The organism is Pediococcus sp. EKM201D (assembly GCF_011800215.1).
Taxonomy (GTDB): Bacteria; Bacillota; Bacilli; order Lactobacillales; family Lactobacillaceae; genus Pediococcus; species Pediococcus pentosaceus.
Genome location: NZ_JAALFK010000004.1, coordinates 1 through 115,343, shown reverse-complemented (window position 1 = coordinate 115,343; position 115,343 = coordinate 1). Strand labels below are relative to the sequence as shown.

At 38.0% G+C, this 115,343-nt stretch carries 106 protein-coding genes and 1 tRNA gene (1 of these 107 running past the window's edge); 84 read left to right on the top strand and 23 right to left on the bottom strand.

Annotation, left to right across the window (positions count from 1 at the left end; genetic code table 11):
• Positions 1 to 1,327: the 5' portion of a Xaa-Pro dipeptidyl-peptidase gene (locus HFC68_RS07015; protein WP_167399750.1), read on the bottom strand. The gene continues 1,112 nt to the left of window position 1, outside the view; the window shows 1,327 of its 2,439 coding nt (coding positions 1–1,327); it begins with the start codon at positions 1,325 to 1,327; its stop codon lies beyond the left edge, outside the window.
• Positions 1,328 to 1,566: 239 nt separating this feature from the next.
• On the opposite strand from HFC68_RS07015, the gene HFC68_RS07010 reads away from it, so the two are divergent.
• On the top strand, positions 1,567 to 2,913 hold the full coding sequence (locus HFC68_RS07010) for an NCS2 family permease (RefSeq protein ID WP_029257742.1): 1,347 nt from the start codon (positions 1,567 to 1,569) through the stop codon (positions 2,911 to 2,913).
• Positions 2,914 to 2,972: 59 nt separating this feature from the next.
• Here HFC68_RS07010 and HFC68_RS07005 read toward each other — a convergent pair whose 3' ends face one another.
• Entirely contained in the window at positions 2,973 to 4,361 is a 1,389-nt protein-coding gene (locus HFC68_RS07005; RefSeq protein ID WP_002832823.1) for an amino acid permease, read from the bottom strand.
• Positions 4,362 to 4,510: 149 nt separating this feature from the next.
• Between HFC68_RS07005 and HFC68_RS07000 the strand changes: the two genes are divergently transcribed.
• Positions 4,511 to 4,933: a bis(5'-nucleosyl)-tetraphosphatase gene (locus HFC68_RS07000; protein ID WP_002832824.1), complete on the top strand. Its 423-nt coding sequence runs from the start codon at positions 4,511 to 4,513 to the stop codon at positions 4,931 to 4,933.
• Between the two features lie 102 nt (positions 4,934 to 5,035).
• Here the strand turns inward: HFC68_RS07000 and HFC68_RS06995 are convergent, their stop codons facing one another.
• Positions 5,036 to 5,212, bottom strand: coding sequence for a hypothetical protein (locus HFC68_RS06995; RefSeq protein ID WP_002832825.1), 177 nt, complete (start codon positions 5,210 to 5,212; stop codon positions 5,036 to 5,038).
• A 126-nt stretch (positions 5,213 to 5,338) separates the two neighbouring features.
• On the opposite strand from HFC68_RS06995, the gene HFC68_RS06990 reads away from it, so the two are divergent.
• From HFC68_RS06990 to HFC68_RS06955, 8 genes are all read left to right on the top strand, one after another.
• Complete coding sequence (locus tag HFC68_RS06990; protein WP_011673046.1) at positions 5,339 to 5,920, top strand: AAA family ATPase; 582 nt, start codon at positions 5,339 to 5,341, stop codon at positions 5,918 to 5,920.
• Between the two features lie 47 nt (positions 5,921 to 5,967).
• Entirely contained in the window at positions 5,968 to 6,417 is a 450-nt protein-coding gene (locus HFC68_RS06985) for a Fur family transcriptional regulator (protein WP_002832827.1), read from the top strand.
• Between the two features lie 94 nt (positions 6,418 to 6,511).
• Positions 6,512 to 7,018 carry a hypothetical protein gene (locus HFC68_RS06980; protein ID WP_011673047.1) on the top strand — a complete coding sequence of 169 codons (507 nt, stop codon included), beginning with the start codon at positions 6,512 to 6,514 and terminating at the stop codon, positions 7,016 to 7,018.
• A gap of 11 nt (positions 7,019 to 7,029) precedes the next feature.
• Positions 7,030 to 7,884, top strand: coding sequence for a DUF6681 family protein (locus HFC68_RS06975; protein ID WP_011673048.1), 855 nt, complete (start codon positions 7,030 to 7,032; stop codon positions 7,882 to 7,884).
• A 152-nt stretch (positions 7,885 to 8,036) separates the two neighbouring features.
• Positions 8,037 to 8,777: an amino acid ABC transporter ATP-binding protein gene (locus tag HFC68_RS06970; protein ID WP_011673049.1), complete on the top strand. Its 741-nt coding sequence runs from the start codon at positions 8,037 to 8,039 to the stop codon at positions 8,775 to 8,777.
• 11 nt (positions 8,778 to 8,788) lie between these two features.
• Complete coding sequence (locus tag HFC68_RS06965; protein ID WP_011673050.1) at positions 8,789 to 9,625, top strand: transporter substrate-binding domain-containing protein; 837 nt, start codon at positions 8,789 to 8,791, stop codon at positions 9,623 to 9,625.
• Positions 9,622 to 10,272: an amino acid ABC transporter permease gene (locus tag HFC68_RS06960; RefSeq protein ID WP_002832833.1), complete on the top strand. Its 651-nt coding sequence runs from the start codon at positions 9,622 to 9,624 to the stop codon at positions 10,270 to 10,272. Before HFC68_RS06965 ends, HFC68_RS06960 begins: the two co-directional genes overlap by 4 nt.
• On the top strand, positions 10,272 to 10,928 hold the full coding sequence (locus HFC68_RS06955; protein WP_002832834.1) for an amino acid ABC transporter permease: 657 nt from the start codon (positions 10,272 to 10,274) through the stop codon (positions 10,926 to 10,928). Before HFC68_RS06960 ends, HFC68_RS06955 begins: the two co-directional genes overlap by 1 nt.
• Positions 10,929 to 10,991: 63 nt before the next feature.
• Here the strand turns inward: HFC68_RS06955 and HFC68_RS06950 are convergent, their stop codons facing one another.
• The 3 genes from HFC68_RS06950 to hflX form a co-directional block, all read right to left on the bottom strand.
• Positions 10,992 to 11,549, bottom strand: coding sequence for a GNAT family N-acetyltransferase (locus HFC68_RS06950; RefSeq protein WP_167399749.1), 558 nt, complete (start codon positions 11,547 to 11,549; stop codon positions 10,992 to 10,994).
• Positions 11,550 to 11,574: 25 nt separating this feature from the next.
• The gene (locus tag HFC68_RS06945) at positions 11,575 to 12,288 is read right to left on the bottom strand and encodes a MerR family transcriptional regulator (RefSeq protein ID WP_167399748.1); all 714 of its coding nucleotides are present in this window, start codon (positions 12,286 to 12,288) and stop codon (positions 11,575 to 11,577) included.
• Positions 12,289 to 12,388: 100 nt separating this feature from the next.
• The gene (gene hflX, locus HFC68_RS06940; protein WP_011673053.1) at positions 12,389 to 13,651 is read right to left on the bottom strand and encodes a GTPase HflX; all 1,263 of its coding nucleotides are present in this window, start codon (positions 13,649 to 13,651) and stop codon (positions 12,389 to 12,391) included.
• A 214-nt stretch (positions 13,652 to 13,865) separates the two neighbouring features.
• On the opposite strand from hflX, the gene HFC68_RS06935 reads away from it, so the two are divergent.
• From HFC68_RS06935 to HFC68_RS06915, 5 genes are all read left to right on the top strand, one after another.
• Entirely contained in the window at positions 13,866 to 15,488 is a 1,623-nt protein-coding gene (locus tag HFC68_RS06935; RefSeq protein WP_167399747.1) for a peptide ABC transporter substrate-binding protein, read from the top strand.
• A gap of 89 nt (positions 15,489 to 15,577) precedes the next feature.
• Entirely contained in the window at positions 15,578 to 16,507 is a 930-nt protein-coding gene (gene opp3b / locus HFC68_RS06930) for an oligopeptide ABC transporter permease (RefSeq protein WP_105766132.1), read from the top strand.
• Positions 16,508 to 16,511: 4 nt separating this feature from the next.
• Positions 16,512 to 17,537, top strand: a complete 1,026-nt coding sequence (locus tag HFC68_RS06925; protein WP_002832840.1) for an ABC transporter permease — start codon at positions 16,512 to 16,514, stop codon at positions 17,535 to 17,537.
• A gap of 14 nt (positions 17,538 to 17,551) precedes the next feature.
• Complete coding sequence (locus HFC68_RS06920; protein WP_002832841.1) at positions 17,552 to 18,625, top strand: ABC transporter ATP-binding protein; 1,074 nt, start codon at positions 17,552 to 17,554, stop codon at positions 18,623 to 18,625.
• A 9-nt stretch (positions 18,626 to 18,634) separates the two neighbouring features.
• Positions 18,635 to 19,585 (top strand): ABC transporter ATP-binding protein, encoded by a 951-nt coding sequence (locus tag HFC68_RS06915; RefSeq protein WP_029257747.1) that lies wholly within the window; start codon positions 18,635 to 18,637, stop codon positions 19,583 to 19,585.
• Positions 19,586 to 19,626: 41 nt separating this feature from the next.
• Here the strand turns inward: HFC68_RS06915 and HFC68_RS06910 are convergent, their stop codons facing one another.
• Genes HFC68_RS06910 through HFC68_RS06900 form a run of 3 tightly spaced genes read right to left on the bottom strand, consistent with a single transcriptional unit; the run spans position 19,627 to position 22,627 of the window.
• Positions 19,627 to 20,295: a histidine phosphatase family protein gene (locus tag HFC68_RS06910; protein ID WP_023440022.1), complete on the bottom strand. Its 669-nt coding sequence runs from the start codon at positions 20,293 to 20,295 to the stop codon at positions 19,627 to 19,629.
• A 7-nt stretch (positions 20,296 to 20,302) separates the two neighbouring features.
• Positions 20,303 to 21,934 (bottom strand): APC family permease, encoded by a 1,632-nt coding sequence (locus tag HFC68_RS06905; protein WP_002832844.1) that lies wholly within the window; start codon positions 21,932 to 21,934, stop codon positions 20,303 to 20,305.
• A 24-nt stretch (positions 21,935 to 21,958) separates the two neighbouring features.
• On the bottom strand, positions 21,959 to 22,627 hold the full coding sequence (locus tag HFC68_RS06900) for a histidine phosphatase family protein (RefSeq protein WP_023440024.1): 669 nt from the start codon (positions 22,625 to 22,627) through the stop codon (positions 21,959 to 21,961).
• 140 nt (positions 22,628 to 22,767) lie between these two features.
• Between HFC68_RS06900 and helD the strand changes: the two genes are divergently transcribed.
• The 4 genes from helD to coaA all read left to right on the top strand — a co-directional run bounded on the left by helD (position 22,768) and on the right by coaA (position 28,547).
• The gene (gene helD, locus HFC68_RS06895; protein ID WP_167399746.1) at positions 22,768 to 25,065 is read left to right on the top strand and encodes an RNA polymerase recycling motor HelD; all 2,298 of its coding nucleotides are present in this window, start codon (positions 22,768 to 22,770) and stop codon (positions 25,063 to 25,065) included.
• 118 nt (positions 25,066 to 25,183) lie between these two features.
• Complete coding sequence (gene alsS / locus HFC68_RS06890; protein ID WP_011673058.1) at positions 25,184 to 26,860, top strand: acetolactate synthase AlsS; 1,677 nt, start codon at positions 25,184 to 25,186, stop codon at positions 26,858 to 26,860.
• Positions 26,861 to 26,871: 11 nt separating this feature from the next.
• Positions 26,872 to 27,576 carry an acetolactate decarboxylase gene (gene budA, locus HFC68_RS06885; protein WP_167399745.1) on the top strand — a complete coding sequence of 235 codons (705 nt, stop codon included), beginning with the start codon at positions 26,872 to 26,874 and terminating at the stop codon, positions 27,574 to 27,576.
• A 53-nt stretch (positions 27,577 to 27,629) separates the two neighbouring features.
• Complete coding sequence (gene coaA, locus HFC68_RS06880) at positions 27,630 to 28,547, top strand: type I pantothenate kinase (RefSeq protein ID WP_002832851.1); 918 nt, start codon at positions 27,630 to 27,632, stop codon at positions 28,545 to 28,547.
• A 55-nt stretch (positions 28,548 to 28,602) separates the two neighbouring features.
• On the opposite strand, the gene HFC68_RS06875 is transcribed toward coaA, so the two are convergent.
• Complete coding sequence (locus tag HFC68_RS06875) at positions 28,603 to 29,286, bottom strand: Crp/Fnr family transcriptional regulator (protein ID WP_167399744.1); 684 nt, start codon at positions 29,284 to 29,286, stop codon at positions 28,603 to 28,605.
• A gap of 130 nt (positions 29,287 to 29,416) precedes the next feature.
• On the opposite strand from HFC68_RS06875, the gene HFC68_RS06870 reads away from it, so the two are divergent.
• The 4 genes from HFC68_RS06870 to guaA all read left to right on the top strand — a co-directional run bounded on the left by HFC68_RS06870 (position 29,417) and on the right by guaA (position 33,746).
• The gene (locus tag HFC68_RS06870; protein WP_036672855.1) at positions 29,417 to 29,647 is read left to right on the top strand and encodes a heavy-metal-associated domain-containing protein; all 231 of its coding nucleotides are present in this window, start codon (positions 29,417 to 29,419) and stop codon (positions 29,645 to 29,647) included.
• Positions 29,647 to 30,201, top strand: coding sequence for a DNA starvation/stationary phase protection protein (locus HFC68_RS06865; RefSeq protein WP_060743345.1), 555 nt, complete (start codon positions 29,647 to 29,649; stop codon positions 30,199 to 30,201). Before HFC68_RS06870 ends, HFC68_RS06865 begins: the two co-directional genes overlap by 1 nt.
• Positions 30,202 to 30,245: 44 nt before the next feature.
• Positions 30,246 to 32,060, top strand: a complete 1,815-nt coding sequence (locus tag HFC68_RS06860; RefSeq protein WP_167399760.1) for a cation-translocating P-type ATPase — start codon at positions 30,246 to 30,248, stop codon at positions 32,058 to 32,060.
• A 132-nt stretch (positions 32,061 to 32,192) separates the two neighbouring features.
• Positions 32,193 to 33,746 (top strand): glutamine-hydrolyzing GMP synthase, encoded by a 1,554-nt coding sequence (gene guaA, locus HFC68_RS06855; protein WP_002832859.1) that lies wholly within the window; start codon positions 32,193 to 32,195, stop codon positions 33,744 to 33,746.
• A 589-nt stretch (positions 33,747 to 34,335) separates the two neighbouring features.
• Here the strand turns inward: guaA and HFC68_RS06850 are convergent.
• Entirely contained in the window at positions 34,336 to 34,728 is a 393-nt protein-coding gene (locus HFC68_RS06850; protein ID WP_029257749.1) for a hypothetical protein, read from the bottom strand.
• Positions 34,729 to 34,890: 162 nt separating this feature from the next.
• On the opposite strand from HFC68_RS06850, the gene HFC68_RS06845 reads away from it, so the two are divergent.
• The 4 genes from HFC68_RS06845 to HFC68_RS06830 all read left to right on the top strand — a co-directional run bounded on the left by HFC68_RS06845 (position 34,891) and on the right by HFC68_RS06830 (position 40,586).
• Positions 34,891 to 35,205, top strand: coding sequence for a helix-turn-helix domain-containing protein (locus HFC68_RS06845; protein WP_167399743.1), 315 nt, complete (start codon positions 34,891 to 34,893; stop codon positions 35,203 to 35,205).
• A 608-nt stretch (positions 35,206 to 35,813) separates the two neighbouring features.
• A complete protein-coding gene (locus HFC68_RS06840) occupies positions 35,814 to 36,470 on the top strand; it encodes a hypothetical protein (protein ID WP_011673065.1) in 657 nt (218 codons plus the stop codon).
• Positions 36,471 to 36,602: 132 nt separating this feature from the next.
• Complete coding sequence (locus tag HFC68_RS06835; RefSeq protein ID WP_167399742.1) at positions 36,603 to 38,003, top strand: MFS transporter; 1,401 nt, start codon at positions 36,603 to 36,605, stop codon at positions 38,001 to 38,003.
• A gap of 48 nt (positions 38,004 to 38,051) precedes the next feature.
• Positions 38,052 to 40,586 carry a M1 family metallopeptidase gene (locus tag HFC68_RS06830; RefSeq protein ID WP_167399741.1) on the top strand — a complete coding sequence of 845 codons (2,535 nt, stop codon included), beginning with the start codon at positions 38,052 to 38,054 and terminating at the stop codon, positions 40,584 to 40,586.
• Between the two features lie 48 nt (positions 40,587 to 40,634).
• Here the strand turns inward: HFC68_RS06830 and HFC68_RS06825 are convergent, their stop codons facing one another.
• Entirely contained in the window at positions 40,635 to 41,261 is a 627-nt protein-coding gene (locus HFC68_RS06825; protein WP_088356103.1) for a hypothetical protein, read from the bottom strand.
• 319 nt (positions 41,262 to 41,580) lie between these two features.
• Positions 41,581 to 42,231 carry a CPBP family intramembrane glutamic endopeptidase gene (locus HFC68_RS06820; protein WP_002834472.1) on the bottom strand — a complete coding sequence of 217 codons (651 nt, stop codon included), beginning with the start codon at positions 42,229 to 42,231 and terminating at the stop codon, positions 41,581 to 41,583.
• A gap of 184 nt (positions 42,232 to 42,415) precedes the next feature.
• On the opposite strand from HFC68_RS06820, the gene groES reads away from it, so the two are divergent.
• From groES to HFC68_RS06800, 4 genes are all read left to right on the top strand, one after another.
• The gene (gene groES / locus HFC68_RS06815; RefSeq protein WP_002834471.1) at positions 42,416 to 42,700 is read left to right on the top strand and encodes a co-chaperone GroES; all 285 of its coding nucleotides are present in this window, start codon (positions 42,416 to 42,418) and stop codon (positions 42,698 to 42,700) included.
• 27 nt (positions 42,701 to 42,727) lie between these two features.
• Positions 42,728 to 44,347 carry a chaperonin GroEL gene (gene groL / locus HFC68_RS06810; protein ID WP_002834470.1) on the top strand — a complete coding sequence of 540 codons (1,620 nt, stop codon included), beginning with the start codon at positions 42,728 to 42,730 and terminating at the stop codon, positions 44,345 to 44,347.
• A 343-nt stretch (positions 44,348 to 44,690) separates the two neighbouring features.
• On the top strand, positions 44,691 to 46,523 hold the full coding sequence (locus HFC68_RS06805; protein ID WP_002834469.1) for an APC family permease: 1,833 nt from the start codon (positions 44,691 to 44,693) through the stop codon (positions 46,521 to 46,523).
• Positions 46,524 to 46,673: 150 nt separating this feature from the next.
• Positions 46,674 to 47,834: a glycosyltransferase family 4 protein gene (locus HFC68_RS06800; protein ID WP_011673068.1), complete on the top strand. Its 1,161-nt coding sequence runs from the start codon at positions 46,674 to 46,676 to the stop codon at positions 47,832 to 47,834.
• 14 nt (positions 47,835 to 47,848) lie between these two features.
• Here HFC68_RS06800 and HFC68_RS06795 read toward each other — a convergent pair whose 3' ends face one another.
• Complete coding sequence (locus HFC68_RS06795) at positions 47,849 to 48,502, bottom strand: YigZ family protein (RefSeq protein ID WP_055126022.1); 654 nt, start codon at positions 48,500 to 48,502, stop codon at positions 47,849 to 47,851.
• Between the two features lie 32 nt (positions 48,503 to 48,534).
• On the opposite strand from HFC68_RS06795, the gene HFC68_RS06790 reads away from it, so the two are divergent.
• The 29 genes from HFC68_RS06790 (at position 48,535) to HFC68_RS06650 (ending at position 81,514) form a co-directional block, all read left to right on the top strand.
• Positions 48,535 to 49,854 (top strand): DEAD/DEAH box helicase, encoded by a 1,320-nt coding sequence (locus HFC68_RS06790; RefSeq protein WP_099299837.1) that lies wholly within the window; start codon positions 48,535 to 48,537, stop codon positions 49,852 to 49,854.
• A gap of 239 nt (positions 49,855 to 50,093) precedes the next feature.
• The gene (locus tag HFC68_RS09360; protein WP_011673070.1) at positions 50,094 to 50,525 is read left to right on the top strand and encodes a ComF family protein; all 432 of its coding nucleotides are present in this window, start codon (positions 50,094 to 50,096) and stop codon (positions 50,523 to 50,525) included.
• A gap of 130 nt (positions 50,526 to 50,655) precedes the next feature.
• The gene (gene hpf / locus HFC68_RS06780; RefSeq protein ID WP_023440047.1) at positions 50,656 to 51,210 is read left to right on the top strand and encodes a ribosome hibernation-promoting factor, HPF/YfiA family; all 555 of its coding nucleotides are present in this window, start codon (positions 50,656 to 50,658) and stop codon (positions 51,208 to 51,210) included.
• A 160-nt stretch (positions 51,211 to 51,370) separates the two neighbouring features.
• Entirely contained in the window at positions 51,371 to 53,731 is a 2,361-nt protein-coding gene (gene secA / locus HFC68_RS06775; protein WP_002834462.1) for a preprotein translocase subunit SecA, read from the top strand.
• 81 nt (positions 53,732 to 53,812) lie between these two features.
• Positions 53,813 to 54,929 (top strand): peptide chain release factor 2 gene (gene prfB / locus HFC68_RS06770; protein ID WP_132981263.1). Its coding sequence is split into 2 segments (ribosomal slippage): positions 53,813 to 53,884 and positions 53,886 to 54,929, totalling 1,116 coding nucleotides; the frame shifts between segments, so codons are not numbered across the junction.
• A gap of 10 nt (positions 54,930 to 54,939) precedes the next feature.
• Positions 54,940 to 55,644 (top strand): response regulator transcription factor, encoded by a 705-nt coding sequence (locus HFC68_RS06765; RefSeq protein WP_002834460.1) that lies wholly within the window; start codon positions 54,940 to 54,942, stop codon positions 55,642 to 55,644.
• On the top strand, positions 55,616 to 57,001 hold the full coding sequence (locus HFC68_RS06760) for a cell wall metabolism sensor histidine kinase WalK (protein WP_115154644.1): 1,386 nt from the start codon (positions 55,616 to 55,618) through the stop codon (positions 56,999 to 57,001). The genes HFC68_RS06765 and HFC68_RS06760 overlap by 29 nt, the downstream gene beginning before the upstream one ends.
• 163 nt (positions 57,002 to 57,164) lie before the next feature.
• Positions 57,165 to 58,046, top strand: coding sequence for a phosphate ABC transporter substrate-binding protein PstS family protein (locus HFC68_RS06755; RefSeq protein ID WP_167399740.1), 882 nt, complete (start codon positions 57,165 to 57,167; stop codon positions 58,044 to 58,046).
• Positions 58,046 to 58,954 carry a phosphate ABC transporter permease subunit PstC gene (gene pstC / locus HFC68_RS06750; protein ID WP_011673073.1) on the top strand — a complete coding sequence of 303 codons (909 nt, stop codon included), beginning with the start codon at positions 58,046 to 58,048 and terminating at the stop codon, positions 58,952 to 58,954. Before HFC68_RS06755 ends, pstC begins: the two co-directional genes overlap by 1 nt.
• Positions 58,955 to 59,842 carry a phosphate ABC transporter permease PstA gene (gene pstA, locus HFC68_RS06745; protein WP_002834456.1) on the top strand — a complete coding sequence of 296 codons (888 nt, stop codon included), beginning with the start codon at positions 58,955 to 58,957 and terminating at the stop codon, positions 59,840 to 59,842. It begins immediately after the preceding gene.
• 20 nt (positions 59,843 to 59,862) lie between these two features.
• Positions 59,863 to 60,660 carry a phosphate ABC transporter ATP-binding protein PstB gene (gene pstB, locus HFC68_RS06740; RefSeq protein ID WP_171030525.1) on the top strand — a complete coding sequence of 266 codons (798 nt, stop codon included), beginning with the start codon at positions 59,863 to 59,865 and terminating at the stop codon, positions 60,658 to 60,660.
• Between the two features lie 13 nt (positions 60,661 to 60,673).
• Positions 60,674 to 61,432 carry a phosphate ABC transporter ATP-binding protein PstB gene (gene pstB / locus HFC68_RS06735; RefSeq protein ID WP_023440049.1) on the top strand — a complete coding sequence of 253 codons (759 nt, stop codon included), beginning with the start codon at positions 60,674 to 60,676 and terminating at the stop codon, positions 61,430 to 61,432.
• A gap of 11 nt (positions 61,433 to 61,443) precedes the next feature.
• Complete coding sequence (phoU, locus tag HFC68_RS06730) at positions 61,444 to 62,127, top strand: phosphate signaling complex protein PhoU (RefSeq protein WP_002834093.1); 684 nt, start codon at positions 61,444 to 61,446, stop codon at positions 62,125 to 62,127.
• A 137-nt stretch (positions 62,128 to 62,264) separates the two neighbouring features.
• Positions 62,265 to 62,579, top strand: coding sequence for a PspC domain-containing protein (locus tag HFC68_RS06725; protein WP_002834092.1), 315 nt, complete (start codon positions 62,265 to 62,267; stop codon positions 62,577 to 62,579).
• Positions 62,580 to 62,595: 16 nt separating this feature from the next.
• Entirely contained in the window at positions 62,596 to 62,952 is a 357-nt protein-coding gene (locus HFC68_RS06720; RefSeq protein WP_002834091.1) for a phage holin family protein, read from the top strand.
• A 17-nt stretch (positions 62,953 to 62,969) separates the two neighbouring features.
• A complete protein-coding gene (gene hprK / locus HFC68_RS06715; protein WP_002834090.1) occupies positions 62,970 to 63,908 on the top strand; it encodes an HPr(Ser) kinase/phosphatase in 939 nt (312 codons plus the stop codon).
• Positions 63,909 to 63,919: 11 nt separating this feature from the next.
• Positions 63,920 to 64,756, top strand: a complete 837-nt coding sequence (gene lgt, locus HFC68_RS06710; protein WP_002834089.1) for a prolipoprotein diacylglyceryl transferase — start codon at positions 63,920 to 63,922, stop codon at positions 64,754 to 64,756.
• A gap of 81 nt (positions 64,757 to 64,837) precedes the next feature.
• A complete protein-coding gene (locus tag HFC68_RS06705) occupies positions 64,838 to 65,854 on the top strand; it encodes an NAD(P)H-dependent glycerol-3-phosphate dehydrogenase (RefSeq protein ID WP_002834087.1) in 1,017 nt (338 codons plus the stop codon).
• 23 nt (positions 65,855 to 65,877) lie between these two features.
• Positions 65,878 to 66,759, top strand: coding sequence for a UTP--glucose-1-phosphate uridylyltransferase GalU (galU, locus tag HFC68_RS06700; protein WP_002834086.1), 882 nt, complete (start codon positions 65,878 to 65,880; stop codon positions 66,757 to 66,759).
• Between the two features lie 130 nt (positions 66,760 to 66,889).
• Positions 66,890 to 67,816 (top strand): thioredoxin-disulfide reductase, encoded by a 927-nt coding sequence (trxB, locus tag HFC68_RS06695; RefSeq protein WP_023440054.1) that lies wholly within the window; start codon positions 66,890 to 66,892, stop codon positions 67,814 to 67,816.
• Positions 67,817 to 67,972: 156 nt separating this feature from the next.
• A complete protein-coding gene (locus HFC68_RS06690) occupies positions 67,973 to 69,697 on the top strand; it encodes a phospho-sugar mutase (RefSeq protein ID WP_002834084.1) in 1,725 nt (574 codons plus the stop codon).
• 155 nt (positions 69,698 to 69,852) lie between these two features.
• Positions 69,853 to 70,482, top strand: coding sequence for a YfbR-like 5'-deoxynucleotidase (locus HFC68_RS06685; RefSeq protein WP_002834083.1), 630 nt, complete (start codon positions 69,853 to 69,855; stop codon positions 70,480 to 70,482).
• A 136-nt stretch (positions 70,483 to 70,618) separates the two neighbouring features.
• Positions 70,619 to 72,622 carry an excinuclease ABC subunit UvrB gene (gene uvrB, locus HFC68_RS06680; protein ID WP_167399739.1) on the top strand — a complete coding sequence of 668 codons (2,004 nt, stop codon included), beginning with the start codon at positions 70,619 to 70,621 and terminating at the stop codon, positions 72,620 to 72,622.
• Positions 72,623 to 72,634: 12 nt separating this feature from the next.
• Entirely contained in the window at positions 72,635 to 75,478 is a 2,844-nt protein-coding gene (gene uvrA / locus HFC68_RS06675; protein WP_023440058.1) for an excinuclease ABC subunit UvrA, read from the top strand.
• 98 nt (positions 75,479 to 75,576) lie between these two features.
• Entirely contained in the window at positions 75,577 to 76,464 is an 888-nt protein-coding gene (rapZ, locus tag HFC68_RS06670) for an RNase adapter RapZ (RefSeq protein WP_002834080.1), read from the top strand.
• Complete coding sequence (gene yvcK, locus HFC68_RS06665; protein WP_002834079.1) at positions 76,461 to 77,462, top strand: YvcK family protein; 1,002 nt, start codon at positions 76,461 to 76,463, stop codon at positions 77,460 to 77,462. The genes rapZ and yvcK overlap by 4 nt, the downstream gene beginning before the upstream one ends.
• A gap of 12 nt (positions 77,463 to 77,474) precedes the next feature.
• Positions 77,475 to 78,404, top strand: coding sequence for a DNA-binding protein WhiA (gene whiA / locus HFC68_RS06660; protein ID WP_002834077.1), 930 nt, complete (start codon positions 77,475 to 77,477; stop codon positions 78,402 to 78,404).
• 176 nt (positions 78,405 to 78,580) lie between these two features.
• Positions 78,581 to 81,157, top strand: coding sequence for a glucosaminidase domain-containing protein (locus tag HFC68_RS06655; protein WP_167399738.1), 2,577 nt, complete (start codon positions 78,581 to 78,583; stop codon positions 81,155 to 81,157).
• 84 nt (positions 81,158 to 81,241) lie between these two features.
• A complete protein-coding gene (locus HFC68_RS06650) occupies positions 81,242 to 81,514 on the top strand; it encodes a hypothetical protein (protein ID WP_002834074.1) in 273 nt (90 codons plus the stop codon).
• A gap of 45 nt (positions 81,515 to 81,559) precedes the next feature.
• Here HFC68_RS06650 and clpP read toward each other — a convergent pair whose 3' ends face one another.
• On the bottom strand, positions 81,560 to 82,153 hold the full coding sequence (gene clpP / locus HFC68_RS06645) for an ATP-dependent Clp endopeptidase proteolytic subunit ClpP (RefSeq protein ID WP_002834073.1): 594 nt from the start codon (positions 82,151 to 82,153) through the stop codon (positions 81,560 to 81,562).
• A 251-nt stretch (positions 82,154 to 82,404) separates the two neighbouring features.
• Positions 82,405 to 82,476: transfer RNA gene (locus tag HFC68_RS06640), tRNA-Arg, on the bottom strand.
• A gap of 60 nt (positions 82,477 to 82,536) precedes the next feature.
• Here HFC68_RS06640 and rpoN point away from each other — a divergent pair.
• From rpoN to smpB, 9 genes are all read left to right on the top strand, one after another.
• Positions 82,537 to 83,853: an RNA polymerase factor sigma-54 gene (gene rpoN / locus HFC68_RS06635; RefSeq protein WP_167399737.1), complete on the top strand. Its 1,317-nt coding sequence runs from the start codon at positions 82,537 to 82,539 to the stop codon at positions 83,851 to 83,853.
• A 183-nt stretch (positions 83,854 to 84,036) separates the two neighbouring features.
• Positions 84,037 to 85,068, top strand: a complete 1,032-nt coding sequence (locus HFC68_RS06630; RefSeq protein ID WP_002834070.1) for a sugar-binding transcriptional regulator — start codon at positions 84,037 to 84,039, stop codon at positions 85,066 to 85,068.
• 67 nt (positions 85,069 to 85,135) lie between these two features.
• On the top strand, positions 85,136 to 86,158 hold the full coding sequence (gene gap / locus HFC68_RS06625; protein WP_002834069.1) for a type I glyceraldehyde-3-phosphate dehydrogenase: 1,023 nt from the start codon (positions 85,136 to 85,138) through the stop codon (positions 86,156 to 86,158).
• 122 nt (positions 86,159 to 86,280) lie between these two features.
• A complete protein-coding gene (gene pgk / locus HFC68_RS06620; RefSeq protein WP_002834068.1) occupies positions 86,281 to 87,483 on the top strand; it encodes a phosphoglycerate kinase in 1,203 nt (400 codons plus the stop codon).
• Between the two features lie 79 nt (positions 87,484 to 87,562).
• Complete coding sequence (gene tpiA / locus HFC68_RS06615) at positions 87,563 to 88,318, top strand: triose-phosphate isomerase (protein WP_159291505.1); 756 nt, start codon at positions 87,563 to 87,565, stop codon at positions 88,316 to 88,318.
• 75 nt (positions 88,319 to 88,393) lie between these two features.
• Entirely contained in the window at positions 88,394 to 89,716 is a 1,323-nt protein-coding gene (gene eno / locus HFC68_RS06610; RefSeq protein WP_023440131.1) for a phosphopyruvate hydratase, read from the top strand.
• Between the two features lie 126 nt (positions 89,717 to 89,842).
• Entirely contained in the window at positions 89,843 to 90,079 is a 237-nt protein-coding gene (gene secG, locus HFC68_RS06605; protein ID WP_023440132.1) for a preprotein translocase subunit SecG, read from the top strand.
• A gap of 138 nt (positions 90,080 to 90,217) precedes the next feature.
• The gene (gene rnr, locus HFC68_RS06600) at positions 90,218 to 92,563 is read left to right on the top strand and encodes a ribonuclease R (RefSeq protein WP_167399736.1); all 2,346 of its coding nucleotides are present in this window, start codon (positions 90,218 to 90,220) and stop codon (positions 92,561 to 92,563) included.
• Between the two features lie 14 nt (positions 92,564 to 92,577).
• Positions 92,578 to 93,045 carry an SsrA-binding protein SmpB gene (gene smpB / locus HFC68_RS06595; protein ID WP_002834060.1) on the top strand — a complete coding sequence of 156 codons (468 nt, stop codon included), beginning with the start codon at positions 92,578 to 92,580 and terminating at the stop codon, positions 93,043 to 93,045.
• Positions 93,046 to 93,079: 34 nt separating this feature from the next.
• Here the strand turns inward: smpB and HFC68_RS06590 are convergent, their stop codons facing one another.
• Genes HFC68_RS06590 through HFC68_RS06580 form a run of 3 tightly spaced genes read right to left on the bottom strand, consistent with a single transcriptional unit; the run spans position 93,080 to position 95,086 of the window.
• Positions 93,080 to 93,643 (bottom strand): GNAT family N-acetyltransferase, encoded by a 564-nt coding sequence (locus tag HFC68_RS06590; protein ID WP_011673080.1) that lies wholly within the window; start codon positions 93,641 to 93,643, stop codon positions 93,080 to 93,082.
• Positions 93,597 to 94,199, bottom strand: a complete 603-nt coding sequence (locus HFC68_RS06585) for an LURP-one-related/scramblase family protein (RefSeq protein ID WP_002834058.1) — start codon at positions 94,197 to 94,199, stop codon at positions 93,597 to 93,599. Before HFC68_RS06585 ends, HFC68_RS06590 begins: the two co-directional genes overlap by 47 nt.
• A 14-nt stretch (positions 94,200 to 94,213) precedes the next feature.
• Positions 94,214 to 95,086, bottom strand: coding sequence for a Cof-type HAD-IIB family hydrolase (locus HFC68_RS06580; protein WP_002834057.1), 873 nt, complete (start codon positions 95,084 to 95,086; stop codon positions 94,214 to 94,216).
• A gap of 110 nt (positions 95,087 to 95,196) precedes the next feature.
• Between HFC68_RS06580 and HFC68_RS06575 the strand changes: the two genes are divergently transcribed.
• From HFC68_RS06575 to HFC68_RS06565, 3 genes are read left to right on the top strand one after another with little or no spacing between them, the layout of a single operon-like run.
• A complete protein-coding gene (locus HFC68_RS06575) occupies positions 95,197 to 95,889 on the top strand; it encodes a uracil-DNA glycosylase (RefSeq protein WP_002834055.1) in 693 nt (230 codons plus the stop codon).
• Positions 95,890 to 95,891: 2 nt separating this feature from the next.
• Positions 95,892 to 96,365: a tRNA (adenosine(37)-N6)-threonylcarbamoyltransferase complex ATPase subunit type 1 TsaE gene (gene tsaE / locus HFC68_RS06570; RefSeq protein ID WP_002834053.1), complete on the top strand. Its 474-nt coding sequence runs from the start codon at positions 95,892 to 95,894 to the stop codon at positions 96,363 to 96,365.
• On the top strand, positions 96,355 to 96,852 hold the full coding sequence (locus tag HFC68_RS06565) for a GNAT family N-acetyltransferase (RefSeq protein ID WP_002834051.1): 498 nt from the start codon (positions 96,355 to 96,357) through the stop codon (positions 96,850 to 96,852). The genes tsaE and HFC68_RS06565 overlap by 11 nt, the downstream gene beginning before the upstream one ends.
• Here HFC68_RS06565 and HFC68_RS06560 read toward each other — a convergent pair.
• Positions 96,845 to 97,381 (bottom strand): 3'-5' exonuclease, encoded by a 537-nt coding sequence (locus HFC68_RS06560; protein ID WP_167399735.1) that lies wholly within the window; start codon positions 97,379 to 97,381, stop codon positions 96,845 to 96,847. The two genes, HFC68_RS06565 and HFC68_RS06560, sit on opposite strands and share 8 nt — an antisense overlap.
• Positions 97,382 to 97,455: 74 nt before the next feature.
• Between HFC68_RS06560 and HFC68_RS06555 the strand changes: the two genes are divergently transcribed.
• The 8 genes from HFC68_RS06555 to HFC68_RS06520 all read left to right on the top strand — a co-directional run bounded on the left by HFC68_RS06555 (position 97,456) and on the right by HFC68_RS06520 (position 107,104).
• Complete coding sequence (locus tag HFC68_RS06555; protein ID WP_167399734.1) at positions 97,456 to 98,373, top strand: Gfo/Idh/MocA family protein; 918 nt, start codon at positions 97,456 to 97,458, stop codon at positions 98,371 to 98,373.
• 44 nt (positions 98,374 to 98,417) lie between these two features.
• Positions 98,418 to 99,320, top strand: a complete 903-nt coding sequence (murB, locus tag HFC68_RS06550; RefSeq protein WP_002834046.1) for a UDP-N-acetylmuramate dehydrogenase — start codon at positions 98,418 to 98,420, stop codon at positions 99,318 to 99,320.
• 130 nt (positions 99,321 to 99,450) lie between these two features.
• Positions 99,451 to 100,302, top strand: a complete 852-nt coding sequence (gene cdaA, locus HFC68_RS06545; protein ID WP_002834044.1) for a diadenylate cyclase CdaA — start codon at positions 99,451 to 99,453, stop codon at positions 100,300 to 100,302.
• Positions 100,303 to 101,232, top strand: a complete 930-nt coding sequence (locus tag HFC68_RS06540; protein ID WP_002834043.1) for a YbbR-like domain-containing protein — start codon at positions 100,303 to 100,305, stop codon at positions 101,230 to 101,232. It abuts the gene before it with no gap.
• A gap of 18 nt (positions 101,233 to 101,250) precedes the next feature.
• On the top strand, positions 101,251 to 102,609 hold the full coding sequence (glmM, locus tag HFC68_RS06535) for a phosphoglucosamine mutase (RefSeq protein ID WP_002834042.1): 1,359 nt from the start codon (positions 101,251 to 101,253) through the stop codon (positions 102,607 to 102,609).
• 235 nt (positions 102,610 to 102,844) lie between these two features.
• Positions 102,845 to 104,662, top strand: a complete 1,818-nt coding sequence (gene glmS / locus HFC68_RS06530) for a glutamine--fructose-6-phosphate transaminase (isomerizing) (RefSeq protein ID WP_167399733.1) — start codon at positions 102,845 to 102,847, stop codon at positions 104,660 to 104,662.
• A 268-nt stretch (positions 104,663 to 104,930) separates the two neighbouring features.
• Positions 104,931 to 105,242, top strand: a complete 312-nt coding sequence (locus HFC68_RS06525; RefSeq protein ID WP_002834040.1) for a hypothetical protein — start codon at positions 104,931 to 104,933, stop codon at positions 105,240 to 105,242.
• Positions 105,243 to 105,430: 188 nt separating this feature from the next.
• Positions 105,431 to 107,104, top strand: a complete 1,674-nt coding sequence (locus HFC68_RS06520; protein ID WP_081264897.1) for an oleate hydratase — start codon at positions 105,431 to 105,433, stop codon at positions 107,102 to 107,104.
• A gap of 93 nt (positions 107,105 to 107,197) precedes the next feature.
• Here HFC68_RS06520 and HFC68_RS06515 read toward each other — a convergent pair whose 3' ends face one another.
• From HFC68_RS06515 to HFC68_RS06505, 3 genes are read right to left on the bottom strand one after another with little or no spacing between them, the layout of a single operon-like run.
• Positions 107,198 to 108,298, bottom strand: a complete 1,101-nt coding sequence (locus HFC68_RS06515; protein WP_167399732.1) for an SIS domain-containing protein — start codon at positions 108,296 to 108,298, stop codon at positions 107,198 to 107,200.
• Positions 108,299 to 108,309: 11 nt separating this feature from the next.
• Positions 108,310 to 109,110 carry an HAD family hydrolase gene (locus HFC68_RS06510; RefSeq protein ID WP_167399731.1) on the bottom strand — a complete coding sequence of 267 codons (801 nt, stop codon included), beginning with the start codon at positions 109,108 to 109,110 and terminating at the stop codon, positions 108,310 to 108,312.
• Positions 109,111 to 109,121: 11 nt separating this feature from the next.
• Positions 109,122 to 110,174 (bottom strand): LacI family DNA-binding transcriptional regulator, encoded by a 1,053-nt coding sequence (locus tag HFC68_RS06505; RefSeq protein ID WP_167399730.1) that lies wholly within the window; start codon positions 110,172 to 110,174, stop codon positions 109,122 to 109,124.
• A 183-nt stretch (positions 110,175 to 110,357) separates the two neighbouring features.
• Between HFC68_RS06505 and HFC68_RS06500 the strand changes: the two genes are divergently transcribed.
• The 4 genes from HFC68_RS06500 to HFC68_RS06485 all read left to right on the top strand — a co-directional run.
• The gene (locus HFC68_RS06500; protein WP_159231939.1) at positions 110,358 to 111,311 is read left to right on the top strand and encodes an ROK family protein; all 954 of its coding nucleotides are present in this window, start codon (positions 110,358 to 110,360) and stop codon (positions 111,309 to 111,311) included.
• Complete coding sequence (locus HFC68_RS06495; RefSeq protein WP_167399729.1) at positions 111,308 to 113,683, top strand: glycoside hydrolase family 9 protein; 2,376 nt, start codon at positions 111,308 to 111,310, stop codon at positions 113,681 to 113,683. Before HFC68_RS06500 ends, HFC68_RS06495 begins: the two co-directional genes overlap by 4 nt.
• 56 nt (positions 113,684 to 113,739) lie before the next feature.
• On the top strand, positions 113,740 to 115,032 hold the full coding sequence (locus HFC68_RS06490; protein WP_256677781.1) for a PTS sugar transporter subunit IIC: 1,293 nt from the start codon (positions 113,740 to 113,742) through the stop codon (positions 115,030 to 115,032).
• Positions 115,033 to 115,038: 6 nt separating this feature from the next.
• Positions 115,039 to 115,343, top strand: a 305-nt coding sequence (locus HFC68_RS06485; protein WP_167399727.1) for a PTS sugar transporter subunit IIB, incomplete at its 3' end; no start/stop codon positions are given.

Sequence of the window (115,343 nt, the reverse complement as noted above, 5' to 3'; positions counted from 1 at the left end):
TGATGCCTAAATAATCCCCAGCATCATGTTTACGACTTAAAACTTCAGCGGCCAGGACATCCATATCTTCGCCTTGGAAAGTATCTGGAGCAGCGACCAAACCACCGTCTCGGTAATAGTCGTACCAGCTAGAAATGGCTGCTTCTGAAATGATGGTCTCTAAGCCTTCCACCCCAGTGGTTGCAGCTGCAGTGGCGAGGGTGCCTAGATAAGAGCGGCCCGTCATGGCAATTTTATGATTAGACCAAGAAGCTTTAATCTCAAGATTATCAGTTTTGTTAGTAAAAGCGCGTCGATTGCCGGCTAGCCATTCGATGATTGCTGTAGTTGAAATGGTTTCTTCGACAGAGCCCGTATCACGAAGTCCATCAGAATCTCGAGTACCAATCCCAGCAGCATAAACCACGGCGAAGCCTCGAGATAAGAAGTAATTATTCAAAGTATAGGGCTGTTCGCGAGCAAAAGTTTCACTTGCTTTTGTAGCCATTCCAGCCACTTTACGTTCAGCAGGAAGTGTTTGGCTGAATGGTTCGGCAGTGACGTCGGATTTAGAAAGTTTTTGAACCGTTTTTTCAGTTAAAGGAACATCAACGTTGTGCGTAATTGCTTCTCCATAACTATCATTTGTCCCTTGATTATAAGGACTCGCTGTATATAGGACTGGAGCTTGGTATCCATGGGCAGTTTGAGCGGGTCGTAAAATTTCGGCTTTAAGTAAATCGCGCTGTCCATCGTGATCAGTATCGAGAGGGGCTTCCACATAAACTACTTCACGGATCAACTGATGAGGATCGAAGACTGCTTGGGCTTTTCCATTGAAGAAAAGGGGCTTAGTGGTCGTTGGGTAAAAACTAACGAAATAACCTTGTTGAGTTAGGCGGTCTAAATAGACTTCTCCATTTTTGGTGTGGGTAGTTAGTAAGTTATACCAAGCGTGTGCCACATCTGCACTAGTTTCAAAGTTTTTGAGATCGAGTTCTGGAAGTTGAATTTTGCTAATGGCACTAAGTGGATCTTCAATTTGATAATCAGTATCGGCTTCAAATTGAAGTAATTGGAGTTCTAATAAGATAAAAATTTCTAAAGTTAGTGGTTGATCACTTTCGAAAAAAGCCGCCATAGTTTGATCAGGGGTTGCGAGTAGGTTGCTTAACTTTTGTTGGAAAGTTGCTTCGCTATTACTTACGAGGCAAGAACGTTTTAGAAAATCTTTTAACTGGGCTTTCGGATCAGCTAATAAATCACCATCAATAAAATGAATGTTTTTTAATTCTTCAAGTTCGGTAGTGCGATCCAGTCGTATTCGACCGAATTGATTGTTTTTCATAACATGGAACCTCCACAATATTTATGTTTCATATTATACGCCTAAAGCAATAAAACATAATTAGGCCTTGAAATATTTTAAAAATAAGAAAAAGTTCGTTTTAAATTTCTTACAATTAAAAAATAAGCTTTTAGATCGTTTATAAGCATCTATAAACGAACGTTAGGTGTTGAAAACAATATTAAAGTATGGAATAATATGGAAGTTGATAAAAAAGATTTTGATGGGGGAACGAAATAATGGATCAAAAATTGGATGATAATGCTTCATATGGATTATTAGACCGAACGTTTCATCTTACAGAACAACATACTACGGTTAAAAGAGAAATTTTGGCTGGTTTAACGACTTTTGTTTCAATGGCATACATTTTGTTTGTTAATCCTACAATCCTAGGGCAAGCCGGGATGGATAAAGGAGCGGTTTTCACAGCAACGGCCATTTCAGCAATTATTGGCTGTGCGTTGATGGCCTTTCTTGCAAATTATCCGATTGCGATTGCTCCTGGATTGGGTGACAATGCCTTTTTCACTTTCTCAGTTGTTTTAGGAATGGGAATTCCATGGGAAAAGGCGATGGCCGGAGTATTTATTGCTTCTGTTTTATTCACGATTTTATCCTTCCTCAAAGTACGTGAAATTGTGATTGACTCGATCTCTAAAGATCTCAAATTAGCTATGGCGGCTGGGATTGGGATCTTCATCGCATTTATCGGGCTGCAAGGCGGTGGATTAGTTACAGCAAGTAAGACTTCATTAGTGGAGATGGGTTCCTTGTCCGTTCCCACAACGTGGTTAACCATTTTTGGAATTTTTGTAATCGCGATTTTAATGGCGAAAAAAGTGCCAGGTTCAATCTTTATCGGTTTAGTTTCCACTGCGATTTTAGGGTTGGTGACAGGTTTGATTAAAATGCCGGAGCATTTGATTTCCCTTGCTCCTAGTATGAAACCAACCTTTGGAGTGGGAATTGCTCATTTGCCTTCAATCGCTGACCCTGAGATGTGGGCCGTAGTTTTAATCTTATTGCTAGTTGCGTTTTTTGATACCGCTGGTACTTTAATTGGGTTAGCTCAACAAGCTGGAATTATGAAAAACAATAAAATGCCACGAATTGGACAGGCTCTAATGGCAGATTCAATTTCAATGTTAGCTGGATCAGTAATGGGAACTACACCCACAGCAACTTATGTGGAATCATCTGCCGGTATTGCAGTTGGTGGACGAACAGGACTGACTTCTCTAACCGTTGGAATCTTGTTTGTATTTAGTATGTTTTTCTCACCACTTTTAACAGTCGTTACAACGCAAGTAACTGCTCCAGCTCTAATCGTGGTTGGGGTATTGATGGCTTCTGCGCTTCGTGAAATTAATTGGGATAAATTTGAAATTGCTATGCCAGCCTTCCTCACCATTATTGGAATGCCATTGACTTACAATATTTCCTACGGAATGGCATTTGGATTCTTAACTTATCCAATCTTAATGACCGTTGCTGGTCGCCGTAAGGAAGTTAATTACGTTGTTTGGATTTTAATGGTCGCTTTCGCACTAATGCTATATGTGCTTAATAAACTTCCAAGTTAGTATGAAATAAATTAAAAGAGTTGTGATTAAAGACATTTGCCTTTATCACAACTCTTTTTTTATTGGGCCAGTTTACTATGATGAATTCCATAACTAAAGTAGATAATTAACCCAATTCCAAACCAGATGGCAGAACCAATCCAGGTTTCCACCGAAAGTGTGGTAATTAAATAGATACAAGCCAAGGCTGAAATGATGGGGATAAATGGATATCCGGGTACTTTAAAGCCCGTATTAGGAATATCTTGGCGATGACGCAGAGGAATAATTCCCAAGGATACCAAAGCGAATGCTAGTAAAGTCCCCATATTGACTAAGTTAGTTAATTGATCTAAAGGAACGAAGCCTCCTAGAAAGGCGATAAAAATGGTAACTACCACCATGGCATTGCGTGGCGAATGATGTTCACCCACTAGGTTTCCTAAGACCTTAGGCAACAAACCATCGCGTCCTGTAGCATATACCAGACGGGAACTTCCATAAATCATAGAAATCATCATGGTAGTCATTCCGGCTAAAGCGCCCAATGAAAGTAATCCGGCTACCCAATTTTGATGGACTAACTGTAAAGCTAGGGCAACGGGATTGGCAACATTGAGCTTAGTGTAAGGAACCATCCCCGTAAGAACCAAAGAAACGGCCACATAGAAGATGGTGGCAATAATTAAAGTTCCGATAATGCCAATGGGCATCGTTTTCGAAGGATTTTTAACTTCTGCTGCTGATGCAGAAACTGTATCAAAACCTAAATAAGCAAAAAAGACCGTTGAGGCACCGGCTAAAGTACCGTGCACGCCAAATGGAAAATAAGGTTTCCAATTAGTAGGTTTAACATAAAAGATTCCGACTAAAATAAAAATTAGAATGATAGCAATTTTAACAAAGACCATAAAGTTATTGATCCGAATGGACGACTGGAAGCCTCGATTAAGTAAAAATCCGATTAGCAAGACGATAATAATTGCGAATAAATTAATGTAAGTTCCATGACTTGGATTAAATGATCCAGAAATGGCAGTAGGGATGTGTATCCCAAAACCACCCAGGAGAGAACCAAAATAAGCGGACCATCCAGTGGAAACGGCCGCTACTGCTAAGACATATTCCAAAATTAAGGCCCAACCTAACACCCAACCGGGAAGTTCACCGTAAATGATGGTTCCATACGAATAGGCACTCCCAGCAACTGGAATAGAGGCTGCAAATTCGGCATAGCACATGCCGGCTAGCGCGCATACAATTGCAGCAATCACGAAAGAAATTGTAATCGATGGTCCAGCCTTCAGTGCTGCAACGGTACCAGGAAGGATGAAAATTCCAGTTCCAATTACTGCACCAATTCCGAGCGCCAGTAAGTCTTTTGGACCAATGGTTTTTTCGAATTTTGAGTCAGTCTTTAAGTAATTATCTAATGATTCTTTTCTCAAAATTTTATCTATTATTTTCATAACACACTTCCTTTTCTAATATCTTTCTAATAATACTGAATCAGTTTCACTACGTCAATCGGATTTCTTTTATTAAAAATGTAAATTTGATTAAATTAAAAGAACGGGACTGGTATAATTTATATGGAAGATAATGTGGAGGTTTTAAGATGGCGTTAGAACTTGATGGTGGAGCAGTAGTGTATCAGTTACGTAACAATCAGCCGTATTACTTGCTTTTAGAAAGTGCAACGAGTGGTTTTTGGGGTTTCCCCAAGGGTCATGTCGAAGATAAAGAGTCTGTGATTGAAGCAGCTCAACGTGAAATTCGCGAAGAGACAGGTATTATCACGAAAGTTAACGATAATTTTTTCGAGGTATTAAGTTACCAGGTTGGTAAAAACCTAAAAAAGGTTACATTATTTAGTGCTGAAGTTCCTTTAGATACGACATTACGGTTACAAGAAGCGGAAATTAGTTCAGCTGGATGGTTCGATTACATTACGGCGCGTGAAAAATTATCGTATTTAAACTTGAAACAAGCCTTAGATAAGGCTGATCATTTCATTGCGAGCATAAAACCAAGCGTATAGGTAAAATAAAAATTGTAAATAAGTACAGAAAAAGGGCTGCGACACATTTAAGTGTCACAGCCCTCTTATCCTCATTTGATAAAGCTTATTATAGAGTTTAAATTATGCTAGCTTGCTGAATGAATTATCTTCTAGGCTTTGAAGATTGCGAACAGCCTCTTCAATGGTTACGCCAGTTGCATGAAACTCTGGTTGGGCTTTATCATTAGCGATAAATACCTGCTTTTCTGTATCAAGAGCGATACTATACCATGCTGAGCTATATTTTTTGAATTGCATAATGATAAACCTCCTATCCTTAAAGTGTATTTTAGAAAGCTTTGAAAAGCGCTTTCATTTGTTAGGATACTTTAATTTACAATATTTTTGGAAAAAATGCAACTATTTTGAATTGAGGAGTTAAAAATGGATAAAGTTATTGTGATTGCTGGACCAACTGGATCGGGAAAAACGACGATTGCCGATTACCTTTACCAAAAATATGGAGTGATTAAGGTAATTACCCACACTACGAGACCAAAAAGAAAAAATGAGCAATCAGGAATCGATTATTACTTTGAAACAGACGAGACATTTGATGATAACCATTACTTAGAACAGGTGCAGTATTCTTACTATCGATATGGTTCTTCGTATGAGGGCCTTCGACGTGCTTGGTCAAAAAATTCAATTGCTAGTATTGTATTAGACACAGCTGGAGCAATAACTTACCTTAAAGAGTTAGGGGCACAGGTGGAAATCTTATTTTTACGGGTAAACGAAGAAAAAACTTTGAAGGATCGATTGTTAAAACGTGGTGATAGCTTAGAGGCAATCCAAAAAAGAATTGACAGTCCCGAATATCGACGCGACATGCAGTTGCCAGAAGAGCTTCAAGGGCGGGCGACGGTCATTAATAACGATGATTGGGAGCACACCAAACAAAAAATTGATCAATTTTATCAAAGAGTTAAAGAAGCAACCAAAAAGATACCAAATGAAGGTTAATTATGGTAGGGTAAAACGTAATGATTACTATTTAGAGGTGCAGATTTTTGAACAAAACTAGTAAAGAAATTGCGGTAAAAATTTTAAAAGCTAATAACTATAAATTAACTAAACAACGCCAGAGCTTACTCAATATTCTAGCTATCCATGAGGACCGCTACATGGAATTGACGGAGTTAGATCAGTTAATGCGCCAAGAGTATCCTAAAATGAGCTACAATACAATTTATCGAAACATTAAGGAATTTTCTGAAATTGGGATTGTTGAAGAAAATCAAAATGAAAATGATGGTAAAACCGAAGTAAAGTTAGATTGTAATGAACGGCACACTCATCATCACCATTTTATTTGTAATAACTGTGGCAAAGTACGGGAACTCCAAATGTGCCCTCTAAGCTTCTTTAGTGAGCAATTGCCAGGGGCTGAGATTACGGGACATCATTTTGAGTTATATGGGTTATGCGCAGATTGTAAGCAATTAATGGGTGAAAAGTAGATGATTTTTTTAAGTTATTGCAAACTTAATCAATATTTGAAATAAAAGCTAAATATTTTTGATATGCTTTTTTTAAAGACGGAGGGAAAGAGAAATGGCATATAGGACACCACCTTTTTTAACACCAATTGCGATTGTTACCATGGTCATTGCTTTAAGTGCTACAAACGTAATCGTTAATAAGGCGACCAACACTTCTGAAGGAGCGCCCGTGCGTTCTTCAAAAGTAATGAATAATGAAAGTAGTAGTAATTTAGACGATAAAAATTCATCTGATGATAAATCAAGTAAAAGTTCCATGGATGAAGATAGTAGCTCTAAAGATGATGAAACAAGTAGTTCCAAAGAAGATGAGACAATGGATTCAAATAGCACCGAAGACTCACAAAGTGATGCGGAAAGCTCATCAGATGCTACGGCAAGCAGTGGTAAAACTAGCACAAATACAAATGAAAATAATAATGACGATACTACTAATAATGCATCTAGTGATGCTGACACGGATACAAATCAAGCATCTAGTGCAGCACAAAGTTCGGCAGGTACCACAACTCAGAATGCCCAAGCTGCATCAGGTAGCTCGGCGACTAGCACACAATAGGGGGAATTAACGTGATTTCATTTCTTACATTAGCGAGCCATTATATGGGAATGATCAATGTTAAGAGTAAACTAAAGAATCAAGTTTACACGGTCATGGCATTCGTCGGAAATTGGTATTTACTATATATTGGTATTCGTTTCTTACAAAATGGACGCTATCTTAGAGGATTATTGCTATTAGCAATCTTTTTAGTGTTCTTGTATTTTTCAATTATGAATATTTACTACTTCTTCACGACTAAGAAAGCACCTTTTGATATTTCTCCTATCTTGGAGAAATATGTGGGTGGTGCTCCGGAAGAAATTCGAGAAAAAGAAGAATTTAGACGGCGCTTAGCCCAAGTGGAACGCCAAAGTCGTCAAGCTAGCAGTTCACCAGCAGGGATGTTTGACCAACGGATGCTACTACCTGCACAGGTCGAATCCACGGGCGAACAAAAGCGAAATATTGAACAAATTGCGATGTTGATGAAAAATGCTGGAATCCTTTTTGAGGATTACGGTGGACGAAGTGATGAACAGATTAAGGAACAATTACAACCAGGACAAACGGAAGTTTACGCTATTGGGGACGAAGGCATTCAATTCCCATTTGCTGACATAAAAATGATTAATGGGCAGCCTACCATTTATGCTGGATTAAATCAGATGGAAGAGTTACCAGTTGGCGTAATTACCAAAGTTGGGGCAGCTAGTTTCGAAGCTGCTAAACAAGAAAATCACCTTTACTTGGCGGATGTATTATTAAGTGGCGGTGAGAAGAAAATGATAGGACGCTCAGGGATTATCACTGAAAATGAAAATTTTTTTATAAAAGTGAATATTGCCTATAAACGCCGTAATACCTCGCTTCATGAGGTTTAAAGTATAAAATAATTAAGGACTGTTCAAGCGATATGCTTTGACAGTCCTTTTTTTGTCGCTTATATTTTAAATAGGTATAGAAAAAATGGGAGCTTATAGGTTGTATAAGGATTCGTTTAAATAACCGATGGGCGCAGCTGGAGGGATTTATTATGTCAATGATCGAATTTCATAATGTTGAAAAGTACTATGGGAAGTTCCACGCCCTGACAGATATCAATTTAACGATTGAAAAGGGTGAGACAGTAGTTTTGATTGGACCATCTGGTTCTGGTAAAAGTACTTTAATCCGAACTATTAACGGATTGGAAAGTATTAATAGCGGACAACTGGTAGTTAACGGGTTTGATTTGGCTAGCAAGAAGACCAATATGAATAAGATTCGTCGTGAAGTAGGCATGGTTTTCCAACATTTTAATTTATACAACAATAAAAGTGTGCTTGAAAATATCATGTTAGCTCCTCGTGTAGTTCTAGGACGGAAGGATGATGAAAATAAAAAAGTTGCCATGGAATTGTTAGACTTAGTTGGGCTAGCAGATAAGGCAGAAAGTATGCCATCGATGCTTTCTGGTGGTCAAAAGCAACGAATTGCAATAGCTCGGAGTTTGGCTATGCATCCAAAGTGTATTTTATTTGATGAACCAACATCAGCTTTGGATCCAGAAATGATTGACGATGTTTTAAATGTAATGAAAAAGATTGCTAAAGATTCTTCGATGACCATGGTTGTGGTAACCCATGAAATGGGCTTTGCTCGTGAAGTAGGGGACCGCGTTATTTTCATGGACGAAGGACAAATTCTAGAAGACGATCAAGCTAAGGAATTCTTTGATGGACAACCAAGTAATGAACGAGCACGCCAATTCTTAAGTAAAATTATTAAACATTAGGAGGGGAGAATATGCGAAAAATACTGAAAAGTGTCGCCCTCATTTTCACCCTCATGGCAAGTTTAGTGTTGTTAAGTAGTTGTGGTGCGAAGGGTGAAGTAAAAAATATAGATGCTTGGGATCAAGCCCAAAAGACGGATTCCATCACTTGGGGTGTTAAAGCCGATACTAAACTGTTTGGTTTGATGGATGTTAAAGATTCACAAATTAAGGGATTTGATATCGATATTGCCAAAGCGTTAACCAAGCAAATGCTCGGAAAAAAGGCCAAAGCCAACTTTATCCAAGTTACGAGTCAAACTCGGATACCTTTACTGAAAAACGGTAATTTAGATGCAATTATTGCTACGATGACAATCACGAAAGAACGTGAAAAAGTTGTCGATTTTTCAAATTCATACTTTGATGCTGGTCAATCGCTTTTAGTTAAAAAAGGTAGCTCCATTAAGAGCGTTAAAGATTTGAATAAGCCCGGAACTAAAGTGATCGGGGTGGTTGGATCTAATTCCGTCGAGAATATTAAAAAGTTTGCTCCTAAGGCGCAGGTAATTCAGCTTCAAGATTATGCTCAGGCTTTGACCGCTTTAAAATCTGGTCAAGGAGCAGCGTTAACGACTGATAATGGTATTTTATTTGGGATGGCGGTCGACAATCCTAATTATCAAGTTGTTGGAAAAGCCTTTACTAAAGAACCTTATGGGATTGCAATTAATAAAGGACAAGGTCAGTTGAAAAAGCATCTCAACCAAGCCTTGAAAGAATTGGAAGAAAGTGGCGAGTACAACAAACTAGTCGAAAAATGGTTTGGAAATATCGCTGGATTTGACTACAAGGAGGTTGAAAGATGATTAATATAATTGCTAGTCATGGCTCAGAACTTCTAAGTGGACTGGGACAAACCGTCCTTTGTAGTGTGATTGCACTATTCTTTAGTTTGATCATCGGATCAATGTTTGCGATTTTTGAAGTTTTACCAAGTAAAGTATTACACACCATCGGTAGAATCTATGTAGAAGTGGTAAGAAACATTCCGTTACTAGTAGTAACGATGTTTTTCTACATCGTAATTCCTCAATATGTCGCTTCGATTAATGGATTTGTTGCTGGAACGATTGGATTAACCATTTATACATCAGCCTTTATTGCTGAAACCGTCCGAGCGGGAATTCAATCAGTTAGTGGTGGGCAAATGGAAGCAGCTCGCTCAAACGGAATGACTTATTGGCAAGCAATGCGTTACATCGTGTTACCTCAAGCCTTTAAGATTGTGATTCCACCTCTAGGTAACCAATTTATTAATTTGGTTAAGAATTCATCAGTACTTGCTTTCGTAGCCGGCTTTGACTTGATGTATGTAGGAAATGATATTGCTTCTACTTCCTTTGATACGATTAATTCGTATTTAGTAGTGGGAGTTATGTACTTAATTATAACTATGCCACTCAGTTACTATATGCGTTATCTTGAAAAACGGACGAATCGAGGTGCTGCATGATGAAATCATTTATGGATGCTTACTCAGCAGTAAATTTAATGTTTTTATTAAAGGGGCTTTGGATAACCGTTGAAGTTTCGGTTATCTCAATTATCCTAAGTTATATTCTAGGTGGAATATTAGGATTTATTCGGTATATGAGAATAAAGTATTTTTCAGCGATTGTGGGTTTCATCATTGATTTGATCCGTAATTTACCGTTGATTTTAATTTTCTTCTTTGTTTATTTCGGTTTACCTAACTTAGGTTTGAGAATTGAAATTATTCCTTCATCTATCCTAGCTCTAACCGTTTTTGAATCGGCGATGCTAGCTGAAATTATTCGTGGAGGAATCGAGTCAATTTCTAAAGGGCAAATGGAAGGTGCTCGAGCTAACGGGTTAACGTACTGGCAAGCAATGCGTTACATTATTTTGCCGCAAGCTCAAGTACGAATGATTCCGGCATTAGTTAGTCAATTTATTTCTTTGATTAAGGATACTTCATTAGCAACGATTATTATGCTGCCAGAATTGATGTATCATGCGCAAATCATTTATGGACAAAATACTAATTACATCATCCCAATGTTCGTTGCATTGGCTGTAATGTACTTTATTGTTTGTTATGCGTTATCACTATTTTCGCGTTACTTGGAAAAAAGAATTGCATCATAAAATTATACAAATAGGACGAGTAACCTCATCTAAGGTTACTCGTCCTATTTTTTAACATTGTGTTTACTGATCATTTTGACGGAGCCACTCAGTTCGCTTAAGTTTTGTGAAGTGTTCTTTGCGGATGTCGTCTAAGATCGGGTTATACATTTCATCGATGGTTAGTTCAGGTTTGAAACCTAGTTTCATTTGAACTCGCTTAGATTGGTGATTGCCATCATAGTAACCACACCAAATGTTAGATAATCCTAACGTGGTGAAGCCATCCTTGATGACCGCTGCTGTAGCTTCTGGGATTAGCCCTTGACCCCAGAATGGCTCTCCAATCCAATAACCAATTTCGGCATCATTAGCTCCCATGAAAGATTTCCCACCACCTTTGTTAACTATTTCTAGCCCGACGCTACCAATTGCCTCGTCGGGATTGTCCCTTAGAGTTACGGCATAAATAGTAGCTTGCATCAAATATTGTTCAATCAGTTGTCGGCTATTAGCGACGCTGGTATGGACGGGCCAGCCAGCAATGGGTCCAATTTTAGGATTTTTAGCATATTGATAGATGCTGGGAGCATCATCTGGTGTAAAAGGACGTAAATAAAGTCTTTTGGTTGAAATCGGCATTGTTTTTCTTTTCCTCCTATAATTTTTATGTCTTTTGGATGAGAAGATGAATTACTAGATTACTATTGGCTGTTAAAAATCCTCGGCGATCTTCTAAAGCAATAATTCTTTTTTGATTTTTTAAGTATGGTGCAACTTGCTGGTCAAATGATTCTGCACTGGAAGCTTTAATGGGAGTTAGTTGATACTCACCAGGTGCTATTTTTTGAGACGTAGGTTTAGTTGATACTATGCAAATATCGTAGTAGTCAGGAGTAATTACGTAATACAATTTGCGCAATATAAAGTCAGGATTCCAATTCCCATCCATAATTTCGGTTATTCCAAAATCATAATCGATGGGTAAGCGTTTGACCGATTGAAGATAAATTGGTGTTGCAACTTTTAGGGTAGGACTCGCTGAATTTTGATGGATATTTAACTGATCATCTAATATTTTCTCTAGCTGCTCCAACCGATGCCGTTTGGTCTGAATGGCTATTTTTTTAGCTAACAGTAAATCCGTTACGGATGGGTTGGTTTGCAAGATTTGCTTTATAGATGCCACTGAAAAATCCAATTGTCTTAAAAAAAGAATAAAGGATAGTTGGTATGCTTGTGACATACCGTATTTTCGATAGCCATTTGGTGCAATTTCAGCGGGCTTAAATAAGCCCTCATCTTCATAATAACGAATAGTATGATTTGTTGTTTTTAACAAACGTGCTAAGGTTGAGATAGTTACTAATTTTTCTGGCATGCCATCACCTCATTCATAGAGTATAAACCTTAGGGTAACCCGAAGGTCAAGAGGAGTAAAAAAACAGACGTCCATAATTGAGCGTCTGTTTTTACTTTAATTATTGGATTACATAACGAGCAAGGCGTTGATAATCTTTTTCTTTTAATTCTGCGGTAATTTCGGTTCCTTCTTCGGTATAATCGGTCTTTTTTACATCAGCGTTGCCGTTAAGAAAATCGACCACCTGTCCCTCGTTAAAAGGAATTAAGAACTTAGCTTCAACATAATTTTTGAAGACTTGTTTTTTAATTAAAGCGGTAACCATTTCTAGTGATTGAAGTTGTTTAGCTGAATAAGTTAATTCATTGCCATCTAGAGTGGGATAACTAACTCCAGCTAAATCGGCTTTATTAAAGGCGTAAATCATAGGAATATCGGTTACACCGATTTCGTTTAAGGTATCTTCTGTAGTTTGCATCATTTCACGATAGTGGGGGTCAGAAATATCAACAATTTGAACTAGTAAATCAGCTTTAGCAGCTTCCGCCAAAGTCGAACGGAAAGCTTTGACTAATTGATGAGGCAAATGGCTAACGAACCCGACGGTATCACTCAAAACTAATTCTTTTTGATCGGGGAACGTTAACTTACGCACGCTCGTATCCAAAGTAGCGAAGAGCATGTCTTTTTCAAAAACTTGTTTGTCTTCATTGCGACCATACATACGAACTAACCCGTTCATGGTAGTTGATTTACCAGTATTGGTGTAACCGACCAATGCAACACTTGGAATGTCTTTCTTATCGCGTTGCTTACGTTGAATGTCAGAAGAGGTTGTCATTTCCTTTAGTTCTTTATTAATATGATTAATTTTATTACGGATTGTCCGTCGGTTTAACTCCAGTTTAGTTTCACCGGAACCACGGTTGGTGAAGCCGCCTCCTGTATTACCAGCAGTTTGCTGATCCAAGCGTTGGGTGGAACTAGTACGTAATCGAGGTAGTTGGTATTGAAGTTTAGCTAATTCAACTTGAAGTTTAGCTTCACGAGAGTGAGCTCGATTAGCAAAGATTTCTAGAATTAATCCTGTACGGTCAATAAAATGTAGATTAGTTTCTTTTTCAAGATTAGTTAACTGGCTGGGAGAAAGTTCATCGTTTAAAACAATGGTATCCACCTCTAAGGCCGTTGCAATTTGAACCAGATCCTCAACTTTACCTTTACCAAAGTAAGTGGCGGCATTAGGACGCTCTAATTTTTGAGTCACTTGATCAACCACGTCCATATTGTTGGCCATGGCTAGCGACCTTAATTCATCCATGGCATAATCCAGGTTCATATTGGGGAGTTCGAGTCCCGCTATTAGTATTTTCTCATTCATAAAATAAATGGCCTCCAAAGTTTGAAAACGTTTAGATAATTATATCATGGAAGCTGATTAGTTACATGTAATTAACGTTTATGAGATAACATGGTGCTTTGGATTAGAGAATAGTTAAAATAATTAGAGTTTAATATTGATTTTAATATAATTTTAATATATACTCATTTTCATAGTAAAAGATAATTGGTTGAAAATATAGGGAGTGTGTGAGATGAAACTAAAAACAGTTGTAAAGCTCGGCTCAGTTGCATTAGCTTCAACGTTTGTTTTGGCAGCATGTGGTTCGAGCAATTCAAATAGTAAAAAAACAGCAAACATTCAAGAGTCTGCTGAATTAGCAACAATGGATCAATCTAAGGTTACAGATGTGGTTGGTTTTACCCAATTAGGTAGTACAGAAGAAGGACTATATCGAATTGGTAAGAACAATAAAGTTGAAAATGCGATTGCTACAAAAACTAAAGTTTCAGATGATCACAAAACTTACACATTTACTCTACGAAAAGGGGTTAAGTGGAGTAATGGCGATGAGGTAACTGCAAAAGACTTCGTATATGGTTGGCAAAGAACGGTAAATCCGAAAACAGCTTCCCAATACGCATATATCTTCTCGGGTGTTAAAAATGCCGATAAAATTGCTAGTGGTAAAGCGAACTATAAATCATTGGGAATTAAGGCTGATGGCAAGTATAAGTTGACGGTGACCCTTGATCGTCCGATTTCTTACTTTAAACTCCTGATGGGAATGCCAACCTTCTTCCCTCAAAATGAGAAGGCCGTTAAAAAGTACGGTGATAAGTATGGTACTTCGGCTAAAACAACAGTTTATAACGGTCCATATCGAATGGAAGGTTGGACAGGTTCTAACTTAAGCTGGAAGCTCGTTAAGAACAAGACTTACTGGGATAAGAAAAATGTCAAGATGGATACTTTGAACTGGAAAGTGGTTAAAGACACTGGAACGGCTCTGAACATGTATAATAGTAATAAGCTTGATCAAATGACCTTATCTAGTGAACAGGTTAAACAATACAAGAATAATAAAGACTACGTTAAGTACTTAAATGCTTCAACTTTCTACATTGAATATAACCAAAAGAAGGACAAGTACTTTAAGAATGCTAAAATCCGTAAGGCTCTTTCGTTAGCTATTAATCGTCAACAATTTGTTGATAAGATTAAAGGTGATGGATCAACGGTTGCAACGGGAGTAACGCCGGCTAAGTTGGCTAAGGATGAAAAGAATGGCAAGGACTTTGCTTCTGAAGTCGATGTTAAATCAGCTTCGGAATACAATTTGAAAGAAGCTAAAAAGTTGATGGCTGAAGGTCTTAAAGAAGAAGGTATGCGTTCATTGAACTTCCAACTTCTTAGTGATGATACTACCGCTGCTAAGCAGTCAACTGAATTCTTACAATCAGCATTTGAAAAGATACCTAATGTGAAAGTTTCGTTAAGTAACGTGCCATTTAAGAACCGTTTAGCAAACTCGGTCGATGGTAAATTCGATGCAGTTATTACAGCATGGAGCGCTGATTTCTCAGATCCAATCTCATTCCTTCAACTATTTACGTCTGGTAACTCACAAAATAACGGTAAATGGGCTAATAAGGAATACGATAAGTTGATTGAGGCTGCGAATACTACTGACGCTGGTAATACTGAAAAACGTTGGGATGATATGTTGAAGGCGGAACAAATCCTATTGAAGGATCAAGCAGTTGCTCCACTTTATCAACAAGGACAATCAATGTTGCGTAAAACCAACTTTAAGGGTATTGTGTATAACTCGGCTGGATTGAACTTTGATTACAAGCAGGCATATATCAAATAATTAAAAATGGGAACAAATTACATTGGGTGAGAGTGATACATTGCTCTTACCCTTTGTGCATATTGGACCAGAGATTGTGAGGGAGATTTATGGCAAGATATCTTGCAAGACGTGTTTTTTACTTGCTACTGACCCTGTTCTTGATTGCCAGCATTACGTTCTTTTTAATGAAGTTAATGCCTGGTACACCATTGAATAATCAAGCAAAGTTAACAAAAGCGCAAATTCAGATTATTTATGAACAATATGGGCTTAATAAGCCGGTGTGGCAACAATACTTGAGCTACATGATTAACGCAGTGCATGGAGATTTCGGAACTTCATTCCAGTTTAGTAATCAAGAGGTTTCTTACTTAATTGGTAGTCGAATTGGACCTTCTGCAACCATCGGGATTCAGGGAATGATTCTAGGTGTGGTTTTTGGAACCATTACTGGATCAATTAGTGCCATTCGCAAAAATACTTGGATTGATGGAACTGCTAATATTATTTCGATTCTAGGACTTTCTGTACCAAGTTTTGTTTTGGCGATTGTGCTCCAATACTACATCGGACTTAAATTACAATGGCTTCCAGTAGCCGGATGGGGTGGGTTTGCCAGTACAGTCCTTCCATCAATTGCTTTGGCAGCTAGTCCCTTTGCAACCACTTCTCGTTTTGTGAGAACCGAAATGGTAGATGTCTTAGGGAGTGACTATATTGAACTTGCTAGAGCGAAAGGAATGAGCAAAATGGGAATAGTTTTCCATCATGCTTTGCGTAATAGTTTGATTCCATTGGTTACCGTAGTGGGTCCATTAGCCGTCGCTATCATGACTGGTTCAATGGTTGTTGAAAATATTTTCTCAATTCCAGGAATTGGGGAACAATTCGTTAAGTCAATCTTAACTAACGACTATCCAACTATTATGGGTGTAACCATGTTGTACTCTGGTCTATTATGTTTAGTTCTATTATTAACAGATATCATCTATGGATTGATTGATCCACGAATTAGAATTACTGGAAAGGGGGAGTAATGTAATGGAAGAAAAAGTGAACTTACCTAAAGATGCCTTTCAACCCGTTAGTAAGGGTGAACGTTTAGATGATGAAAAAATTACTGCCCCGTCGAGAACGTTTTTGCAAGACGCTTGGCGGCGTTTAAAGGAAAATAAAGCAGCCTTTATCAGTATGTGGATTTTAATTATCGTTGCGATTTTTGCATTCACATCACCCATCACTGCTCCACATCCCAATAATTCTAATCCCGATTATGCTAACTTACCGGCTAAGGTTCCAGGAGTTAACATTAACGGCTTTAATGGAACAATTGTGCAAGGTGGGGAACGAATTGATGCTTATAAAGCTAATAAAGTTCCTTCAGATAAGTATTTCTACCTTGGAACAGATTATTTAGGACGTAGCTTAGCACAGCGAATCTTACATGGGACGATGATTTCTCTATTGATTGGGGTTTTCGCAACCATCATTGATTTACTAATTGGGGTAGGGTACGGGATCTTCTCGGCCTGGAAAGGCGGAAAAATCGATATTTTCATGCAGCGAATTATCGAAATTATGTCTTCCGTTCCTAATATTGTAATTATGGTTCTGCTACTATTGGTTTTCAAAAATGGTGGGATTTTACCGATTGTATTAGCGATTGCGATTAATGAATGGACTACAATGGCACGACTAACTCGAGCCCAGACTCTAAGTTTGAAAAATCAAGAGTACATTTTAGCTGCCCAGTCGCTAGGTGAATCGCCATGGAAAATCTCGGTTAAGCATTTGTTGCCTAACCTATCCAGTGTCATCATTATTCAAACTATGTTTACCATTCCAACGGCAATTTTCTTCGAAGCCTTCTTGAGTTATATCGGAATTGGTATTCAAGCTCCTACTGCATCACTAGGAACGTTGATTAATGATGGGCAACGTAATTTCCAGTTCTTACCATTCCAAATGTGGTATCCGGCAATTGTTTTGGCCATTATCATGATTGCATTTAATATTTTAGCTGATGGACTCCGTGACGCTTTTGATCCACGGACAGCCCGTAGATAGGAGGAAATTGATTAATGAGTTCAAATAAAAAAGTACTTGAAGTAAAAAATTTAGCGATTGATTTCCATACCTATGCTGGAACGGTTAAAGCAATCCGAGACGTTAGTTTTGATTTACATCAGGGAGAAACCTTGGCCATCGTGGGAGAATCCGGTTCTGGAAAAACGGTAACTACTAAAACGATTATGGGATTGTTAGCTAATAATGCGGAAGTTATTGGGGGAACCGTTGAGCTACACGGCAAAAATATTTTAAAGATGAATGATCGAGAATTGCAAGACGTTCGTGGTAAAAATATTGCTGAAATCTTCCAAGATCCAATGACGTCATTAGATCCAACGATGAAGATTGGACGACAAGTTGCCGAGCCATTAATGATTCACCAGAAGATTAGTAAAGAAAAGGCGCAAAAAAGAGCACTTGAAATGCTCAAGTTAGTGGGCATTAAAGACGCAGAAAAACGAATTAATGATTACCCACATCAATTCTCAGGGGGGATGCGCCAACGAATCGTAATTGCGATTGCATTAATTTGTAATCCAGAAATTTTGATTGCTGACGAACCAACTACGGCTTTGGATGTGACTATTCAAGCTCAGATCTTAGATTTAATGAAAGAATTGCAAGCCAAGATTTCGACTTCAATTATTTTTATTACCCATGATCTAGGCGTCGTAGCCAGCATGGCCGATCGAGTAGCAGTAATGTATGCCGGAAAGATTGTGGAATATGGATCAGTGGATGAAATCTTTTATAATCCACAGCATCCATATACTTGGGGGCTCTTGAACTCCATGCCTACTTTGGATACAGCTAAGGGCGAATTAGAACCTATTCCTGGTACTCCGCCAGATTTATTGGATCCACCAGTTGGGGATGCTTTTGCTGCCCGTAATCCTTATGCGATGAAGATTGACGAGGAACTTGAACCACCATTCTTTAAGGTTAGCCCATCGCATTATGCAGCAACTTGGTTATTACATCCAGATGCACCCGCAGTGGAACCACCAGCAGAAATTCAACGGCGTTGGAAGATTTATCAAGATACGTTTCAAATCGATTCAGCCGACCTTCGCGTTGGGGAATAGGAGGAAACCATAGTGGACACAACTAAAAAGATTTTAGAAGTAAAACATTTAAAACAGTATTTTAATGTCGGTAAAAAAGACGAAGTCCATGCCGTTGATGACGTTTCCTTTGATATCTACGAAGGTGAAACTTTTGGGTTAGTGGGCGAGTCTGGTTCAGGAAAAACGACTACTGGACGAGCTATTATTCGACTTCAAGATCCAACTTCTGGTAACGTGAATTTTGAAGGAAGAGATATTGCTTCAATTAAGAAGCGGTCAGACATTATGGAATTTCGACGCGAAATGCAGATGATCTTCCAAGATCCGTATGCTTCTTTGAATCCACGAATGAAGATCAAAGATATTATTGCTGAAGGGATTGATATCCATCATTTGGCTAAAAATAAACAGGATCGTTCTGAACAAGTGGAAGAATTGTTGGAAACGGTGGGGCTAAATAAAGACCATTCCAGCCGTTATCCAAATGAATTTTCTGGTGGGCAACGTCAGCGGATTGGGATTGCCCGTGCGTTAGCGGTGCAACCTAAATTCATCATTGCGGATGAGCCGATTTCTGCTTTGGATGTTTCCATCCAAGCTCAAGTGGTTAATCTAATGAAAAAATTGCAAGAAGAAAAGGGACTGACTTACCTATTTATTGCCCATGATTTATCCATGGTAAAGTATATCAGTGATCGAATTGGAGTTATGCATTATGGTAAGATGCTAGAGATTGGTCCAGCAGAGGAAGTTTATAATCATCCTTTGCATGCCTACACAGCTAGTTTAGTTTCAGCTGTTCCAGAACCTGATCCAGAGTTTGAACGCAACCGGCGTCAGGTTCCATATGATGCAGCCCGCGAATTTGATGATAAAGAACGACGCATGGTTGAAATTACACCTAATCATTTTGTTAAAGCAGCCGATGATGAGATTGAAGAATATCGCCAGCGAGCAGAAGCTTACAAAATAAAGTGAGTATAAAAAGAAGCTTGACGTTTTTACGTCAAGCCTCTTTTTTATATTTTAGTAGTTTTACCAAAGTATTTAATTTGTCCACTATTTTCAGTTAACTGAAGTTCCGTAACACTTCCGTTACGAGGACTGTGAGAAACATCGATTTGATCGTTAAACATGGATGTTAAAATGCGAATCAAGGTTCCATGGGAGACCACCAGCAGATGATCGCCATCTTGAGCTTTTTTAAAGGTATAATCCAATCCTTGCTTTAGCCGAGTGACAATTTCATCATAGCTTTCAGCATCATGAAAAGGATCAACGTCCTTCCAGATATCAATAGCGACCTTGATACCATGCATAGCCGTCATAGCATTTAAAGTTGGTTCAACCGTGGAGTGTTGTTGATACAATTTAAACTCTGTTTCGACTGAGTTAGCTCCTTCGAAGTAACCAAAAAATTGTTCGCGAAAAGCTGAAATCATCTCAATTTCTTTTTCATTTTTAGAATGTTGGTTTTGGGCATTGATGTAACGAGCAGTCTTAATCGCTCGGGTAGTATCTGAGCAATAGATATTTGCAAAGTTAACATCAGTAAGCAAATCACCAGCATGCTTAGCATCTGCAACGCCTTTTTCAGTTAGTGGTGAGTCTGACCAACCTTGAAGATGACGATAACGATTAAATAAAGTTTGTCCATGGCGGACGAAATAATAATTGACGGTTTTCATGTAACTCCTATGCTTTCTTAAATGCTTTTTTAAAGATATTAAAGAACAGTGCATAAACAGCAATTGTAATAACGACTACGATTCCCCAAGCAAAGACGCCTGACCAAATTTGGGCATTGTACCCACCTTTAATGGTGAAGTAAGCACCGATGGCAAAGGTGACAATCGCAAATGGGTAAGAAGAACGAGAAACTTTCTTTAATTCATTCCGTTCTACCCAAGCCATAAATGGTAGTAGCGCTGAGAGTGCAATAAAAATAATTGGAATAATAATATTAAGTGCAAGTTCTTTATCGTATAAGTTAGTACCAGGAGTTGCGTCAGTAGGACGAATTCCTAAGAACGAGAAGACGATGGTAATAACGAAACACCAAGCTCCAACTAACCAAGCTACAATATCATTTTTGATGAAAACATATTGTGATGGAAAATCCTTACTATTTTGCCGAATTCGCATAAAGGCAAAGAAAACAAAACTAGTAACGAATGGGGAAACAATCCCATTAATATTAAGTAACCAGTTAAACATATCATTAATACTTGGGAGCCAGTTACTAAGGAAAAGCACTAGTGAAACAATTCCAGTAGTTAACCAGTAACCATTAATTGGTAATCCATCACTGTTTAACTTACCTAGTGATTTAGGAAGATACTTCATAGCTACATCTGAAAGGAAGATTCGGGTACTTGCATCTAAAATTACGGCCAATTGAGCAAACATATAAACTGCTTGACTGACAGCGAAGATGTACATGAATGTATTTCCAATTCCGAATTCATCACCCAGTGCTTGGAAAGCATAGTAAGAGCCATTCATCTTCAAATCATATGGTAAATGATGGGCATTGAAGAACACTGCTAATGAGAATGACCCAAAGACGGTTAAGAAAACGGTCATCAAGAGGAGCATCATCATGGCTTTAGGAAAATCGCGTTTTCCATCTTTCATTTCTTTAACGTATGGTGCGGCTAGTTCAGCACCGTTGATAGCAAAGATTAACAAACCAAATGTTGATAAGAAATGACCATCAATCTTAGGAATAAATGCTTTTAAATTAAATGGTTGAGTTGCAATATGACGACCGTGCATTAAAGCCACTACGGTCATAATTACAAATAGGATGGTCATCACGAACATCGCACCGCCACCAATGGTACTTAGAATTTCAAGTGAACGGTTTTTGAAGAAGTGTTGGAACCAAATAAATACTAAGAAGACGACGGCGGTAAAAATAGCGAACATGATGGTTGGCATGTATTTTTGTAAATCACCATTGCCTTTGACTAACCAACTAATTGATACAACTACCGAATTAGCAACATCGACTACGTATGGTAAACCAGCAATCCAGTAGAAGAAAGCCACGATGTATCCGGCTAAATCTCCATTGGTAGAACGAATCCAGGATGCTAAACCACCCCCATCTTCGTTGAAAGTTCCACCTAATTGTCCAACCATCATTTCATAGGGCCAAACAAAAAGTAAAATCATTAAAATCCAAGTTGAAACAATTGCTAAACCTTGATTGTGAAAATTATAAATTAAATCGTCGAACCCAATAACCGTTACAAAGTCCATTAAGGCTACTACAGGCCAACTAATATACCTTTTTTTTGAATCTAAAGGTGAATTATCCATTCTTTTATCTCTCCTAAAATTTGTTTACAAAAGCTCTTCGTCTCCATGATTGTTGTATTCATCGAGATGAAGGCCATCTTCGTCTAAAGTAAAACGATTAATACTACCATTTTGAGGACCCCAAGTAATATCTAGTGTTGGATCAGCTTTTCCTGCCATTGAACGAATTGTAGTTCCATGACTGACCACTAAAATGGTGTCTCCATCGTTATGGGTTTCCATCAATTGGGCAAAGCCACGATTGAGACGATCCCAGAATTCTGCATCATTTTCCGCATCATGGAAAGGGTCGGCTGCTTTCATCGCATCTTTTGAAGCAGCAATCGGGTTTTCTTCCAAAAATTCATGGAAAGTTCGTTTACCTGAAACTGGCATTAAAGCTTCGAACCAAGCTTGGGCAGAATCACTACCTTCGTAATAGCCGTAGAATTCTTCGCGGAATTCTGGCATAGTTTCGATTGGTAATTGTTCATGCGCATTTTCAGCCATAATGGCGTTGGCGGTATTCATTGCGCGGGTAGTATCGGAGGCATAAGCCGCATCAAACGCAATGTTTTTCAAACGAGCTCCGGCCCGATGTGCATCAGCATAGCCCTTTTCGGTTAACGGGGAGTCTGACCAACCTTGCATTCGGTTATATTTGTTGAAAATAGTTTGTCCATGACGAACAAAATATAGTTTTAATTTTTTCATAAAAATCCTTTCCTCACTTATTTTTTGTAAAACCTAAATCATTCTATCATATATCCCGTGTACCAAATTAGCTAAATCTTTGTGAAAACGCATAAAAAGGAGTAAAATTTATGTCTAACAAAACTGAGAGGTGATTCACATTGGCAGAGGGAATTTTTGAATACGAAAATAGACATTTAGATGAAGTTTTAGATAAGGTGGATACTGCAATTGCCAAAGCAGAAAATGACGCCGATAATGCCGAAAAAGATCGTAGTGCGATTGATAAGAATTTTTACAACGATGTTCGAATTAACACTTCCAGTTATTCAGGTATGATGGATACTGCAATTTCAATCCGTCAACAACAGCAATTATTATCTGAACGCGAAAATAGTTGGCAACACGCTAATAAACGTTTAACCACGTTTAAAGAAATGAAAAAGCGGCCCTATTTTGCACGAATTGATTTTCACGAAAAAGGTGAAAAGAAGGATGAAACCATCTATATTGGTTTAGCTTCATTTTCGGACACGGCCGATCATTTCTTGATTTATGATTGGCGGGCTCCCATTTCCAGTGTTTACTATGACGGAAAAATGGGCGATGTGGAATATGCAACGCCAGATGGCACGCAAACAGTAGACTTGAAGTTAAAACGGCAATTTACTATTGAAGATGGTAAATTGATTTCAGTTTACGATACGGACGAAACTATCGGAGATCAAATGCTACTAAACGCGTTGGGTTCTCAATCCGATGTTAAGATGAAAAGTATTGTTTCAACCATCCAAAGAGAACAGAATAAAATTATTCGAAATACCGCAGCCGATTTACTATTCGTTCAAGGTGCAGCTGGATCGGGAAAGACCGCTGCGATTTTACAGCGGGTCGCTTTCTTGCTTTACCGTTACCGCGGTAATTTAAATGCTGGACAAGTCATCATGTTTTCACCTAATCAATTGTTTAATGATTATGTTGATCAAGTTTTACCCGAACTGGGCGAACAAAACATGATTCAGATGACCTATTATCAATTTACTAGACGACGGATTCCAAACATCGACGTTGAAAACTTGCAACAACGTTTTGATAAGAAGCTCACGGATGCGGAACGTAAAATCGAACAATTCAAAGGAAGCTTGCAATTTTTCAAAGCTACTACTAAATATGCGAAATATCTTGGGACGGCAGGTATGCGATTCCGTAATATCATGTTCCAAGGTCAACCGTTTGCTACTAAGGAAAAAATTAAAGACATCTACTATTCATTTAATACTACCTATAATTTGGGTAACCGAATTGAAGGAACTCGGGAAGCCTTGATCCGCCAATTGAACCAAAAAGTAGGTAGTGAATTGAGAACTAAGTGGGTGGAAGAAGCGGTCCAAAACCTTAGCCAAGAAGAATTACACAACCTATTTAAAAACGAGCCCCGTGAATTTAAGGATAATGATGAAGAATTTAAATTCCTTGCTCGTCAAATCGTAATGAAAGAACTTAAACCGGTTCGAAATGCGATTATGCGTAATCGCTTCTTAAGTATTAATGCCCAATATGTCCAAATGCTGCGTTCGTTCCCCAAATGGTACGATTTAAAGAAAGTTGGGGTAACAGAAGCAGAATGGGATAACCATGTGAATAAAGTGGTAAACGGACTTAAGGAGCATCAGTTAACCATGGTAGATACAACCGCTTATTTATACTTGTATGATTTAATTACGGGTAAAAAAGGTGATCGTTCTATGCGTTATGCATTTATTGATGAAATCCAAGATTATAATGCTTTCCAACTAGCTTATATTCGGTTCAATTTTCCTCGAGCAAAATTCACACTTTTAGGAGATTTAAATCAATCAATTTACGCCAATGAAACTAGTGATACTTTATTAGCAGAGTTATCAACAATGTTTGATCCAGAAAAGACGGAAGTAGTTCAACTATCTAAGTCATATCGTTCAACACAACAAATTACAGACTTTACTAAGGAAATCTTGGTCAAAGGTGAAGCAATTGAATCCTTTAATCGTGCGGGTGAATTACCAACGGTTTCAATTAATAGTAGTCATCAAGGAATGGTTGAGGCGGTGATCGAACAGCTTCATCGTGATCGCCAAGATCATGAGACTAGCGCCATTATTGGGCGTAGCTATGCTGAATGTGAACAAATCGCGGATGAATTAAAAGCAGCTGGCGAGCAAGTAACGCTAATCCGAACTGAAAATCAACGTTTGGTGGAAGGTACCATCGTTGTTCCATCTTTCTTAGCCAAGGGATTGGAATTTGATTCAGTAATCGTGTGGAATACCTCAGCGAAGATTTATCAAACTAATCGGGATGAACAGTTATTATATACAATTTGTTCACGGGCAATGCATCGACTCTTAATCGTTGCTGAGAATGATCTTAGTCCGTTAATTACTAAGATTCCTGAAAATTTATATATTAAAAAAGCTTAATAACTTAAAATACAACACAAAGAGCTTAAAATAAGATACTTTTTTATTAAGCTCTTTTTATTATATTTTGATATAGTTAACTATGTAATCACTTTCAAAAACCAAAGGAGAAAAAATAATGATTCAAAGTAGTTATACCGGGTCAGATTCAATTCTCGATAGTTTAATCAACCATGATGTACCATATATTTTTGGTATTCCTGGAGCCAAAATTGATTTGTTATTTGAACAACTGGAACATTCTAACCGAGCAAAAAAACCTAAATTAATTATTACAAGACATGAACAAAATGCGGCATTTATGGCGGCTGGTGTTGGAAGAATTACCGGTAAACCGGGAGTAGTGCTCACTACTTCAGGACCTGGCGTGGGAAACCTTGCCACGGGATTACTAACGGCTACGGCTGAAGGTGATCCAGTATTAGCCATTGGGGGCCAAGTACCACGGAATGACTTATTGCGTTTAACTCATCAAAGTATGCGGAACGCTGCTTTATTTGAACCCATCACTAAGTTTAGTGTGGAAGTTCAAGAACCAGAAAACATTTCCGAAGTTTTAGCAAATGCTTACCGGGCGGCTGAATCATCTAAGCAGGGAGCTAGTTTTGTTAGTTTTCCACAAGATGTGGTTAATGCACCGGTTAGTTCGCGTCCAATCAAACCTTTAAAAAAACCGATTCTCGGACCGGCGAGCCCGATTGAAATTGAAGAGCTAGCTAAAGCCATTCGGAACGCTCAACTTCCCGTATTGCTACTCGGGATGCGGGCCTCATCTCCCGAGGTGACAAAAGCCGTCCGCGAATTAGTGCGGATTGCTAACTTACCTGTTGTGGAAACCTTCCAAGGTGCTGGTATTATTTCTCATGACCTAGAAGATCATTTTTACGGTCGAGTGGGGTTATTCCGCAATCAACCTGGGGATAAGTTATTGAAGCATAGTGATTTAGTAATCACAGTGGGTTACGATGCCATCGAATATGAACCTCGTAACTGGAACGCAGAAGGGGATGGCAAGATTATTGTCATTGACGATTCGCCGTCTGAAATTGATCATAACTTTGAACCTGAAAAGGAATTAGTTGGGGACATCGCGCAAACGATTGATTTGCTAACTCCGCATCTTAAAGATTACCAAGTTGGTGTGGATGGTGAACAATACTTGGAAACACTCCGTGAGTTGCAAAACAAGCAAGACTTGCCACCAGTACCGAAGCAAGATTCCAAGCGTATTCATCCGTTATCTATTATTTCCGCACTTCAATATCGGGTTGATGATGAAATGACTGTCTCCGTTGATGTGGGAAGTTTCTACATTTGGATGGCTCGTCACTTCAGAAGTTATCAGCCTCGTCATTTGCTATTTAGTAATGGGATGCAAACCTTAGGAGTAGCATTGCCATGGGCCATTTCGGCCGCTTTGTTACGTCCTAATAGTAAGTCAGTTTCAGTTTCAGGAGATGGTGGATTCCTTTTCTCTGCGCAAGAATTAGAAACGGCTGTCCGTGAAAAGTTAGATATTGTTCATATTATTTGGAACGATGGATACTACGATATGGTTAAGTTTCAAGAAGAAATTAAGTATGGACATTCTGCAGGCGTTGACTTTGGCCCCGTAGATTTTGTTAAATTGGCTGAAGGATATGGCGCTAAAGGATTGCGTGTGGAAAAACCAGAGGACTTGGGTAAAATTCTTGACGAAGCATTTCAAACAGAAGGACCAGTAGTGGTGGATATCCCAGTTGATTATTCCGATAACGTTAAGCTAGGGCAATCACTTCTTCCTGACCAATTATAGGAGGGATTTAAATGGCAAAATTATTTCAACATGGGACGCTCGCAATGCTAGTAGATGGACTTTTTGGTGGGACGCTTGCGGTTTCCGATTTACTGAAGCACGGTGACTTTGGAATCGGAACTGCTGAAGGCCTTAATGGCGAATTAATTATTTTAGATGGAGCCCCTTACCAAGCGCTAGCAGACGGTACAATTAGGGTTATTGGTGATGATGAACTATTACCGTTTGCTAACGTTAATTCAGCGGATTTTGAAGGACGAGCAGTGTTATCTGACATTGAGATGAAAGATGTGGATGCGACACTTGCTAAAGAATTGTCATATCAAAATACATTTGTTGCTATTAAAATTAGTGGAACTTTCCGTACAGTTCAAACTCGGGTGGTAAAGCAACAAGAACGTCCTTATCCAACCCTTAGTGAAACAGCATCTAAACAACAAGTTTTTAATGCTGAAGATGTTAGAGGAACAGTAGTTGGCTACTACACCCCAGTTCTTTTCCATGGTGCGGGAGTAGCGGGGATGCATCTTCATTTTATTGACGATCAACACGAATTCGGAGGTCATTTACTAGACTTTAAGGCGGATCAAGTTAAACTTTCTTGGCAACTATTAGACGGTTTAGACCTCAATTTACCAATTCAAGACGCAGAATTTATGGCACATGAGGCTAGCGACGCGGAAAAAATTCAACAATCAATTTCTGAGTCTGAATAAACGAATTATCTATGCTAGAATAGACGTAATTTTTTGAAGATGAGGAATTGGAAATGGAAGCACAAGGTTATTTTGAGTTTAAGCGGGAAGATTGGCAAAATTTAGCCAAACGAGCCGAATTACCACTGACCACGCAACAATTAACAGATATCAAAGCTTTAAATGATCAAATTTCACTCGAAGACGTGCAAGATGTTTACGTGCCGTTAGTACGATTGCTCCAAAAAAAGTATGCGGATTTTGAAAAATGGAATCGTGATAAATTAGACTTTTTACAATTGCCAGTTAAAAAAACGCCTTTTATTATCGGTATTTCAGGGAGTGTGGCGGTTGGTAAAAGTACAACAGCACGTTTACTACAAGAACTCTTGAGTAGCTGGTTTACGAGCTTAAAAACCCAGTTAATAACTACCGATGGATTTTTATACCCTACCGCGGAACTTAAGCGACGGAATATTTTAAATCGCAAAGGATTTCCCGAAAGCTATGATATGAAATCCTTAATTAAGTTTTTAAGCGACGTTAAGAGTGGTAAAAAAGAAATTAAAGTACCGAAGTATTCTCACCAAGTTTACGATATTGTGGAAAATGAGTTTGATACGATTGATCAACCAGATATTCTGATTGTTGAGGGGATCAACGTGCTACAGTTACCGGCTAATGAAACCATTTATGTGAGTGATTTTTTTGATTGGTCCATTTATGTGGATGCGGATGCAAATTTAATTGAGCAATGGTTTTTAGAACGCTTCGGGGTATTGCTTGATACAGCGTTCCATGATCCAACTAATTATTATTACAAATACGCTAAATTACCACGTTCGGAAGCTTTCGAAATGGCACATAAAATTTGGCGAGACATTAATTTAAAAAACCTAGAAGAATTTATCTTACCGACGCGGTTTAGAGCGGATATTATTCTGCATAAGACTACGGGACATGTAATGGATAACATTTTAGTACGAGTTTAAAAAGATTGCCTAGTGAGCTATTCCTCACTAGGCAATCTTTTTTATTATAGGTTATTTAGTTACTGGTAGCTAAAAGTAAATTATCCACATCATTAAGTCTGATTTGATGGCGTTCTAGTTTAGTAATTAAATGCTGCTCGTGCCATTGCTTGAAGTAACGACTAATGGTTTCAGGTGTAGTGCCGAGGAGGGTCGCTAAGTCTTTGTTTTTAAGGGGTAAACGAACCGGATTTTGATTTAAAGCAGATACGGTCTCGACTAAGTAGTCGGCCAGACGACTTGCTACGGATTCCGTATTAGATTTAGTCGTTTGACGCTCTAATTCTAAAAGTCGGCTACCTAATGTGTTCATAACGTTCATTCCAACCTGGGGATAACGTGTAAGTAAATTTTGAAAATCAGCGCGATTAATAGTACAAACCGTTGTGGGAGTGAGCGTAATAGCCGTCGAGTTATGTTCGGTTTGATTAAAGAGCGCGGCTTCACCGTTGATATCACCAGCTTGGAGGAGATATAAGAGTTGTTCTTTACCATTTTCGGCAGTACGAAAGACCTTAATTTGGCCGTTGGCAATGATTGAGAGTGCGTCAATTCGATTTCCTTCTTGATATAAGACCGAATTGGCAGGAAGTTGCTGATGATGCACGATGGATTCCACTACAGCAGTTTGTTCGATATTTAAGTTTTTAAAAATCGGGACTAGTGGAACACAGTGATGCTGATGAAGTTGTTTAGGCAAAATATGACCTCCCTGAGTTAGGTTACTTTTATAATAGCTAAAAATAAATTTAAAAAAATTGATCTACGTCAATTTCAACTAGTTTGAAACCTTATATGCTTAATATAACAAATCAAGGAGGTTAGTTGAAATGACAAAAATTATTATGAAATTGGACACGTTAACTTGTCCTAGTTGTATGACCAAAATTGAAGGGGCCTTGAATAAGATGGACGGTGTTAAAGGGGTAAAAGTCCTTTTCAATGCTAGTAAAATCAAAGCCGAAGTTGAACCTGAAATAAAAGGTGAAGCCTTGAAACAAACGGTCGAAAATTTAGGATATACCGTTAAAGACTTAAAAACAAAGGTGAGTGAAAGCTAATGCGTGAAGAAATTGAAGAGCTATATCAAGCTGAACAAAAACAAAATGAAATTGACCATCATCTCCCCACAGCTGGGGCAATGACTAATCACATCTTGGCGAATCTACGAGTGATGTCGACCAAATTAAACCAATTAGAATGGTATATAAAAGGAAACAATTATTTTGCGGATCAACAATTTTTAAGCTCGATGCGCCAAACTGTGGATAACTACTTTAACCAATTAGGACATCAGTTAGTAAATGTAGGAGAAAAGCCTTCATCAATTACTGAAGAATTTTCAGAATATAAAATGTTGACGGAAAATGCGCGCAATAAATATTTAACGGATCAAGAAATGTTAGCAATGTTAGTCGATGATATCCAAACCAGCAAGATGTTTATTAGTCGAGCCATTATTTTAGCCCAAAATGAAAGTAAATTTCCATTACAAAACTTTTTGATTGAGTTAGATGGTAGTTTCAATCAATTTTCAGCAGCAATTCAAGCACGGTTAGGTAAAGAACCCTTGGAAGGACTGGAAGAAGATGACGATGAAGAGGATGATGATTAATTTTGGCTAAAATACAGCGATGGTTTACACAACATGGCAATCCCATGCTGGTAGTAGCTGGAACGCTAACCGTGATTGGTTGGTTAATGCAACACTTAGCTGACCAGGGGTTGATTGCCAATGGGGCTTACGGAATAGCAACTTTGGTAGCCGGACTACCTATCATATTCAAAGCCATTTCTGCTTTGCGAGCACGAGTGATGAGCATTGAATTATTAGTTAGTATTGCCGTAGTTGGGGCAGTAGCTATCTTAGAATTTGAAGAAGCAGCAATGGTAACATTTTTGTTTGCCTTTGGAAATTTTTTGGAACAGCGAACGCTACAAAAAACACACCAAGCGATTCAAAATTTAACGGAAATGCAGCCAACAACGGCCACCATGGTGGTTGATGGTCAGTATCAAGAAGTTGAAATTGATGAGGTTGATGAAGGGGCAGTTCTAGTTGTGCGAGTTGGCGACCAAGTCCCAGTAGATGGTGAAATTATTAGCGGTAGTGCTGAAGTTGATGAAGCGTTAATCACCGGTGAATCTAAATTAGTGGATAAAACCACTGGAGACCAAGCTTATATGGGTTCGATTGTGGAAAACGGTCAGATTTTAGTGCAAGCTCAAAAAGTTGGCGAAGATACAACTTTCGGAAAAATTATCGAATTAGTGGAAGAAGCCCAGGATAATCAAGCACCGATGAGTAAGTTTATTGATCGTTTTGCCAAGTATTACACACCTTTCGTTTTGGTAGTGGCAATATTAATTTTACTTTTAACTAAAAATTTACGGTTAGCCATCACGATTTTGGTTCTAGCTTGTCCAGGGGCACTAGTAATTGGAGCGCCAGTTTCCAATGTAGCTGGAATCGGGCGTGGAGCTAAGGCTGGAATCTTGATTAAGGGTGGAGACGTAATCGATCAACTAGCCCAAGTGGATACGATTTTGTTTGATAAGACGGGTACAGTTACCGAAGGACGGCCCACCGTTAAAAGCATTAAAGAATATCAAGAAGATCACTGGCTAGCATTAGCAGCCGATTTGGAAAAACAAACGAATCATCCCTTAGCTCGTTCGATTGTGGAATACTACGAAAAGCGTGGGCAAAAAACTACGGCCGATCTTAATTTGCCTATAACAACGATTAAAGGGATTGGAATTAAAAGTGAATATCAAGGGCAAACGATTTGGATTGGTAGTCGTCGTGTTTTAACAGAAAATCAGATTGAGCTAACGACTCAACAAGCCCGCGATTTACAGGTCATTGAAAGTGATGGACAATCCGTAGTTTTGATGACTGTTGACCAAAAGCTGGTGTTGATGATGGGATTAGTCGATCAGGTTCGTAAAGGTGTAAAAGAGACGTTTGAAAAATTAAAACAGAGTGGAATCGACAAGCAGTGGATGCTAACGGGTGATAATTCAGTTATTGCGAAAAAGATTGCTAAGACTATTGGGATTAATCAGGTTGAAGCACAAATGCTACCAGAAGAAAAAGCACTGTTTTTGGAACAGTTACAAAATGATGGTAGGCACGTCCTATTTGTCGGAGATGGCATCAATGATAGTCCTTCAATTGCCAAGGCAAATGTCGGGATTGCGATGGGAAATGGAACTGACGTAGCAATTGAAACTTCCGACGTGGTCTTGATTGATTCTGATTTTAGTAATATCCAAAATGCCCGTCGGGTGGCAAAGGCTACTATGCGAAACGCGATGCAAAACGTAGGAATTGCCATTGGAACCGTGGCGTTGTTATTAATCGGTGTGGCTTATGGTTGGGTCAATATGGCCAGTGGGATGCTTTTTCACGAAATAAGTATCTTAGTAGTTATTTTTAATGCAATGCGGTTGTTAAGAATGAAATTTTGAAAACGTTAGGTAGTAAGATAATGACGCGATTGATAGCCTTTTCATCGATTGTGAGGCAAGCTTAGGGGCTATGGTTTTTCCCGTTTTTACTGTATGATAGATGAGTAAGAATAAAAGAATGAGGTGAAGGACTTGGCGAACGCAGATTTATCAAATTTTGATAAAATCATTGTTTTGGATTTCGGTAGTCAATACAACCAATTGATTACACGTAGAATCCGTGAATTCGGTATTTACTCTGAGCTTCTTTCTCATAAGATTACTGCTGAAGAAATCAAAAAGATTAATCCTAAAGGAATTATCTTCTCTGGTGGACCTAACAGTGTTTATGATAAAGATGCCTTTCGAATTGACCCAGAAATTTATAAGTTAGGTATTCCAATTTTAGGTATTTGTTACGGAATGCAATTAATGACTTATAACTTAGGCGGACGAGTTGAACCAGCTGATAACCGTGAATACGGTCATGCTGATATTGATGTGACTGATGATCAAGCGGTTATGTTTAAAGAGCTTCCTGCTAAACAAACAGTTTGGATGAGCCATGGTGATTTGGTTCGTGAAGTCCCTGAAGGATTTAAGACCGTTGCAACTAGCGCAAACTGTCCGATTGCCTCAATGGCTGATGATGCTCGTAAGTTCTACGGGGTTCAATTCCATGCTGAAGTACGCAATACTCAATATGGTAACGAAATTCTCCGGCACTTTGCATTTGACGTTTGTGAAGCTAAAGCTAACTGGTCCATGAACGACTTTATCGATATGCAAGTACAACAAATTCGTGAAACTGTGGGAGACCGTAAAGTATTGCTTGGTCTTTCTGGTGGGGTGGATTCTAGCGTGGTTGGGGTATTGCTCAATAAAGCAATCGGTGACCAATTAGTATGTATCTTCGTAGACCACGGTTTACTCCGTAAGGGCGAAGCAAAGCAAGTTATGGATAGTCTAGAAGGTAAGTTTGGTTTGAACATTATCAAAGTGGACGCTCAAGATCGCTTCTTGAGTAAGCTTGCTGGTGTTTCAGAACCTGAACAAAAACGTAAGATTATTGGTAACGAGTTTATTCAAGTATTTAATGATGAAGCACAAAAACTTAAAGGAATTGACTTCCTAGCTCAAGGTACGCTTTACACTGATGTAATCGAAAGTGGAACAGATACTGCTCAAACGATTAAGTCACATCATAATGTGGGTGGACTTCCAGAAGACATGCACTTTGAATTGATCGAACCACTTCGTACTTTATTTAAAGATGAAGCTCGTGATCTTGGTGAAAAATTGGGAATGCCAGAAGATCTCGTTTGGCGTCAACCATTCCCAGGTCCTGGTTTGGGAATTCGTGTAATCGGTGAAATCACTGAAGACAAACTTCAAATCGTACGTGACAGTGACTTGATTCTTCGCGAAGAAATCAAGAAGGCAGGTCTCGACCGTGATATCTGGCAATACTTCACTGTTTTACCTGGTATCCGTAGTGTTGGTGTTATGGGTGACGGCCGCACTTACGATTACACAGTAGGTATCCGTGCTGTTAACTCAATTGATGGTATGACTGCTGACTTTGCTCGTATCCCATGGGATGTCTTGCAAAAGATTTCGGTACGTATCGTAAATGAAGTGGACCATGTTAACCGCATCGTCTATGACATTACTTCTAAGCCACCGGCAACTGTGGAATGGGAATAAAAGTAATATAAAATTTAAAATAAGAATCGCATAACTACGGGCTTTTAAGAGTGTTTAATGGGACGGAAAACAATAAAAATTGATGTGGTTCCCTACAATTTTCCTACAATTTTTATTGGTGCCAATACAAAAAGTTTTTACGTAGATTTAATCTCTAAATTGGATTTTTCTAAAATCTAATTTAGAGATTTTTTTGTTATTAGACTAGAATATAAACATTTATAGCTAATGATTCTATAGCAAAATAACTTTTAATTGTTTGCTAAGTATTGATTATTGTTGGAAGAAAGTAGTTTTTAATTATAGTAAGTAATTTTTAAAAATCATGTTAGATTGCTTATATTGCGGTGTTTAACTAGTAGTTATCTTTTTGCTAAGAGTTAAACGGAGTCCCTATAACCCCGGGTTTCAGTTATTATTTTTTTATAAGTTTAGATTATGTTATGGTACAATTCTATTATTTGATAAGTTTGCATCCTGTTTTAAACATTTAGTGTCAGAAACTAAACAAAATAGATTACCAAAATAAAAAACTTCAGAAAGACTAACTTTCTGAAGTTTTTTATAGTTTTAATTAAATTGTAAAGTATTAGTTCTCTGAAACTAGGAAATATTGGAAAATGTTTATATCATCTTCAAATTTTATTTCATAGAAGGTGTGGCCGTCAATTTGACGTTCATCATTCAGATCAATATAAGTGCGATCGGGATCAGCAATGTTACCCATTTCAACTTTGTGACCATTGATTGTCCATTTATCATTGGAATAATCATTAATTACTTCATACTTGATGCTACCATCTTTTTTAAATTGGATAGTAGCATGGTCTAAGTTATCGACAGCATTAGCATAAGTAGTAGGATATTCTTTGGTAATATAAAATTTTCGTCCAGCTATCTGTCTAGCTGGATTTTGATAAAGCGATTTCCAACAAAATAAAATAGCTATCAATGTCAAAAGACTGATAAGGATATTACTCATTTGAAACCTCCTGAATTAGTACCTACAAATCCGATGTATACACACCTCTAATGGTAGATTAGTTAGTTACTTTTAGCAATATTTTTTTATAAAATAGGTAAATTTAGCTATGTTGTTTTACCTTCGATTTCGTTAGTTTTAATTTTGGAAGGTGGTTACTGCATGGTAAAAAGATTCCAATTTATTAGAAAAAACAGAAAAAGAAAAAATTTAACAACCGAACAATTAGCAGAAAAGGCGGATGTTTCGATTGATTTAGTTGCCAGATTAGAGCGTGGAGAACGTGAAGACGTATCTATATCAAAACTAGAAAGTATCTTACACGCTCTTGATCTAGAGCTAGGGGATGTTTTTAAGCACAGTAAATTAGATAAGAAAAGTGATGAATTTGTTAGAAAATTTTTAAAGTTAGATGCTGAAACGCGTGAAAAATATACAGATATATTTCTTAGCATTATTGATTTAAAAAATGAATAAATGTAAATTTATCCATTTTTTATATCGGCTTACATAAAAATGAAGCATTAGTTACTTCGAATAGATATTTTAGATATTTTTCTTTGAATTATCATCAATTTTTATAATGAAATTCTTATTTATAAATTAAATTATAAGTCATTGATTTACGCGTGCTAGTATATTATACCGCAAATGTTGTGTTTGTTAATACGCTTTCTTCAAATTTTGAACGTATATTCACTAACTCTTATTAAAGATGCTTAAATAAGACTTACTTATTTTTATAAATAAGTTATCGCTAATTTATCATTTTTTTTGGAAAAAATTACTTTTTTAATTTCTACAAATAAATCTAGAAATGTGGTTGACACACTAATTTGTGAGTTTGTATACTAATACGTGCATGTTCGGTTGCTTGAGCAAAATATCCTGGGGTTAATGTTTTATGGGATATAATGCTATACAAAGTTAGAGTGCAGGATGAACAGTAAAGAATTGGGAAGCTTTACTGATTTTCATTAGCATTCTAATTAAGAACATGTAGTTGGAATAGCAGGGAAGTGCTTTTTTATTTAACTATTTAAAAAAGCCAAAGAAAAGGAGTAAGAATATAAGGAGTGTTTATCGTGGGAATACGGATAGATATAACGGGTAAGAAATTTGGTAAATTAGTGGCTAAGTATCCATCAGGGAAAGCAAAAAATGGGAATACTAAATGGCACTGTGTTTGTGAATGTGGACAAGAAAAAGATGTTGAATTACAGCATCTTAAATCTGGTGGCACAAAAAGTTGTGGAAATTGTTCCAGAATGAAATATGACTTACAAGGGAAAAGATTTGCTCGACTAACAGTTTTGGGTAGAGCGGATAAAGTCAGTTCTAATGGAAATATTTATTGGTTATGTCGTTGTGTTTGTGGCAAGATGATTGAGGCCGACAGTTACCGTTTACGAACAGGGAACGTAAAAAGCTGTGGGTGCTTACGTAAAGAAAAGGCTGCTCAAACAATTCGAAAGAATGCAGCAACGGCAGAACAAATTGGAAACAGTAACGCTTTCAAGGATCGGAATGGGAATCCGGTTCAAGCAGTCAACATTGGAGCTAGAAATACTAGTGGTGTAATCGGTGTTTCGTTTGATCATCCCTCACAAAAATGGGTTGCACGAATGATGCATAAAGGAGATTTAGTTTTAAATGCTACATTTCTAGATTTCGAAGAAGCTGTGGAAGCACGTCGAAGAGTTGAACACAAGTATCTTAAAAATTTAAGTAGAACAAATTAATTTAATGAAAGACGTAACGCTGATAAAACAACGTTACGTCTTTTTTGATGAACCAATTTGACAAATCTTTTAATTATTTCCATTATAGAAGTTATGTACTTTTAAAAAGTAACCTTGAGAGGAAGAGTTTTAATGCAAGAATCATCAACAAAAAAATCCAATCCGATGGTAGTTGTGGCGATTGTGGCACTGATGTCTTTTATGGGAGTTTTAACGGAAACTTCAATGAACGTTACTTTCCCAGCTTTGATGCGAGAATTTAAGGTGTCATTAAGTACAGTGCAGTGGGTAACGGCAGGCTATTTGTTAATGGCTGCGTTAGTCATGTTAACTTCAGCCTACATGAAAAGAAGATTTACCAATCGACAGTTATTTGTGGCAGCAGCCATTTTATTTGGATTGGGAGATGTTATCTGTGGCGCAGCGCTGAATTTTTGGGTGCTCTTGGTAGGCCGTTTAATTCAAGCCGGATGTGTGGGGTTATGTACTCCTTTAATGGTTAATATAATTTTAGAGGTTGTACCCCAACACAAGCTAGGAACTTATATTGGGTTAGCCAATTTAATTATTTTAATTGCGCCTGCCATGGGTCCAACCTTTGGAGGGGCCGTGGTCGCTTTTGCAAGTTGGCGAATGATTTTCTGGGGAACATTACCGATTGCATTGATTCTAATGGTTTTAGGGTCTAAAAAAATTAAACAATATACCCCAACTCAAAAACAGTATGCTTTTGATTGGACACGTTTTATTCTTTTAGGGTTGGCACTAGTAGCCCTAATCGTTGGACTCAATAATTTGGGGTCAGGCGCTTATATTTCATTTATCGTTTTACTATTACTTAGTATTGGTTTAACAACGCTGTTTGTAAAAAAATCTAAAAATGCTACTAAAGCTTTATTTTCACTAGACGTATTCAAAAATAAGGCCTTTCTATTTAGTTTTCTACCATATATAATGTTGCAATTCGCTAACGTGGGGATTAACTTTTTACTTCCCAACTACGTTCAAGATGTATTCCAAGCGACATCCTTAATTGGTGGTTTGATTTTGCTTCCAGGGAGTCTATTAAATGGATTTGGACAACCAGTTTATGGTTGGATGTTAGACAATTTTGGCGGAAAATTACCATTATATATGGGTGATATTTTATTTACCTTAGCGCTAGCATCCTTAGCCCTTTGGGGACCACATATGGGAGTATTGGGAATTACCATAGCATACTTAATTTTTGCCATTGGTCGTTCTATGGCGTTTGGTAACTCCGTTGCCTATGGTTTAAAACATATCGACCAAGAACTTCAAAATGACGCTAATGCGCTATATAACACCGGTCAACAGGTGGCTGGTGCGATTGGAACGACGGTTTTAGCGTTAATGATGGGTTCAGTTCATCATCCAGGTTACACCAGAGCCCAAAATATCAGTGCGGGCAGTGGATGGGCGTTTATTCTACTTGTTATTTTAGGATTAATTATCTTGGGCTTTTTACATCGATTGGTAAATTTAGATAAGCAAATTAAACAGACGAATTAATCGTGAAGTTGTATAATTAAAATTGTATTATAAAATAAGGAGAAAACTATGGCTAAAATTACGCGTCTTTATGATTTATTTCAACCCGAACACTACGATATATTTTTAGATATCAGCCGTGAAACTAAGCATTTTCGTGGTAAAACGGTCATTCAAGGGATAGCCCAGCAGACCGAAATTGCACTTCACCAAAAGGATTTAGAAGTTAAGGTGGTTTATGTTAATGATGAGAAAACGCCTTTTGAAATTGATTCAGCAAATGAAGTGATTCGTCTGCAACTAAGTCAAGCTGGTAATGTAACTTTGACTGTTGAATACGAAGCTGAACTAACGGACAGCATGATGGGAATTTATCCATCATACTATGAAGTCGATGGAGTTCAAAAACAGTTGGTTGGTACCCAGTTTGAAACAACTTTTGCTCGACAAGCCTTTCCTGGGATTGATGAACCAGAGGCTAAGGCAACTTTTGATTTAGCAATAAAGTATGACGAACATGATGGAGAAACCATTTTAAGTAATATGCCTGAAATTAAGGTAGTCGATGGAATTCATTATTTTGATACGACGGTTAAAATGTCGACATATTTAATCGCTTTTGCTTTTGGAGATCTTCAAAGTAAAATGACAAAGACGACTAGCGGCGTGCAAGTCGGAGTCTTTGCTACTAAAGCTCATCAAGCTCAAGAACTTGATTTTGCACTTGATATTGCCAAACGTTCAATCGAATTTTATGAAGAATTCTACCATACAGCTTATCCGTTGCCCCATTCATGGCAACTAGCTCTACCTGATTTTTCAGCCGGAGCAATGGAAAACTGGGGGCTAGTAACATATCGTGAAGCCTATCTTTTATTAGATCCTAAGAACACGGCTCTAGAAACTAAACAACTAGTGGCAACCGTCATCGCGCACGAGTTAGCTCATCAGTGGTTTGGTGATTTAGTTACCATGCAATGGTGGGATGATTTATGGTTAAATGAAAGTTTCGCCAATATGATGGAATACGTAGCAATTGATGCGATTGAACCTGATTGGCATATTTGGGAAATGTTCCAAACGTCTGATGTTCCTGCAGCCTTACAGCGAGATGCTACTGATGGTGTACAGTCTGTTCATGTGCAGGTCCAAAACCCATCTGAGATAGACGCGCTATTTGATGGAGCCATCGTGTATGCTAAAGGAGCACGTATGCTAGTAATGGTGCGGGCCTTGATTGGCGATGACGCTTTACGTACCGGATTGAAGCAGTATTTTAATAATCACCAGTATGGAAATGCAAAAGGGGCGGACTTATGGGCTGCTCTAGGAGACGCTGCGGGGATTGACGTCGGAGCAATCATGCACTCATGGTTGGAACAACCGGGTTATCCCGTAGTGAATGTTGAAGTGGTCGATGGCCAATTAACTATTAGTCAACAACAATTTTTCATTGGTGAAGGACAAAATGCAGGACGGCAATGGCAAATCCCATTAAAAGGTAACTATGAAGTCGTTCCTCAAATTTTAGATCAACCTACTTTATCGTTAGGCGATTATCAACAGCTTCGAAATGAAAATGGGCAACCTTTCCGACTCAATGTTGGCAACGAATCTCATTTCATCGTCCATTATGCTAAGGATTTATTAGCGGATATCTTGGGAGCATTGGACCAACTAGGAGCAATTGATCAGCTGCAAATTCTCCAAGACTTAAGATTATTAGCTGAAGGAAATCAAATTTCGTATGCTGAAATTGTACCGCTACTGGAAAAATTTGCTGATAGTTCATCAGCGGTAGTTAACGATGTTTTATATCGCTTGGCTGGTGATTTGAAGAAATTTGTTCAGCCTGATAGTGAAGAAGAGGCGAACCTTCAAAAACTTTTCAATCAACTTAGTGCAAAACAGGTACAACGTTTAGGTTGGAAACCAAGGGCCGCGGAAAGTAATGATGATCAGTTAACTCGACCTTATGTATTGGGAGCCGCATTATACGCGAAGAATCCTGAAGCAATTTTAGCAGCACATGAACTTTTTGAACAAAATCAAAATCAGTTATCCAACTTGTCAGCCGATATTCGTAGTCATGTTTTGAGTAACGAAGTGAAAAACTTTAATAACGAACGACTATTTAACCAGTTAATGGAACAGTACCGTCAATCGACTGATCCAAGTTATAAAGCTGATTTAAGTAGAGCACTCACTGCTACTACGGATGAAAAGCAAATCAAAGCTATTATTGAAAAATTTGAGGATGCTAGCACGATTAAACCCCAAGATTTGCGAGCTTGGTTCCGAGGTCTATTAGCTAATGCTAAAGGGCAACAATTAACTTGGGATTGGATTCGAAATGATTGGAAATGGTTGGAAGATACTGTGGGTGGTGATATGGAATTTAATACCTTCATCACGGTGATTGCTAATATATTTAGAACACCAGCACGGTTGGAGGAATTCAAAGCCTTCTTCGAACCTAAATTGCAAACGCCAGGCTTAACACGTGAAATTACAATGGACATTAAAGTCATTGAAGGTCGAGTGAAGTTAATACAAGCCGAAAAAGCAGCTGTTAATACAGCCATCGAAAAGATAATTGCATAAAATAAAAAATTCAATCAGCGTTTAACGACGTTGGTTGAATTTTTTTGTTTATTTAATATTTTGAATTTCGCTAGCGTGGTCAGATAAATCACCACCGGCATTTTGAACGACTCCATTAGCGTAGACATAATATGAACCATCATGGTCGGAAGTAACGTGGAAATAAATAGGGGAGGATTTACCAACGGAACTATAAGCTACTTTCCAACCCTTATCGCCATATTTGGCTTTAACTAGATTGATGGCCGCCTCAGAAGTTTGGATAGTTTCATCAGCTAACGGTTGATGATTATTTTGTTGTTCAGCGGCAGTTAAATCTGCACGACTTAGGTTATTAGAACTCGTTTTATTTGAGCTATTATGGTTATTTTCAGACTTACTAGAGGAACTAATAGCACTATTGGAAGCTTTGGAAGTAGAACTACTTGCGCTAGCAACGCTTGATGAAGTTTGATCATCCTTAGTTGAAGATGAACTATTAGAACTTGCTTTTGAAGATGATGAAGCTTCTTTATCTTTCTTAGAACTAGTTTTTGAGCTAGCCTTTTTGCTAACCTTTTCTGTTTTAGAAGTAGCATTTGAAGACTGAGAATCTGGTTTTTGGTTTCCAGATCCGCAGCTAGCAAGCGTCAGTGGAACCAATGCTAAAAGTGCAATTGAAGCAATTTTTTTCATAATAAAACACTCCCCCATAATTATTTGTAAATCACAATAATCCTGCCTTGATTCTAACATATATGGACATTACCTTAAAGGAGGTTAAACACTATAAAAATGGTGTTGTAAACGTTTAAAAGTATTGGAAGGAGGTGTAAAATTACAAAAATGAAACTAAACACGTTAAATCAAAATCATCAAATATAGACTTATACCCCCGCAACGGCTTAGCCAGCTGTTACAATTTTCCACAACTAGTTCGACAGTCCAAAATAACAAATTAAAAAGAATCATTTTTAGCCACTAATACTTAGTGAAACTAAAATGATTCTTTTTGTTATTTAATTACTAACGGTAAAATAACGACCGAATTCATTAAAATATGAGCAATCATCGAAGTTTGAATACGTCCGGTCTTTTTGTACAACCAACAGAATAGCAAACCAATGGCCGCATATAGAAAGATGTGACTATCGTTGTGCATAAATGCAAATGCTAGACTAGAAATGATGGCCATGACGGTGAATCCCAGCGTGGAATCAGATCCAAACATTGCACTGAGGTTACCAAATAAAACTTTTCTAAAAACCAACTCTTCCATGATTGGAGCTCCCACGGTGATCGCTAAAATGAAAAATGGATTGGTTTTAGCCAAAGTCACCAAGGTTGCGGTGTTTTGAGAAGTAGGATTACTTCCAAAAATGATCGTAATATAGCTAATCACAAATTGCAGCAAAATTACTAAGGCTGTTCCAATGATTCCCCAAGCAATAGCATATAGAAAAGATTTACGATTAGATTCGATATGGTTGATTTCGTTGGTTTTACTACTAATAAAGATTAGTAGCAGTGCGCCAACCAAGTAGTCGACAGTTTCAACCCAGATAAACCCAGCCCCCAGATTAATAAACACGTTTAAAATGCTAGGTAGAAGGAAAATTATTAAATACGTAATTAAAGTTAAAATTGAACTCTTAGAAATTTTCATCTCAACCCTCCTTTATTCCTGCTAGTATAGCATATTTAAAGTATTGCTAAATTTGATTGGTTAATAAAGGTCAAAAATACTTGCAATCTAAAAAAATCATGATATAGTTATCATTGTAGTTAGCACTTAGAGATGACGAGTGCTAAACAAATCTTATCAGTAAATTATATTTGGAGGGATTCACGTGTTAAAACCTTTAGGAGATCGCGTTATTTTAGAAGCTAAAGATGAAGAAGAACAAACTGTCGGAGGCATCGTACTTGCAAGCAATGCTAAAGAAAAGTCCCAAACTGGAAAGATTATCGCTGTCGGTAACGGTACAGTTTTAGACAATGGTCAAACAGTACCAATGAACGTCAAAGTTGGCGATACAGTAGTATATGACAAATATGCTGGTACTGAAGTTTCATACGAAGATAAAAAATACTTAGTTGTCCATGAAAAGGACTTAGTTGCAGTAGTTGAATAATTAATTTTTAATTTAGGAGTGTTGATAATGGCTAAAGAAATTAAATTTTCAGAAGATGCACGTACAAAAATGCTTAAGGGTGTAGATAAGTTAGCTGACACCGTTAAGTCAACAATCGGACCTAAAGGCCGTAATGTGGTCTTGGAACAATCATACGGTTCACCTACAATTACTAATGATGGTGTGACAATTGCTAAGGCAATCGAACTTGAAGATCATTTTGAAAATATGGGTGCTAAATTAGTTTCAGAAGTTGCTTCAAAGACCAACGACATTGCTGGTGATGGTACAACTACCGCTACGGTTCTTACTCAAGCAATCGTCAATGAAGGAATGAAGAACGTTACTGCTGGTGCTAACCCTGTTGGTATCCGTCGCGGTATTGAAAAAGCAACAAGTAAAGCAGTTGAAGCTCTCCACAAGATGTCACATGAAGTAAAGACTAAAGATGATATTGCTCAAATCGCTTCAATTTCTTCTGCTAACCCAGAAGTTGGCAAGTTGATTGCTAACGCTATGGAAAAAGTTGGTAACGATGGGGTTATCACCATTGAAGAATCTCGTGGAGTTGACACAACATTGGATGTTGTGGAAGGTATGCAATTTGACCGTGGATACATGTCACAATACATGGTAACTGACAACGACAAGATGGAAGCTAACCTTGATAATCCATACATCTTAATCACTGATAAGAAGATCGGTAATATCCAAGATATTCTTCCAGTTCTTCAATCAGTAGTTGAACAAAGCCGCTCATTGTTGATTATTGCGGACGACATTACAGGTGAAGCACTACCAACACTTGTTTTGAATAAGATGCGTGGAACCTTCAACGTAGTTGCGGTTAAGGCTCCTGGCTTTGGTGATCGTCGTAAGGAACAATTGGAAGACATTGCTATCCTAACTGGTGGTACTGTAATTACAGATGACCTTGGTTTGAACTTGAAGGACGTTACTATCGAACAACTTGGTCAATCTAACAAGGTTACAGTTACTAAAGATGATACAACCATCGTTGAAGGTGCCGGAAGCCAAGAACAAATCGCTGAACGTGTGGGAATTATCAAACAACAAATCAGTGAAACAACTTCTGACTTCGACAAGGAAAAACTTCAAGAACGTCTTGCTAAGTTATCTGGTGGTGTTGCAGTAATCCGTGTTGGTGCTGCTACTGAAACAGAACTTAAAGAAAAGAAATACCGTATCGAAGATGCTTTAAACGCTACTAGAGCTGCCGTTGAAGAAGGTTTTGTTCCTGGTGGTGGTACAGCACTTGCTAACGTTATTTCAGACCTTGAAGACGTCGAAGCTGAAGGCGATGAAGCTACAGGTGTTAACATTGTACGTCGTGCGCTTGAAGAACCAGTTCGTCAAATTGCTGAAAATGCCGGCGAAGAAGGTTCAGTAATCGTTACAAAACTTAAGGGTCAAAAGCCAGGTGTTGGATACAACGCCGCTAACGACGAATGGGTCGACATGGTTGAAGCCGGAATCGTTGATCCTACAAAGGTTACACGTTCAGCACTTCAAAATGCTGCTAGTGTATCAGCATTATTGTTAACTACTGAAGCAGTAGTTGCTGACTTACCAGAAGACAACCCAGCTCCTGCAGCACCAGCTCCAGGTATGGGCGGTATGATGTAATTTAATTCTTAGAACTAACGATTTAAATTAGGAAGATGCGAAGGTTTGCCGAAAATTCAGCTCTCCAACGCTAAACTAGACTAATTTAAATTAAAAGAATCCATGATGCGATCAGCATTGTGGATTCTTTTTTATTTCCAACTAGGAGAATATGAATTAGAATAACTTAGAAGTTAAAAAACTTCTTTACTGGACTGAGGAATATTACGTTTAAATTACACCTTATTCAGATGAATTCTGTTATTATCAGTATATGAATTATAATCTTAAAAATTGTGCTAGTCATTTTGCGAGATTTGGAGTAGAATTTCACTTGCATATTTTTGAAAATGGAGAGTAAAAGATGTTTTCGTATTTGAAGCGTATTTTAATTGGTAAACCACTGAAAACGCTCGACGAGAGTGGACAAGCTTTAACGAAGTTCAAAGCCCTCGCCTTGCTATCTTCAGATGCTTTATCATCTATTGCATATGGTACCGAAGAAATTTTGTCGGTTTTGATTGTTTTATCTGCCGCTGCAACTTGGTATTCAATTCCAATTGCTGGGATTGTATTAGTGCTATTATTCGCGATTACCGTGTCATACCGCCAAATTATTAAGGCTTATCCATCTGGTGGTGGGGCGTATGTAGTAGCTAGTAAAAATTGGGGGACGTCTGCCGGTCTGGTGGCCGGTGGCTCACTTTTAGTGGATTACATGCTGACCGTAGCGGTTAGTGTGACCTCTGGTACAGAAGCGATTACGTCGGCGATTCCAGCATTGCAAAAGTACCATATTGCCATTGCGGTTTTGATTGTACTGGGAATTATGGCGCTGAATCTGCGGGGACTACGAGAATCAGCTAGTTTCTTAACGATTCCGGTTTACCTATTTATCGTGGTTATTTCCTTGATGATTGTGGTTGGTTTATACAACATTGCAACTGGTCAAGTGGCTTATCATGCGGCTTCCGCAGTGGGATCAGCAGTGCCCGGGATGACTTTTGTGATTTTCCTTAGAGCACTATCGTCTGGTTCTTCTTCTCTGACTGGGGTTGAAGCGATTAGTAATGCTGTTCCTAACTTTAAGAAACCACGTCGTAAGAATGCTGCAGGAACCTTAGCCATTATGTCATTGATTTTGGCTTCATTCTTTGCTGGAATTACGTTCTTGGCATACTACAGTGGAATTACACCAAGTTCTTCTCAAACCGTTTTATCTCAAATCGGTGTGACAATTTTTGGACATGGTATTTTCTACTACATCCTCCAATTATCAACGGCATTGATTTTGGCCGTGGCTGCTAATACTGGTTTCTCAGCCTTTCCAATGTTGGCATATAACTTAGCTAAAGATAAGTTTATGCCACATGCTTATATGGATCGTGGTGACCGTTTAGGCTATTCCAACGGTATTATTTCCTTGGCTGCCGGAGCAATCGTTTTGATTTTAATCTTTGGTGGACAAACAGGACTATTGATTCCATTGTATGCCATCGGGGTTTTCGTACCTTTCACATTGTCACAATCAGGAATGATTGTTCATTGGAAGCGTGAAGGCGGTAAAAAGTGGATGATAAATGCTTCTGCTAACTTGCTGGGAGCTTTACTATCAGCCGTTTTAGTAATTTGTTTGCTATTCTTACACTTTAGCAATGTTTGGCCATACTTTATTGTTATGCCACTCTTGTTAAGAATGTTCTACAAGATTCGTAAACATTACGATGAAGTTGCTGATCAATTACGAGTAATTGAAAAAGGTAAAGTTAACTTGCATGACTATGATGGTTCAACTGTGATTGTCTTAGTTAGCAACGTTACTCAAGTTACTTCTGGAGCAATTAACTACGCTCGTTCAATCGGGGACTACGTAATTGCAATGCATGTCTCTTTTGATGCTAATCCTGAAAAAGAACATAAGACCGCGATGGAATTTAAAGCTGAATATCCAGATGTACGTTTCATTGATATCCATTCATCTTATCGCTCAATTACGAACCCAACCTTACGTTTCTGTGATGTGATTGCCCGGCGTGCGGCTGAACGAAACTACACAACTACTGTGTTAGTTCCACAGTTTGTTCCAAGAAAACCATGGCAAAATATTTTGCATAACCAAACTGGTTTGCGTTTACGTGCTTCTTTGAACTCGCGTGAGAATATTATTGTCTCAACCTATAATTACCATCTGAAATAAATAAAAAGTAAAACCTAGCTGAGGCTAGGTTTTTTTGTGTCAAAATATGAAAAAATAATTTAAATTCTTTGCATTTTTAGTGAAGAAGATTGTATAAGGCTCATGAGTTTAGGTATAATGTGCTTATTACGAACAAAAAGAGGACAAATTATGCGATTTGAAATAATTGTTAGTTTATTTGCGACAATGATCATTTCGGCGATCTTAACACCATTTGTCCGGAGGATTTCATTCAAAGTTGGTGCCATTGACAAACCGACAGCTAGGCGAGTCAATAAAGTACCAATGCCAACCATGGGGGGATTGGCAATCTTCATTGCCTTCAATTTCTCATTATTTTTCTTATTGAGAAATCAAATACCTAATCCGCAGTTTTACGGAATTTTCTTCGGGGAATGCATTATTTTAGTAACAGGAATTATCGATGATATTTTTGAATTAAGACCTATACAAAAAATGATTGGAATCTTGTTAGCGGCGTTAGCGGTGTATCTATTTGCTAACGTTCGGATGACGACGTTAACTTTCCCATTTATTGGAATTGTTAACTTCGGGTGGTTTTCGTTACCAATTACGTTGCTATGGATAGCAGCTATTACAAATGCGATTAATTTATTAGATGGGTTAGATGGTCTAGCGACTGGGGTAACAATCATTGCGTTGTTTACCACAGGATTTACCGGACTATTCTTTCTACCATCTACTAATATCTACATTGTAATCATGATTTTTACCTTGGTAGCAGCTGAAATTGGTTTTTTACCTTACAATTTCTTTCCAGCACGGATTTATCTCGGTGATACGGGAGCTTTATTTATCGGATTTATGATTTCAATTTTCTCACTATCTGGTTTGAAAAATGCAACCTTTATCACAATTTTAATTCCAGTTATGATTTTGGGTGTGCCATTGACTGATACGGTTTATGCAATTTTGAGAAGATTATTAAATAAGGAATCTATTTCACACGCTGATAAACGTCATCTACATCATCGTTTGATGCAAATGGGTTTAACCCATCGACAAACAGTGTTAGTGATTTATGGAATTTCACTAATCTTTTCCTTTATTGCGCTGCTATATCCCGTTTCTACGTTGTGGGGCTCAGTGTTGTTAACCATCGGAATTTTGATTGGAATCGAGATTTTTGTGGAAGCAATTGGATTAGTGGGCGAAAACCGTACGCCAATGCTAAATTGGATTCGAAAGCTCGTACGCTCTAATACTTCTAAAGTAGATAGTAATGAATTTAAAGAAGAGAACACTTTAAAAGATAAAGTTCGCACACGTAGTGAACGCCATAAAAAATGAGGATAATAACGATATTAGTCGTTGTCATCCTCATTTTTTTGATATGGAATTTGAACTCGTTCGGTACCTAAATCCTTAAAGGCCACATTCCCACTAAAAAGACCGATTAGTTCTTGCTTTAAGGGTTCTAATTGTTCTTTGGAAATTGAAATAGTAGTAGTTACTTGGGTAGTGTATTCCGTTTCTAACTGGTTTAAATGATGTTGTTCAAGATAATAAACTAATTGATCATTGTTTTGATAATCAAGTTTAATCGATAAAAGCTCTTGATCAACAAGTTGAATCAAAGCAGCATTATTAACGGCTAGGGAAGTACTTGATCCATAGGCGCGAATTAAACCGCCTGCTCCTAACTTAATGCCACCGAAGTAACGCGTCACGACGATCAATACATTAGTTAAGTTCTCGCGTTTTAAAACCTCTAGGATAGGAGCGCCGGCTGTTCCGGAAGGTTCACCATCATCAGAAGCCCGTTGGACATCTTGCTGGTCACCCAAAATGTAGGCAAAACAGTTGTGATTAGCTCTAGCTTCGGTTGCGCGGATTTCCGTTAAAAGTTGATTGGCTTCCTCTTCACTTTGAATGGGAATAATCCGAGTAATAAATCTTGATTTTTTGATATCTTGTTCAATTTTAAAATTTTCTTTGACGGATAAGATTGGTTTCAAGAAAAAGACTCCTTTTTGGGTATTTAATAAATATGGAAGAAATAGAAAAGCAAAAATACTATGGACGGCTAGTTTTACAGCCAATTAATGCAGTACCAACGGATGCGCTTGATTGTCGACCAGCAATTGTAATGAAAGGAAATCAAATTCACTGCCAACGATGTGGCGCAATTACCTCTAGTAGGGATGGGGCGTTACCAGATCATCAATTCTATTGCCGTAAATGTATCAACTTAGGTAGAGTTTCTACCCTGGTTCAGTTAGCGACCATTCCTGAGCCTAATAATTTTGTGGCGAATCAGAGTTATTTAGAATGGCCGGGAAAGTTAACTGTTCCGCAAGCTCGCTGTTCAAAAGCGATTATTAATTCCATTGATCAGCAACAAAATCGTTTACTTTGGGCGGTTACTGGGGCAGGGAAAACTGAAATGCTCTTCCCGGGAATTAACCATGCCTTACAAAAACAAAAAAGGATATGCGTGGCTTCGCCCCGAATTGACGTGGTCTTAGAGCTGTTTCCTCGATTTCAAGAAGCTTTTCCACAGGCCAAAATTGCCTTGCTTCATGGTCGATCCCCAGCTCCCTATGAATATACGCAGTTTGTGCTCTGTACAACGCATCAATTACTACGATTTTACCACGCCTTTGATGTTTTAATCATTGATGAAGTGGATTCTTTTCCCTATGCGATGAATCCTGAGCTGCATTATGCAACCAAACAGGCCCGTAAATTACAAGGATCGACCATTTATCTTACAGCTACCCCAGACGGAAAACTTTTACAGCAAAGTCGGCAAGCTAAATTAGCCACCAGTTATCTAACTCGGCGTTTTCATGGACATCCACTACCAGAAATTAAAGTAGTGAGTGGGCAAAATTGGATGAAAAAGTTAAGAAAGGGTCGATTGCCAAGCCCATTAAGCCGATTTATTAAGGAACAAATTCAAGCACAGCGCCAATTTTTAATCTTTGTTCCCAAAATTGAGGTGCTACCGAAAGTATTGGAGGCTTTGCAACAGGTCTTTCCCACGGTCAAAGTTTTAACAGTTCACGCAGCAGATCCAGAGCGGGTGGCTAAAGTGCAAATGATGCGTAAACAGGAAATTGACGCTTTAATTACGACCACTATTCTTGAACGTGGAGTGACTTTTCCAGGTATTGATGTCGTTGTTTTAGGAGCAGATGATGCCGTCTTTTCCATGGCAGCATTGGTTCAAATTGCTGGTCGAGTTGGTCGAAGCCCCCAACGACCCAAGGGGACTGTATTATTTATTTGTCCAATGTTAAATCGAAATATAAAAAGAGCTCAAGCTCAAATCAAATTTATGAATCGAAAGGCGAGTGAATGTTGAAAAGTTGCTTACTTTGTAACCGTGGATTAAATAATAATTTAGATTTATCTTTTATTTTAAGTTTCAGAAAAATTACTCCAAAGTTAGTTTGCGAGGGGTGTATAACGAGTTTTTCTACATTAGTAGATCACAAAACGTGTATTAGATGTGGAAAACTTTCAGCAATTCTTGAGTGTGCGGACTGTCAACAATGGAATGATCAGTTCGTAAATCGAGCCATGTTTCAATATGATGAGGCGATGCGTAATTTTTTTCAGCATTATAAGTTTCAGGGAGATTATTTACTGAGAAAAGTTTTTCAAGATCAATTTGTTAATTTTATTCAAAAGATCCTTAAAGAAAACGAGTTGATTGTTCCGATCCCAGTTGATGAGAGTACAATGACCTCACGTGGATTTAACCAAGTAACTGGATTGATGGAAGGTCTGGATTGGAAAGATGTTTTGATTAATCAGCGCTCAAACGATAGTTTACATCAATTTCAACGTTCAAGAAGAGAGCGACTACAGCAAGATAGTTCTTTTATTTTGAAAAGCGGATGTGATATTAGTGGTGAACATATTTTGTTGGTGGACGATATTTATACGACCGGAGCCACCCTTCGACAAGCTCGGACCACTTTACTAAGAAATGGCGCGACCCAAGTCCGTTCAGTCACGCTTTGTCGGTAGTTATTTGGGTATATTCATTGTTTATTGTAGCGTTTTCATTTATAATGAAGTTGTACAGAAATACATGAAGTAGAATATATATTTCTGTTAGTGGATGCAGTTTATCCACAGTTGAAAGGAGAGAAGTCTTATGCTTGATTTTAATGTACGTGGTGAAAATATTGAGGTAACAGAAGCAATTCGGGATTATGTTGAGAAACGAATTGGTAAGATTGAAAAATACTTTGAACAAGGTGCCAATCCAAAGGCTCACGTTAACTTGAAAGTATACCAAGACAAAACGGCTAAGGTTGAAGTAACGATTCCATTGCCATACTTGGTATTACGAGCAGAAGAAACTTCGCCTGATTTATATGCGAGTGTTGACTTAGTAACTGATAAATTGGAACGTCAACTACGTAAATACAAAACAAAAATTAACCGCAAATCGCGTGAAACAGGATACAAAGGGGTTGAAATCCCTAGTGGTGATATTGTAGAGAACGAAGAGGAAACCAGTCAATTTGACATCGTTCGTACTAAACAAGTATCCTTGAAACCAATGGGAAGTGAAGAAGCAATCTTGCAAATGGACATGCTAGGACATAACTTCTTTATCTATGAAGATGCAGAAAGTGGATCAGTTGATATTGTTTATCGCCGTCGCGATGGACGCTATGGTTTGATCGAATCTGCTAACGATTAGATCCGCTAAATAAATACAAAACAAAATTGCTTAACAAACTTCCAACGGTTTGTTAAGCTTTTTAAATATATTTAAGATTAGTTTGATTGTAATAATAAAAATGATAAACTTAAACAGGTTATCGTTTTTACGATTAAGTTAGTACGGAAGGAAATAGTACATGGCAAACATTTTAAAAAAATGGGTGGAAAGTGATGCGCGTGAGTTAAAAAGACTCGGTAAAAAAGCGGATAAGATTGAAGCCCTAAAAGAAGAAATGGAACAACTAAATGATGAAAAACTTAAGGCTAAAACTACAGAGTTTAAAGAGCGTCTACAAAATGGCGAAACTTTAGATGATATTTTAGTTGAAGCTTTTGCAGTCGCACGTGAAGCAGCTAAGCGAGTATTAGGCTTATTCCCATTTCGCGTCCAATTAATTGGTGGAATGGTACTTCATGGTGGTAACATTGCTGAAATGAAAACTGGTGAAGGTAAGACTTTAACGGCCACATTACCCGTGTATCTGAATGCCTTAGGTGGTAAAGGGGTTCACGTTGTTACTGTTAATGAATATTTGGCTGAACGTGACTCAAGTGAAATGGGTGAGCTTTATAAATGGCTTGGCCTAACAGTAGGGGTTAATTCTTCAGAAATGACTCCCGACCAAAAACGTGAAGCTTACAATTGTGATATCACTTATTCAACGAACAGTGAAATCGGTTTTGATTACTTAAGAGATAACATGGTTGTGTATAAAGAGGATATGGTACAGCGTCCTCTAAACTTCGCCTTGATTGATGAGGTTGATTCAATTTTAATTGATGAAGCCAGGACACCTCTGATTATTTCTGGTCAGACCGAACCAACTGTTACGCTATATGAACGTGCTGACCGTTACGTGAAGACTTTGGCTGATGGTGATTACACGATTGATTGGGAATCAAAATCCATCTCATTAACAGAAAATGGGATTCGTCGTGCGGAAAACTTCTTTAAAACCGACAACCTCTACGATGTTGAAAATAGTGCGTTGAACCATCATATTGATCAAGCTCTTCGGGCAAATTATATTATGACTAAAGACAAGGACTACGTGGTTTCAGATGGTGAAGTCTTAATCGTTGATTCTTTTACAGGTCGTGTAATGGAAGGCCGTCGTTTTTCTGATGGACTGCACCAAGCGATTGAAGCTAAGGAGCACGTTGAAATTCAAGATGGGGCTAAAACTATGGCCAACATCACCTACCAAAACTTGTTTAGAATGTATCGTAAACTTTCAGGGATGACCGGTACAGCTCGGACTGAAGCAGAAGAATTCCGTGAAATTTACAATATGGAAGTTACAACCATTCCAACCAACCGTCCGGTGGCCCGTGATGACCGTCCAGATTTACTTTATCCAACTTTGGAAAGTAAATTTAAGGCAGTGGTGAAGGAAATCCGTGATTTGCATATTAAAGGTCAACCAGTTCTAGTTGGTACGGTTGCAGTTGAAACTTCAGAATATCTCTCACGCTTGCTTGATCGAGAAGGTATTCCACATGTTGTTTTGAATGCTAAGAATCATGCCCGTGAAGCTGAAATTGTTACCAACGCCGGTCAAAAGGGTGCGGTAACAATTGCTACTAATATGGCTGGTCGTGGTACTGATATTAAATTAGGACCTGGCGTAGTTGAACTAGGTGGTTTAGCTGTAATTGGTACTGAACGGCATGAATCACGGCGGATCGATAATCAGCTTCGTGGTCGTTCGGGACGTCAAGGTGATGTCGGAATGTCCCAATTCTATCTTTCACTAGAAGATGACTTGATGATTCGTTTTGGTTCAGAACGAATCAAAGATTTGCTTTCTAGGATGAAAATTGCGGATGAAGATGCAGTTATTCGAAGTGGTTTAATTAGCCGTCAAGTTGAATCTGCTCAAAAACGAGTTGAAGGTAATAACTACGATGCTCGTAAGAACGTTCTTCAATACGATGATGTTATGCGTGCGCAACGTGAAGTGATTTACGCTGAACGTCAACAAGTAATCATGGAAGAAACTAGCCTAAAAGATGTGCTAATGCCGATGGTTGATCGAACGATTGATCGCGTGGTTGATGCCCATACCCAAAAAACTCAAAAGAACTTTGATTTAGAAACCATTGTAGAATTTGCACGGACTGCCTTGGTTTCAGATAAAGACATTCATCAAGCTGATGTGGAAGGGATGTCTGCTAAAGAAATTAAGGACTACTTGAAACAACTAGCTGATCAAATGTACATTGAAAAAGAAAAAGCTTTGTACGACCCAGCTCAAATTCTAGAATTTGAAAAAGTTGTGATTCTCCGAGTGGTTGATCAACACTGGACCGATCATATTGATGCCATGGATCAATTACGTCAATCAGTTGGACTTCGAGGCTATGGACAGTTAAATCCATTAGTTGAATATCAACAAGAAGGTTACCGAATGTTCAATGAAATGATTACAGATATTGAATATGAAACTACTCGATTATTTATGAAATCTGAAATTCGTCAAAATCTTCAACGGTAGTTGATTTATAATATAAAACTGGGAAGGTAATTTGACCGTTCCCAGTTTTTTAATGTGAAATGAAAAAAGGAGCTAACTTATATGGAGCTAGTTGAAGCAAAACATCAAATTGAAGATATGAAAAAAGAAGTCGCTGACTTCGGGAGGTCTCTTTGACTTAGATGCTTTGAATGAAAGTATCAGTGTCAATGAGGCCAAAATGGCAGAGCCTAACTTTTGGGATAATCAAGAACAGGCTCAAATTGTTATCAATGAAAATAATGAGTTAAAACAAAAATACGATAATTTTAAAAATTTAACCGACCATGTTGAAAACTTAGAGGTAACTGCTGAATTATTGGAAATGGAAGATGATCCTGACGTTCAAAGTGAGTTTGAGAGTGAATTAGCCGCCACGGCTAAATTATTGCAGGATTACCGTTTAGGATTATTGCTTAATGGTAAATATGATGCCAATAACGCAATTGTAGAAATTCACCCCGGAGCGGGAGGAACAGAATCTCAAGATTGGGGTTCCATGTTGCTAAGAATGTACACGCGTTGGGCTGAGCAGCATCAGTTTAAGGTTCAAATTGAAGATTACCAAGCAGGTGAAGTGGCAGGAATTAGTAGTGTAACCATGCGAATTGTCGGTCACAACGCATATGGTTATTTACGCTCTGAAAAGGGAGTTCATCGGCTAGTAAGACTATCACCATTTGATTCTGCTGGACGACGGCATACTTCTTTTGCATCAGTCGACGTTATGCCGGAATTGGATGATTCGGTTGAAGTTAACATTAACCAAGATGATTTACGGGTGGATGTATATCGTTCTAGTGGTGCTGGTGGACAGCATATTAACAAGACTTCTTCAGCGGTGCGAATTACGCATTTGCCAACTGGAATTGTAGTTGCGAGTCAAGCAGAGCGTTCTCAATTACAAAATCGGGCTACCGCTATGAGTATGTTGAAGGCTAAGCTATTTGAGCTTGAAGAACAAAAGAAAGCAGAAGAAAAGGCTAAAATAGAAGGCATTCAACTTGAAATAGGATGGGGATCGCAGATTCGTTCTTACGTTTTCCATCCCTATTCTATGGTTAAAGATCATCGAAGCAACTTTGAGACGGCTAACGTTCAAGGTGTGATGGATGGGGATCTCGATGGTTTTATCAATGCTTATTTGCAATGGAAATTGAAAGAAGATAATCCAAAATAGGGGGATTCGGATGTCAAAGACGATATTAGTTGTAGATGATGAGCCAGCAATTGTGACTTTGATTACTTATAATTTGGAACAAGCTAATTATCAAGTTGTGAGTGTGGATAATGGTTTAGATGCGGTGGAAATCGTCCAAAAGGGCTTAGTTGATTTTGTGATTATGGATTTAATGCTCCCTCAATTGGATGGAATTGAAGCTACCAAACAAATTCGCAAGTTTGATGAACAAATTCCAATTATTATGTTGACGGCTAAGACTAGTCAAGTTGATAAAATATTGGGATTGGAATTAGGGGCAGATGATTATATTACCAAACCATTTAGTCCTCAGGAGCTTCTTTCACGGATTAAAGTAATCTTGCGACGGACTGATCGGGCAATTAATTTGGCTGAAATTGATCCAACTCTACAAGCAGAAAATATCGCCATTGATTTCAAAAGAATGGTGGTTAAGAAGAATAATGAAAAAATTCAATTAACACCCAATGAATTTAAACTATTAAGGTATTTATACAAAAATGCCAACCAAGTTTTATCACGCGATCAAATTTTGGAAAAAGTTTGGGGATATGAATATGGGGGACAGACCCGTATTGTGGATATCCACATCAGTCATTTGAGGGATAAACTGGAAAATGATCCCAAACATCCACAGTTGATCAAAACCATTAGGGGGTTTGGATATGAGTTCGTCTCGAAAAAAGGCGATTAAGCGTACCGTGCAATTCGGTTTTGCTAGTCTAATTGGAAATGCTTTTATGGCTTTTCTGGTGTATAAATTAATTGTAAAAGAAAATCCACGAGTAACTAAGGTAGATATGACACTGTTAATCGCCGTGATTTTATTAATTACGGTTATTGAAATAATTGTATTTTGGAGTAATCAAAAGAAAATTATTGAGCGTCAAAAGTTATTCAGAAAGAACTTAGAAGAAGTTATTAAAGGTAACCATGTTCCCAAGATTCAATTGGATCCAGAAGATCCATTTTATAAATTATCTAAAGTTGTTAATGAAATTGGTACCCATGAGCGTCATCAAATTCACGTTTTGAGAAATCAACAAAGTGAATTAACCGCCATTATGGATAATTTGCCAGTAGGAGTGCTAGTTATCAATCGGCACCGTGAACTACAAGTGGCTAACACGTACGCTATTAACCACTTAGGGATTACTGGACTCGACGTGCCTCACCCATATACCATGGATATTCGGGATCATGAACTAAGTGAATTGGTGGATAACGTATTTAGAACACGCCAGAGTACTACCAAAACAATTAAACTAGATGGGGACCAGCCATATATTTATGAAACAACGGTTGTTTACAGTCCTAAAGTGCACCATAAATTTGAAATTATTGTGCTACTTTACGATGCAACGGAAACGGTGCGCTCTAAACAAATTGAACGTGACTTTGTTAACAATGCTTCGCACGAACTTCGTACACCAATTACATCGATTGCGGGCTTCGCAGATACGTTACTAAACGGAGCCAAGGACGATCCAGAAACCTTGGATAATTTCTTACGTATTATTAAGACTGAAAGTGATAAGTTAGTGCAATTAACGGACGATATTTTAACCATGTCGCGCGTTAAGAGTGGTGAACGAGAACGTAAAGAAATTAATTTACATAAGTATGTGGATCAACAACTTAAGTTAGTAGAAAGTAACATCAGTAGCATGAATCTACATGTGGAAAACAATATTCCAGCAGATGTTAACGAAGAAGTGATTGAAAATGATTTATTCCAAATCGTCAAGAACTTGATTACTAATGCGATTAGTTACAATCGAAAAGGTGGAAAAATCAAAATTGATTACGGATCACATCATGACCGTTGGAAGCTCGTAGTGAGTGATACTGGTATTGGAATTCCTTTAGGTCAGACGGACCGCGTTTTTGAACGTTTTTATCGGGTGAATAATGCTACTAAAGGTGGTACTGGATTAGGTTTAGCCATTGTTAAAGAAGCGGTTGACGATATGAATGGTAGCGTTCGAATCGAATCAGATGAAGATAGCGGAACCACGGTGATCGTAAAATTCAAGCGTGATATTAATTAAATATTGTGGAATAAAGTTGAATTTTAATTCGGCTTTATTTTTTTTTACACTTTTTACTATTTTAAAATTCTTTACATAATCTTTACATACCTCATATTTAACCTTTACGTTGCCCTTGTATGCTAATAATCGAAGCTAGAGATTAGGGAAAAGAGGCCAGGACATGAAAAAAGTTAATAAGGGGATTATCTTAGCGTCGATGATGGCAATACTCTTGATTTTGACTGGATGTCAGTCTAAGTCATCTCAAAAAAATTCAGTAACGATTGTGGGATCGACGGCGTTACAACCATTAGTAGAAAAAGCTGCTGCTGATTATCAAGTAAAAAATAGCGGTGTGGATATCACTGTTCAGGGGGGCGGATCTGGGACCGGTCTAAGCCAAGTTCAACAAGGCGCCGTAAGTATCGGAAATTCAGATGTTTTTGCAGAACAACAAGATGGAATTGATGCCAAAAAAGTGGTGGATCATAAGGTAGCGGTGGTTGGAATGGCTCCCGTGGTCAACCAAGATGTTCCAATTAAAAATATTTCTATGGCTAATCTACGTAAAGTATTTACAGGTAAAATTACAAACTGGAAACAACTGGGGGGACCCGATCAAAAGATTGTGGTCATCAATCGAGCTCAAGGGAGTGGTATCCGGAAATCATTCGAACGAGTGGTATTAAAAGGACAACCAGCTTTGAATGCTCAAGAACAAGATTCAAATGGGACGGTACAAAAAATTGTACAAGCAACTCCAGGATCGATTAGTTATCTTTCATTCTCATATTTTAATAACCAAATTAAACATTTAGCGATTGATGGAGTTCAACCTAACGCTAAAAATGTGGAAAATAATCGTTGGAAAATTTGGTCATATGAGCACATGTATACGAAACCTAATGCCAGTGCAGCAACCAATAACTTTATTAAATACATGAAATCTGAAAAAGTACAAAAGAATTTAATTTCAGACTTAGGTTATATTTCAATCCATGATATGAAGGTAGAACTAACAAGTGATGACCAAGTAATCCCAATTAAAGGAGCTGAGGAATAATGGATGCAGTAAAAAAAGAATTAACGCGTAAATCAAAGGCTTCCAGGCAAGACCAGCGTGGAAAGTTAATTTCCTTAGCTTGTGTAACTTTGATTATGTTGGTAGTCCTTTCAATTTTATACATGATTACTTCTAAAGGTTTAGCAACTTTCTTCGAAAATAAAATGAGTATTGTTGATTTCTTTACTAAGCAGGTTTGGAATCCGAGTGCTAAACCTCAAGCGTTAGTGGGCGCACTACCGATGATTGTAGGATCATTCAGTGTTACCGTTCTTTCAGCCCTTTTGGCAGCGCCATTTGCGATTGCCACCGCCATCTTCATGGTTGATATTGCAGGAAAACGTGGACGTAAAATTTTACAACCGGTCATCGAATTGTTGGTGGGAATTCCATCAGTAGTTTACGGATTTATCGGGTTGACGGTCGTCGTGCCCTTTACTCGAACAGTATTTGGTGGAACTGGTTTTGGAATTTTGTCGGGAACCTTCGTACTGTTTGTCATGGTCTTACCGACCGTAACTTCCATGTACGTTGATAGTTTAAAAGCTGTTCCACAGTTTTATCGCGAGGCTTCATTGGCTTTGGGAGCCACACGGTGGCAAACCATCTACAAAGTTATCATTCGAGCTTCCATTCCAGGCTTACTAACTGCTATTATTTTTGGAATGGCTAGAGCCTTTGGTGAAGCCTTAGCTGTTCAAATGGTAATTGGTAATGCATCGATTTTACCAAGTGACTTAGTATCACCAGCCTCAACGTTAACTAGTGTGTTAACAACGGGAATTGGAAATACAGTTTTAGGGACATTACCTAATAATGCCTTATGGTCATTAGCATTGGTGCTCTTACTAATGTCCTTGGTATTTAACCTCCTAACAAGGTTTATTGGAAAGAAGGGAGCATTTTAAATGAACGCTAAGAGAGTTGATAAGATTGCTACAGCCGTTATTTATCTATTAGTTGGAATCGTTATTTTAATTTTAGTGGCTCTACTAGGTTTTATCTTGATTACGGGGTTACCACACGTCACCTGGTCATTTTTAACCTCACCAGCATCGGCATTTAATGCGGGAGGCGGGATTGGTGATCAGCTCTTTAACTCCTTTTATCTACTATTTCTAACCTTGTTGATTTCCTTTCCAATTTCGCTTGGAGCTGGAATTTACTTAGCGGAATATGCGAAGAAAAATCGAGTAACTGAAGCTATTCGAATTACCATTGAAGTTTTAAGTTCCTTACCATCAGTAGTAGTGGGGTTATTTGGATTTTTACTCTTCGTAGTGCAATTTAAATTAGGATTCTCCATTATCTCAGGAGCGATTGCTTTAACCTTCTTCAACCTACCGCTGTTAACCCGAAATATTGAAAATTCTTTAAATGGTGTTTCTAATTTACAACGAGAGGCGGGACTTTCACTAGGACTCTCCCGTTGGAAAACTGTTACCAAAGTGGTCGTGCCTGCTGCTTTACCAGGAATCATAACTGGAATTATTTTAAGTGCTGGACGCGTTTTTGGAGAAGCCGCTGCTTTGATTTTTACCGCTGGACAGAGTGCTCCAGTATTAAACTACGCAAATTGGAATCCTTTTAGTGGCGACAGTCCCTTGAATATTTTCCGTCCTGCTGAAACCTTGGCAGTGCATATTTGGAAGATTAATACCGAAGGAATCATGCCCGATGCCAGTCAAGTTTCCGCCGGGGCTTCTGCAGTTTTAATCATTGCAGTATTAGTCTTTAATCTTGGGGCCCGTTGGGCAGGAAATTATGTTTATCGTAGAATCACTGCCAGCAAATAGAATTTGGAGGAAAGCATATGTTGGAAACGAAACGTAAAGAAAAATCAATTTTGACCTTCCCCGCCGATCGCGAAATTGCTTTAGAAACGAATAACCTTCAGGTCTATTATGGCGATAACCATGCCATGCAGGATGCATCTTTGCAATTCCCGCGTTATTCCATTACGGCTTTGATTGGGGCTTCTGGATCGGGGAAATCCACTTATTTGAGAAGCTTGAATCGGATGAATGATGGTATTGCTCGCGTAGATGGCGAGATTATGTATCGAGGATTGGATGTTAATGCGGATGAAGTCGATATTTATCAAATGCGGCGTCGGATTGGAATGGTATTTCAACGTCCAAATCCCTTTGCCAAGTCAATTTACAACAATATCAGTTTTCCATTACGCGAAATGGGTATTAAAGACAAATCAAAAATTGACGGCATTGTAGAATCAAGTTTAAAACAGGCGGCCTTATGGGATGAAGTCAAGGATGACTTGAAACGTAGTGCGTTAGCATTGTCAGGGGGGCAACAACAGCGACTATGTATTGCACGTTCACTGGCAATGAGTCCAGATATTCTATTGATGGATGAGCCTGCTAGTGCCTTAGATCCCATTTCAACCCACAAATTAGAAATGACTTTAAATGACTTAAAAGAACAATACACCATTATTATCGTTACACACAGTATGGAACAAGCTTCTCGACTAAGTGATTACACTGCTTTTATGCACATGGGGAAAATTGTTGAATTTGATACGACAGAAAATATTTTTACTAATCCAGCAGTTAAATTAACTGAGGACTATGTCTCTGGAAACTTTGGGTAGTTAGGAGAAAAATATGGCAAAAGATATTATTACGGCTGAAAATGTTCATTTATATTACGGACAAAAGGAAGCTCTGCATGGAATTAGTCTCGGCTTCCCTGAAAAAGAAATTACCGCTCTGATCGGACCCTCTGGGAGCGGAAAATCGACGTTCATCAGAACTTTAAATCGAATGAGCGATTTAAACCCCGAAGTTACGGTTACCGGAGCCATCCGACTTGATGGCGAAGACATCTATTCGCCTAAAACAGATACGGTAGAACTGCGCAAACGAGTCGGAATGGTATTTCAACAGCCTAATCCTTTTCCTTTTTCGGTTTATGATAACGTAACTTACGGGCTACGACTCAGTGGGATAAAAGATAAGGCACTGTTAGATCAACGTGTGGAAGAAAGTTTAAAGCTGGCGGCCGTTTGGGATGAAACTAAAGATCATTTAAAAGAAAATGCTCTTTCATTTTCTGGAGGACAGCAGCAAAGAATCTGTATTGCAAGGGTTTTGGCAGTTCAACCCGAAATTATTTTACTAGATGAACCAACCAGTGCGTTAGACCCGGTATCTTCAGCAAAGGTAGAAGATAGTTTATTAGCAATTAAGGATCAATTCACCATCGCGGTCGTAACTCACAATATGCAACAAGCATCTCGAATTTCTGATCAAACAGCTTTTTTCTTGGATGGCAACTTGGTGGAATTTAGTAAAACAGTCGATATGTTTACACATCCTGAAAAACAGGAGACGAGCGATTACTTAAACGGTAAATTTGGATAGGAGGAACTAGCATGAGAGGGATTTTTGATAATGAGTTGAGGCGCCTATTAGGCAAGTTTACGGAGATGGGAATTAACGTTAGTGAACAGATTTACCGTGCGACTAAATCATTTATTGACCATGATCGAGAAATGGCGCAGAGCGTGATTGATTATGATAATAACGTCAATGAAGAAGAAATTGCTTTAGAAGATCAAGCTTTAAAATTGATGGCCTTACAACAACCCGTGGCTGCCGATTTTCGGCAGGTGATTGTCGTCTTAAAAGCTAGTTCGGAACTGGAACGGATTGGCGATCATGCAGTCGGAATTGCCAAAGAAACTATTCGAATTAAAGGACATCATCGGGATGCTAAAATCGAAGCCGAAATTGCTGAAATGACGAACGTTGTTCGAACGATGCTAGATGTTACGATGGATGCCTACGTAAAAAGAGATAGTAAATTAGCGGATGAAGTAATTAAAGCCAACGAGCAGATTGATAATAGCTATAAAAAAATTCGTAATGAAGTTTTGAGTAATATGAAAACTAACCCCAAACTAGTCACTGGGGGAGCAGGGTATCTAATGGTGGCTAACTACATTGAACGAATTGGCGATCATGTTACCAACGTTGTAGAGTGGATTTTATATAATCAGTCAGGAAAGATTACTGAAATTAATGCAGATGTCGCAGATGTGGGTGGAATTGATTAGACCACGAAACGAGTAGTTATTGCTAAATTAAAAATTTAGTAATAACTACTCGTTTTTTTGTATAAAGTTTGCTAAACGAAAGACAAAAGCTGTAAAATTACTATTAACAATAATGTTTAGAGGTGAAGTATTTGAATATGAATTCCAAAACAAAATTTGCTAAATCAAATGACCGTTTGATAACCGGGGTTAGCGGCGGAATTGCCGAATATTTTGGCTGGAGTAAAGCCCTAACTCGGGTGATTATGTTGATGTTAATGTTAGTATCACATGGACTTCTGTTAATCCCATATATTATTTTAGCTTGGTTAATGCCTAGTAAACCAATTGAATCAAATCAAGGCTTTGCCAGCATGTTCAGTAATTATATGGGTGGTATGAACGGTCAGTCTCAAAATAATAAGAAGAGAAAAGAAATTAAAAACGTTGAAGAACACGACGTCAACGAATAAAGATGGGAGAATTTAAATGCGCTTTTGGCAACGAGTATTAGTTAATTGCATTCTTTTTGTGGCTTTGACCGGATTTTTCCAAAGTAATGGAAATTTCTATGTTTCAAGCATCTGGATTGCTTTGGTGGCTAGTTTGATTTTGGCAATATTGAATGCCAGTATCAGGCCCATCCTACAAATTATTTCATTACCAATTACATTGTTAACTTTAGGCTTGTTTAGTATTGTGATTAACGCTCTCATGTTGGAATTAACTTCCGTATTTGTAGGAGCATCTAATTTTTATTTTTCATCCTTTGGAATGACGATGTTGATTTCGGTAATCTTATCCATTTGTAATACTATTATTTCGAACCACTTTACAAATCGTTAGCGAAGGAGGCCCATTCAATGGCCGATGGTGTTTCAGTATCTGAGTTAGTAGAAAAAATAAGATTAGATGTATTTTATGGCGATGAACTATTAGAACAAAAAAAAGTTACAGTTAGTGATATTTCACGTCCAGGTTTAGAGTTAACCAATTACTTTAAATTTTATCCTCATGAACGAATTCAACTGTTTGGAGAAACAGAAATTTCGTACGCTAAGGATAGTATGACTAAAGATGAACGAACTAAGATTTATGATCGAATGGCGGACGTTGATACTCCAGCATTTGTGGTTTCGCGTGGTTTACCAATTCCTGAAGAATTGATCCAGGCCGCCAAAAATAATCAGGTTCCCATCTTAACGTCAACTTTACCAACCTCACGTCTGCTAAGTAACATGACCAACTTTTTAGAAGATCGGTTGGCAGAACGTGATTCAATTCATGGTGAACTACTGGAAATTTATGGATTAGGGGTTTTAATTACGGGAGACTCTGGAATTGGTAAAAGTGAAACGGCGTTGGACCTAATCAAACGCGGACATCGTCTGATTGCGGATGATCGGGTTGATATTTATCAACAAGATGAACAAACCTTAATCGGGGAAGCTCCCCGCATTCTCCGTCATCTTTTGGAGATTCGAGGTGTCGGAATCATTGATGTGATGAATCTATTTGGGGCGAGTGCGGTTAAAAATCACACGGAAATTAGTGTGATTGTTCATCTACAAAATTGGGATAAAGATGCACATTTCGATCGTTTAGGTAACGGCGAACAAACACGACATTTCTTTGAATTAGATATTCCAAAGATTACCATCCCAGTTCGTGTTGGACGAAACCTCGGTGATATTATCGAAGCCGCTACCATGAACTTTAGAGCTAAAAATATGGGATATGATGCAACCAAAGTTTTTGATCGTAACTTAAATGAGTTGATCAAAGATAATTCCCAGAAATAGGAGTGGATTTTGTGAATTTAACGTTAGGAGCACTAAATCCAATTGCCTTTAATCTTGGTGGAATTCAAGTTCATTGGTATGGAATTATCATTGCGTCAGCAGTGGTGTTAGCGACGATTTTGGCAGTTCAAGAAGCTAAAAGGCGAAGAATCGATCCAGATTCTATCTATGATTTAATTTTATGGGCCTTACCAGTGGCGATTATTACCGCTCGAATGTATTACGTTATTTTTGAGTGGGGATATTACCAAAACCATGTCGATGAAATTGTCCGCGTTTGGGACGGTGGTATTGCCATTTATGGGGCCTTGATTGGAGCTGGAATCGTGGTCTACCTCTTCTGTCGTGCAAATTGGATTCCAGTTTGGTTAATGTTGGATATCATCGCTCCAGTATTGATTATGGCCCAAGGTATTGGTCGATGGGGTAATTTTATGAATCAAGAGGCTTTCGGCAGAATTACTAGCTTAACATTTCTCCAAAGTCTTCATTTGCCCCATTTTATTATTCAACAAATGCTGATTGATGGAGCCTACCGTCAACCAACTTTTTTATATGAATCGCTTTGGGACATCTTGGGCTTTATTGTATTGATGAGTTTGAGACATAAAAAACATTTATTCAAACAAGGGGAAGTGTTCTTGTCCTATGTAATTTGGTATGCGTTTGGTCGCTTTTTTGTCGAAGGGATGCGCACTGATAGTTTGATGCTATTAGGCATCCGCGTGTCACAATGGCTTTCGGTAATACTTTTTATCGGAGCAATTGGTATATTGGTGTTCCGCCGTAAATCGATGCGAGAACGCCTACCAGATTATTTGGAAGGTAATCAGCTTTCACCAAAATGAACTTGAGTAAAGTACCTTTGTATACGATAATAGAAAGGTACATAAATTATTTTTAAATTTAAGATTGTAAGGGGATTAACTATGGTAAAAAAAGTTGCAGTGTTAGGAGCCGGATCATGGGGCAGTATTTTAGCTAACATGCTTGTCCAAAATGGCAATGATGTAGTTGCATGGACGAACATGGAGGAACAAGCTAAAGAACTTAACGAGCAGCACTCCAATGAACATTACGTTCCCGGTTTTAAGTATGACGAACGTTTAGTAGCAACAACCGACTTAGAAGTAGCGTTGAAGGATGTTGATGCGGTATTGTTTGTTGTACCAACCAAGGTAATGCGATTAGTTGCCCAACAAATGGTTGAAGTTTTAAAGAAAACTGGTCAAAAGCCAATTATTGTTCATGCAAGTAAAGGCTTGGAACTTGGAACGCATAAGCGTTTGTCAGAAGTATTAGCGGAAGAAATTCCTAGTGAATTACGTCAAGCTATTGTAGTTCTTTCAGGTCCAAGTCATGCTGAAGAAGTTGCTAAGCAAGATTTAACACTTGTTACAGCAGCTAGCTCAGATTTAGCAAGTGCTGAAGCAGTTCAAAAATTATTTATGAATAATTACTTCCGCGTATATACTAATGACGATATTGTCGGAGTTGAAATGGGTGCCGCACTTAAAAATGTAATTGCAATTGGAGCCGGAGCATTACATGGCTTGGGTTACGGCGATGATGCTAAGGCAGCTTTAATCACACGTGGTTTAGCTGAAATTTCTCGTTTAGGAGTAGCCTTTGGTGCCAACCCACTCACTTTCATCGGTTTATCTGGTGTAGGTGATTTGATTGTTACGGCAACTAGTGTGCATTCACGAAACTGGCGTGCGGGTAACGAACTTGGCCAAGGTATGAAACTAGACGAAGTTATTGATACAATGGGAATGGTGATTGAAGGAGTTCCTTCAACTAAAGCCGCCTATGAATTAGCTCAACAAAAAAATATCGAAATGCCAATTACTGAAGCTATCTATGATGTATTGTATAATGAAAAGGGTGTCAAGGAAGCAATCGACGAATTGATGCATCGTGACGGTAGGTCAGAATTAGAGTAAAAATTTTTGGAGGTTAGGTATTCATGAAAAAAGTACGTAAAGCAATTATTCCTGCAGCAGGATTAGGAACTAGATTTTTACCAGTAACCAAAGCTTCACCTAAGGAAATGTTACCAATTGTTGATAAGCCAACAATTCAATACATTGTGGAAGAAGCTCGCAAGTCTGGAATCGAAGATATCCTAATTATTACAGGTAAAGGTAAACGTGCTATCGAAGATCACTTTGATGCGGTTCCTGAACTAGAAGAAAACTTGAAAGCTAAGGGCAAGAAGGAAATGTTGAAGATGGTGGAAGAAACCACTGGCTTAAATATGTACTTCAAACGTCAAAGTCATCCACGTGGATTAGGGGATGCTGTATTAACTGCTAAATCATTCGTTGGCAACGAACCATTCGTGGTTATGCTTGGTGATGATTTAATGGAAGACAAAGTTCCGTTGACTAAGCAATTGGTAGATTCTTTTGAAGAAACTGGCGCTTCAACTTTAGCTGTTTTGCCAGTTCCTCATGAAGAAGTATCTAAGTATGGGGTTATCGATCCTTCTGAAGAAGTTGAAAAGGATTTATACAACGTTTCTAAATTCGTTGAAAAACCAGCTGTAGATGAAGCACCAAGTAACTTAGCAATTATCGGACGTTACGTACTTACGCCAGAAATTTTCAACATTTTGGAAAAACAAGGCCTTGGTGAAGGTAATGAAGTTCAATTAACCGATGCCATTGATACATTAAATAAAAAACAACGCGTATTTGCCAAAGTATTTAATGGTGACCGTTACGATGTAGGTAATAAGTTTGGCTTCTTGAAGACTAATATTGAATATGGTTTAAAACATCCTGAAACAAAAGATGAATTAAAGACCTACATCAAAGAATTAGCCAAAGAACTTGAAGAAAAATAATTATTGTATTTAAAATCAAGCGATTCTGGGTTGACCGGATCGTTTGATTTTTTATATAAAACAAAATGATAGACAGTTATTAAAAGTAAGTGTATAGTGAATGCATTATTAAAAGTGTGGAGGAAAGAGAATGACAAAACAATATGATGTTGTTATTATTGGGGCCGGCCCAGCCGGAATGACAGCGGCCTTATATGCTTCCCGTGCAAACCTATCGGTAGTGATGCTAGATCGTGGAATCTATGGTGGTCAAATGAATAATACTGCTGATATTGAAAACTTTCCTGGCTTTAAATCTGTTTTAGGACCGGATTTATCAAAAGATATGTACGAAAGTTCAACTCAGTTCGGCGCTGAATATGCTTACGGCAGTGTCGAATCCATTCGAGATGACGGAGCTACTAAACTCGTCAAAACTGATATGGGTGACGAGTTCGAAGCTAAAGTAGTTATTATTGGTACTGGTTCTGAATATAAGAAATTAGGTGTACCAGGCGAAGAAGATTTTAGCGGACGGGGCGTTTCGTACTGTGCGGTCTGTGATGGAGCCTTTTTTAAAGGGACAGATGTTGTAGTGGTCGGTGGCGGAGACTCTGCTATTGAAGAAGGTTTATACCTAACACAATTAGCTTCTAAGGTTACCGTGATTCATCGTCGTGACCAACTACGGGCTCAAAAAATTATCCAAGATCGTGCTTTTGCCAATCCTAAGATGGAATTTGTCTGGAACAGTAATGTTACAGAAGTAGTTGGTGAAGGTAAGGTCACGGGCGTTAAAGTTAATAATAACCAAACTGGCGAAGATTCATTTATTGAAGCAGCCGGAGTATTCATTTACGTAGGGGTAAAACCTATGACGGCCGCCTTTGCGGACTTAGGTATTTTGGATGAACAAGGTTGGATTCCAACTGATGACCATATGCATACTAAGGTTCCTGGAATTCTAGCTGTTGGTGATGTACGTAAGAAAGATTTACGTCAAATCACAACGGCCGTAGGTGACGGTGGCGTCGCTGGACAACAAGCGTATGAATATATTCAAGCTTTAAATGATTAAAGTCAAAATAAGCCACGGTGAAAACCGGGGCTTTTCTTTTTGCCAAAATTCAAAAAGCAAATGGTCTATACCTAAAATTAAAAAAACGCTTTCTGGTATTCCATGGGTATTGTATAATGAAAGTAACTATAAGTTACATCATAGGAGGATTTTTGAATGAGTTGGGAAGATTCTGTCAAAGAATGGCAAGATTATGCAGATTTAGATTTTAATTTAAAAAAAGAATTAGCAACTTTAGCTGAAGATAAAGATGCTTTAAAAGAAGCCTTTTATGCTCCAATGGAATTTGGTACAGCAGGAATGCGTGGCGTAATGGGCCCTGGTATCAACCGGATGAATATCTATACGGTTCGTCAAGCAACAGAAGGTTTAGCTAATTTTATGGATACCTTGGATTTTACTGATAAGAAACGGGGAGTGGCGATCAGTTTTGATTCCCGCTATCACTCACAAGAGTTTGCTTTAGCAGCAGCTGGTGTTTTAGGTAAGCATGGTATTCCAAGTTTTGTTTTTGATAGTATGCGTCCCACTCCAGAATTATCATATACAGTACGTGAGTTAAACACTTATGCTGGAATCATGATTACTGCTAGTCATAATCCTAAACAATATAATGGATATAAGATTTATGGTCCTGATGGCGGACAAATGCCACCAATGGAATCTGATAAGATTACAGAATATATTCGCCAAGTAACTGACATCTTTGGTGTTGAAACTCTTACTCAAAGTGAATTAAGAGCTAAGGGCTTAATGACCATTATTGGTGAAGACATTGACCTCAAGTATCTTGAGGAAGTTAAGACGGTATCAATTAATCATGAACTAATCCAACGCTTTGGTGCAGACATGAAGTTGATCTACTCACCATTACATGGTACTGGAAAAGTAGTTGGTGGACGTGCGTTAGAAAATGCTGGTTTTAAGGATTACACTATGGTCCCTGAACAAGCAATTGCTGACCCAGAATTTATTACAACGCCATTCCCTAACCCAGAATTCCCACAAACTTTTGATTTGGCTATTGAATTAGGTAAAAAGCAAGATGCTGACCTTTTGATTGCCACTGATCCGGATGCCGATCGTTTGGGAGCTGCCGTTCGTTTACCAAATGGTGACTACAAATTATTGACAGGAAATCAAATTGCAGCCCTGATGTTAGAATACATCTTAACTGCGCATGATGCAGCAGGTGACTTGCCAAGTAATGCAGCTGCCGTTAAATCAATTGTTTCTAGTGAACTAGCAACCAGAATTGCCGAAGCCCATCATGTAGAAATGATTAACGTTCTAACTGGGTTTAAGTACATTGCTGACCAAATTAAACATTACGAAGAAAATGGCGACCATACCTTTATGTTTGGTTTCGAAGAAAGTTATGGCTATCTTGTTCGGCCATTTGTTCGCGATAAAGATGCCATCCAAGGAATTGTCCTATTGGCTGAAATTGCTGCTTATTATCGTAGTAAGGGGCAAACCTTATATGACGGTCTTCAAAACTTATTTACTACTTACGGATATCATGAAGAAAAGACCATTTCAAAAGATTTCCCTGGAGTTGACGGTAAAGAAAAAATGGCTGCCATTATGGAAAAGGTTCGTGAAGAACGCCCAAGTCAATTTGATCAGTACAAGGTATTAGAAACTGAAGACTTCTTAGCTCAAACTAAGTATGAAGCAGATGGATCTACCCAAGCTATCAAATTACCAAAAGCGGATGTTTTGAAATTTACATTAGATGATGGTACTTGGATTGCAATTCGCCCTTCTGGAACAGAACCAAAAATTAAATTCTATATTGGTACAGTTGGCGAAGATGAAAAAGATGCTTTGAATAAGATTGATGTTTTTGAAACAGCTATTAATGAACTTATAAAATAATATTTAAAGAACTATGACGGAGCTCAAATTGAATGGTTATGCGCGATTCAGTTGGGCTTTTGGAGCATAGTTCTTTTTTATTCTAATTAAGTGAATCGGAAATGGTTTTGTGATAGTATTAGTAACAATTTAAGTAAGTTTAAGGAGAGATTGCCATGGGAATGCATCAATATTTGAAGAGTTTAAGTAATTTAGAAACAATTTATCGGGCACCAGGATTTTTTAAATATCAAAAACACTCGGTTGCAGAGCATTCGTTTAAAGTTGCTGAAATTGCCCAATTTTTAGGTGATATTGAAGAAAATGCTGGTAATGAAGTTAATTGGCGCTCACTTTATGAAAAATCATTAAATCATGATTATAACGAACGTTTTATTGGAGATATTAAAACCCCCGTTAAGTATGCAACACCGGATTTACGAACGATGTTAGCTAACGTGGAAGATTCCATGAAAGACAATTTCATTAAAAATGAAATACCAGTAGAATTTCAAGGAGCTTACACGCGTCGGCTCTCAGAAGGTAAGGATGACACATTAGAGGGAAAAATACTTTCTGTGGCCGATAAAATTGATTTATTATATGAATCATTTGGTGAAATTCAAAAAGGAAATCCGGAAGATGTTTATACAGAAATTTATAAGGAAAGTTTACGGACGATTGTTGAATTCAAAACGATGGCCAGCGTGGAGTATTTCTTAGATAATGTCTTACCAGACCTTTTGAATGAAGAGTTTACGGATCAACTTAAATTGGAACGCATTAGTCGTGCAATTATCGCGTAGTTAAAAATGGCGAAAGTATGTTCGGTGTGATAAAATAGTTATGGTTAATTTCGAGTAAATATAATTTTAGGAAATGGCTGAGAACTGATCCTGATCGGTTCAATCTCAGTCATTTTGTGTGAACGGAGGAAAACGAATGATTAAACGTGAGAATGATCGTGAATTTGAATTGGTTTCTAAGTACCAACCAACGGGGGATCAGCCAACGGCGATCAACGAATTAGTTGACGGTATTAAAAGTGGCGAAAAAGAACAAATCCTGTTGGGTGCAACGGGTACCGGGAAAACTTTTACGATTTCTAACGTAATTCAAAAAGTGAATAAACCAACTTTAATTTTGTCACACAATAAAACTTTGGCGGGCCAATTATATGGCGAGTTTAAACAGTTTTTCCCGAATAACGCGGTAGAATATTTTGTTAGTTATTATGATTATTATCAGCCTGAAGCATACGTTCCATCTAGTGACACTTATATTGAAAAAGACTCATCAATCAATGATGAAATCGATGAGCTCCGCCATTCCGCTACTAGTTCACTACTTGAACGCAATGATGTGATTGTGGTGGCTTCTGTTTCAAGTATCTTTGGTTTGGGTAATCCTCGAGAATACCAAGATCAAGCCTTAACACTTCGAGTAGGGCAGGAGATTGATCGAAATAAGTTACTACGAGAATTAGTTGATATTCAGTACGACCGTAATGATATTGATTTCCAGCGTGGCCGTTTTCGGGTGCATGGCGATGTAGTTGAAATTTTTCCGGCTGCTAATGATGCGCATTCCATTCGAGTAGAATTCTTTGGGGATGAAATTGATCGAATGCGTGAAATGGATGCCTTAACGGGAGAAATTATTGGTGATCGAGATCATATTACAATTTTCCCAGCAACCCATTTTATGACTAACGAAGATCGAATGGAACATGCGATTAAGAACATTGAAGCGGAATTGAAGGACCGTTTGGAAGAATTAGATGGTGAGGGAAAACTCCTAGAAGCGCAACGTTTACGACAAAGAACGACCTATGATATCGAGATGTTAAAAGAAATGGGATACACCAACGGGATTGAAAATTATTCCAGACATATGGATGGTCGTAAACCAGGTGAAGCACCTTATACTTTACTAGATTTCTTCCCCGATGATTTTCTATTGGTCGTAGATGAATCCCACGTAACTATGCCACAAGTACGCGGTATGTACAATGGGGATCGAGCTCGTAAGCAACAATTAGTAGATTACGGGTTTAGATTGCCAAGTGCGTTGGATAACCGACCCCTTAAATTAGAAGAATTTGAAAAACATATTAACCAAGTGGTTTATATGTCAGCTACCCCAGGTGATTATGAAAATGAACGAACTAATAACGTTGTTCAACAGATTATTCGACCAACTGGGTTATTGGATCCAATCATCGAAGTACGCCCAATCATGGGCCAAATGGATGATTTGCTAGGTGAAATTAATCAACGGATTGAAAAAGACGAGCGTGTATTTGTAACAACTTTGACGAAGAAGATGGCCGAAGATTTAACCGATTATCTGAAAGATATGGGGATTAAGGTTGCTTACTTGCATAGTGATATTAAGACGCTGGAAAGAACCCGTATTATCCGTGATTTACGGGTAGGCAAGTATGATGTTTTAGTAGGAATCAATTTGCTTCGTGAAGGAATTGATGTTCCGGAAGTATCTTTAGTAGCAATTTTAGATGCCGACAAGGAAGGTTTCCTTCGAAATACTCGTTCGATGATTCAGGTGGCTGGGCGTGCGGCACGTAATGAAAATGGACACGTTATTATGTATGCTGATCATATGACTAAGTCCATGCAAGAAACTATTGATGAAACTGCACGACGTCGTACGATTCAAGAAGCATATAACCGTGAACATGGAATTACTCCTCATACAATTAAAAAGGATATTCGTTCATTGATTTCATCAACCAGCGATACTGAGGATAAAGGTAAAAAAGACGACTTCTTGGATGTTGATTTTGCCGACATGGATAGTAAGGATCAAAAAGAAATGATTGCAAACTTGGAAGATCAAATGCGAGCGGCTGCTAAGAAGCTAGACTTCGAAAAAGCAGCTAACTTGCGAGATACCGTTTTAGAATTAAAAGCACAGATTGGTTAGGAGGCCTCTTTTTTGGCAAATGATAAAATTGTTATCCACGGTGCACGAGCACATAATTTAAAGAATATTGATGTTACCATTCCACGCGATAAACTAGTGGTGGTGACAGGGTTATCTGGATCAGGAAAGAGTTCATTGGCTTTTGATACCCTCTATGCTGAAGGTCAACGACGCTACGTAGAAAGTTTGTCAGCGTATGCTCGTCAATTTTTAGGGCAAATGGATAAGCCAGATGTTGATTCAATTGATGGACTTAGTCCGGCTATTTCGATTGATCAAAAGACAACTTCTAAAAATCCTCGTTCAACAGTCGGGACCGTAACCGAAATTAATGATTATTTAAGACTATTATGGGCGCGAGTTGGTCAACCAATCTGTCCCAATGATGGTACACCGATTACCAGTCAGACGGTTGAACAGATGGTGAATCGAGTTTTGGATTTGCCGGAACGTTCCAAGGTGCAAATCATCTCACCGATCGTCCGTGCTAAAAAAGGCCAACATAAAAAGGTTTTTGAAAAAATCAAACGTGAAGGCTTTGTGCGGGTACGAGTAGATGACGAAACCATGGATGTTGAAGAAGTACCAGAATTGGATAAGAACAAAGTTCACACCATTGATATTGTGGTCGACCGTGTGGTGGTTAAAGACGGAATTCGGTCTCGTTTATTTGATTCATTTGAAGCAGCTTTACGCCTCAGTAAGGGTTATGCTACAGCAGATGTGATTGGTGGCGAACCAATCTTGTTCTCAGAACATTATTCCTGTCCGGTTTGTGGGTTCACAGTGGGAGAACTTGAACCCCGACTATTTTCATTTAATGCCCCTTTTGGAGCATGTCCTGAATGTGATGGATTAGGAATTAAATTGGAAGTGGATGAAGATTTAGTCATTCCGGATCCATCTAAGACGTTACGTGAAGGAGCAATTGCACCTTGGAATCCGATTAGTTCGCAATATTATCCAACCTTACTAGAACAAGCTGCTAAAAGTTTTGGAATTGATATGGACACTCCTTTTGAGGATTTACCTAAAGCAGATCGCCAGCTCGTTTTATATGGTTCTAAAGGTAAGAAATTCCATTTCCACTATGAAAATGATTTTGGTGGAGTTCGGGATGTGGATTCCGTATTTGAAGGTGTAATGGTTAACATTGATCGTCGTTATCATGAAACTAATAGTGATTTCACGCGAGATCAAATGCGGTTATACATGCGCGAATTAACGTGCCAAACGTGTCATGGTTACCGTTTGAATCGAAAGGCTTTATCAGTAAAAATTGATGGAAAGCATATTGCCGAAATTTCGGCTTTACCCATCGATAGTGCCATGGAATTTTTCGGTAATTTAAACTTTTCGGAGCAGGATACAGCTGTTGCCACTCCAATCTTAAAAGAAATCAAGGACCGTTTGAATTTCTTACGTAACGTGGGATTAGAGTATCTAACTTTGAGTCGCTCGGCTCGAACACTTTCAGGTGGGGAAGCCCAACGGATTCGTTTGGCGACTCAAATTGGCTCGAATTTATCTGGTGTACTATATATTTTGGATGAACCTTCAATTGGTTTACATCAAAGGGATAACAATCGATTAATTAGTTCCCTTAAAAAGATGCGGGATTTAGGTAATACGCTAGTGGTTGTTGAGCATGATGAAGATACGATGTGGGCTGCTGATTATCTTATTGATATTGGACCGGGAGCTGGTGAAAATGGCGGTGAAGTCATGGCAGCTGGTACTCCTAAGCAAGTGGCTAAAAGTCGTAAATCACTGACGGGTAAGTATCTATCCGGAAAGAAATTTATTCCAGTTCCAGAAACTAGGCGTACAGGTAATGGTCAATCTATTAAATTAAAAGGGGTTCAAGAAAATAACCTTAAAAATATTGATGTTGACTTCCCATTAGGTGAATTTGTCGCTGTAACGGGAGTTTCTGGCTCAGGTAAATCTACGCTAGTCAATATGGTTTTAAAACGAGTTTTGGCTCAAAAATTAAACCATAATTCTGAAAAACCAGGTAAATATAAATCGGTTAGTGGTATTAAAAATATTGAAAAAGTTATCAATATTGACCAATCTCCAATTGGCCGGACTCCACGAAGTAATCCGGCAACTTATACGAGCGTTTTCGATGATATAAGAGGCTTATTTGCTCAGACTAATGAAGCTAAACTCCGAGGATATACGAAGGGGCGTTTTAGTTTTAACGTCAAGGGTGGACGCTGTGAAGCATGTAAGGGTGACGGAATTCTAAAAATTGAGATGAATTTCTTGCCAGATGTTTACGTTCCTTGTGAGGTCTGTCATGGAACACGTTATAACTCAGAAACACTTGAAGTTAAGTACAAAGGCAAGACGATTGCTGATATCTTGGATATGACGGTGGAAGAAGCAACAGATTTCTTTGCTCCCATCCCTAAGATTGCTCGTAAACTTCAAACCATTATTGATGTAGGATTGGGCTACGTACATTTAGGGCAATCAGCTACTACCCTATCTGGTGGTGAAGCGCAACGTATGAAGTTAGCTTCCGAACTACACAAAAAAGCGAATGGTAAGAACTTCTATATCCTAGATGAACCAACTACTGGTTTGCATACAGACGACATCAGACGTTTGTTAGATGTATTACAACGTTTGGTAGATAATGGTAATACTGTTTTAGTAATCGAACATAATTTAGATGTAATTAAAACTGCCGATCACTTGATTGATCTGGGTCCTGAAGGGGGCGCTGGTGGTGGACAAGTGGTGGCTGTTGGTACACCAGAAGCCATTGCTGCGGTACCTGAAAGCTATACTGGTAAATATTTGAAAGAAGTTCTAGAGCGTGCTCAAGAACTTAGTCAGAAATAATACAAAAGGGGCAATTTGTGCTCCTTTTTATATAACTTAAAAAAGACACGCCCGGATGTGTTATACTGGAGTAGCTACCTTTATAGGAGGAATTAATAATGAATGAACGACTACAATTTGTTGTGGTAACAGGAATGAGCGGGGCTGGTAAAACAGTCGCAATGCAAAGCTTTGAAGATTTAGGATTTTTCTGTGTGGATAATATGCCACCTGCTTTATTACCAAAGTTTTGGGAATTAATTAAAGAAAATGGAAAAATTAGCAAAGTAGCGTTAGTCGTAGATTTAAGATCACGAGGTTTTTATGATCAAATCTTAGGGTTACTTACTGGTGAAGAAGAACAACATAATATTAAAACGGACGTTGTATTCTTAGATGCGACGGATGAAGAATTGGTTGCTCGCTATAAGGAAACTCGTCGCGCTCATCCGTTAGCAATGGATGGACGGGTAGCTGATGGCGTTCGTAAAGAACGCGAGCTTTTATCACCGATTAAATCAGAAGCACAAATTGTTATTGATACAACTAATATGACGCCTCGTGAGTTACGAAGTGATATTTTTGGACATTTCTCAACGAATAAGACGATTCCTAAGTTCCACATTGAAGTTGTTTCATTTGGCTATAAATATGGTAGTCCAATTGATGCCGATATCATTATGGATGTCCGCTTTTTACCTAATCCATACTATGTTACTGAATTAAAAAATAAAATTGGAACGGATCCAGCAGTTTATGACTATGTCATGAATCAACCAGCTACCGAAGAATTTTATACGGATTACTTAAAATTATTGATGGATATTATGCCAGGGTATCAAAAGGAAGGTAAATCTAACTTAACGATTGCCATCGGCTGTACTGGTGGTCAACATCGTTCAGTTGCTATTGCAGAACGTTTGGCAAAAGATTTATCTAAAAAATATGTCACAAATATATCGCATCGAGATGCGCATAAACGAAAGGAAACGGTAAATCGATCATGACCAGAAAAAAAGGTCCTAAAATTGTCGTAATTGGTGGCGGCACGGGACTACCAGTTATCCTTAAAGAATTACACCAACGCAATGCTGAAATTACTGCGATTGTAACGGTCGCAGATGATGGTGGTTCATCGGGTATCATCCGAGATTATGTTAACGTAGTTCCGCCAGGGGATATTCGAAATGTAATGGTCGCTTTATCTGACATTGCCCCTGAATTTAAAGATATTTTTCAATATCGCTTTAGAAGTCAAGATAAGTTTCTTGCCGGACATGCTATTGGTAATTTGATTATTGCGGCGCTTTCCGAAATGCGTGGTGGGATTGATCCAGCCATTCGAGAATTATCAGAAATGCTTCAAGTTGAAGGCCATGTTTATCCTGCCAGTGCACAACCTTTAGTGTTACATGCTAAATTTACGGATGGCACGCTGTTAGCAGGGGAAGCTGAAATCACAGCGGCTCATAAAGACATTAAAGAAGTGTGGGTGGGTAACAATCCATGGAGCGAAAATAAGAAACCCCATGCGGTACCGGAAGCACTGCAGGCGATTGAAGAAGCCGATGAAATTATTTTAGGGCCCGGTAGTCTATTTACCAGTATCTTGCCCAACTTAATGATTGAAGATATTGGACGCGCTGTACTTAAAGCGAAAGCTGAAATTGTTTATATTTGTAATATTATGACTCAAAAGGGTGAAACTATTAATTTTACAGATGCGGAACATGTACGAACATTGAATCGACACTTAGGACAAAACTTTGTCGATACCGTACTCGTTAATACCGAAATCGTGCCAGAATCCTACATGGATTTCAATCGCTATGATGAAGTTTCCAAACAAGTAGTTCATGATTTTAAGGGATTACGGGAACAGGGTGCACGAGTAATATCGGACAATTTCTTATTGTTGAGAGATGGTGGAGCGTTCCATGATGGGCAGAAAGTTGTAGACGAATTGATGAATGTTTGTAGCAACCCCATCAAGAAGCGTGATTAGGAGGTTCAGAATTTGTCATACGCAAGTGAAGTAAAAAAAGAACTGACAAGTTTGGAAGTTCACGAAAAAAATGCTAAGGCGGAATTGATGGCGTTAATCCGAATGAACGGTGCAATTGGTATCAATAATCGTCAGCTTACATTAAATACACAAACTGAAAATCCAGCCATTGCTAGAAGAATTTATTCTTTACTTAAAGAATTTTATCATTTGGAAGCAGAACTTAGTGTTCGACGGAAGATGAAATTGAAGAAGAATAACTTGTATATCGTTCGTTTACGAACGGGCGTTAAGGAGTTATTGAATGATTTATCGATTTTAAAAGATGATTTTCAGATTAACGAAAAAGTTCCGGAAGGTTTGTTGACCGAAGAATCAGAATTACGGTCCTATCTACGAGGAGCCTTTCTAGCTAGTGGATCGGTAAATAATCCAGAAACTAGCCGTTATCATTTGGAAATTTATTCCCTTTATGAATCACACAACCAAATGATTGCTGATTGGATTAATAAGTATAATTTGAATGCTAGAACGACTGAGCGGCGTAGTGGTTATATTGTTTATTTGAAGGAAGCAGAACATATTGCTGATTTTCTACAATTAATCGGAGCAACTAATTCAATGCTCAAATTTGAAGATGTTCGAATTATGCGTGATATGCGGAATTCGGTTAACCGTTTAGTCAACTGTGAGACGGCTAATTTAAATAAAGTTGCTAATGCATCGATGAAACAGATTAACAACATCCAATTTATTGATGAAACAGTCGGATTAGGTGAATTACCACCTAAATTGCGTGAAGTTGCTGAGGCTCGTTTGATTCATCGAGAAGTTAGTCTCAAAGAATTGGGTGAATTAGTACCCGGTGGTCCAATATCTAAATCGGGTATTAACCATCGCCTGAGAAAAATTAATCAATACGCTGAGAAGCTAAGAGCTTAATTAAATCAAGAGGATATCTTCAGAAATACTTGAAGGTGTCCTCTTTTTTACACAGTGTATATTGTAAGGGCTTAATGTAATTGTAATGTAAAAAATTGGAACAAATTATTATGCTAATATTGACTACGATAGATGAATGTCAACTAGGTAAACAAACTAAAGGGGAATACGAGTTTATGAATTCTAAATTACATTACAAAATGTTTAAAGCGGGTAAAAAGTGGGCCTTTGCAAGTATCGCAGCTGCCAGTTTAGGGATCATTGCTTTAGATGCTAATGCAACTAATGTTCATGCCGATAGCACCGACAATGATGCTACTGATACGGTTGATGATAGTACGACTACTTCACCCGTAAGCGAAGCAAGTGTTACATTAACGAAGACTTCTTTACCAGCTAGTTCAGCAGCTAGTGTGACTAGCTCAGCAACTTCAGCAGTTACAAGTACTGCTACTTCCAGCGCTGTAAGTAAATCTGCAACTAATTCGGTGGTGACTTCGAGTTCTGCTAAGAGCGCGATAAGTTCATCTGCTACATCAACTGCAAGCTCTAGTGCAAAGAAATCAGTTGCTAGTTCAGCGGCTTCATCCGCTAGTGAAAAAACCGTTTCAAGCACTGCTAAGAGCGTTGCTAATAGCTCAAGTGTAGTTAAAAATACAAGTTCTAGTTCTACTAAAAACTCAAGTGCAGCTGTTTCAGTAGTTGCGCATTCAAATTCAAGTGCCGCTTCTTCGACAGCCAGCTCCAAAGCTGCTATTAAAACGAGCTCAGCTGCTAGTGTAAGTTCAAGTGCGGTCTCTAAAACAAGTAGTGCTGCTACTACTTCTAAAAATAAAGTGGTAGATAAGAAATCAACATCAAAGGACTATACGATTGATTATACGCATCAATTAAGTGATGACGAGGGTAGTGATCAGCAAACTAAAAATAACGTAATCATTGCACACGCCACTGGAGTTTATGCACCAGCTGAAAATGTAGCTATTTTTGAAAAACGTGAATGGGACAGTAGCGAAAGCTATGTTCAATATATCGTTGGTGATGGTGGGAAAGTTTATGCAGTTGGACAAGAAGGATACGTCGCTTGGGGCGCAGGCGAATGGGCTAATGAAAATGCTCCTGTTCAAGTTGAGTTAGCACAAACATATTCTGATAGCCAATTTAAAAAAGATTATCAAACTTACGTTAACCTACTAAGGGATTCTGCTAAGAAATGGAATATTCCAACCAGTCTAGACAGTAGTGAATATCGTGGCATTAAATCTCATGTATGGATTACTAATCATGTTTGGGGAAACCATGTAGACCCTTATGGATATCTTTCGACCCATGGTATTTCACAAACTCAATTTGCCCATGATCTTCAATATGGATTTGGTAGTAGCAGTAGTGATTCAAGTAATAATACATCTAATGATAGCAACAAAAATAATGCTAACAACAGTAATAAAAATGATTCAAATAGTAATAAAAATAATTCAAGCAAGATAAATGTTGGTGATAAAGTAACCATCAAGACAAGTGCTAAGCATTGGGCAACTGGACAAACAATCTATAGTGCCGTTAAGGGCAAGACTTACAAGGTTATCCAAGTTAACGGTAGTCGCTTATTGCTTGAAAAAGTTTTGAGTTGGATTAATAAAGGGGATGTGACTGTACCAGGTTCATCTTCGTCAAATCATTCTAGCTCAAGCAATTCAAGCAAAAACAATAGTAACAAAAATAATAGCAATAAAAATACCAATACTAATAGTATTAAGGTAGGTTCAAAGGTAACCATTAAGACGAGTGCTAAACATTGGGCAACCGGCCAATCAATTTATAGTGCCGTTAAGGGCAAGACTTACAAGGTTATGCAAATTAATGGTAATAAATTGCTCTTGGACAAGGTTATCAGTTGGATTAACAAGGGTGACGTTACGGTGCCAGGGTCTTCATCATCAAATCAATCCAGTTCTAACAAAGGTAACAGTAGTAATAGTAATAAAAATAACAGCAGCAATAAGATTGGTGTAGGTTCCAAAGTAACCATCAATAAGAATGCTAAGCATTGGGCAACGGGTCAATCTATTTACAATCCAGTTAAGGGCAAGACTTACAAAGTTATCCAGGTTAACGGTAGTAAATTGCTTTTAGACAAAGTTATTAGTTGGATTAATAAGGCGGATGTAACATTAGCTGGCTCAAAATCCAATTCAGGTTCATCAAACAAGAATAACGCGGCTTCCATGCATAATGTGAATGTTCATTTAACTAACAAACATTGGACAACTGCACAAACTAATTTTGTAAATGGTATTGCAGCAGATATTGTTAACGTATGTAATAGTAATAAGCTCTATGCTTCCGTAGCTATGGCTCAAGCAGTTTTGGAAAGCGGGTATGGAACTTCATCACTTGCTCAAGAAGCGCACAATTTATTTGGGATTAAGGCTGATAGCACTTGGAAAGGTGCTACCTATACTAAGAGTACTAAAGAGGTTATCAATGGTCGCACAGTTACCATCAATGCCTCATTTAGAAAATATGCTTCTATCAAGGATTCGATTGCAGATTACGCTAAGAAACTTGAATCACGTGCACAATACGCTAATGCATTTGCACCAAAATCAGCTAACTATGTGGCTTCTATTAAAGCTATCAAGGCTGGTGGTTACGCAACTTCAACCACTTATGTTGGTAGTATAATTAACTGCATCAATAGTAATGGTTTCTTTAAATTAGACGGATTAAGCAAAGCCCTTCATCTTTAAGATTTAATTAGGTTAAAATAGGAGACTGGAACATGCAATCTGTGTTACAGTCTTTTTATTATATGGGGAAAGGATGAATGGAAGATGAAATATTCAGAGTTTCAATTTGTACAACTTTGGGATGGAAGATTGGGGACTATTACTAAAGTTTTGCCAAGTGGTTATCTTATTGAAGATAATTATTGGGATTGGTTAGCAAGTAAAAATGAGGAAGATCCTGAAAAATACATCTATCCGCATGCTGACATTGAAAAGAATTTCTCAGCCCTCGAAGAGGAAATTGAAGGCGAAGCACAAATTGCCGAAGAAATTTTCGAATTTCGTTACAAAATGATGAAAAGTGCACTAGGAAAATAAAAAAAGACATCGGAATTTTTTCCGATGTCTTTTTTATGCCACTAATTATTTTAAGTTAGCATTTTTTTCCATGATACCATCAATCAAACCGTATTCAACGGCGTCTTGAGCTGATAGATAGTTATCACGTTCAGTATCGATATTAATCTTTTCAAGAGGTTGTCCAGAATTTTCAGCTAAAATCGTATTCAATTCTTTACGAGTCTTCAAGATTTGTTCTGCAGCAATCTCAATTTCAGTTTGTTGACCTTGAGCTCCACCAGAAGGTTGATGGATCATAACTTCTGAATGAGGTAGAGCAAAACGTTTACCCTTTGTACCAGATGAAGCAAGCACACTGGCCATTGAAGCAGCCATTCCCATTACGATTGTTTGAACATCAGATTTAATGAAGTTCATGGTATCGTAAATAGCTAAACCGGCGGTAACAACTCCACCAGGAGAGTTGATGTATAGGTAAATATCCTTTTCTGAGTCTTGTGCATCAAGGAAGAGTAGTTGAGAGATGATTGAGTTTGCTAAATCATCGTCAATAGGACCTGATAGCATGATGATTCGATCTTTTAATAGTCGTGAGTAAATATCATAAGCACGTTCACCACGTGATGATTGTTCAATAACTGTTGGGACCAAGTTCATAACTTAGTAACCTCCTTTATTATCGTAAAAAATTTCCTGTTAAATAACTAACATGGCTATAGTTTATATCATTGGTCAAAAAAGGTCAAATATTTTTGCTCTTTAAAATAAAAAACAACCTAGCCGGAGAAAATTTTCGACCAGATTGCATATATTGTCTAATGTACCAGGAGACAATGGTTGTAGCTATTGAATAAATAGTAGTATATAATGCAGTTGTAAGCGAATTTATGCATAAATTCGCTAAGGAATGCGCCATGAGGGAGTCGAACCCTCAGCTTGAGAACCGGAATCTCACGTGCTATCCATTACACTAACGGCGCCTAACAATTTGATTTTACAGTAGGACAGAAGAAAAAACAAGATAATTGCGGAGAATTACTATGGCAATAAAACAAGGATTTAGTCAAAATCAAACTCAACAACAAAAGCAAATCCAACGTTTAGCGATGACGCAGACCCTACAACAGTCGATTCAGATGCTGCAATATAACGTTGAAGAGCTTCAAAATTTTCTCAAACAAAAAGAAATGGATAATCCACTTATTACGGTTGAAATGGCTGCTGAAAAGCCAACTAGTAAGATTTCAGGTGATTCCGATCGACACGAGGCATTTATGAATCAAATTGCTAGTGATACGGAACAATCGCTATTTGACTACTTATTAGACCAGGTTCATTTAACTATGCGAGATACACCATTAAGACGCCTAGTATTGTTGCTTTTAGACTATGTTGACGATAATGGGTATTTAGGAATATCCAATGAAGCAGTGATTGAAAAGACCGGTGCGGATGAAATTGCTGTGATCGATGCGGTAACTTTACTCCAACAGTTGGATCCACCTGGAGTGGGGGCTCGCTCGCTCCAAGAGTGTCTAATGCTACAAACTGAAAATGATACATTTTCTCCAGAACAAGCTTATTTGATTTTGGAAGAATCTTTTGAAGATTTAGTCAATCGTCAATGGGATAAAATCGCTAAAAAATATGATATTCAATTGAGTGATGTCCAAGCGGTTTTTGATTACGTCAGAACATTAACACCTAACCCCGGAGCAGGATTTGGAAAACAAGAGCATAGTTACATTATCCCAGATTTAATCTTTAGCATTGAAAATGATGAACCTCAATTACTACAGTCTAAGGCTTCACGTCCTAAAGTCAGCTTCTCACAACATTATTTTGAACAACTTCAAAACGTTGATGAAGAGGTCAAAGCTTATGTCACGGAGAAGAAGAAAGAATACGACTGGATTTCGAAGAGTTTAAGTCAACGGGAAGATACCATTCTCAGAGTTGGAAAGATTATCTTTGAAAAGCAAAGTGAATTCTTTATGAATCAAAGTAAAGAGCTAAAACCGTTGCTTCTAAGAGGTGTCGCGAATAAATTACATTTACATGAATCAACAATATCTCGTGCTGTTAACGGTAAATATATTGCAACCCCATTTGGTACGTTTGAACTGAAATCGTTCTTTAGTAATGCTGTTAATCGTGAAAGTGATGTTTCAGCAGATGCAGCAAAAGAAAAGATTAAAAAAATTATCGATGAAGAGGATAAAAGAAAACCTATTTCTGATTCGAAAATTGAGAAAAATTTAAAAGAAAGTGGGATTGCGATTTCGCGGAGAACCGTCGCCAAATACCGCGAAGCCATTGGGATTCCATCTTCTTCAAAACGCAAGCGATTTGATTAATTTAAAAAGCCCCAAATAAGTTGAGTTTAAATTTGCAAAAAAGATGGGGGCTTGTTATAATTTAATTCGTAAGTGAGGTATACAACAAAAGTTAATTCTTGAGTTTGTGTGCCATTTATTTTTAATTTGTTGGGTCGTTTTGTGGCACTGCTGGACAAAACAAGTCCCACAACAGGAGATAACATGGATGATAATGAGATGGATTTATTAGAATCTGTTGTTCCAGGTTTGATTGGTGAATTTCTACAGAGATTTGATATCTTAAAATCAATCGATCTGCTTGCTCCGGTTGGGAGAAGAGTTTTATCGGAACATCTACATCTCAGCGAACGCGTGCTAAGATCACAAACTGATGTGTTAAAAACACAAGGATTGTTGACGAGTTCGCAGGCTGGAATGATGCTTTCTGATGAGGGCCGGCGCGTTATGAATGGTCTCGAACCTGTAGCTAACCGATTCTTAGGCTTAACTAGCCAAGAAAAGCTATTGGCGGAACGTTTGGACATCGAAAGATGTTTTATCGTTCGGGGAGATCGTGCTGACGGAGATGCGGTCACAAAACAACTCGGAACAATTTTAAATGATGCACTTGCAAAATTGTTGCCAGAGGGTAATAATACTATAGTGGTAATGGGCGGTTCAACCATGGCATCGGTTGCCATGCAGTTGTCGCCAGAGCTTTCGAACAATCGAAAGCTAACCTTTGTACCGGGTCGTGGTGGAATTGGTGAATCAGTTGATAAACAAGCTAATTCAGTTGCGGCGTTGATGGCTAAGCGCACTAGAGGTGAAGCCAAGTCATTATACATCCCGGAACAATTGAGTGAGAGCACTTACCACCCCCTTTTAAATGAACCGACTGTAAAACCTGTGTTGGATTTAATTAGTCACGCAGGAGTTGCTATCCATGGTATTGGTAAAGCTGGCGATATGGCCAGACGTCGAGGAGTTAACGAAGAAATCCTAAGTTACCTTCGAAAAGCCAAGGCTGTGGGGGAAGCGTTTGGATCTTTCTATAATCGAGAAGGACGCATCCTATATCAAGTTCATCGAATTGGGTTACAGCTGAATGATGTTCAGCATTTCAATCATGTATTCGCCGTGGCTAGTGGTCATGACAAGGCTCAGGCTATTGAGTCGTACATGAAAATCGCACCGCATCAGACAATTTTAATTACTGATGAAGGTGCAGCAAACGCGATTTTAAAAAAGTAAAGCCATTGTGACTTAACTTTTTAAAATAAATTATTTTTTTAGATTCCTAAAGGAGGAAATCTTACTTATGACTGTAAAGATTGGTATTAATGGTTTTGGCCGTATTGGTCGTTTAGCATTCCGTCGTATCCACGAATTGGGTGCAAAATCAAATGACATCGAAGTTGTTGCTATCAACGATTTGACAAGTCCTGCTTTATTAGCACACTTGCTTAAATATGATTCAACACATGGAACTTTTGCTGGTGAAGTTAGTGCAACTGATAACTCAATTATCGTTGACGGCAAAGAATACCGTGTATACGCTGAACCAAAGGCTCAAGATATTCCTTGGGTTAAGGAAGACGGTGTTGACTTCGTACTTGAATGTACAGGTTTCTACACATCAAAAGAAAAATCACAAGCTCATTTAGATGCTGGTGCAAAACGTGTATTGGTTTCAGCACCTGCTGGCTCAGATCTTAAGACTGTTGTTTACAACGTAAACGATGATGTTTTAACTGCTGACGACCGTATCGTTTCAGCTGGTTCATGTACAACTAACTGTCTTGCACCAATGGCTTACTTCTTAAACGAAGAATTCGGCGTACAAATTGGTACAATGACAACAGTTCATGCTTACACAAGTACACAAATGCTTCTTGACGGACCTGTTCGTGGTGGAAACTTCCGTGCTGCACGCGCTGCTGCTGCAAACACAATTCCTCACTCAACTGGTGCTGCTAAGGCTATCGGTCTTGTTATCCCAGAATTGAACGGTAAGTTACAAGGACATGCACAACGTGTTAGCGTTGTTGACGGTTCATTGACAGAACTTGTTTCAATCCTTGACAAGGACGTTACAGTTGAAGAAGTTAATGCTGCTATTAAGAAGCATACAGAAGGTAACGAATCATTCGGTTGGAACGAAGACGAAGTTGTATCAAGTGACATCATTGGCACAACATACGGCTCAATCTTTGACCCAACACAAACAGAAGTTACTAAAGCTGGCGACAAGCAATTAGTTAAGACTGTTGCTTGGTACGACAACGAATACGGCTTCACTTGCCAAATGGTACGTACTTTATTGAAATTTGCTACTCTTTAAGATTAATTCTTAAAAATTGTAGATTTCAAACCGTCTAATCGGTCTAGGGACGGAGGGAGGTCACTTCCTCCGTCCCTTTTTTTAGAAAAAATAATTTATTAATGATTTAGGAGGAAATTCTCTTGGCTAAATTAACTGTTTCAGATTTAGATGTTAAGAACAAGAAAGTTTTGATGCGCGTTGACTTTAACGTGCCAGTTAAAAATGGTGTGATTGGTGATGACAACCGTGTCGTTGCTGCTCTTCCAACAATTAAATACATTATCGAAAACGGTGGAAAGGCAATTCTTTTCTCTCACTTAGGTCGTATCAAGACTGAAGAAGACAAAAAAGAATTGACTCTTCGTCCAGTTGCTCAACGCCTTTCAGATCTTCTTGGCAAACCAGTTACATTTGTTCCTGTAACACGCGGTGCACAACTTGAAGATGCTGTTAATGGCATGAACGACGGCGATGTATTATTGTTCGAAAACACACGTTTTGAAGACTTAGATGGCAAGAAGGAAAGTAAAAACGATCCTGAACTTGGCAAATACTGGGCATCACTTGGCGACATGTTCGTAAACGATGCTTTCGGTACAGCTCACCGTGCCCACGCTTCAAACGTTGGTGTTGCTGAAGCAATGAAGGCTGACGGCAAGCAAGTTGCTGCTGGTTTCCTTATGGAAAAAGAAATCAAGTTCTTGGGTGAAGCTGTTGACGAACCTAAGCATCCATTTGTTGCTATTTTAGGTGGCGCAAAGGTTTCTGACAAGATTGGTGTAATCGATCACTTACTTAATAAAGCTGACAAAGTTATTATTGGTGGTGGTATGACATACACATTCTACGCTGCTAAAGGCATGAGCATTGGTAACTCACTTGTTGAAGCTGACAAGATTGATGTTGCTAAAGAAATCCTTGCTAAGGGTGGCGACAAGATTGTCCTTCCTTCAGACAGTATCGTTGCTGAAAAATTTGATAACGATGTTCCTAACAAAGTTGTCGAAGGCGATATTCCTGATGGTTACATGGCTCTTGATATTGGACCTAAGTCAGTTGCAGAATTTAAGGATGTCCTTAAAGATGCTAAGACTGTTGTATGGAACGGACCAATGGGTGTATTCGAAATGAGCAACTATGCTAACGGTACACTTGAAGTTGGTAAGTTCTTAGGTACATTATCAGACGCTACAACAATTGTTGGTGGTGGTGACTCAACTGCTGCTGTTAAGCAATTAGGCGTTGGCGACCAATTGACACATATCTCAACTGGTGGTGGAGCTTCACTTGAATACCTTGAAGGTAAAGAACTTCCTGGTATCGCTGCTATTTCAAACAAATAATTAAAGTTGTAGAAATCGAAGAATCAGTTGATTCTTCTTTTCTGCTACATAACCTGTAATTCGGAAAGGATGTTTTATTTTGCGTACTCCAATTATTGCTGGAAACTGGAAAATGAACAAAAACCCCCAAGAAACTCAAGAATTCTTGGATGCTATCAAAGGTAAGTTACCTGATGCTTCTGTAGTAGAATCAGTTATTGCTGCTCCTGCTATCGATCTAAGCACTTTAGTAGCTTTCTCAAAAGATGAACAACTAAAGATTGCTGCTGAAAACAGCTACTTCGAAGACGAAGGTGCCTTCACTGGCGAAACAAGTCCTAAGGCTTTAAACGAGATGGGCGTTAACTACGTTGTTATCGGTCATTCAGAACGTCGTCAATACTTCGGTGAAACTGACGAAGATATTAACAAGAAGGCTAAGGCAATCTTCAACAACAACATGACACCAATCATTTGCTGTGGAGAAACTCTTGAACAACGTGAAGCTGGCGAAACTAACGAATGGGTTGCTGGTCAAATCACAAACGCTCTTAAAGATTTAACTGCAGAACAAGTTGCTGCATCAGTGATCGCTTACGAACCAATCTGGGCTATCGGTACTGGTAAGACAGCTTCAAGTGACCAAGCTCAAGAAGTTTGTCACGTAATTCGTGAAACAGTTGCTAAGCTTTACGATCAAACTGTTGCTGACAAAGTACGTATTCAATACGGTGGTAGTGTAAAACCTGCTAACATTGCTGAATTAATGGGCAAAGAAGATATTGATGGTGGACTTGTTGGTGGAGCATCACTTGATCCAGAATCATTCCTAGAATTAGTTAACTACAAGGGTTAATATAATTAAGGAAATATAATATAATAATAGTTGAACTGCGTTAAGCAGATTTAAAAATGTGAGGAGATATTTAAAATGTCACTTATTACTGATATTTACGCACGCGAAGTCCTAGACTCACGTGGTAACCCAACTGTTGAAGTTGAAGTTTATACTGAAGATGGTGGTTTCGGTCGCGGAATCGTTCCTTCTGGTGCTTCAACTGGTGAACACGAAGCTGTTGAACTTCGTGATGGCGACAAGAACCGTTTCTCAGGAAAAGGTGTAGAAAAGGCTGTTGCTAACGTTAATGGTCCTATTGCTAAAGAAATCGTTGGTTTTGAAGTTACAGACCAAATCGCTATCGATAAGGCAATGATTAAATTAGACGGTACTCCTAACAAGGGTAAGCTTGGTGCTAACGCTATCTTAGGTGTATCACTTGCTGTTGCTCGTGCAGCTGCAGATGAACTACAAGTTCCTCTATACAACTACATTGGCGGTTCAAACGCTCATGTTCTTCCAACACCAATGATGAACGTTATCAATGGTGGAGCTCACTCAGAAAACAAAGTGGACTTCCAAGAATTCATGATCATGCCTGTTGGTGCTCCTTCTGTTAAAGAAGCTATCCGTATGGGTTCAGAAACTTTCCATGCTTTGAAGAGTCTTTTGTCAGCTGATGGCAAAGCTACTTCAGTTGGTGATGAAGGTGGATTTGCTCCTGACTTTGCTAACAATGAAGAACCTCTTCAATACCTAATCAAGGCTATTGAAAAGGCTGGTTACAAACCAGGTAAGGACGTTGCTATTGCAGTTGACGTTGCTGCTTCAGAACTTTGGAACGACGAAGACAAGAAGTACAAGCTTCGCTGGTCAACTGGTGAAGAATTCACTACTGAAGAATTCGTTAAGTACCTTGAAGGCTTAGTAAACAAATACCCAATCATTTCTATCGAAGATCCTATCGATGAAAACAACTGGGACGACTGGGCAAGCATCACTAAAGAACTTGGCAAGAAAGTTCAACTTGTTGGTGACGACTTCTTCGTTACAAACACAGAATACCTTGCTAAAGGTATCAAGATGGGTGCTGCTAACGCAATCCTTATCAAGGTTAACCAAATCGGTACTCTTACAGAAACAATGGAATCTATCGAAATGGCTAAAGAAGCTGGTTACACAGCTATCGTTTCTCACCGTTCAGGTGAAACAGAAGACACAACAATCGCTGACTTAGTTGTTGCTACAAATGCAGGTCAAATTAAGACTGGTTCAATGAGTCGTACAGACCGTATTGCTAAGTACAACCAATTAATGCGTATTGAAGACCAACTTGAAGGCGTTGCAGAATACAAGGGTATTAACTCATTCTACAACCTAAGTGCTGACGCTCGTGAAGAAATCAGCAACAAGTAATTAAATTAGGTCAATCAAAGAGGCGGACATTTTGTCCGCCTCTTTTTTTGTTATTAAATTGGAATTCAGGCTCAAATATGTTAAATTAGTACTAGAACTTATTAAGAACATGAAGGAGGTCATCTTGTGTATTCACTTCTGATGACAATTCTATTGATTCTGTCAGTGTTTATAATCATTGCGGTTATGATGCAACCGGCTAAGACTGACAGCGCGATGTCTTCATTAACGGGTGGTGCTGGTGACCTATTTGCAAAGCAAAAACCACGTGGATTTGAAGCATTTATGCAAAAAGTAACTGCAGTCTTGCTTTTCTTGTTTTTTGCTGTCACCATTGCAATGGTTTACGTATCTGCACACTAGAGAGATCGTATTGAACAAAAAAATTGCATTTAGCAAATTCTGAAATTTAGATTTCGGAATCATTAGGAACGGCTAAAGACGAAATTAGTTTTGTCTTTAGCTTTTTTATTTAATAAATACAAAAATATGAGGTAAGAAATGGAAATAAACAAATTACAAGCTTTAATTATTAATTATCTGCAACAACGACCAACCCAAAAGTTAACTGCTGAGGAACTTTTTAAGGGTTTAAATTTAGAAGGGGCCAGCGTGTTTAACACCTTAGTCAAGGAATTGGCATTAATGGAACGTTCTAAAAAAGTTGAAATAACGGAAGATGGCAAATTTAAAATTGCTCGTCCTAAAAATCAATTATTAGTTCATGGTGTGTTCCATGCTAATGATCGTGGTTTCGGATTTGTTTCAGTAGAAGAGGATGAAATTCCTGACATTTATATTAGTGAAGATCATACAGCGTATGCTTTAAATATGGATGAAGTTGATGTAAAAATTACTCGTCCATCTAAGAAGGGTGATGATCGTGGTCCAGAAGGAATTGTTAAGAAAATTACAAGTCGCCACTTTACCCAAGCGGTGGGGGTTTTTGAATTTGCTCCTGAACCACAGAAGAATGTTTTAGGTCATATCAATTTGAAAGACAAGAAAATGTCTTCATATCAATTCGATGTTCTAGAAGGCGGAATTCAACCAACTGACGGTTCAGTGATCACGGCCCAAGTTACGCAATATCCTAAGCCTAATTCTCCTAAGTTAATTGCCGGGGTTGCTGAAAAGACGGTTGGTCATAAGGATGATCCAGGAGTGGACATCTTAGAAGTGGTTTATCAACATGAGTTACCAACTGAATTTCCAGATGATGTCAAAGCAGAGATTGCTTCGATTCCAGACTATGTAACAGATGCAGAGAAAAAAGGACGCGTTGATTTAACTAATGAAGTAGTGGTCACAATCGATGGGAATGATTCCAAAGATTTTGATGATGCTGTAGGTCTTAAAAAACTAGACAATGGAAATTACCGTTTATTAGTTAACATTGCGGATGTTTCTCACTATGTTAAAGAAGGTTCTCCTTTAGATAAAGAAGCATATCGTCGAAGTACAAGTGTTTACTTGACTGACCGAGTAATTCCAATGTTGCCACGTAAGCTTTCTAACGGAATTTGTTCATTAAACCCTAATGTTGAACGGCTTTCGATGACTTGTGAAATGGAAATTACGCCTGAAGGAGACGTAGTTAACCATAAGATTTACCCAAGTGTAATTGAATCAGATGCTCGAATGACATATAACGATGTTAATAAGATTTTGGAATCTAAAGACGAAAAAACTATGGCACGTTATGAAAAATTAGTGCCTATGTTTGAAATGATGGGCGAACTTCACAAAATCTTGCTTAAGAAGCGTAAGCAACGTGGAGCAATTGAATTTAGCGATAAAGAAGCCCAAATCATCGTTGATGAAACCGGACATCCAATTGACATTAAATTACGGACGCGTGGGACTTCAGAACGTATGATTGAATCATTCATGTTGGCAGCTAATGAAACGGTTGCTGAGCACTACTATAAGGCTCATGTGCCATTCTTATATCGTATTCATGAAACTCCCGATAGCGAAAGAATGTTAACCTTCTTTGAATTCCTATCTGTATTTGGACACGTAGTTAAAGGAAGCACCAAGGATCTGAAGCCTAAGATGCTGCAAAGCGTGCTTAAGAAGATTGCTGGGACTCCAGAAGAAGCAATGATTTCAGTAATGATGCTTCGTAGTATGCGCCAAGCTAAGTATGATGCTCAATCATTAGGTCATTTTGGATTGGCTGCTGAGTATTATACGCATTTCACTTCACCAATTCGCCGTTATCCGGACTTATTTGTGCACCGCTTAATTCGTCATTATGCCGAAAATGGTACTGGTGAAGCAGCACAAGCGAAATATGTTGAAAGCATTCCAGAAATTGCCGATCATACTTCCAAGTTAGAACGTCGAGCAATCGACACAGAACGTGATGTTGATGGAATGAAGAAGGCTGAATTTATGGCCGACCATGTGGGAGAAGAATTCCATGCGGTAGTTAGTTCAGTAATGAAGTTTGGTTTATTCGTTGAACTGGAAAACACGGTTGAAGGACTAATTCATATTAGTACCATGAAGGATGACTACTATGAATATGTTGAAAAACAGATGGCCTTGGTCGGACGGAATACCCACCGTACATTCCAAATTGGTCAAGAAGTTGAGATTAAATTAATGCGAGTGGATAAGGATCAATCTGAAGTTGATTTTGAATTATTGCATCCAGAAAAAACACCTAAGAGTGATATTCAACTTCCACCGCGTCAACAATTTAACCGTGGTCCGCGTCGTAACGGTCAAAAGCCTAGCGGAAAGAACAACAATAAATCAGGAAATCGAAACGGAAAACCATTTTACAAAGATAAAACGGTCAAGAAGTTTTCTAAAAATACTTCTCATAAGAAATAAGAGGAGGTTATGTTATGGCTAAGAAACCAAAGTCCAATGATAAAGCACTTGCCCAAAATAAAAAGGCGCGTCATGATTATTCCATATTAAGTACGATGGAAGCGGGAATGGTTTTAACGGGGACGGAAATTAAATCCATTAGAGATCGGCGAGTAACGTTGAGAGATGGATATGTACAGATCCGGCACGGAGAGGCCATCCTCATGAACGTTCAAATTAATGAATATTTGCAAGGAAACCAATTTAACCATGATCCTTTCCGTAACCGAAAACTTTTATTGCATAAAAAAGAAATTTTGAAGTTACAAGAAGAAACCAAAAATAAGGGAATCACCATCGTACCGTTGAAGATGTATCTAAAAAATGGTTTTGCCAAAGTCCTAATCGGAGTTGCCAAAGGTAAACACGAATACGATAAACGTGAATCATTAAAGAAGCGTGATCAACAACGGGAAATCGATCGAGCCTTAAAGAATAGATAAAAAGAGATTATCCAGCGGATAATCTCTTTTTTTGTTAGATTGATTTTTTTAAATGTTGGTAATTATGGTGAGATACAACTTGTTCATGATCATTTTTGAAGCCTAAACGACGATATAAACGTTCAGCGTTAGGATTTAAATCATCAACTAGTAAACCTAATTTTTTAAGACCACGTTTTTGAGCATATTCGGGTAGAGCATTAAGCAGTTGAGTTCCAATTCCCATGTTCTGGAACTTGGGATTGACTACCAATGAATCTAGGTACCATTCGTCAGCATCCGCTTCTGGATCTTCGTAAATTGGTTGAGCTGGTAGCTTTACTTGATCAAAGTGTTTTTGAAACTCCTCATCTAAAATATCTTCATGGGCCCCTGGATAGCCATAAGCCACGCCGGCTACTTCATCATGTTCATTTTTAGCAACAATGATGTCTGCATGTTCTGCATAAGTCGGGCTTTTAAAAGTTTCAACAAAGAGTTTGGTAACCTCGTCTGCATCATTATTTAAGTAAAATGGTAGTTCCATTTCATCTAAGATAATCTTGAGTAATTCAATCACCGCTGGAATGTCTGCAGTGGAAGCTTTGGTTATTTTCATGTAAATTCTCCTTTAAAAAATTGTTATAACTGGTTGCGTCGGAATTGATTTTCCAAGTCCGAACTAATTTAGGTTCGCGTAGCGGAGGACGCTTTTGAATCCAGCGATCTAAAATAGCCGCTAAGCAAATAAAGAGAGGGAGGTGTTCTTGGTCAAAAACATTCAATTCAATATAGGCACTACCATTGATTTGAACCCGATTAATTTCTAGAATAGTTGAAATTCCGTGGAAAACTTTAAAATGACAGGTTACAGTATCTCCGGCAATCCACCAATGCAAGTTGTGGACTAAAAGAAATCCACGGATAAAACCGATGGGAGTGGTAACAGTTCCTACCTTGGTACCTTGCAAAAAGAGTTCAAATTTAGGCAGTTTACCAACCGATACCTGCTTTAGTTCTGAAACCAATTTTCCGTTTAAATCATAAACCGAGAGAGCGTCATTTTTAATGCCCCATTTACCGACCAAAAGATATTTGGAGTTGTGCTTTTCATCGCTGACAATGGTAGCTCCCTTATTTTCGAGTCCTTGGCTTTTTAGATAAAATCTACGCATAGCATAGCCTCGTTTTACTGATGGTTTTCATCAAGTTGCTCAAGAATGGCTTTAGCAACCCCATTTTCATTATTAGTAACGGTCAGATGATTAGCAAGTTTTTTAATTTCCGGAATCGCATTGCCCATGGCGTAACTAACACCAGCGATTTTTAACATAGAAGCATCATTCATATTATCACCAATGGTCATTACTTGTGACATGGGAACGTTCAATTCATCAGCAAAGTGTTGAACCGCAATTCCTTTTTGGGCACGGGGATTATTGATTTCGATGTTATTTTCAAAAGAAGATGAAATGGCAACATCGACTTTAGCATGTAAAGCTTCGCGAACGGGTTGCAACCCCTTTTGTCCATTTTCACCAAAAGCCACAAGTTTAAGTACTTGAATCTTCGGATCGTCAATTAAAACTTGGTAATCATCCACGTAGCGAATGTTCATTAGTTCCACCCTTGCTGATGACATAGCGACTGCTAATTTGAAAGGTGTGTCTGGGTTAACCGTTTCAAGCAAATGAGCTACGGTTTGAATTCGACGAGTGCGACTATTAGAAACGACGCCTTGGTTAGTTGTAATTTCATAGTAAAGTCCGGCTTTTTCTAGTTGATGCATGATCAAGACGGCTGATGGCTTAGTAATTGGAACCATATCTAAAGCTTTACCATCGACGTCGAAAACAGCGGCTCCGTTTAAAGTAATTAGTGGGACCGATAGTCCGTATGCTTCAAGCAAAGGTTTGGCTTCACGATATTCACGACCGGTGGCCACTGCAAAATGAACCCCAGCAGCTTGGGCCTTTTTAATAGCATCTGCGTTGGCACTTGAAATCTGCATTTCTTCGTTAAGAAGTGTTCCATCCATATCTGAAGCGATAATTGAAATCATTTATAAGCACATCCAATCCATGTATTTATGTTAATTCTAACATGACATAGCTTTTTTTTTACTAAATCAGTTAGAATAGAAGTAATAAAATTGTATTAAGGAGTTACGAAATGAAAAAAATAATCCATAACGATTGGCAAGATGTTTTACAAGGTGAATTCGAACAAGCATATTATGCTAAATTGCATGAGTTTTTGAAACATGAATATGCTACTCAAAATATTCATCCTGACATGTACCATATTTTTCAAGCCTTTGAATGGACTCCTTTTTCAAAAGTAAAGGTGGTAATCTTGGGGCAAGATCCATATCATGGACAAAATCAAGCGCACGGACTAAGTTTTTCAGTGCAACCTGGGGTGCAAGTTCCACCATCGTTACAAAATATCTACAAAGAACTCCAAAGTGATTTGGGAATTGCTCCAGTCCAACACGGTTATCTAAAAAAGTGGGCAGACCAAGGAGTGCTACTTTTGAATTCTGTGTTGACCGTTCGTGACGGACAAGCTTATTCCCATCAAGGGCATGGTTGGGAACGATTGACTGACACGGCGATCCAGGCCTTATCGGAAAGAGAGCAGCCCGTTGTGTTTATTTTATGGGGAAAAGCAGCCCGCGACAAGATTAAGTTAATTGATCAATCCCGCAATATTATTATTCAATCAGCGCATCCCAGTCCCTTATCGGCATACCGGGGCTTCTTTGGCTCAAAGCCATTTTCAAAAACCAACGAAGCACTTGAAGCGATGGGAGAGACACCAATTGACTGGCAGTTGCCAACGGAAGTTTTGGAGGAAAAATAATCATGGAAACCTATCAACTAAATGACGAAGCCGAAACGATTAAATTTGGCAAAATTATCGGGGAATTACTGGAAGCTAACGACGTGGTCTTATTAGATGGTGATTTAGGAGCCGGAAAAACGACACTGACGAAAGGCATTGCTCAAGCACTTGGAATTCGGCGCTACGTGAAGAGTCCCACCTATACCATTGTGCATGAGTACCATGATGGTAATATGCCATTATTTCATATCGATGCATATCGTCTTGAAGAAGACGGTGCGGGAGATATTGGAATTGACGAATACTTTGAAAGTGATGGAGTGACCGTGGTGGAATGGTCACAGTATATTAAATCGTATTTGCCAGATCAATTTTTAAGGGTTATTTTAGATCGCAATCATGACAATACTAAACGTTTTCTAACTTTGGAGCCTAACGGTGAACATTATCAAAAAATCGAAGAAGCAATTGAGGAAAATATCAATGGCCGATGAAGTTAGTTTTGTTGAGGGGCAAGCTGAGGATGCACAAGGGATTGTTCAACTAATTCAAAAATTGGAATCTGAAACAACTTCCATTGAATTTGATGATGCAATTTCTAAGTTAAGTCTAGAACAAATTGGTGAAAATCTAAATTTGATCCAACAAAGCCCCTTGAATTTTCTTTTAATTGCTAAGTTGGGGGAGACGCCGATTGGCATTGTGACCCTAATCGAAACTGATGAAGTGAAGCATCGGGCTGAATTAGGCGTTGGTGTCTTAAAAGACTACTGGCATAACGGGATTGGGACAATGTTAGTCGATGAAGCTTTATACTGGGCGAAGCAATTTAGCTGGTTAGAGCAAGTTTGGCTAGCAGTTTTGGATAATAATCAGTATGCTATTCAAATTTACCAAAACCTAGGTTTTCAAACTAAAACGCCCCCAACCATGGATGGTCAGGGGCGTCAAATTATAAAAATGGAATTATCCCTTACTTAATCGGACGAATAAAACTAGCTAAGGCATCGGCTCCAAATTGATGTTCTTGATGTAATAAGATATTCGCACAGGCACGGCTATCATCCAGTGCATTATGATGGTGCTGCAAATCAATTCCAAGATTATCACAAATCGTATTAAGTTTATGATTGGTGTAATCTGGATAGAAGCTTTTGGAAGTCCGTAAAGTATCTAGTGTTTGATATGGTAGTCGATTAATTTGATAACGTTCTAAAGTTTTTTTAAGGACACTATTATCAAAAGTTGCATTGTGGGCCACAACCAGTTTGTCGGGTGTAAAGAACTGTTTAACGACGGGCCAGAGTTCTGGAAATGTGGGTGCATCACCCACATCGGCTTGATGAATGCCATGAACTTGGACATTGCGCCAATTAAATTCAGTTTCAGGGTTAATTAATGAGTAAAGTTCGTCTGTAATGACATCATTTTGAACAACAGTCAGTGCAATTGAACAGGCGCTTGCACGAGTAGGAGCTGCTGTTTCAAAGTCCATTGCGATAAAGTTCAATTGAATCACTTTCCTTTATTGATTTAACCTATAGTTTAACGAATAAAAGTGAGTGAGTAAAGGAGCTAATTAAGATGATTAAAGTTGGAGTGATCGGATTAGGAAATATTGCTCAAAAAGCCTATTTACCGGTGTATAGTGAGTTGCAAGATCGTTTTGAATGGCATTTAAGTAGTCGTAATGCGGAGAAATTGGCTCATATTCAAAAACAATTTGGATTCCAATATGGATCAACTAATTCAGATGAGCTAATAACAGAGGGAGTAGAAGCAGCCTTTGTGCACACGCCAACTGCTACCCACTATGCCATTATTAAGAAATTTTTAGAAAATAAAATCAACGTCTTTGTGGATAAACCAGTATCAGAAAATATAGATGAAGTTCGAGAATTGTATCGTCTCGCTGAAAAACAAGGAGTTTTATTAACCTGTGGATTTAATCGCCGGTTTGTGCCTTTTCATCAACAATTAGCTCAATTACCAGCGAAGCATTTAGTTACGGTAACTAAAACTCGTGAATTAGAGCAGCAAAATCCGTTATTTGCAATTTATGACTTAATGATTCACGTAATCGATACCACGCAATTCTTAATGGGTTCAGGAAAGGTAGAATTTGTCGATGGCCAACTGATCCAACAGGACGGTAATTTGATTTTAGCGCGAATTAATCTTCGCAAGGGAGATATGTTAGGAACAGCAATGATTGATATGCAAACCCAAACTAATAGCGAGATGGCCCAAGTGGTTAGTCAAAGAGGGATTTCCACAGTGGATAACTTAAGTTCCTTAACACTTCAAAAAGAGGGGATTAAACATTATCAACAGGCTCCTGATTGGCAGACTAACCTGAAAACTAGGGGATTTGACCCGTTAGTGCGAAGCTTTTTAACAGCACTTGAAAAGCACGCCGAAAACCCAGTTTCACCAGCATCAGCAATCCTTTCACACGAGTTGTGCGCGCGTTTAATAAGCCAAGGTAAAGTGATAGAATAGACTAAGAGATTTTAAGATGAAAAGAAAAAGTAAGAGGGGAAAGTATGATGGATCAATCAATAGCTGATGCATTTCCAGAGGTTCAAGTGTTAGAACATGAGCCTTTGTCAAAATACACCAATACCCAAACTGGTGGTCCAGCTGATTTGTTGGTATTTCCAGAGTCAGTAACAGAAACCAAACGACTAGTACTTTGGGCAAAAGAAACGGATACGCCATTGACCATTATTGGTAATGCAAGTAATTTAATTGTGCGAGATGGTGGAATTCGGGGGTTAACATTAATTTTAACTAAAATGGATGACATCCAGGTCAATGGAAATGAAGTGGTTGCGGAAGCAGGTGCGGCACTGATTCAGACCACGGAAGTAGCCTACCAAGCAGGATTAACGGGCCTTGAATTTGCAGCTGGTATCCCTGGATCAATCGGGGGCGCAGTCTTTATGAATGCGGGGGCCTACGATGGTGAGATTAGTGAAGTAGTTACTAGCGCAGAAATTTTGACGAGAGATGGCGAGATTAAAAATTTAAATAACCATGAACTCGATTTCGGTTACCGCCATAGTAGTGTGCAAGATTATCAAGATGTTGTGCTTTCGGCAACCTTTAAGTTACGTTCAGGGGATGCTAACAAAATTCGAGCTCGGATGGACGAACTGAATCGTTTACGAGCTTCGAAACAACCTCTTGAATATCCATCATGTGGGAGTGTTTTTAAACGACCAACAGGCTACTTTACTGGAAAATTAATTCATGAGGCAGGTCTTCAAGGCTTTACAGTGGGGGGCGCACAGGTTTCAATGAAACATGCGGGCTTCATCATTAACGTTGGAGGAGCCACCGCAACAGATTACATGGATGTGATTCATCATGTTCAAGCAACCGTCTTGAAACAATTTGGAGTAACGCTAGAAACCGAAGTTCGAATTATCGGTGAAGAGAAATAATTAATTGGTATATATTAGAAGAGTTTAGAAAAATAATTTGATTTTCTAAACTCTTCTTTGTTCGAAAAGACCATAAAGAACGGCAGGTCCATGGTATAATGGGCGTTGAATAAAATTTGGAGGGACGGTTATGGATATAAATTGGTCCCAACTATTAACATGGAGTAACCTCATCAATTTAATCGATATAATTGTGGTTTGGTTTGTAATTTACGAGCTAATTATGTTACTTCGAGGAACCAAGGCGGTACAGCTATTCCGTGGAATAATTGTAATCGTAGTTATTATGGTTGGTAGTTGGTATATTGGATTAAGTACCGTGTATTGGATCATGAACCAAGTCATCAACTGGGGCGTAATTGCCATGGTGATTATCTTCCAGCCGGAGATTCGACGGGGATTAGAACATCTCGGTCGAGGTTCGATTTTTGCTAAGAATCATTCACAAAATGAAGCCGAAGAAAGCTTGATCAAAGCTTTGGATAAAGCGATTCAATACATGGCTAAGCGGCGAATTGGGGCTTTAATATCAATTCAAATGGATACAGGGCTAGATGACTATATTGAAACGGGGATTCCATTAGACGCGGATGTTTCGGGAGAACTACTAATTAATATTTTTATTCCGAATACCCCTTTGCATGATGGGGCAGTTATTATCAAAAATGATAAAATTGCGGTAGCAGCGGCCTACTTACCATTGTCACAAAGTAACTTAATTCCAAAAGAATTAGGAACGCGTCATCGAGCGGCTGTGGGGATGAGTGAAGTTACCGATGCTCTTACCATTGTTGTTTCAGAAGAAACTGGTGAAGTTTCTATTATGAAAGATGGTGAATTAATTCGCGGAATGACACAAGAGTCGTATCTAAAATATTTCCGTACGCAATTAATTACGGCCGATGAAGGACCGACACCATTCTTTGCTTCTGTTACAGAAAATATTTCGTCGTTCTTTAAAGGAAAAAGGGGGCGACACTAAGTGAAAAAACTTTTTACACAAAACTTAGGATATCGCTTAATTGCGCTAGTGTTAGCCGTCCTACTTTTTGCATACGTAAAGACAGATCATTTAACCGCAACCCGCACCTCGGGAGGCGATTCTAATCAAAATAATTCGGCTTTGATGTCGACTAAGACGACTACTATCACCATGCCGGTCGACTTGGATGTTAATACTTCTAAGTACGTAGTGAGCGGTTATCGAGAGAACGTAAAGGTGACTTTGTCTGGAACCAGTGCGCTGGTAACAACCTTAACTAACACGCGTAATTTCAAGGTGTACTTGGACTTGCAAGATTACAAGGCTGGAAAATATACAGTTAAGTATAAAGTTACGGGTCTGGGAAAGGATATTAAATATAAGATTGATCCCGAATTAGCTAAGATTTCGATTGCTAGACGACGAACTAAAAACTTTGAAATTCGATATCGTTACGATACCAATATGATCAAAGAAGGCTACACCATGGGAAATGTTAAATCCTCAACTACGGAGGTTCAGGCCACAGGTTCAGCTACAGATATTGAACGCATTTCTCAAGTAGTCGCAGATGTTAATGTTCCTAGCAACACAACGGAAGATATTTCTGCTCGAGCAGTATTGCAAGCTTTAGACGTAAACGGTAACATTGTAAACGTGGTGTTAACGCCTCAATCGGTAAATGTTACCATTCCAGTTACGAAAGTAGCTTCTAAAGCAAAAAGTTCAGCTTCAACTAGCAGTTCAAGCAGCTCTAAATCAAGCTCAGGAGAATCTAGTTCAGATGCTTCCAGTGCCACGGATGAATCTGCCCAGTCCGATTCAAATGCATCCACTAATTCTTCAGCTCAAACGACCTCAGATAGTGCAACTTCCGACAGTACAAGCACATCTGATGCTAGCGGAAACACAGATACACAGGTGAATTAACAAAGGAGATTATTAACAATGAAATTAAAGTATTTTGGTACTGACGGAGTTCGAGGAATTGCAAATGAAACATTAACTCCAGAATTAGCGTTTCAATTAGGCCGTGCTGGTGGTTATGTTTTAACTAAGCATGCTAAAGATGATGAACAACCACGGGTTTTAGTTTCAAGAGATACCCGAATTTCAGGACAATTGTTAAAACATGCATTGATCTCAGGCTTACTTTCAGTCGGCATTGAAGTTATGGACATGGGAATTGTTACAACTCCTGGTGTGGCTTATCTTGTTCGTAAACAAGAAGCTGATGCTGGTGTAATGATTACTGCTTCACATAATCCGGTTCAAGATAACGGAATCAAGTTCTTTGGTTCAGATGGTTACAAGCTATCAGATGAACTTGAAGCTGAAATCGAAGTACTTTTAGATGCTGATAAAGACAACTTACCTCGTCCTTCATCTACTGGACTAGGTTCAGTGACTGATTATCCAGAAGGTGGATTAAACTATACGGCCTTTCTTGAACAAACTATTCCCGATGACTTGGAAGGTTTGCATATCGCAATTGATGCTGCTAATGGAGCAACCAGTAGCTACGTTTCACAAATATTTGCGGACTTAAATACTGAGTTTGATACGATGGCAACAAATCCAGATGGTTTGAACATCAACGCTGGAGTTGGTTCTACTCATCCTGAAGGATTGGCTAAGTTTGTGGTCGAAAAAGGCGCTGATATGGGAGTTGCTTTTGATGGCGATGGAGACCGTTGTATTGCTGTTGATGAATTAGGTAATATCGTTGATGGTGACAAGATTATGTATATCTGTGGTAAATTCTTGAGCGAACGCGGACGTTTGAAAGACGATACTGTGGTTACAACCGTGATGAGTAATCTAGGACTATATAAGGCTCTAGAAGCTAATGATATGCACTCGGTTAAGACCCAAGTTGGTGACCGCTATGTGGTTGAAGAAATGCTTAAAGACGGATATAACCTTGGTGGTGAACAGTCCGGACACATTGTCTTCTTAGACCACAATACTACTGGAGATGGTATGTTAACCGCCATTCAATTGATGTACGTGGTTAAACAAACTGGTAAAAAGTTGTCTGAGTTAGCTGCTGATGTGACAACTTACCCTCAAAAATTAGTTAATGTTCGAGTACAAGATAAGAAGCTAGCACTTGAAAATCAAGCAATTAAAGATATCATTGAAAAAGTTGAAAATGAAATGAACGGCGAAGGTCGAGTTCTAGTGCGCCCTTCAGGGACTGAAGACCTACTTCGTATTATGGCCGAAGCTCCTACAAAAGAAGCAGTTGGTCAATATGTTGATCGAATTGTTGCTGTAGTTCAAAGTGAAGTTGGCGTGGATTAATTAGTTGAATTCAACTTCTACAACTGAATAAATTTAAAAAACTATGCTATTTTGCAAAAAATGGCATAGTTTTTTTATACGCGAAAAGCATTGCTACTATACCTATTTCGTCATTTGATATATACCAATTATAAATATTAACGTTTGACAATTCGATAAAGCCGTTATATATTAATAATCGTTCTATATACCAATTTTAAAAATTTAAATATATTAATTTAGAGGTGCAAGTAGTATGTGTGGAATTGTAGGAGTTACTGGAAGAGCTGATACAACCAATCTATTAGTAAATGGACTTAAAAAACTTGAATATCGTGGATATGATTCTGCGGGAATTTATGTCAGCAATGCTAATGGTGAAGATCATCTGGTTAAAGCTCAAGGTAAGATTAAAAATCTTGAGGAAAAAATTACGAATGATGTCATGGGAACCACAGGGATTGGCCACACACGCTGGGCAACACATGGAGTACCAAGTATTGAAAATGCTCACCCTCATTTTTCAGAAGACCACCGTTTTTACTTAGTTCACAACGGGGTAATTCAAAATTTCAAAGAACTTAAAAAAGACTATCTATCTGAAGTTACTTTCCAAAGCGATACGGATACGGAGGTTGTGGTTCAACTTATCGATCGTTTTGCTAAAGCAGGGATGGATACGGAACGAGCTTTTAAAAAAGCAATTAGTTTATTAAAAGATTCATCATATGCCTTTGTTTTGATGGACCGTCAATTACCAGAAACCTTATTCGTAGCTAAGAACAAGAGTCCTTTGTTAATCGGAGTGGGCGAAGATTTCAATGTAGTTTGCAGTGATGCATTGGCAATGATTAACGTGACTAACCAATTTGTTGAATTACACGACGGGGAGGTAGTTAAGATTACGCCTCAAAGCATTTCAATTAGTAATCTAGCCGGCGAAAGGATCGACCGTGCTCCTTTCACTGTTGATATTGATCAAGCTGACGCGGATAAAGGAACTTACCCATACTACATGCTTAAAGAAGTTGATGAACAACCTGCTGTAATCCGTCGTATCGAAGCTAAATATCTGGATCATTCCGGCAATATTCACTTTGATCAAGCTTTGCTAGATCAAATTAACCAAGCTTCTAAACTTTACATCGTTGGGGCTGGAACTAGTTACCATGCTGGATTAGTGGGTAAGAAGTTATTTGAGAAGTTTACCAAAACTCCTACAGAAGTGGTATTAGCTTCTGAATTTGCTTACGACGATCCTATCATTGAAGATCAAGCCTTCTTTATCTTCTTAAGTCAAAGTGGAGAGACTGCTGATAGTCGTCAAGTCTTAGTTCGAGTAAACGATGAATGGCAAAAGCCTAGTCTAACAATTACTAACGTCGCTAACTCAACGTTGGCTCGTGAAGCGGACTTCTCAGCTACGCTGGAAGCGGGTCCTGAAATTGCCGTTGCTTCAACTAAAGCATATACAGCGCAAATCGCAGTGGAAGCTTTGTTAGCGGTAGCAATGGGACGTGAAAAGGCTAATTCTACAGCTGTCAATTTCGATATTACGGGACAATTGAGTAAGGTTGCTAATGCCATTCAAACCGTGGTCGATGAGAAGGGTAAGATTGAAAAGTTAGCTCTAGCAACTTTACGAGAAACGCGCAATGCGTTTTATATTGGACGAGGTTTGGATTATAATGTTGCCTTGGAATCTTCTTTGAAACTAAAAGAAATTTCTTACATTCAAGCTGAAGGTTTTGCTTCTGGTGAATTAAAGCATGGTACGATTGCTTTGATTGAAGATGGAACGCCGGTAATTGGAATTATTACGCAATCTAAGACGGCGGATCATACGCGTAGTAATCTTCAAGAAGTTCTTTCTCGTGGTGCTAACGTCATTACCATGGTTAGTGAAGATTTGGCTAATTCTACAGATGATATCTTACTTCCAGTAGTGGACGAAATGTTGATGCCATTGGTTAGTGTGATAGCTGCTCAATTGTTAGCTTATTATGCTAGTTTGCAGCGTGGATATAACGTAGATCAACCACGTAATTTAGCTAAGAGTGTCACGGTCGAATAAAAGTTAATATCTAAAATAAGCGGTACAGGTGCTAAACTGTATCGCTATTTTTTTGAATAAATTGCTAAACAGTATTGACACTCATAGTTGTAAGCGTTATCATTGTTCGTGTAAGGTAGTGGCGCATCTCCTACCTGTACAATCAATTCTCTTTCTCTCTTATGCTGGATCCGACTATCAAAAGGTCAGGATCCTTTTTTGTTGTCTAAAGAGTGACTAGACACGACCTCCTACGGCAAACTATACTAGTAGAAGTGGAGGCAGAGCAATGAAGAGTAATGAAACATTTACGCTAATCCAAGAGATTACGCGCTTAGACGGAACTAAATATATTGAAATTGGAAATATGATGATGAATGGTCGGGCTGAATTAGCCGCCGAACGTGGTTATATTAAATCTGTCCGAATTTTGCAATTAAATATCTCACATTCCCAACATGTTATTAATTACGAAAAGTATATTGGGGAGCGCTACGAGATGCCGGATGAGTCCATGACGGCTTGGGAAGAATGGCAAAAAGACGATCGGATTATGAAAGAATTTAATGCGATCCTTCATGAAAATCATATTAGTGGCTAAATCATAAAAAGGTCGGTGAGCTAAAACTGCAACTTAGCAGGAGCGCGAAACCGACCTTTTATTTTAGTAATAGTAAATAAAAATTAACGGTGCAAAATGTTCGCATTATGACGGATAAAGTGCTATTATATTCATGAATTTAAATATAAGAATACTGTACAAGGTTTGAGCACAGGAGGGTACATATTATGGAAAAAGCATATATGATCGGTACTGGAATTGCCAATTTAGCAGCAGGTATTTATTTGATTCGCGATGGTGGGTGGTCTGGTAACCAGATTACGATGTTTGGTTTAGAAAAACATGGTGCCAATGATGGAGCTGCCGTCACCGACTATGAGCAGGAATATGGAAATCAAAGTCTGTCTAACAACCGAGGCTATTTAGCTAAGGGTGGACGGATGTTAAACGAAGAAACTTACGAAAATCTTTGGGATATTTTGCGGAGTGTCCCATCTTTGGACAATCCGGGCCAATCGGTTACGGATGATATATTGAATTTCGACCATGCACATCCCACTCATGATGTTGCCAGATTGATGGATAAGAAGAATGGAATTCGTAACAATGGTGGAGCAGACGACTATAATCGGATGCAGTTTAATAATAAAGATCGCTACTTACTATCTAAATTAATGATGATGCCAGAGAGTAAGGAAGATAAATTAAACGATATTAGCATTGCAGAATGGTTCGCTGAAAGTCCTCATATTTTTTCAACTAACTTCTGGTATATGTGGGAAACTACTTTTGCCTTCAAGAAGGAAAGCTCGGCCATGGAGCTTCGGCGCTATATGAATCGGATGATTCTAGAATTCAGTCGAATCAACACTTTGGAAGGGGTAACTCGTACACCATACAATCAGTTTGAAAGTATTATCTTACCTATGAGAAAATACCTTGCGGATCAAGGCGTTGAATTTATTAATAACCGAAAAATTACGGCATTTAACTTCAAAGACACTCCGCTCCGTGATGATATTATCGTTACGGGACTTGAATACGAAGATGTTGAGAGCGGTGAAACTGGAAAAATCGAAGTTGATGAAAATGATTTAGTATTTGATATTAATGGAGCAATTACGGATAGTTCATCAATGGGTGATTTCAACACGCCAGTTAAAGAAAATATGGAATACGCTCCAAGTGCAGCCCTTTGGAAACAAGCTACAGAACATTTTTATAACCTTGGAAATCCTGATAAATTCTTTAATGATCGAGCCCAAAGTGAATGGATGAGTTTCACGGTTACTACTAATAACCACTACTTGGTAAATGAAATTAGTCGAATTACCCAACAAGAACCGGGGAATGCGCTAAATACTTGGGTAGATAGTAACAATCTCCTATCCATTGTGGTGCATCACCAACCTCATTTCCATGCCCAAAAGGAAAATGAAACGGTCTTCTGGGGTTACTTCATGTTCCCACGTAAAAATGGTGATTATGTTGATAAACCAGTGATTGAAATGACGGGTAAAGAAATGCTTCAAGAACTTCTAGGACATCTATCAGAAGTTGACCGAGCAGCTGATAACATCATCAATCATGAAGAAGAAATCATGGATAGTATCGTGAATGTTATTCCAGTTTACATGCCATATGCTAGTGCTTTGTTCAACCAACGGGCAGTGGGAGATCGTCCAGACGTTGTACCAAAGAACTCTAAGAACTTGGCTTTTGTTAGTCAATTTGCTGAAATGCCATTTGATATGGTCTTTACGGAACAATACTCAATTAGAGCCGCTCAAAAGGCGGTTTACCACTTCATGGGTATTCCAGAATCACAAATGACGCCGGTTCATCACTATGAAAAAGATCCAAAAGTCTTGCTAAAAGCAACTAAGACTATGTTCAGATAAAAATAAGTATATAAATAAAAGTACCGCAGAAAAATTTAAATTTTCTACGGTACTTTTTTATTTGAGGATTTTTTAGTTATGTGAAAAATAATATTAAACGTATTTTTGAGGAACAGTTTTATTGTGCACAGCTGTAGAAAAATCAGTGAAAATTAATTTTGATAAATCTATACCTTTAGATTTAGAAATATACCATGCCAGTAGTTGGAAAACTGTAGAACTTATAAAAGGTACTTTATATTCATCTTCAATATTAATTAAATCTAGTTGCTTTTCATCTTCAGATGTTTCCTCTCTAAAATTGATAGTATAAAGGTTAGATACGTATTTCTTTTCATATGTTTTTAGAGATAGCTCTTTTTCATATATACTTTTTTGTGAGTTGGTTTCAATGAAAAAAATATAATGATCTTTATTAACTTCTAGATATGGTCCATGCATGAAAGCTTCTAACTCAAATCCCTGCGAGGGTACTCTAACAACTTCAGAGAATTTTGTTGCCATCTCTGAGCAAGTACCAACACTTGGTCCGTATGCGATTGAAGTGAATTGTGTAGCCTTAGTAAGAGAATCTATATGTTGCTTAATAAATGATTCAGTTTTATTTATAACATTATCTATATTCAAAGCTAATTTCTTTAAATCTTGTATTTCATGGAGCTCTTGCTCTGAAGTAATAACATGATTAACTGCGGCAATTCGTATGGCTAGGAGCATCATATTTAAGACAGTAGCCGTGAATCCTAAAGTAACGTAACCCACGTGTTCTCTACCAATTAATATATCTAAAATTGTGTCTGTTTCTTCAGAAATTTCTGTTTTAGGTAGACTAGTAACACCAATTGAGAAGACAGGATGGTCTTGTTTAACTTTTTTTAGTGCTTCAATGGTTGCGGTACTTTGTCCGCTTTGGGAAATACCAATTACAGCATCTATGTGTTTATCAATTTTTTCATAGTGTGAATAGTTATATGGTTCTTGAATTTCCATTTGAATATTTGTTATTTTTTCAAAATAATATTTAGAACTTAAAGCTGCATTATAGCTGGAACCAGTTGCTAACACTAAAATTTTATTAACATCTTTAGGTATTTTGTTGAGAGCTTTATCAATATTTAATGGATATTGATCTAGAATTGAGAGCATTTTAGCTTGTTCAGAGTATATATAAGTTAACATTGTTGGTTTATCCATTGTTGATCTCCTTAAATATGAAAGTATTGAATTAAGAAATTAGCTATACCATCTTCTAAATTAGAATCAGTAACATGAGTCGCGTATTTTTTTACAGTTTCGGGGCTATTGCCCATCGCTACGCTAATACCAGATTGTTGAAACATTTCTATATCATTTAATCCATCGCCAAAAGATATAGTTCTACTAGATGGAATATTAAATTTTTGTTGGATAGATTTTATTGCAGTTGATTTATTTATATTTTTAGGTATTAATTCTATGTTATTGGTATTAGATGATGAAATATCTAAATTTTTAATACGTGATAATTTAGCTGTTATTTGTTTTAAACGTGAATTAGGTGTATCAAAGATAATAATCCCGTTCAAGAATTTTTTATTAGTAGCATCAGTTATACGAATATAGTCGTTAGGATTAGGACTAGCTATTCGGTTCTGATCGCTATTTTTAAAATAATGGGGGAGATCTTTTGTGTAAAAAACGTGATGATCATCAAAGAAGAAAGCGCTTAAATTAAACTGATTACTTATCGATATAATATCTTTTACAGCTTCTTTGCTGAGATAAGTAAGGTATGTTTTCTTATCTAAAGAATAGATACACCCATTGGATGCGATAATTCCCAAAGAACGATCGATATCATTACGTATTACAGAGGCAGATAGAAACATTCGGCCTGTAGAGATATAAAATTGAACATCCTTTTTTTGAAGCGATTTTATTGTATCTATGGTTTTGTTAGAAACAGTTTGCTGTTCGTCGATTAAAGTACCGTCAATATCCATAAAAACTAAATATTTTTTTTGCAATATAATTCCTCCTAGTTTTGTTTAAATTTTGTACCGCATGATTCTCTAATTATTAATTTAGGATATGGAATAGGTAGATGTGGTAATGTTTCATGCTCAATCAAATTTAATAATTGCTGTAAAGCTGCTAAACCTAATTGATTATTGTTATGATCAATCGTAGTCAGCCTTGGAATAGTAAATTCACTATTAGGAAATAAATCACAACTTGCAAGAGCAACATCCTTTGGAACTTCTAAGTTGTGATCTTTAAGCGCTCTTATAGCACCTATTGCTACAGCATCGTTGATAGTGACTAGAGCTTGGGGGAGAGAGTCTGTACTAATTAATTTTTCAATCGCGTTATATCCATCTTGTACATAGTAATCATTTAAAATTACATATTTTTCTTGAAAAGTTGAATACATGGATAGCGTTTCTTTAAAGCCATTAAAACGTTCTTTTGTTATTTTTACATCGGGTCTACCCCCAATAAACCCAATTTTTTTATAACCATTAGCAAGTAAATGTTGTGTGATCATCGTGCCGCTTAATTTTTGATGTCTTTCAATAAAAACGGAATTAATTGAACTATCAGTTTGTGAAACGACTACTGTAGGAATATTTTTTGAAAGATCGTTTAGTTCAGTAGCGTATTTAGGGTTAATATCAATTTTATCTACTTCCCCACCTAAGATTATTACCCCATCTACATGTTTTTCTTTCACAATATTAAAGGTTTTTATCTCGGCTTTTAAATTCGTAATAGTTTCTTCAGCAGTCATAGTATTTAAAAGCAAGATAGAATAGTTCTGTTTTATACAAATTTCCTCAATTTGAGAAACTAACGAAATAAAATATGGATTATTAACGTCTGACACAATTAACGCGATGGTATTAGTTTTTTTTGAAACCATACTGCGAGCAATCATGCTAGGTTGAAAATTATTCTGATCAATTATTGTTTGTATTCTTTTTCTAGTATTTTCAGAGACATTTTTACTATTATTGATAACTCTTGATACTGTTGAAACAGATGTGTTTGCAAGCTTCGCTATTTCTTTAATTGTTAAATTGTTCTGCATGTAAGTTACACTCCTATAGTTCTTGATGGTAACTTAATTGTAGGTGATATCTTTGTATTTAACAATACTTTTTTGGTAACGTTACCAAAAAATGTGTTGACATGCTTTTTCTTTTATTATAACATTCTGGTGTGGTGATAACGTTTTCATTAACAATGGTAACCTTACCAAAGGAGATAAAATATGTCAAACAAAGTAAAAACAGTACTCTCCGTAGATCTCGGTGGTACAAAGCTATTGATTGGAGAAGTTACAAAGGATGGAGAAATTCTGAATAAGAAAAAGTTTTTCTCAGATGTAACAAGTCAAGAGAGGGCTTTAAATTCTATAAAGGAAGCTATAGTCACATATTGGAACAATGGATGTATTGGAGAAGTTATTGCTATAGGAATTTCAGCAGTCGGTCGTATAAATATACAAGATGCGACATGGTATGAAATTAATCCAAAAATAAGTGAGCCAATCAATTTACGTACGGAATTGAAAGATATAACTAAATTACCAATTTTTGCAGCTAACGATGTCAATTGCGCAACAATTGCTGAAAAAATTTTAGGAGATGGTAAAAACGTAGATGATTTTATATATATCAACTTTGGGACAGGTATCGCAGCTGGAATAGTCCAAGGAAAGAAACTTTTATTTGGTTCAACTTATAATTCTGGAGAAGTGGGGCATATGGTAGTTGACTATGATAGTCCTACACAATGCATATGCGGACGTTATGGATGCGTCGAACCGCTGGCATCGGGATTGGGTATCTCGGAAAGAGCAAAAGAGTTAATTGATAAATACCCATCTACAAATCTTAAGGAAGATCAAAATGGTAGGATAGGATTGCCAGAGCTAATAAAAGCTTATGAGGATAATGATCCCATTGCCCAAACGGTTTTGAATCGTGCTACGCAAGCTGCCGCCTGCTTGATAATGAATTTAGTGTATACTACAGATCCTAAAAAAGTGATTTTAGGAGGAGGAATGTTAAATGGCGGATGGTTCATCAAACATATAAAAGAGTATCTAAACGATGAGGCCATGAGATTTGTTACAGATGGTTTAGAAGTAACAAATTTAAATCCGAATGAAATAGCTTTGAAAGGAGCCGCTATGTTAGCACTAAAGGAGGGAAAGGTTTGAATAAAAATATAACGGATATTCTTAAAATAACAGAGAATCTACATAAACCCATTCCACTGAATGAAGAAAACAGTTTAGAAAAATTTACGAATACAAAAAAAATCCAAAGAAGAATACCGATTGAGGCTACTTCACAAAAGAAATGGCTTGGTCTAGGACGTGGGGATGTTAGAACCATCGACTCACGTAAAATTAATATAAAAGCAAAAGCTAGATATGATTCGTGGGATATTGGTGATCCAAGTGATGGAGATTATGTAGGGTTTGGAAAAACTAAAGCATATATGGAAATGAATCATGAAGATTGGCAATCATATGATTTGTTATCTTTCGAAATAAAATCAAACTGTAAAAATATTATTAATCCAAATATTACTATTGAACTAAAAAATGATGGTGAAATTAAGGTGCCGGATAAATATGAACGTGAGGGCTATCATAGTGTTAATCTTCACGATAAAGAATTGCAAACCATTAAATTAAATCTTAACGGATTTCCACGAGATTCTATCACGGAACTAGGTTTTGTAATTGAAAGTAATGGTACCTATAGCGGGACCGAAGGAGAAATTAACTTCGAAATAGCAAATGTTTTCCTAGAAAAAAGTGATTCAACTGATTTAATCGAAGGTTGGAGACCTAAAAAAGATAATATTATTTTTTCTCATGAAGGATACCAAACAGACTCACCCAAACTGGCATTTACATCGGGGCTGAAAGCGGACAATTTTTCTATTGTGAAAAACGATGGTGAAACGGTGTTTACTTCAAAAATTAGCAATGTAAAAACGAATGTAGGTGAATATAATATAGCCGATTTTTCAAATTTTAAAATGAATGGCACATATCACATTAAGATCGGTAATTTAGAAACTGAAAACTTTAAAATCACGAACGATAAAGAATTATGGATGGGTTCATCTGTAAAGGCGCTTAATTTTATATTCTCCGAAAGATGTGGGTATCCTGTTCCAAATATTCACGGCGTTTGCCATGAAGATGTTGTAGCCTTGCATAAAGGAACAAAGATGATTTTCAATGGTGGTTGGCATGATGCAGGTGATTTGTCGCAGCAATTAATTCAAACTGCGGAAGTCACGCAATCAATTTTTGAATTAGCAGAACAATATAAAAATATAGATCAAACCTTATTTGATAGGTTTATTGAAGAAGGGAAGTGGGGCATTGATTTTATTCTGAAAACAGATTTTGGCGAGGGATACCATGCAACTAGCGCTGGAGTATCAAGGTGGACGGATAATTTACAAGGGAATATGGATGATGCTTCTGCTCGAGTACATAATACCCCTTACGAAAATTACATTCTATCAGGTGTGTTTATGCGAATTTCTGAAGTGATTGGAGCAAAAGATTCTATGTACAACACACTTATAAGAAGAGCGGAAAAATACTATAGATTTGCAGAACACGAATTTAGTAAATTGGGATTTAAAACTACTCCAATAATGTGGGAACATACATTAAATACATCAAAAGCAACATATTTGGCAACAATGGTATGGTCAGGTACTTTAGTAAACCGGGTTTTAAAAGATCAAAAAATTGAGCAGAATATTAAATCTCGGATGCGGCAACTAATACTTTGCCAAGAAACAGACGGTATTAAATTAGATAACGGCCATATTTTAAAAGGTATGTTTTATAGGGATGAGACACATAACGTTTTGCAACATTTTAACCATCAATCGCGTGAACATTATTTCGCACAAGCATTTGAAGCAATTATAACAACATATAAAGATGACGAGGAATTTTCAACGTGGGTTAACTCAGCAAAAGAGTATGCGAATTATTTATTATTTTTACAGAAATATACTTATCCATATGCTATGCATGCTGATGGAATATATAAAGAAAAGGAATATACAGATAAAGCAAGCTTTGATGTCCAACATTTACTGGTTGATAGTTCCGCTAAAAATGAATATTCAATTCAATTACAAAAAGGCAAAAAAGTGGCTAATGGCTTTTACATTAAGAAGTTTCCAGTGTGGTTCTCTTTTAGAGGAAATAATGGAGTAATTCTTTCTGCTGCTAAATCTGCTGGTATTTTAGGAAATTTATTAAATAAAAAAGAATTAATTAATATTGCTAGAGGACAATTGCAATGGATTATTGGGCAAAATCCATTTGACCAATCCATGATGTATGGGGAAGGTTATCGTTATGCTCAGCAGTATTCGGTTTCTTCTGGGGAAATTGTTGGTGAAATTCCAGTAGGAATCGAGACAAATGAAAATACAGATGTGCCATACTGGCCATTCTTTAATAACGCAACCTATAAGGAAGTCTGGATAGGAAACGTTGGTAAGTGGTTAAGTGTTATTGCAGAAGTTATTAAATATAAATAGTAGTTTTATCGATTTTATTGTTTTTTATGAATTTTTTCAATGAAAAGGAGAAAAAAGTGAATAATACATTTGTTACTAAACTGACGATGATTGCTGGAAAAATATCTAATAATAAATATATTGCAGCTATTCGTGATGCATTTGCTAATACAATTCCGATTACTATTACAGCAGCTTTTTTTCTATTAGTTAATAATGTACTTCTAGATCCAAAGACTGGATTTATAAAAAATATGCCTGGTGCTGATTTTATAAGGAATGTCGGAACGCAAGCATATAATGGAACACTAGGAATATTAGGACTACTAGTTACCTTTATGATAGGTGCTAAACTAGCTAAGGAATTTAAATTTGATGAAGTTATTGCCGGAATAGTATCTGTAGGTTCGTTCATTGCTTTGATTCCTAACGTTATTACTACTGCTACAACAACAGGAAGTAATGTAAAAATCACAGCAGCTTTAACTCAAGTACAGACTAGTGCATCTTCGATGATTTTGGGGATTTTAGCTGCACTAATAGGTACACGATTATTAATTATGTTTAATACAGTGGACAGATTAAAAATAAGAATGCCGGAATCCGTGCCACCGGGGGTAGCTAAAGCATTTAATGCTTTATTCCCTTCTTTTATTACTATCACAATCTTCTCAATTATTGAAGAAACTACGCTTACTCTAACCGGAATGCCAGTACCTGATTTGATTTCTAAGTTATTACAGGCACCTTTAGTTGGCGGTTTTCAAACCCTACCAGGTATTTTACTATATGTATTTTTGTCTACTTCAGTGTTTATCTTTGGTATTCATGGAGCCTTCGTTTTTGGTGCAATTTCTGAACCAATCCTATTGTCAGCATTACAACAGAATATTGATGCTATTAAATTAGGACATTCAGCCCCCAATATGGTGACCCAACCTTTCTTGGATGCCTTTGTATACATGGGCGGAGGAGGAACGATGATTTGTTTGGTTATTGCCTTACTAATTTTTTCGAAACGTCCAGATGAACGTCTGATTTCAAAAATTGGTGGTGTCCCTAGTTTATTTAATATTAGTGAACCAATTATGTTTGGTTTACCTATTGTTTTCAACCCTATGTATGCTATCCCATTCATTGTTACACCTATGGTATCGACTACAATTGCATATATCTGTACGAGTCTGCATTGGATTAACCCTACGTATATATTTATCCCTTGGGTAACACCTCCGATTATTTCTGGCTATTTAGCTACTTCAGGTGATATACGTGCATCGATTATGCAAGCTGTAATTATTGTTATCGGGGTTCTTATATACGCACCATTTGTATTAGCTTCAAATAGATTACAGAAAAACAAGGAGTAACTCATTATGGCTGAAAAAACAATTATGTTAGTGTGTGCTGCAGGTATGTCAACAAGTTTATTAGTTTCGAAAATGCAAAAAGCCGCTGAAGCTGAAGGTGTAGATGCAGAAATCTTCGCAACAGCTGCATCAGATGCAGATAATAAATTGGCTGAAAAGAATCCTGATATTTTAATGCTTGGACCTCAAGTTCGTTACCTTGAAGGTAATTTCAAAGAAAAATTGGATATTCCAGTAGAAGTAATTAACATGCAAGATTACGGCATGATGAATGGTGAAAAGGTATTGAAGGAAGCTCTAACATCAATGGG

Bases quoted from the DNA above. Each gene is read 5' to 3' on its own strand.
- HFC68_RS07010 (WP_029257742.1), top strand. From the start codon at position 1,567: ATGGATCAAAAATTGGATGATAATGCTTCATATGGATTATTAGACCGA.
- HFC68_RS07005 (WP_002832823.1), bottom strand. From the start codon at position 4,361: ATGAAAATAATAGATAAAATTTTGAGAAAAGAATCATTAGATAATTAC.
- HFC68_RS07000 (WP_002832824.1), top strand. From the start codon at position 4,511: ATGGCGTTAGAACTTGATGGTGGAGCAGTAGTGTATCAGTTACGTAAC.
- HFC68_RS06995 (WP_002832825.1), bottom strand. From the start codon at position 5,212: ATGCAATTCAAAAAATATAGCTCAGCATGGTATAGTATCGCTCTTGAT.
- HFC68_RS06990 (WP_011673046.1), top strand. From the start codon at position 5,339: ATGGATAAAGTTATTGTGATTGCTGGACCAACTGGATCGGGAAAAACG.
- HFC68_RS06980 (WP_011673047.1), top strand. From the start codon at position 6,512: ATGGCATATAGGACACCACCTTTTTTAACACCAATTGCGATTGTTACC.
- HFC68_RS06970 (WP_011673049.1), top strand. From the start codon at position 8,037: ATGTCAATGATCGAATTTCATAATGTTGAAAAGTACTATGGGAAGTTC.
- HFC68_RS06965 (WP_011673050.1), top strand. From the start codon at position 8,789: ATGCGAAAAATACTGAAAAGTGTCGCCCTCATTTTCACCCTCATGGCA.
- HFC68_RS06960 (WP_002832833.1), top strand. From the start codon at position 9,622: ATGATTAATATAATTGCTAGTCATGGCTCAGAACTTCTAAGTGGACTG.
- HFC68_RS06955 (WP_002832834.1), top strand. From the start codon at position 10,272: ATGAAATCATTTATGGATGCTTACTCAGCAGTAAATTTAATGTTTTTA.
- HFC68_RS06950 (WP_167399749.1), bottom strand. From the start codon at position 11,549: ATGCCGATTTCAACCAAAAGACTTTATTTACGTCCTTTTACACCAGAT.
- HFC68_RS06945 (WP_167399748.1), bottom strand. From the start codon at position 12,288: ATGCCAGAAAAATTAGTAACTATCTCAACCTTAGCACGTTTGTTAAAA.
- hflX (WP_011673053.1), bottom strand. From the start codon at position 13,651: ATGAATGAGAAAATACTAATAGCGGGACTCGAACTCCCCAATATGAAC.
- HFC68_RS06935 (WP_167399747.1), top strand. From the start codon at position 13,866: ATGAAACTAAAAACAGTTGTAAAGCTCGGCTCAGTTGCATTAGCTTCA.
- opp3b (WP_105766132.1), top strand. From the start codon at position 15,578: ATGGCAAGATATCTTGCAAGACGTGTTTTTTACTTGCTACTGACCCTG.
- HFC68_RS06925 (WP_002832840.1), top strand. From the start codon at position 16,512: ATGGAAGAAAAAGTGAACTTACCTAAAGATGCCTTTCAACCCGTTAGT.
- HFC68_RS06920 (WP_002832841.1), top strand. From the start codon at position 17,552: ATGAGTTCAAATAAAAAAGTACTTGAAGTAAAAAATTTAGCGATTGAT.
- HFC68_RS06910 (WP_023440022.1), bottom strand. From the start codon at position 20,295: ATGAAAACCGTCAATTATTATTTCGTCCGCCATGGACAAACTTTATTT.
- HFC68_RS06905 (WP_002832844.1), bottom strand. From the start codon at position 21,934: ATGGATAATTCACCTTTAGATTCAAAAAAAAGGTATATTAGTTGGCCT.
- HFC68_RS06900 (WP_023440024.1), bottom strand. From the start codon at position 22,627: ATGAAAAAATTAAAACTATATTTTGTTCGTCATGGACAAACTATTTTC.
- alsS (WP_011673058.1), top strand. From the start codon at position 25,184: ATGATTCAAAGTAGTTATACCGGGTCAGATTCAATTCTCGATAGTTTA.
- budA (WP_167399745.1), top strand. From the start codon at position 26,872: ATGGCAAAATTATTTCAACATGGGACGCTCGCAATGCTAGTAGATGGA.
- coaA (WP_002832851.1), top strand. From the start codon at position 27,630: ATGGAAGCACAAGGTTATTTTGAGTTTAAGCGGGAAGATTGGCAAAAT.
- HFC68_RS06870 (WP_036672855.1), top strand. From the start codon at position 29,417: ATGACAAAAATTATTATGAAATTGGACACGTTAACTTGTCCTAGTTGT.
- HFC68_RS06865 (WP_060743345.1), top strand. From the start codon at position 29,647: ATGCGTGAAGAAATTGAAGAGCTATATCAAGCTGAACAAAAACAAAAT.
- HFC68_RS06860 (WP_167399760.1), top strand. From the start codon at position 30,246: ATGCTGGTAGTAGCTGGAACGCTAACCGTGATTGGTTGGTTAATGCAA.
- HFC68_RS06850 (WP_029257749.1), bottom strand. From the start codon at position 34,728: ATGAGTAATATCCTTATCAGTCTTTTGACATTGATAGCTATTTTATTT.
- HFC68_RS06845 (WP_167399743.1), top strand. From the start codon at position 34,891: ATGGTAAAAAGATTCCAATTTATTAGAAAAAACAGAAAAAGAAAAAAT.
- HFC68_RS06835 (WP_167399742.1), top strand. From the start codon at position 36,603: ATGCAAGAATCATCAACAAAAAAATCCAATCCGATGGTAGTTGTGGCG.
- HFC68_RS06830 (WP_167399741.1), top strand. From the start codon at position 38,052: ATGGCTAAAATTACGCGTCTTTATGATTTATTTCAACCCGAACACTAC.
- HFC68_RS06825 (WP_088356103.1), bottom strand. From the start codon at position 41,261: ATGAAAAAAATTGCTTCAATTGCACTTTTAGCATTGGTTCCACTGACG.
- HFC68_RS06820 (WP_002834472.1), bottom strand. From the start codon at position 42,231: ATGAAAATTTCTAAGAGTTCAATTTTAACTTTAATTACGTATTTAATA.
- groL (WP_002834470.1), top strand. From the start codon at position 42,728: ATGGCTAAAGAAATTAAATTTTCAGAAGATGCACGTACAAAAATGCTT.
- HFC68_RS06805 (WP_002834469.1), top strand. From the start codon at position 44,691: ATGTTTTCGTATTTGAAGCGTATTTTAATTGGTAAACCACTGAAAACG.
- HFC68_RS06800 (WP_011673068.1), top strand. From the start codon at position 46,674: ATGCGATTTGAAATAATTGTTAGTTTATTTGCGACAATGATCATTTCG.
- HFC68_RS06790 (WP_099299837.1), top strand. From the start codon at position 48,535: ATGGAAGAAATAGAAAAGCAAAAATACTATGGACGGCTAGTTTTACAG.
- HFC68_RS09360 (WP_011673070.1), top strand. From the start codon at position 50,094: ATGCGTAATTTTTTTCAGCATTATAAGTTTCAGGGAGATTATTTACTG.
- hpf (WP_023440047.1), top strand. From the start codon at position 50,656: ATGCTTGATTTTAATGTACGTGGTGAAAATATTGAGGTAACAGAAGCA.
- secA (WP_002834462.1), top strand. From the start codon at position 51,371: ATGGCAAACATTTTAAAAAAATGGGTGGAAAGTGATGCGCGTGAGTTA.
- HFC68_RS06765 (WP_002834460.1), top strand. From the start codon at position 54,940: ATGTCAAAGACGATATTAGTTGTAGATGATGAGCCAGCAATTGTGACT.
- HFC68_RS06760 (WP_115154644.1), top strand. From the start codon at position 55,616: ATGAGTTCGTCTCGAAAAAAGGCGATTAAGCGTACCGTGCAATTCGGT.
- HFC68_RS06755 (WP_167399740.1), top strand. From the start codon at position 57,165: ATGAAAAAAGTTAATAAGGGGATTATCTTAGCGTCGATGATGGCAATA.
- pstC (WP_011673073.1), top strand. From the start codon at position 58,046: ATGGATGCAGTAAAAAAAGAATTAACGCGTAAATCAAAGGCTTCCAGG.
- pstA (WP_002834456.1), top strand. From the start codon at position 58,955: ATGAACGCTAAGAGAGTTGATAAGATTGCTACAGCCGTTATTTATCTA.
- pstB (WP_023440049.1), top strand. From the start codon at position 60,674: ATGGCAAAAGATATTATTACGGCTGAAAATGTTCATTTATATTACGGA.
- phoU (WP_002834093.1), top strand. From the start codon at position 61,444: ATGAGAGGGATTTTTGATAATGAGTTGAGGCGCCTATTAGGCAAGTTT.
- HFC68_RS06725 (WP_002834092.1), top strand. From the start codon at position 62,265: ATGAATTCCAAAACAAAATTTGCTAAATCAAATGACCGTTTGATAACC.
- HFC68_RS06720 (WP_002834091.1), top strand. From the start codon at position 62,596: ATGCGCTTTTGGCAACGAGTATTAGTTAATTGCATTCTTTTTGTGGCT.
- hprK (WP_002834090.1), top strand. From the start codon at position 62,970: ATGGCCGATGGTGTTTCAGTATCTGAGTTAGTAGAAAAAATAAGATTA.
- HFC68_RS06705 (WP_002834087.1), top strand. From the start codon at position 64,838: ATGGTAAAAAAAGTTGCAGTGTTAGGAGCCGGATCATGGGGCAGTATT.
- galU (WP_002834086.1), top strand. From the start codon at position 65,878: ATGAAAAAAGTACGTAAAGCAATTATTCCTGCAGCAGGATTAGGAACT.
- trxB (WP_023440054.1), top strand. From the start codon at position 66,890: ATGACAAAACAATATGATGTTGTTATTATTGGGGCCGGCCCAGCCGGA.
- HFC68_RS06690 (WP_002834084.1), top strand. From the start codon at position 67,973: ATGAGTTGGGAAGATTCTGTCAAAGAATGGCAAGATTATGCAGATTTA.
- HFC68_RS06685 (WP_002834083.1), top strand. From the start codon at position 69,853: ATGGGAATGCATCAATATTTGAAGAGTTTAAGTAATTTAGAAACAATT.
- uvrB (WP_167399739.1), top strand. From the start codon at position 70,619: ATGATTAAACGTGAGAATGATCGTGAATTTGAATTGGTTTCTAAGTAC.
- rapZ (WP_002834080.1), top strand. From the start codon at position 75,577: ATGAATGAACGACTACAATTTGTTGTGGTAACAGGAATGAGCGGGGCT.
- yvcK (WP_002834079.1), top strand. From the start codon at position 76,461: ATGACCAGAAAAAAAGGTCCTAAAATTGTCGTAATTGGTGGCGGCACG.
- HFC68_RS06655 (WP_167399738.1), top strand. From the start codon at position 78,581: ATGAATTCTAAATTACATTACAAAATGTTTAAAGCGGGTAAAAAGTGG.
- HFC68_RS06650 (WP_002834074.1), top strand. From the start codon at position 81,242: ATGAAATATTCAGAGTTTCAATTTGTACAACTTTGGGATGGAAGATTG.
- clpP (WP_002834073.1), bottom strand. From the start codon at position 82,153: ATGAACTTGGTCCCAACAGTTATTGAACAATCATCACGTGGTGAACGT.
- rpoN (WP_167399737.1), top strand. From the start codon at position 82,537: ATGGCAATAAAACAAGGATTTAGTCAAAATCAAACTCAACAACAAAAG.
- HFC68_RS06630 (WP_002834070.1), top strand. From the start codon at position 84,037: ATGGATGATAATGAGATGGATTTATTAGAATCTGTTGTTCCAGGTTTG.
- gap (WP_002834069.1), top strand. From the start codon at position 85,136: ATGACTGTAAAGATTGGTATTAATGGTTTTGGCCGTATTGGTCGTTTA.
- eno (WP_023440131.1), top strand. From the start codon at position 88,394: ATGTCACTTATTACTGATATTTACGCACGCGAAGTCCTAGACTCACGT.
- rnr (WP_167399736.1), top strand. From the start codon at position 90,218: ATGGAAATAAACAAATTACAAGCTTTAATTATTAATTATCTGCAACAA.
- smpB (WP_002834060.1), top strand. From the start codon at position 92,578: ATGGCTAAGAAACCAAAGTCCAATGATAAAGCACTTGCCCAAAATAAA.
- HFC68_RS06590 (WP_011673080.1), bottom strand. From the start codon at position 93,643: ATGAAAATAACCAAAGCTTCCACTGCAGACATTCCAGCGGTGATTGAA.
- HFC68_RS06585 (WP_002834058.1), bottom strand. From the start codon at position 94,199: ATGCGTAGATTTTATCTAAAAAGCCAAGGACTCGAAAATAAGGGAGCT.
- HFC68_RS06580 (WP_002834057.1), bottom strand. From the start codon at position 95,086: ATGATTTCAATTATCGCTTCAGATATGGATGGAACACTTCTTAACGAA.
- HFC68_RS06575 (WP_002834055.1), top strand. From the start codon at position 95,197: ATGAAAAAAATAATCCATAACGATTGGCAAGATGTTTTACAAGGTGAA.
- tsaE (WP_002834053.1), top strand. From the start codon at position 95,892: ATGGAAACCTATCAACTAAATGACGAAGCCGAAACGATTAAATTTGGC.
- HFC68_RS06565 (WP_002834051.1), top strand. From the start codon at position 96,355: ATGGCCGATGAAGTTAGTTTTGTTGAGGGGCAAGCTGAGGATGCACAA.
- HFC68_RS06555 (WP_167399734.1), top strand. From the start codon at position 97,456: ATGATTAAAGTTGGAGTGATCGGATTAGGAAATATTGCTCAAAAAGCC.
- murB (WP_002834046.1), top strand. From the start codon at position 98,418: ATGATGGATCAATCAATAGCTGATGCATTTCCAGAGGTTCAAGTGTTA.
- cdaA (WP_002834044.1), top strand. From the start codon at position 99,451: ATGGATATAAATTGGTCCCAACTATTAACATGGAGTAACCTCATCAAT.
- glmM (WP_002834042.1), top strand. From the start codon at position 101,251: ATGAAATTAAAGTATTTTGGTACTGACGGAGTTCGAGGAATTGCAAAT.
- glmS (WP_167399733.1), top strand. From the start codon at position 102,845: ATGTGTGGAATTGTAGGAGTTACTGGAAGAGCTGATACAACCAATCTA.
- HFC68_RS06525 (WP_002834040.1), top strand. From the start codon at position 104,931: ATGAAGAGTAATGAAACATTTACGCTAATCCAAGAGATTACGCGCTTA.
- HFC68_RS06520 (WP_081264897.1), top strand. From the start codon at position 105,431: ATGGAAAAAGCATATATGATCGGTACTGGAATTGCCAATTTAGCAGCA.
- HFC68_RS06515 (WP_167399732.1), bottom strand. From the start codon at position 108,298: ATGGATAAACCAACAATGTTAACTTATATATACTCTGAACAAGCTAAA.
- HFC68_RS06505 (WP_167399730.1), bottom strand. From the start codon at position 110,174: ATGCAGAACAATTTAACAATTAAAGAAATAGCGAAGCTTGCAAACACA.
- HFC68_RS06500 (WP_159231939.1), top strand. From the start codon at position 110,358: ATGTCAAACAAAGTAAAAACAGTACTCTCCGTAGATCTCGGTGGTACA.